Annotated in this window: 114 protein-coding genes and 1 pseudogene (2 of these 115 only partly in view); 55 read left to right on the top strand and 60 right to left on the bottom strand. The window is 66.2% G+C overall.

What is annotated here, in order from left to right; genetic code table 11:
* Both ACOGXD_RS15465 and ACOGXD_RS15460 read left to right on the top strand, forming a co-directional pair.
* Window positions 1–163: the 3' end of a DNA cytosine methyltransferase gene (locus ACOGXD_RS15465; protein WP_419915908.1), read on the top strand. It extends 755 nt beyond the left edge of the window; only the last 163 of its 918 coding nucleotides appear in the window; its start codon lies off the left edge, out of view; the stop codon is at window positions 161–163.
* Window positions 164–257: 94 nt separating this feature from the next.
* Window positions 258–1307 (top strand): hypothetical protein, encoded by a 1050-nt coding sequence (locus ACOGXD_RS15460; RefSeq protein ID WP_419915907.1) that lies wholly within the window; start codon window positions 258–260, stop codon window positions 1305–1307.
* A gap of 107 nt (window positions 1308–1414) precedes the next feature.
* On the opposite strand, the gene ACOGXD_RS15455 is transcribed toward ACOGXD_RS15460, so the two are convergent.
* The 6 genes from ACOGXD_RS15455 to ACOGXD_RS15430 all read right to left on the bottom strand — a co-directional run bounded on the left by ACOGXD_RS15455 (window position 1415) and on the right by ACOGXD_RS15430 (window position 8951).
* A complete protein-coding gene (locus ACOGXD_RS15455) occupies window positions 1415–2944 on the bottom strand; it encodes a DNA methyltransferase (protein ID WP_419915906.1) in 1530 nt (509 codons plus the stop codon).
* Between the two features lie 142 nt (window positions 2945–3086).
* Window positions 3087–5450 carry a xanthine dehydrogenase family protein molybdopterin-binding subunit gene (locus ACOGXD_RS15450; RefSeq protein WP_419915905.1) on the bottom strand — a complete coding sequence of 788 codons (2364 nt, stop codon included), beginning with the start codon at window positions 5448–5450 and terminating at the stop codon, window positions 3087–3089.
* Complete coding sequence (locus tag ACOGXD_RS15445) at window positions 5447–5935, bottom strand: (2Fe-2S)-binding protein (RefSeq protein ID WP_419915904.1); 489 nt, start codon at window positions 5933–5935, stop codon at window positions 5447–5449. The genes ACOGXD_RS15450 and ACOGXD_RS15445 overlap by 4 nt, the downstream gene beginning before the upstream one ends.
* Complete coding sequence (locus ACOGXD_RS15440; RefSeq protein ID WP_419915903.1) at window positions 5932–6789, bottom strand: FAD binding domain-containing protein; 858 nt, start codon at window positions 6787–6789, stop codon at window positions 5932–5934. Before ACOGXD_RS15440 ends, ACOGXD_RS15445 begins: the two co-directional genes overlap by 4 nt.
* 6 nt (window positions 6790–6795) lie before the next feature.
* Window positions 6796–7821, bottom strand: coding sequence for a hypothetical protein (locus ACOGXD_RS15435; protein WP_419915902.1), 1026 nt, complete (start codon window positions 7819–7821; stop codon window positions 6796–6798).
* Window positions 7818–8951, bottom strand: coding sequence for an aromatic ring-hydroxylating oxygenase subunit alpha (locus ACOGXD_RS15430; RefSeq protein WP_419915901.1), 1134 nt, complete (start codon window positions 8949–8951; stop codon window positions 7818–7820). Before ACOGXD_RS15430 ends, ACOGXD_RS15435 begins: the two co-directional genes overlap by 4 nt.
* Window positions 8952–9144: 193 nt before the next feature.
* Between ACOGXD_RS15430 and ACOGXD_RS15425 the strand changes: the two genes are divergently transcribed.
* From ACOGXD_RS15425 to ACOGXD_RS15415, 3 genes are all read left to right on the top strand, one after another.
* A complete protein-coding gene (locus ACOGXD_RS15425; RefSeq protein WP_419915900.1) occupies window positions 9145–9831 on the top strand; it encodes an O-methyltransferase in 687 nt (228 codons plus the stop codon).
* A 94-nt stretch (window positions 9832–9925) separates the two neighbouring features.
* Complete coding sequence (locus tag ACOGXD_RS15420) at window positions 9926–10909, top strand: CobW family GTP-binding protein (protein ID WP_419915899.1); 984 nt, start codon at window positions 9926–9928, stop codon at window positions 10907–10909.
* Window positions 10906–11928, top strand: coding sequence for a WD40 repeat domain-containing protein (locus ACOGXD_RS15415; RefSeq protein WP_419915898.1), 1023 nt, complete (start codon window positions 10906–10908; stop codon window positions 11926–11928). The genes ACOGXD_RS15420 and ACOGXD_RS15415 overlap by 4 nt, the downstream gene beginning before the upstream one ends.
* Window positions 11929–11937: 9 nt before the next feature.
* Here the strand turns inward: ACOGXD_RS15415 and ACOGXD_RS15410 are convergent, their stop codons facing one another.
* The 4 genes from ACOGXD_RS15410 to ribA are packed head-to-tail and all read right to left on the bottom strand — an operon-like array spanning window position 11938 to window position 15688.
* Window positions 11938–12573 (bottom strand): alpha/beta hydrolase, encoded by a 636-nt coding sequence (locus tag ACOGXD_RS15410; protein ID WP_419915897.1) that lies wholly within the window; start codon window positions 12571–12573, stop codon window positions 11938–11940.
* 36 nt (window positions 12574–12609) lie between these two features.
* Entirely contained in the window at window positions 12610–13788 is a 1179-nt protein-coding gene (locus ACOGXD_RS15405; RefSeq protein WP_419915896.1) for a M20 family metallopeptidase, read from the bottom strand.
* 51 nt (window positions 13789–13839) lie between these two features.
* Window positions 13840–15003, bottom strand: coding sequence for an iron-containing alcohol dehydrogenase family protein (locus tag ACOGXD_RS15400; RefSeq protein WP_419915895.1), 1164 nt, complete (start codon window positions 15001–15003; stop codon window positions 13840–13842).
* A 4-nt stretch (window positions 15004–15007) separates the two neighbouring features.
* Window positions 15008–15688 carry a GTP cyclohydrolase II gene (gene ribA / locus ACOGXD_RS15395; RefSeq protein ID WP_419915894.1) on the bottom strand — a complete coding sequence of 227 codons (681 nt, stop codon included), beginning with the start codon at window positions 15686–15688 and terminating at the stop codon, window positions 15008–15010.
* A gap of 113 nt (window positions 15689–15801) precedes the next feature.
* Between ribA and ACOGXD_RS15390 the strand changes: the two genes are divergently transcribed.
* Window positions 15802–16596: an alpha/beta hydrolase gene (locus ACOGXD_RS15390; protein WP_419915893.1), complete on the top strand. Its 795-nt coding sequence runs from the start codon at window positions 15802–15804 to the stop codon at window positions 16594–16596.
* Between the two features lie 52 nt (window positions 16597–16648).
* The gene (locus ACOGXD_RS15385; RefSeq protein WP_419908302.1) at window positions 16649–17092 is read left to right on the top strand and encodes a Fur family transcriptional regulator; all 444 of its coding nucleotides are present in this window, start codon (window positions 16649–16651) and stop codon (window positions 17090–17092) included.
* 346 nt (window positions 17093–17438) lie between these two features.
* On the opposite strand, the gene ACOGXD_RS15380 is transcribed toward ACOGXD_RS15385, so the two are convergent.
* The 3 genes from ACOGXD_RS15380 to ACOGXD_RS15370 all read right to left on the bottom strand — a co-directional run bounded on the left by ACOGXD_RS15380 (window position 17439) and on the right by ACOGXD_RS15370 (window position 20349).
* Window positions 17439–18203, bottom strand: a complete 765-nt coding sequence (locus ACOGXD_RS15380; RefSeq protein WP_419915892.1) for an ABC transporter ATP-binding protein — start codon at window positions 18201–18203, stop codon at window positions 17439–17441.
* Between the two features lie 7 nt (window positions 18204–18210).
* A complete protein-coding gene (locus ACOGXD_RS15375; protein ID WP_419915891.1) occupies window positions 18211–19206 on the bottom strand; it encodes an ABC transporter substrate-binding protein in 996 nt (331 codons plus the stop codon).
* 63 nt (window positions 19207–19269) lie between these two features.
* On the bottom strand, window positions 19270–20349 hold the full coding sequence (locus ACOGXD_RS15370) for a FecCD family ABC transporter permease (RefSeq protein WP_419915890.1): 1080 nt from the start codon (window positions 20347–20349) through the stop codon (window positions 19270–19272).
* Between the two features lie 134 nt (window positions 20350–20483).
* On the opposite strand from ACOGXD_RS15370, the gene mog reads away from it, so the two are divergent.
* The 3 genes from mog (at window position 20484) to ACOGXD_RS15355 (ending at window position 23115) form a co-directional block, all read left to right on the top strand.
* The gene (gene mog / locus ACOGXD_RS15365; RefSeq protein WP_419915889.1) at window positions 20484–21068 is read left to right on the top strand and encodes a molybdopterin adenylyltransferase; all 585 of its coding nucleotides are present in this window, start codon (window positions 20484–20486) and stop codon (window positions 21066–21068) included.
* A 95-nt stretch (window positions 21069–21163) separates the two neighbouring features.
* A complete protein-coding gene (gene udp / locus ACOGXD_RS15360) occupies window positions 21164–21955 on the top strand; it encodes a uridine phosphorylase (protein WP_419915888.1) in 792 nt (263 codons plus the stop codon).
* Complete coding sequence (locus ACOGXD_RS15355; protein ID WP_419915887.1) at window positions 21952–23115, top strand: enolase C-terminal domain-like protein; 1164 nt, start codon at window positions 21952–21954, stop codon at window positions 23113–23115. The genes udp and ACOGXD_RS15355 overlap by 4 nt, the downstream gene beginning before the upstream one ends.
* A gap of 18 nt (window positions 23116–23133) precedes the next feature.
* Here ACOGXD_RS15355 and ACOGXD_RS15350 read toward each other — a convergent pair whose 3' ends face one another.
* The 4 genes from ACOGXD_RS15350 to ACOGXD_RS15335 form a co-directional block, all read right to left on the bottom strand.
* Window positions 23134–23919, bottom strand: a complete 786-nt coding sequence (locus ACOGXD_RS15350; RefSeq protein WP_419915886.1) for a hypothetical protein — start codon at window positions 23917–23919, stop codon at window positions 23134–23136.
* Between the two features lie 18 nt (window positions 23920–23937).
* Window positions 23938–24306: a hypothetical protein gene (locus ACOGXD_RS15345; RefSeq protein ID WP_419915885.1), complete on the bottom strand. Its 369-nt coding sequence runs from the start codon at window positions 24304–24306 to the stop codon at window positions 23938–23940.
* Window positions 24307–24420: 114 nt separating this feature from the next.
* On the bottom strand, window positions 24421–25533 hold the full coding sequence (locus tag ACOGXD_RS15340) for a hypothetical protein (RefSeq protein ID WP_419915884.1): 1113 nt from the start codon (window positions 25531–25533) through the stop codon (window positions 24421–24423).
* A 260-nt stretch (window positions 25534–25793) separates the two neighbouring features.
* Window positions 25794–26666, bottom strand: a complete 873-nt coding sequence (locus ACOGXD_RS15335; RefSeq protein WP_419915883.1) for a DUF3800 domain-containing protein — start codon at window positions 26664–26666, stop codon at window positions 25794–25796.
* Between the two features lie 429 nt (window positions 26667–27095).
* Between ACOGXD_RS15335 and ACOGXD_RS15330 the strand changes: the two genes are divergently transcribed.
* Window positions 27096–27749 carry a hypothetical protein gene (locus ACOGXD_RS15330; RefSeq protein ID WP_419915882.1) on the top strand — a complete coding sequence of 218 codons (654 nt, stop codon included), beginning with the start codon at window positions 27096–27098 and terminating at the stop codon, window positions 27747–27749.
* A 62-nt stretch (window positions 27750–27811) separates the two neighbouring features.
* Here ACOGXD_RS15330 and ACOGXD_RS15325 read toward each other — a convergent pair whose 3' ends face one another.
* The 4 genes from ACOGXD_RS15325 to ACOGXD_RS15310 form a co-directional block, all read right to left on the bottom strand.
* The gene (locus ACOGXD_RS15325) at window positions 27812–28114 is read right to left on the bottom strand and encodes a DUF2442 domain-containing protein (protein ID WP_419915881.1); all 303 of its coding nucleotides are present in this window, start codon (window positions 28112–28114) and stop codon (window positions 27812–27814) included.
* 10 nt (window positions 28115–28124) lie between these two features.
* Window positions 28125–28397, bottom strand: coding sequence for a hypothetical protein (locus ACOGXD_RS15320; protein WP_419915880.1), 273 nt, complete (start codon window positions 28395–28397; stop codon window positions 28125–28127).
* Window positions 28398–29417: 1020 nt separating this feature from the next.
* The gene (locus ACOGXD_RS15315) at window positions 29418–30596 is read right to left on the bottom strand and encodes a hypothetical protein (RefSeq protein ID WP_419915879.1); all 1179 of its coding nucleotides are present in this window, start codon (window positions 30594–30596) and stop codon (window positions 29418–29420) included.
* Complete coding sequence (locus tag ACOGXD_RS15310) at window positions 30587–31432, bottom strand: protein kinase domain-containing protein (protein ID WP_419915878.1); 846 nt, start codon at window positions 31430–31432, stop codon at window positions 30587–30589. The genes ACOGXD_RS15315 and ACOGXD_RS15310 overlap by 10 nt, the downstream gene beginning before the upstream one ends.
* 452 nt (window positions 31433–31884) lie before the next feature.
* Here ACOGXD_RS15310 and ACOGXD_RS15305 point away from each other — a divergent pair, with 452 nt between their 5' ends.
* The 4 genes from ACOGXD_RS15305 to ACOGXD_RS15290 all read left to right on the top strand — a co-directional run bounded on the left by ACOGXD_RS15305 (window position 31885) and on the right by ACOGXD_RS15290 (window position 36351).
* Window positions 31885–34752 carry a class I SAM-dependent DNA methyltransferase gene (locus ACOGXD_RS15305; RefSeq protein WP_419915877.1) on the top strand — a complete coding sequence of 956 codons (2868 nt, stop codon included), beginning with the start codon at window positions 31885–31887 and terminating at the stop codon, window positions 34750–34752.
* Window positions 34753–34937: 185 nt separating this feature from the next.
* Entirely contained in the window at window positions 34938–35624 is a 687-nt protein-coding gene (locus ACOGXD_RS15300) for a TIR domain-containing protein (RefSeq protein WP_419915876.1), read from the top strand.
* The gene (locus ACOGXD_RS15295; protein WP_419915875.1) at window positions 35621–36082 is read left to right on the top strand and encodes a ribonuclease H family protein; all 462 of its coding nucleotides are present in this window, start codon (window positions 35621–35623) and stop codon (window positions 36080–36082) included. Before ACOGXD_RS15300 ends, ACOGXD_RS15295 begins: the two co-directional genes overlap by 4 nt.
* Window positions 36079–36351, top strand: coding sequence for a ribbon-helix-helix protein, CopG family (locus tag ACOGXD_RS15290; protein ID WP_419915874.1), 273 nt, complete (start codon window positions 36079–36081; stop codon window positions 36349–36351). Before ACOGXD_RS15295 ends, ACOGXD_RS15290 begins: the two co-directional genes overlap by 4 nt.
* Window positions 36352–36392: 41 nt before the next feature.
* Here the strand turns inward: ACOGXD_RS15290 and ACOGXD_RS15285 are convergent, their stop codons facing one another.
* Window positions 36393–36545, bottom strand: a complete 153-nt coding sequence (locus tag ACOGXD_RS15285; protein ID WP_419915873.1) for a hypothetical protein — start codon at window positions 36543–36545, stop codon at window positions 36393–36395.
* Between the two features lie 262 nt (window positions 36546–36807).
* Here ACOGXD_RS15285 and ACOGXD_RS15280 point away from each other — a divergent pair, with 262 nt between their 5' ends.
* The gene (locus ACOGXD_RS15280; protein WP_419915872.1) at window positions 36808–37035 is read left to right on the top strand and encodes a hypothetical protein; all 228 of its coding nucleotides are present in this window, start codon (window positions 36808–36810) and stop codon (window positions 37033–37035) included.
* Window positions 37036–37190: 155 nt separating this feature from the next.
* On the opposite strand, the gene ACOGXD_RS15275 is transcribed toward ACOGXD_RS15280, so the two are convergent.
* From ACOGXD_RS15275 to ACOGXD_RS15250, 6 genes are all read right to left on the bottom strand, one after another.
* Entirely contained in the window at window positions 37191–37652 is a 462-nt protein-coding gene (locus tag ACOGXD_RS15275) for a DUF1330 domain-containing protein (protein ID WP_419915871.1), read from the bottom strand.
* Window positions 37653–37731: 79 nt separating this feature from the next.
* Window positions 37732–38394, bottom strand: a complete 663-nt coding sequence (locus tag ACOGXD_RS15270; RefSeq protein WP_419915870.1) for a maleylpyruvate isomerase N-terminal domain-containing protein — start codon at window positions 38392–38394, stop codon at window positions 37732–37734.
* A gap of 102 nt (window positions 38395–38496) precedes the next feature.
* Complete coding sequence (locus tag ACOGXD_RS15265) at window positions 38497–38763, bottom strand: type II toxin-antitoxin system YafQ family toxin (RefSeq protein ID WP_419915869.1); 267 nt, start codon at window positions 38761–38763, stop codon at window positions 38497–38499.
* A gap of 6 nt (window positions 38764–38769) precedes the next feature.
* The gene (locus ACOGXD_RS15260) at window positions 38770–39024 is read right to left on the bottom strand and encodes a type II toxin-antitoxin system RelB/DinJ family antitoxin (RefSeq protein WP_419908318.1); all 255 of its coding nucleotides are present in this window, start codon (window positions 39022–39024) and stop codon (window positions 38770–38772) included.
* Between the two features lie 165 nt (window positions 39025–39189).
* A complete protein-coding gene (locus tag ACOGXD_RS15255; protein ID WP_419915868.1) occupies window positions 39190–40548 on the bottom strand; it encodes an LLM class flavin-dependent oxidoreductase in 1359 nt (452 codons plus the stop codon).
* Window positions 40549–40647: 99 nt separating this feature from the next.
* Window positions 40648–41799, bottom strand: coding sequence for a PucR family transcriptional regulator (locus tag ACOGXD_RS15250; protein ID WP_419915867.1), 1152 nt, complete (start codon window positions 41797–41799; stop codon window positions 40648–40650).
* 90 nt (window positions 41800–41889) lie between these two features.
* Between ACOGXD_RS15250 and ACOGXD_RS15245 the strand changes: the two genes are divergently transcribed.
* Window positions 41890–43077, top strand: coding sequence for an acyl-CoA dehydrogenase family protein (locus ACOGXD_RS15245; RefSeq protein WP_419915866.1), 1188 nt, complete (start codon window positions 41890–41892; stop codon window positions 43075–43077).
* A 108-nt stretch (window positions 43078–43185) separates the two neighbouring features.
* Here the strand turns inward: ACOGXD_RS15245 and ACOGXD_RS15240 are convergent, their stop codons facing one another.
* Window positions 43186–44169, bottom strand: coding sequence for a D-2-hydroxyacid dehydrogenase (locus ACOGXD_RS15240; protein ID WP_419917419.1), 984 nt, complete (start codon window positions 44167–44169; stop codon window positions 43186–43188).
* Window positions 44170–44192: 23 nt separating this feature from the next.
* The gene (locus ACOGXD_RS15235) at window positions 44193–44597 is read right to left on the bottom strand and encodes a DUF1330 domain-containing protein (RefSeq protein ID WP_419915865.1); all 405 of its coding nucleotides are present in this window, start codon (window positions 44595–44597) and stop codon (window positions 44193–44195) included.
* Window positions 44598–44747: 150 nt separating this feature from the next.
* On the opposite strand from ACOGXD_RS15235, the gene ACOGXD_RS15230 reads away from it, so the two are divergent.
* Window positions 44748–45977 carry a DUF3500 domain-containing protein gene (locus ACOGXD_RS15230; protein ID WP_419915864.1) on the top strand — a complete coding sequence of 410 codons (1230 nt, stop codon included), beginning with the start codon at window positions 44748–44750 and terminating at the stop codon, window positions 45975–45977.
* A gap of 17 nt (window positions 45978–45994) precedes the next feature.
* On the opposite strand, the gene ACOGXD_RS15225 is transcribed toward ACOGXD_RS15230, so the two are convergent.
* From ACOGXD_RS15225 to ACOGXD_RS15215, 3 genes are all read right to left on the bottom strand, one after another.
* Window positions 45995–46402: a TIGR03618 family F420-dependent PPOX class oxidoreductase gene (locus ACOGXD_RS15225; RefSeq protein ID WP_419915863.1), complete on the bottom strand. Its 408-nt coding sequence runs from the start codon at window positions 46400–46402 to the stop codon at window positions 45995–45997.
* Between the two features lie 99 nt (window positions 46403–46501).
* Entirely contained in the window at window positions 46502–46918 is a 417-nt protein-coding gene (locus tag ACOGXD_RS15220; RefSeq protein ID WP_419915862.1) for an ester cyclase, read from the bottom strand.
* 124 nt (window positions 46919–47042) lie between these two features.
* A complete protein-coding gene (locus tag ACOGXD_RS15215; protein WP_419915861.1) occupies window positions 47043–48206 on the bottom strand; it encodes an acyl-CoA dehydrogenase family protein in 1164 nt (387 codons plus the stop codon).
* A gap of 236 nt (window positions 48207–48442) precedes the next feature.
* Here ACOGXD_RS15215 and ACOGXD_RS15210 point away from each other — a divergent pair, with 236 nt between their 5' ends.
* On the top strand, window positions 48443–49195 hold the full coding sequence (locus tag ACOGXD_RS15210; RefSeq protein ID WP_419915860.1) for a maleylpyruvate isomerase family mycothiol-dependent enzyme: 753 nt from the start codon (window positions 48443–48445) through the stop codon (window positions 49193–49195).
* Between the two features lie 28 nt (window positions 49196–49223).
* Here the strand turns inward: ACOGXD_RS15210 and cysC are convergent, their stop codons facing one another.
* The 7 genes from cysC to ACOGXD_RS15175 are packed head-to-tail and all read right to left on the bottom strand — an operon-like array spanning window position 49224 to window position 58122.
* On the bottom strand, window positions 49224–49838 hold the full coding sequence (cysC, locus tag ACOGXD_RS15205) for an adenylyl-sulfate kinase (protein ID WP_419915859.1): 615 nt from the start codon (window positions 49836–49838) through the stop codon (window positions 49224–49226).
* Entirely contained in the window at window positions 49835–51778 is a 1944-nt protein-coding gene (gene cysN / locus ACOGXD_RS15200; protein ID WP_419915858.1) for a sulfate adenylyltransferase subunit CysN, read from the bottom strand. Before cysN ends, cysC begins: the two co-directional genes overlap by 4 nt.
* Window positions 51778–52701, bottom strand: coding sequence for a sulfate adenylyltransferase subunit CysD (gene cysD / locus ACOGXD_RS15195; RefSeq protein ID WP_419915857.1), 924 nt, complete (start codon window positions 52699–52701; stop codon window positions 51778–51780). Before cysD ends, cysN begins: the two co-directional genes overlap by 1 nt.
* Window positions 52698–55055, bottom strand: a complete 2358-nt coding sequence (locus tag ACOGXD_RS15190) for an SDR family NAD(P)-dependent oxidoreductase (RefSeq protein ID WP_419915856.1) — start codon at window positions 55053–55055, stop codon at window positions 52698–52700. Before ACOGXD_RS15190 ends, cysD begins: the two co-directional genes overlap by 4 nt.
* Window positions 55056–55076: 21 nt before the next feature.
* Window positions 55077–56273: a DUF1214 domain-containing protein gene (locus ACOGXD_RS15185; RefSeq protein ID WP_419915855.1), complete on the bottom strand. Its 1197-nt coding sequence runs from the start codon at window positions 56271–56273 to the stop codon at window positions 55077–55079.
* A gap of 48 nt (window positions 56274–56321) precedes the next feature.
* Window positions 56322–57059: a sulfotransferase family protein gene (locus ACOGXD_RS15180; protein ID WP_419915854.1), complete on the bottom strand. Its 738-nt coding sequence runs from the start codon at window positions 57057–57059 to the stop codon at window positions 56322–56324.
* Between the two features lie 49 nt (window positions 57060–57108).
* Window positions 57109–58122, bottom strand: a complete 1014-nt coding sequence (locus ACOGXD_RS15175) for a sterol desaturase family protein (protein WP_419915853.1) — start codon at window positions 58120–58122, stop codon at window positions 57109–57111.
* Window positions 58123–58242: 120 nt separating this feature from the next.
* Here ACOGXD_RS15175 and ACOGXD_RS15170 point away from each other — a divergent pair, with 120 nt between their 5' ends.
* The 7 genes from ACOGXD_RS15170 (at window position 58243) to ACOGXD_RS15140 (ending at window position 64339) form a co-directional block, all read left to right on the top strand.
* Window positions 58243–58671, top strand: coding sequence for a cupin domain-containing protein (locus ACOGXD_RS15170; protein ID WP_419915852.1), 429 nt, complete (start codon window positions 58243–58245; stop codon window positions 58669–58671).
* Window positions 58672–58721: 50 nt separating this feature from the next.
* On the top strand, window positions 58722–59111 hold the full coding sequence (locus tag ACOGXD_RS15165; RefSeq protein WP_419915851.1) for a hypothetical protein: 390 nt from the start codon (window positions 58722–58724) through the stop codon (window positions 59109–59111).
* Window positions 59112–59126: 15 nt separating this feature from the next.
* Window positions 59127–60257, top strand: coding sequence for a methyltransferase domain-containing protein (locus tag ACOGXD_RS15160; RefSeq protein ID WP_419915850.1), 1131 nt, complete (start codon window positions 59127–59129; stop codon window positions 60255–60257).
* A gap of 46 nt (window positions 60258–60303) precedes the next feature.
* On the top strand, window positions 60304–60726 hold the full coding sequence (locus tag ACOGXD_RS15155) for a DUF1330 domain-containing protein (protein ID WP_419915849.1): 423 nt from the start codon (window positions 60304–60306) through the stop codon (window positions 60724–60726).
* 101 nt (window positions 60727–60827) lie between these two features.
* On the top strand, window positions 60828–61238 hold the full coding sequence (locus ACOGXD_RS15150; RefSeq protein ID WP_419915848.1) for a heavy metal-responsive transcriptional regulator: 411 nt from the start codon (window positions 60828–60830) through the stop codon (window positions 61236–61238).
* Window positions 61239–61314: 76 nt separating this feature from the next.
* Window positions 61315–63420 (top strand): heavy metal translocating P-type ATPase, encoded by a 2106-nt coding sequence (locus tag ACOGXD_RS15145; protein WP_419917418.1) that lies wholly within the window; start codon window positions 61315–61317, stop codon window positions 63418–63420.
* Window positions 63421–63424: 4 nt separating this feature from the next.
* Window positions 63425–64339 (top strand): oxidoreductase, encoded by a 915-nt coding sequence (locus ACOGXD_RS15140; protein ID WP_419915847.1) that lies wholly within the window; start codon window positions 63425–63427, stop codon window positions 64337–64339.
* A 70-nt stretch (window positions 64340–64409) separates the two neighbouring features.
* Here the strand turns inward: ACOGXD_RS15140 and ACOGXD_RS15135 are convergent, their stop codons facing one another.
* Together ACOGXD_RS15135 and ACOGXD_RS15130 are read right to left on the bottom strand one after the other, a co-directional pair.
* Window positions 64410–65537: an alcohol dehydrogenase catalytic domain-containing protein gene (locus tag ACOGXD_RS15135; protein WP_419915846.1), complete on the bottom strand. Its 1128-nt coding sequence runs from the start codon at window positions 65535–65537 to the stop codon at window positions 64410–64412.
* 84 nt (window positions 65538–65621) lie between these two features.
* On the bottom strand, window positions 65622–66236 hold the full coding sequence (locus ACOGXD_RS15130; RefSeq protein ID WP_419915845.1) for a dimethylsulfonioproprionate lyase family protein: 615 nt from the start codon (window positions 66234–66236) through the stop codon (window positions 65622–65624).
* A 174-nt stretch (window positions 66237–66410) separates the two neighbouring features.
* On the opposite strand from ACOGXD_RS15130, the gene ACOGXD_RS15125 reads away from it, so the two are divergent.
* The 4 genes from ACOGXD_RS15125 to ACOGXD_RS15110 are packed head-to-tail and all read left to right on the top strand — an operon-like array spanning window position 66411 to window position 71054.
* Window positions 66411–66851 carry a Fur family transcriptional regulator gene (locus ACOGXD_RS15125; RefSeq protein ID WP_419915844.1) on the top strand — a complete coding sequence of 147 codons (441 nt, stop codon included), beginning with the start codon at window positions 66411–66413 and terminating at the stop codon, window positions 66849–66851.
* Between the two features lie 51 nt (window positions 66852–66902).
* Complete coding sequence (katG, locus tag ACOGXD_RS15120; protein WP_419915843.1) at window positions 66903–69119, top strand: catalase/peroxidase HPI; 2217 nt, start codon at window positions 66903–66905, stop codon at window positions 69117–69119.
* 48 nt (window positions 69120–69167) lie between these two features.
* On the top strand, window positions 69168–70001 hold the full coding sequence (locus ACOGXD_RS15115) for a phosphate/phosphite/phosphonate ABC transporter substrate-binding protein (protein ID WP_419915842.1): 834 nt from the start codon (window positions 69168–69170) through the stop codon (window positions 69999–70001).
* 27 nt (window positions 70002–70028) lie between these two features.
* Complete coding sequence (locus ACOGXD_RS15110; RefSeq protein WP_419915841.1) at window positions 70029–71054, top strand: LLM class flavin-dependent oxidoreductase; 1026 nt, start codon at window positions 70029–70031, stop codon at window positions 71052–71054.
* Between the two features lie 45 nt (window positions 71055–71099).
* Here the strand turns inward: ACOGXD_RS15110 and ACOGXD_RS15105 are convergent, their stop codons facing one another.
* The 3 genes from ACOGXD_RS15105 to ACOGXD_RS15095 are packed head-to-tail and all read right to left on the bottom strand — an operon-like array spanning window position 71100 to window position 73198.
* Entirely contained in the window at window positions 71100–72020 is a 921-nt protein-coding gene (locus ACOGXD_RS15105) for an aminotransferase class IV (RefSeq protein ID WP_419915840.1), read from the bottom strand.
* Window positions 72017–72901, bottom strand: a complete 885-nt coding sequence (locus tag ACOGXD_RS15100; RefSeq protein WP_419915839.1) for a redoxin domain-containing protein — start codon at window positions 72899–72901, stop codon at window positions 72017–72019. The genes ACOGXD_RS15105 and ACOGXD_RS15100 overlap by 4 nt, the downstream gene beginning before the upstream one ends.
* A 39-nt stretch (window positions 72902–72940) precedes the next feature.
* On the bottom strand, window positions 72941–73198 hold the full coding sequence (locus tag ACOGXD_RS15095) for a hypothetical protein (protein ID WP_419915838.1): 258 nt from the start codon (window positions 73196–73198) through the stop codon (window positions 72941–72943).
* A gap of 156 nt (window positions 73199–73354) precedes the next feature.
* On the opposite strand from ACOGXD_RS15095, the gene ACOGXD_RS15090 reads away from it, so the two are divergent.
* A complete protein-coding gene (locus ACOGXD_RS15090; RefSeq protein ID WP_419915837.1) occupies window positions 73355–75616 on the top strand; it encodes a xanthine dehydrogenase family protein molybdopterin-binding subunit in 2262 nt (753 codons plus the stop codon).
* Window positions 75617–75689: 73 nt separating this feature from the next.
* Here the strand turns inward: ACOGXD_RS15090 and ACOGXD_RS15085 are convergent, their stop codons facing one another.
* From ACOGXD_RS15085 to ACOGXD_RS15075, 3 genes are all read right to left on the bottom strand, one after another.
* Window positions 75690–76907, bottom strand: a complete 1218-nt coding sequence (locus tag ACOGXD_RS15085) for an LLM class flavin-dependent oxidoreductase (RefSeq protein ID WP_419915836.1) — start codon at window positions 76905–76907, stop codon at window positions 75690–75692.
* Between the two features lie 46 nt (window positions 76908–76953).
* Window positions 76954–77697, bottom strand: coding sequence for an SDR family oxidoreductase (locus ACOGXD_RS15080; RefSeq protein ID WP_419915835.1), 744 nt, complete (start codon window positions 77695–77697; stop codon window positions 76954–76956).
* A 205-nt stretch (window positions 77698–77902) separates the two neighbouring features.
* Window positions 77903–79102: a CaiB/BaiF CoA transferase family protein gene (locus tag ACOGXD_RS15075; protein WP_419915834.1), complete on the bottom strand. Its 1200-nt coding sequence runs from the start codon at window positions 79100–79102 to the stop codon at window positions 77903–77905.
* 105 nt (window positions 79103–79207) lie between these two features.
* On the opposite strand from ACOGXD_RS15075, the pseudogene ACOGXD_RS15070 reads away from it, so the two are divergent.
* The 4 genes and pseudogenes from ACOGXD_RS15070 to ACOGXD_RS15055 form a co-directional block, all read left to right on the top strand.
* Window positions 79208–79741: pseudogene (locus tag ACOGXD_RS15070) on the top strand (class II aldolase/adducin family protein); the annotation flags it as partial.
* Window positions 79742–79972: 231 nt separating this feature from the next.
* Window positions 79973–81361, top strand: a complete 1389-nt coding sequence (locus tag ACOGXD_RS15065) for an aromatic ring-hydroxylating oxygenase subunit alpha (RefSeq protein WP_419917417.1) — start codon at window positions 79973–79975, stop codon at window positions 81359–81361.
* Window positions 81358–81888 carry a 3-phenylpropionate/cinnamic acid dioxygenase subunit beta gene (locus tag ACOGXD_RS15060; protein WP_419915833.1) on the top strand — a complete coding sequence of 177 codons (531 nt, stop codon included), beginning with the start codon at window positions 81358–81360 and terminating at the stop codon, window positions 81886–81888. The genes ACOGXD_RS15065 and ACOGXD_RS15060 overlap by 4 nt, the downstream gene beginning before the upstream one ends.
* Window positions 81889–81922: 34 nt before the next feature.
* Window positions 81923–82705 carry an SDR family oxidoreductase gene (locus tag ACOGXD_RS15055; RefSeq protein WP_419915832.1) on the top strand — a complete coding sequence of 261 codons (783 nt, stop codon included), beginning with the start codon at window positions 81923–81925 and terminating at the stop codon, window positions 82703–82705.
* Window positions 82706–82725: 20 nt separating this feature from the next.
* On the opposite strand, the gene ACOGXD_RS15050 is transcribed toward ACOGXD_RS15055, so the two are convergent.
* Complete coding sequence (locus ACOGXD_RS15050; protein WP_419915831.1) at window positions 82726–83964, bottom strand: cytochrome P450; 1239 nt, start codon at window positions 83962–83964, stop codon at window positions 82726–82728.
* Between the two features lie 169 nt (window positions 83965–84133).
* On the opposite strand from ACOGXD_RS15050, the gene ACOGXD_RS15045 reads away from it, so the two are divergent.
* Together ACOGXD_RS15045 and ACOGXD_RS15040 are read left to right on the top strand one after the other, a co-directional pair.
* A complete protein-coding gene (locus tag ACOGXD_RS15045) occupies window positions 84134–84523 on the top strand; it encodes a RidA family protein (protein ID WP_419853694.1) in 390 nt (129 codons plus the stop codon).
* Between the two features lie 77 nt (window positions 84524–84600).
* Window positions 84601–85446, top strand: a complete 846-nt coding sequence (locus ACOGXD_RS15040) for a TauD/TfdA dioxygenase family protein (protein WP_419915830.1) — start codon at window positions 84601–84603, stop codon at window positions 85444–85446.
* Window positions 85447–85456: 10 nt separating this feature from the next.
* On the opposite strand, the gene ACOGXD_RS15035 is transcribed toward ACOGXD_RS15040, so the two are convergent.
* From ACOGXD_RS15035 to ACOGXD_RS15020, 4 genes are all read right to left on the bottom strand, one after another.
* Window positions 85457–86419 (bottom strand): alpha/beta fold hydrolase, encoded by a 963-nt coding sequence (locus ACOGXD_RS15035; protein ID WP_419915829.1) that lies wholly within the window; start codon window positions 86417–86419, stop codon window positions 85457–85459.
* A gap of 61 nt (window positions 86420–86480) precedes the next feature.
* The gene (locus ACOGXD_RS15030; RefSeq protein ID WP_419915828.1) at window positions 86481–87152 is read right to left on the bottom strand and encodes a GNAT family N-acetyltransferase; all 672 of its coding nucleotides are present in this window, start codon (window positions 87150–87152) and stop codon (window positions 86481–86483) included.
* 53 nt (window positions 87153–87205) lie between these two features.
* Entirely contained in the window at window positions 87206–87697 is a 492-nt protein-coding gene (locus ACOGXD_RS15025; protein ID WP_419915827.1) for a RipA family octameric membrane protein, read from the bottom strand.
* Window positions 87694–88080 (bottom strand): TIR domain-containing protein, encoded by a 387-nt coding sequence (locus tag ACOGXD_RS15020; protein ID WP_419915826.1) that lies wholly within the window; start codon window positions 88078–88080, stop codon window positions 87694–87696. Before ACOGXD_RS15020 ends, ACOGXD_RS15025 begins: the two co-directional genes overlap by 4 nt.
* Before the next feature lie 270 nt (window positions 88081–88350).
* Between ACOGXD_RS15020 and ACOGXD_RS15015 the strand changes: the two genes are divergently transcribed.
* The 7 genes from ACOGXD_RS15015 to ACOGXD_RS14985 all read left to right on the top strand — a co-directional run bounded on the left by ACOGXD_RS15015 (window position 88351) and on the right by ACOGXD_RS14985 (window position 94837).
* On the top strand, window positions 88351–89958 hold the full coding sequence (locus ACOGXD_RS15015) for an Eco57I restriction-modification methylase domain-containing protein (protein WP_419915825.1): 1608 nt from the start codon (window positions 88351–88353) through the stop codon (window positions 89956–89958).
* A gap of 39 nt (window positions 89959–89997) precedes the next feature.
* A complete protein-coding gene (locus ACOGXD_RS15010; protein WP_419915824.1) occupies window positions 89998–90900 on the top strand; it encodes a hypothetical protein in 903 nt (300 codons plus the stop codon).
* A 161-nt stretch (window positions 90901–91061) separates the two neighbouring features.
* Window positions 91062–91949 (top strand): phytanoyl-CoA dioxygenase family protein, encoded by an 888-nt coding sequence (locus ACOGXD_RS15005; RefSeq protein ID WP_419915823.1) that lies wholly within the window; start codon window positions 91062–91064, stop codon window positions 91947–91949.
* Window positions 91950–92049: 100 nt separating this feature from the next.
* Complete coding sequence (locus tag ACOGXD_RS15000) at window positions 92050–92469, top strand: nitroreductase family deazaflavin-dependent oxidoreductase (protein WP_419915822.1); 420 nt, start codon at window positions 92050–92052, stop codon at window positions 92467–92469.
* 117 nt (window positions 92470–92586) lie between these two features.
* Window positions 92587–93756, top strand: a complete 1170-nt coding sequence (locus ACOGXD_RS14995; protein ID WP_419915821.1) for an aminomethyltransferase family protein — start codon at window positions 92587–92589, stop codon at window positions 93754–93756.
* 36 nt (window positions 93757–93792) lie between these two features.
* Window positions 93793–94305, top strand: a complete 513-nt coding sequence (locus tag ACOGXD_RS14990) for an adenine phosphoribosyltransferase (RefSeq protein ID WP_419915820.1) — start codon at window positions 93793–93795, stop codon at window positions 94303–94305.
* A 106-nt stretch (window positions 94306–94411) separates the two neighbouring features.
* Window positions 94412–94837: a PPOX class F420-dependent oxidoreductase gene (locus ACOGXD_RS14985; RefSeq protein ID WP_419853686.1), complete on the top strand. Its 426-nt coding sequence runs from the start codon at window positions 94412–94414 to the stop codon at window positions 94835–94837.
* A gap of 77 nt (window positions 94838–94914) precedes the next feature.
* On the opposite strand, the gene ACOGXD_RS14980 is transcribed toward ACOGXD_RS14985, so the two are convergent.
* Window positions 94915–97257: a CotH kinase family protein gene (locus ACOGXD_RS14980; protein ID WP_419915819.1), complete on the bottom strand. Its 2343-nt coding sequence runs from the start codon at window positions 97255–97257 to the stop codon at window positions 94915–94917.
* 161 nt (window positions 97258–97418) lie between these two features.
* Between ACOGXD_RS14980 and ACOGXD_RS14975 the strand changes: the two genes are divergently transcribed.
* The 11 genes from ACOGXD_RS14975 to ACOGXD_RS14925 all read left to right on the top strand — a co-directional run bounded on the left by ACOGXD_RS14975 (window position 97419) and on the right by ACOGXD_RS14925 (window position 109248).
* The gene (locus ACOGXD_RS14975; protein ID WP_419915818.1) at window positions 97419–98240 is read left to right on the top strand and encodes an MBL fold metallo-hydrolase; all 822 of its coding nucleotides are present in this window, start codon (window positions 97419–97421) and stop codon (window positions 98238–98240) included.
* A gap of 49 nt (window positions 98241–98289) precedes the next feature.
* Window positions 98290–100572: an arylsulfatase gene (locus ACOGXD_RS14970; protein WP_419915817.1), complete on the top strand. Its 2283-nt coding sequence runs from the start codon at window positions 98290–98292 to the stop codon at window positions 100570–100572.
* A gap of 10 nt (window positions 100573–100582) precedes the next feature.
* A complete protein-coding gene (locus ACOGXD_RS14965; RefSeq protein ID WP_419915816.1) occupies window positions 100583–101122 on the top strand; it encodes a hypothetical protein in 540 nt (179 codons plus the stop codon).
* A complete protein-coding gene (locus tag ACOGXD_RS14960; RefSeq protein ID WP_419915815.1) occupies window positions 101119–102027 on the top strand; it encodes a haloalkane dehalogenase in 909 nt (302 codons plus the stop codon). The genes ACOGXD_RS14965 and ACOGXD_RS14960 overlap by 4 nt, the downstream gene beginning before the upstream one ends.
* A gap of 50 nt (window positions 102028–102077) precedes the next feature.
* Window positions 102078–103547 (top strand): N,N-dimethylformamidase beta subunit family domain-containing protein, encoded by a 1470-nt coding sequence (locus tag ACOGXD_RS14955; RefSeq protein WP_419915814.1) that lies wholly within the window; start codon window positions 102078–102080, stop codon window positions 103545–103547.
* Window positions 103544–104917 carry a carotenoid oxygenase family protein gene (locus ACOGXD_RS14950; protein ID WP_419915813.1) on the top strand — a complete coding sequence of 458 codons (1374 nt, stop codon included), beginning with the start codon at window positions 103544–103546 and terminating at the stop codon, window positions 104915–104917. Before ACOGXD_RS14955 ends, ACOGXD_RS14950 begins: the two co-directional genes overlap by 4 nt.
* Window positions 104914–106143, top strand: coding sequence for a hypothetical protein (locus tag ACOGXD_RS14945; protein ID WP_419915812.1), 1230 nt, complete (start codon window positions 104914–104916; stop codon window positions 106141–106143). Before ACOGXD_RS14950 ends, ACOGXD_RS14945 begins: the two co-directional genes overlap by 4 nt.
* A 7-nt stretch (window positions 106144–106150) precedes the next feature.
* Entirely contained in the window at window positions 106151–107317 is a 1167-nt protein-coding gene (locus tag ACOGXD_RS14940) for a hypothetical protein (protein WP_419915811.1), read from the top strand.
* Window positions 107318–107348: 31 nt separating this feature from the next.
* Window positions 107349–108503: a redoxin domain-containing protein gene (locus ACOGXD_RS14935; RefSeq protein ID WP_419915810.1), complete on the top strand. Its 1155-nt coding sequence runs from the start codon at window positions 107349–107351 to the stop codon at window positions 108501–108503.
* An 81-nt stretch (window positions 108504–108584) separates the two neighbouring features.
* The gene (locus ACOGXD_RS14930; protein ID WP_419915809.1) at window positions 108585–108884 is read left to right on the top strand and encodes a hypothetical protein; all 300 of its coding nucleotides are present in this window, start codon (window positions 108585–108587) and stop codon (window positions 108882–108884) included.
* Window positions 108868–109248, top strand: a complete 381-nt coding sequence (locus ACOGXD_RS14925) for a twitching motility protein PilT (protein ID WP_419853674.1) — start codon at window positions 108868–108870, stop codon at window positions 109246–109248. The genes ACOGXD_RS14930 and ACOGXD_RS14925 overlap by 17 nt, the downstream gene beginning before the upstream one ends.
* 81 nt (window positions 109249–109329) lie before the next feature.
* Here ACOGXD_RS14925 and ACOGXD_RS14920 read toward each other — a convergent pair whose 3' ends face one another.
* From ACOGXD_RS14920 to ACOGXD_RS14895, 6 genes are all read right to left on the bottom strand, one after another.
* Window positions 109330–109749, bottom strand: a complete 420-nt coding sequence (locus ACOGXD_RS14920) for a DUF5367 family protein (protein ID WP_419915808.1) — start codon at window positions 109747–109749, stop codon at window positions 109330–109332.
* A gap of 26 nt (window positions 109750–109775) precedes the next feature.
* Window positions 109776–110219 (bottom strand): PaaI family thioesterase, encoded by a 444-nt coding sequence (locus ACOGXD_RS14915; protein WP_419915807.1) that lies wholly within the window; start codon window positions 110217–110219, stop codon window positions 109776–109778.
* 60 nt (window positions 110220–110279) lie between these two features.
* The gene (locus tag ACOGXD_RS14910; RefSeq protein WP_419915806.1) at window positions 110280–111371 is read right to left on the bottom strand and encodes a zinc-dependent alcohol dehydrogenase; all 1092 of its coding nucleotides are present in this window, start codon (window positions 111369–111371) and stop codon (window positions 110280–110282) included.
* Window positions 111372–111413: 42 nt separating this feature from the next.
* On the bottom strand, window positions 111414–112226 hold the full coding sequence (locus ACOGXD_RS14905) for an SDR family oxidoreductase (protein ID WP_419915805.1): 813 nt from the start codon (window positions 112224–112226) through the stop codon (window positions 111414–111416).
* A 110-nt stretch (window positions 112227–112336) separates the two neighbouring features.
* Window positions 112337–112786, bottom strand: a complete 450-nt coding sequence (locus ACOGXD_RS14900) for a c-type cytochrome (RefSeq protein ID WP_419915804.1) — start codon at window positions 112784–112786, stop codon at window positions 112337–112339.
* Window positions 112783–112840 carry the end of a copper resistance CopC/CopD family protein gene (locus tag ACOGXD_RS14895; RefSeq protein ID WP_419915803.1) on the bottom strand. Its footprint extends 1523 nt past the window's final position, so only the last 58 of its 1581 coding nucleotides appear in the window; the start codon falls outside the window, past its right edge; the stop codon is at window positions 112783–112785. Before ACOGXD_RS14895 ends, ACOGXD_RS14900 begins: the two co-directional genes overlap by 4 nt.

The raw sequence follows: 112840 nt of genomic DNA, 5'->3' as shown, positions 1-112840 counted from the left end.
TGCACGCATCCAGTCGTTTCCGGATTGGTTTCGTTTCGTAGGCTCCGATCGAAGCCAGCTTGCCCAGATTGGCAATGCGGTGCCCCCTCTTCTCGCTCTCGCGGTCGCCCAGTCGATTCGGGCGTGTGTTGTGGGATCAGAGCTGCAGGCCGTCAGCAGCTGAACAACAGGCCTCTTTCGTTGCTCGATTTGCCGAGTGTCCAGTCATGACAGCAGGGCGTAGCGCCGACCTGTTCAGGGCGGTCGTAGCAGACACTTTGCTGCATCCGTCGTTTCAGAGGTTGGCGGCAAGTCCCGAGTACTCCGGCGCGCGGACCTTGATGCAACGGACCTACGACCAGTGGGCGAGCGCCGATGCTCACTTCGTGCGCGAGCTTCAGACGAAGGGGTTCGATGCCCGAGTCTTTGAGCTCTACCTCGCGGCCGCGCTGCGGAGCATCGGACTCACGATCGGGCGCGAGGGGAACCGCCCGGACTTCCGCTGCAGTGATTCCGGACACGAGTTCTACGTTGAGGCCGCCACGGCCCACTTGCCCGACAATCCTGCCCCGCCCGCCACCGTCGAGGACTACTTCGCGCAGTTCGGGCTGCAAACGGAGAATGAGGACGAGGTCGCGGTCAGATTCGGCTCTGTGCTGCGGAGCAAGGCTGGCAGGCGATATGAGGAGTTGCCCCACGTCGCTGGCAAGCCGATCGTGCTGGCGGTTCAGGCATTCTTCGGGCCCGGTGCGCTGCTCCACAGTGAGCGCCCGCTCCTTCGTTATCTCTACGACTTGGCTCTCACGGAAGTCGACGACGATGGTGTCGTCACGCCGACCCATGCGGCCGTCGGATGCCACGTCGGAGACACCAAGACGATCCCGTCTGGCTGGTTCGACGGCGAAGAATCTTCCTACATCTCTGCGGTGTTGTGGTCCAACACGGGAACGGCGGCCAAATTCAATCGCATGGCCGCCGGTCTCGGCCTCGGCACACCGGGCTGGGAGATCCACCGCTTCGGCGTCGAACTCGATCCTCGTCCCGGAATGACCGAACCTGCGCGATTCGTCGAGAGAGTGGGGCCCGGTCGCCCAGAGCCTTGGGAGGAAGGCCTGGTCCTCATTCACAACCCAAGTGCGAAGTTCCCGCTTCCGGAGTCTGGACTCGCTGGGGTGACCCAGATACGCCGGGTCGGAAGCGATTTGTCGATCAACTCCGTAGGCCGCAGAATCTATAGCCAGATGTCATTCTTCCACCCAGTTTCCGACAGGGCCAAAATGCTCAAGCGGATCCATGACATCCTGAGTTCCGGCCACGTTCCCAGCTGAGCGCTGGAGCTGTGCCCAATGCAAGACCCACGCATGCTTCGGTCCGTCAAGGCTTGACTGCGACCCTCGGAAGCGGGAGAGTCTGTCAGCGTCGCACTAGCCGCTTGTCACGCTTCAACTTGGTCATGGCTTGCACCTAGCTCGCTGTATTCGACCTCGGTTCGGGTGCCTGTTGGCAGTCCCCAAGAGGCACGCAGTTCAGTCATGGTGAGCCGGTTGCCCTTCCTGCCGTTGCACGCGGCGCAGAGCAGTTGCAGGTTCGCGTCGATGTCCGGCCCACCCTTCGACCGTGGTGTGATGTGATCGAGGTGGAAGTCGTCGTAGTACTTCGCTCGGTCGCAGCCCGCACAAGGTCGTCTTTCGCCTTCACCAAGTGCCTGCCACAGCACGTCGCGGATGTTGGGCGACCTACGAGGCGCATCGTCGTCAGTGCGCTTCGGCGGGTTGGCGGGAAGTGTGACGGTCTGAGTTGACAGATCGAGAAACGCCGAGCCGTCAGCGTGTGCCTGCAACCGCTTCAGTGTGATGCCGGTAGCCACCTCGTCGATGTCCGCTCCTGCCCATTGTCTGCCCAGCCGTTCGGCGGCGACCATCGTTGTCGCGCACCCTGCGAACGGGTCGAACACCAGATCGCCCTCATTCGTTGACGCGGCGATGAAGTGCTCGTAGAGGGCGAGCGGTTTCTGTGTTGGCCAATCCGTCTTTTCGTTGCCCGCCACGGGCGGGATATGGGCGATGACGTCGCTTGCAGGGTTGCCGTGCTTGTTCGACAGGAAGCTCTTGTAGTTGGGAACCCTGGTCTTGCTCCAGTAGATCAGGTCGGCGGCATCGAGTGCAGCGCACTTGTCCAGCACTCCGAGAGTCTCGTAGTCGCCGGGCAGCCGCTCGCCTGCCTCGGTGGGGAACCGTTCGCGTCGTGGCGGCGCCCACGCTCGTCCCTTTGACGGCAGCACCCCATTGAACGGCTTGTAGGCGTCCGGCCCGCCTGCTTTGCCGCCGGTCAGAGGTTGCAGCCGGTAGCGGCCCAAGCCGTCGTTGTCGTCGTAGCGGTAGTTCTTGGCGACGTACTCGGGATCGTGGGGCCGGTACTGCTGATTCCACGTCCACTCAGCTGACTTGACGTAGTACAGGATTCGGTCGCTGTCGCGCGCATAGCGGCGCGTGCCGAGCGACTTCGTGCTCGTGCGCTTCCACACGATCTCGTTCATGTATCGAGCACCGAAGATCGCATCAAGCAGCTGCTTGAGGTAATGGCTGGCGTGCGGGTCGCAGTGCAGGTACAGCGCTCCGGTCGGCTTGAGAATGCGGTGAATCTCGATGAGACGCGGCGCCATGAACGACAAGAACGCTTGCATCGAGTCGCCTGCCGTCAACCCAGCGCCGACGATAGTGTGGAACAGGTCTGGGTTGGCAGCCTCCTGCAACTCAGCCCATTCCGCTTTCACGCTGTCCAACGTCCAAGTGTCATCAAACTGCGCTCCCGCTGCGTCCGATCCCAACGGCGCGTTGTAGAGCCGCTTGCTGTTGAACGGTGGATCGGTCGCTATCAGATCGACACATTCGCTGTTGATGCCTCGCAGTACCCGCAGGTTGTCGTCAATCCACAGCGTGCGGTTCGCGAAGTTCGGTTCCCCCATTGGCACACCCTAAACGGCTGAGTTGATCGCCCGACTTCTTCAGCCCCACAGGGGTTGCGTTGCGTCTGACTTTGCGCGGCAGGTCTTGCGCCTTCGGCAGCATCGGTCAGGTTTGACTGTCTCAGATGAGGAGGCTGCGCGGTCAGCCGCCGGCTTCTCGGATGAGGCGTGACAGCAGCGCGGGTCGGAGCGGCTTGGTGTTGACGTTGACGTCGAGGTCGAGCAGGGCGTCGGCGACAGCGTTGACGAGCGCGGGCACGGCGCCGATCAGGCCGCCTTCGCCTACGCCCTTGAATCCGCCGACGGTGTCAATCGACGGCGACTCGATGTGCGCGATCTGGAAGTTGGGAACGTCCACCGAGCTGGGAAGGAGATAGTCGATCAGCGTCGCCGTGCGCACCTGACCGTCCTCGTCGTAGACGAACTCCTCCATGAGCGCCTCGCCGATGCCTTGGGCCACACCGCCCATCACCTGACCGTCGACGATCATCGGATTGATGACGCGACCGCAGTCGTGCACGACGGTGTATCCCTCGATGTCGACGGTGCCGTCTGCCGCATCGACGGCCACTTGCGCGATGTGGGTGGCGTTGGCCATGGTGACCAGGGGCGGGTCGTAGAAGTCGGTCTCCTCGATGCCGAAGCTCTCGCCTTCGGGAAGGTCGCTGGTGTTCATGGCGTACGCCGTCTCGGCGACCTCTTGGAACGAGAGGGCTCGGCTCGGCACGCCGGCGACGTGCATCTGGCCGTCGGACACCACGATGTCTTCTGGCGTCGACTCGAGCATGAACGCGGCGATCCGCGCCAGCTTCAGCCTGGCCTTCTCCGAGGCGCGTATCAGCGCTCCGCCGCCCGTGACTGCGCTGCGGCTGGCGAAGGTGTTCGTGCCGTAGGGCCCGGCGGCGGTGTCACCCTCGACCACCGTCACATCTTCAAGTCGGGCCCCGAGCGCGTCGGCGACAACCTGAGCGAATGTCGTGAAGTGGCCTTGCCCCGAGTGGGCGTGGCTGACGAAGGCCGTCACCTTGCCGGTGGGCTCCACCTTCACCGTGCCGCTGTCGAACCCCGGCAGGCGAGTCAGCCCGCGGGCACGCCAGCCCGGGGCTCCCGTGCCGCTCACCTCGGTGAAGCTGCAGATGCCGATGCCGCGGTACTTGCCGTCGACGAGCCGGCCCTGCGCCTGGCTGGCACGGAACTCGTCGTAGTTCGCCATCTCCATCGCCATCTCGAGCGACTCGACGAAGCTGCCGGTGTCGTAGCGGACGCCGACGATGTTGGTCCACGGCAGCTCTGCTGTAGGCACCATGTTCCGCAGCCGGACCTCGGCTGGGTCGAGCTCGAGCCGGCGGGCAATCCGGTCCATGATGCCCTCGATCGCCATGAAGCAGACCGGTTGGGCCACGCCCCGGTACGCCAGCACCGGCGCGGTGTGGGTAGCGACGGCGGTGGCTGTGTACTCGTATTCGGTGATGCGGTACGGCCCGACGATCATGCGGGCGCCGCCGGTGGTCTCCAGCGTGCAGCCGAACGGCAGCGCTGAGTAGGCGCCGCCATTGGTGCGAATCTCGGCCCTCAGCGCGAGCACGATGCCGTCGTCGTCGATCGCGGCCTCCACCCGGTAGTGGTTGTCGCGGGCATGCACGTCGGTGAGCAGGGCGCCGTACCGGTCCTGGATCCACTTCACGGGCCGGCGCAGATGCAGCGCGAGCGCGGCGCAGACGAACTCTTCGGGGTACAGGGCGGCCTTGATGCCGAAACCGCCGCCGACATCGGGCACCACGACCCGCAGGGTCGACTCTGCAACGTCGAGGAACTCGGCCAGGGCCGTCCGCAGCAGGTGGTGTATTTGGGTGGAGGAGTAGAAGACCAGGTTGTTCGGCTGCTCGGGCACGGCGAGGCACCCGCGGGGCTCGATCGGAACAGCGGTCACGCGGTTCGAGTGGAAGTCCTCTGCGATCACGTGGGCAGCCGCATCGAAGCCGGCGGCCACATTGTCGGTGGCGAACCGGCCCTCGAAATAGACGTTGCCCGGCACGGTCGGGTTGACCTGCGGGGCGGCGGGATCGGTGGCTTCGTGAATGTCGGTGACGGCGGGCAGCGGCTCGTAGTCGACGTCGACCAGCTCCATGCCGTCTTCGGCGAGGTACGGGCTCTCGGCCACCACCACGGCCACCGCCTCGCCGGCAAACCGCACCTCGTCGACTGCGAGCACGTCGCGGGTGTTGAAGCTGTAGCCGGGCAGCTCGATCTGGGCAGCGATCGGCTTCACCATGGCCGCGAGATCCGCTCCGGTGAGCACGTCGACTACGCCGTCGAGCGCCATTGCTTCGCTCGTGTCGATCGAGGTGATCCGAGCGTGGGCGTAGGGGCTGAGCACGAAGGCGAGGTGCAGGGTGTTGAGCGGCGTGGGCAGATCGTCGACGAAGCGGCCCTGGCCTCGCAGGAGGTAGTCGTCTTCCCGGCGCAGGACGCTCTGCCCGACAGCGCCGTTGTGTTCGCTGCTCATGCCCCGTTCCCCCGGCGCAGCTCCACCGCGGCCTCGGCCACCGCATCCACGATGTTGGCGTAGCCGGTGCAGCGGCAGACGTTGTTCATCAGTGCCTCCCGGATGGCGGCTTCGTCGGGGTCGGCGGTGCGCTCTAGCAGCTCGACCGTCGTGAGGAGAAATCCCGGCGTGCAGAAACCGCACTGCAGCGCATGCTTCTGGTGGAACATCTCCTGGATCGGATGGAGCTGATGGAGGTCTGCCAGATCTTCGACGGTGCGGATGTCGGACCCGTCGACCGCCACGGCGAAGTGCAGGCAGCTGCGAGCAGTGCGGCCGTCGAGCAGCACCGTGCACGCGCCGCACACCCCTTGCTCGCAGCCGATGTGGGCGCCCGTCAGGCCGAGATCGTGTCGCAGGAAGTCGATGAGCAGCCTCCGGGGCTCCAGCCGCGCTTCCCGGCGTCGCCCGTTGACGGTGACGGTCACTTGGACTTCATCGCTCATGGTGCCTCGCTTTCCAGCAGGCCGCGTTCGAGCAGCACGCCGACCAGGTGTCGCCGGTAGTCAGCGTCGGCGTGGATGTCGCCGGTCGGGTCGACTGCGTTGCGGGCAGCCTCGACGGCAGCCGCGATTGCCGCTGGACCGAGATCGGAGCCGACCAGCGCATTCTCGGCGTCGACCAAGCGCTGGGCCACCGACCCCACGCCGAACGCCGCGATGCGTGCCATCGTGCAGACGCCGTCCGCGCTGGCCCACCGCAGCGCCACACCGCCCACCGGGAATGCGTGGCCCCCGTTCGAGACCTCGTGCAGAGCGCTTCGCTCACTTGGGTCCTGGCGCCTGAACGCGGCAGCCGAGACGACCTCGCCCGGCTCGATGCAGGTGGTCATCTCGGTGACGAAGAAGTCGTGGGCCGGCACCCGACGTTCGCCGGCGGCACTCGTGAGCACCAGCTCGGCCTCCAACGCAAGCGCAACGGCCGGCAGCTCGGCCAGCGGGTCGCAGTGGGCCAGGCTGCCGCAGACGGTGCCACGGTTGCGCGTGGCGGGCAGCCCGACGTGGGGGAGCGCTGTGGCCAGCAGCGGGCACTCGGCCTGCACCAGCGGGCTGGTCTCGGCATCGATCTGGCGCACGAGCGCACCCACGACGAGGCGATCATCCGCAAGCCGGATGTAGTCGAGCTCGTGACAGCGGTTGATCGACACGAGCACCTCGGGCCGGGCCAGCCGGAGGTTCATGAGCGGAACCAGGCTCTGGCCGCCGGCCAGTACCCGGGCGTCGTCGCCGTGCTCGGCGAGCGCGCTCACCACCTCGTCGAGCGATTCGGGGGCGACAAATGAGAACGGGGCGGGTTTCATGGCGGCTCAGACAACCGGCTGCAGTTCGGCCGCGAGCGCCACCAGCGACTCAGGGCCCACGATGGCGCCGTCTTCGACGACACGTTGGCCGTCGATGTCGATCGTGTGCATGAACAACACAGCGTCAGGGTGGTTCTCACCACCGCCGGGATCCCACCACGGCATGCCCATGCCGATGGCGTTGTTGCCCTGGGTACGGGTGTCCTCGATGAACGAATCGCCGGTGACTCGGGCCGTGGGATGGATGCCGTGGGTGAAGTGGATGACGTATCCGTAGTTGCCGTCGGAGCCCGCTCGCCGCAGCGCCCGGTCGGCGACAGTGTGCTCGTTGCCGCCGCCAGAGATGGCCCGGATGCGGCCGTCGACCTCGAGCGACATGGGTGCAGGCAGCCGGGTGTAGTACTCGTGGAAGATGGCGCCGATCTCGATGCGCCCCTTCACCGATTCGACCTCGGGAAACAGCGTGCATTGCCCGGGCACCAGCACCGTTCCTGGCTTGTCGGCCCGTCTCGGCTTGGAGAACCCACGCGGCCCGAGCGTGAAGCTCACGTCGGTGCCGCCGCTGTCGGTGATGCGCACGGTCTTGCCCTCGGCGTCGTTCACCAGCGCATCGAAGGCATGGTGCACCGCGAAGTAGCGGTCGAGATCGACCCGCCCGAACAGCCTCAGCAGGCCGCCGGCGTTGAGGTCGGCGCCCAGCAGGTAGCGGATGTGCCCACCCTCCATCGCCCGGTCGTGCAGCTCCGAGCCGGCGAGGTAGGGGAAGGTGAGGTCGATCCACACATCGGCGGCCAGCGCTGCAGCCGAGACTGCCGGCGTGAGGTACGGGTCGGCGAGGCGGCCCTGATACGGCAGCGGCGGGATCAGCATCACCGATGAATTGGCGTCGGCGAGCAGCGATGCTCGGTGGATCGCTTGCCACACCTCGGGGTCGCTGTCGGTGTCGGCGGTGATCACGACGGTCTCGCCGGGTTCCAACGCCATGTAGTCGCGCATCAGCACGTCGGCTGCGCCCGCAACCGTCGCGGTCATGGGGTCGCCCCGTCGACAATGCGGTCCAGGTAGCCGTTGAGGTAGTTGTGAATGCCCTTCTCCAGGGTGCTCATGCGCCCGGGCCGGTAGGTGGGCGAGCTCATCGCCTGCTGCATCGACTCGATCATCAGCCGATCCTCTTCGAGCACCAGGATCTGGTAGTCGTGGTAGATCTTCAGCGTCTCGTCGAAGTCGGGCCGGTCGAAGAACTCCTCGGGGAACAGGTGGTAGATGATCACCCGGGTGTGGCCCTCGTCGATCGGCCACGCGATCATCGGGCGGATGCAGTCGATGCGGCCGAAGAACGTCAGGTTGGGCGCCCTGAACGCAGTGCAGGCAAAGCTGTGCGGGCGGTCCTCTAGCCACGGCATCTTGCCCAGCAGCGGCTCGGCCCCGGGGGTGGGTGGGCCGGCGTTGTAGAAGATCGAGAGACCGCCGTCGGGCTTGATGTTGACGTGGTCGGGCTCGAAGCTGAAGTTGGCGCCGAAGCTTCCCGCGTGCAGCACACCGACGTGGTAGAAGTCCATCAGGTTCTCGTGCACGAACTTCCAGTTGCACGCCAGGTCGATGTCGATCTTGTTGCCCAGGCGGCACTTCTCCCACCCGAGGAATGAGAACTCCTCGTCGAGCACGGCCATCGCGTCGGCCAGCGGCCGGGCGTCGGGGTCGAAGTTGATGAACATGTTGCCCCGCCACACATCGAGCCGCAGCGGTGTCAGAGCGCAGTCGGCGACGTCGAAGTCCTTGGAGTCGGCCATGTAGGCAGCTCCCTTCAACTGGCCGTCGAGACCGTAAACCCAGCCGTGGTAGGGGCAGCTGAAGGCCTTGAGATTGCCCGATCCGTAGGCAACCTCGACGCCCCGGTGGACGCACATGTTGTAGTTGGCGTGCAGTTCGCCGTCCCGATCGCGCGACAGCAGCACGGGCTCGCCGACCAGGCGCAGCGCCATGAAGTCGCCCGGATCGGCCAGCTCCTCGACCCGTCCCACATACAGCCACTCGCGCTTGAAGTACTCGTCCACCTCGCGACGGAAGATCTCCGGGCTGGCATAGATCGCACCCGGCGCATGGCTGGCCTCGTCGAGCGCCGCCCTGGTTCCCCGCGGATCCAACTCGGACGAATCCGACATCGCGTCCCCCTTTCCCCCGGTAACGCAGTGCGAGATTCACTCCGCTCTCCGCTATATAAGCAGGGCATGACCTCGACCGCCGACGAGCGAACGACCGAGACCGGATGGATGGCGACTGCGAGGCGAGACGTGTCGGTCAGCTCCGTCGCCACGCGTCCAGCCGAGGACACACGGCGATCGGGAGAGGAACCGCATGACGTCACCGCTGCATGATCCTGTGCTGGAGGGGCTGCTCGACCGGCTGCATGCCCAGAGCGACGAGCAAGTTGCCGAGACGTCGGCGTTCACTGCGGAGCAACGGCGTGTGAGCGGCCAGGACCGGAGCCAGCGTGGCTTCGACGACAACATGCGTCGTTTCTATAGCGACAAGCTCGTCGCGCTCGATCGTGACAAGGCGACGTTCTGCTACCAGGTCGGCCGTGCGCTCGGCGCTCGCCGTGTTGTCGAAGCGGGCACGTCGCACGGCGTGTCCACCCTCTACCTAGCTGCCGCTGTGCGGGACAACGGACATGACGACGGCGTGGTGATCGCCACCGAGTACGAGCCGGCCAAGGCTGCCATTGCCCGGGCCAACTTCGATGAGGCGGGTCTCGCGCCGTGGATCGAGCTTCGCGAGGGCGATCTGCGTGAAACGCTGGTCGACTGCGGGGGACCGGTCGACTTCCTGCTCGTCGACATCTGGCACGTCGCGCTCGACGCGCTGGAGCTGGTCGCCCCAGCCCTGCGTCCCGGCGCCGTCGTCGTCACCGACAACACCATTGCGTCCGCTCAGGGCTACGAGCCCTACTTCGAGTTCCTCAATGACCCCGCCAACAAGCTCCGCACGATGACCTTGCCCTTCACGGGAGGCCTCGAATTCACCATCCGCGTCGGCGACTAGGAGTGACCGCCGAGGCAGCTGGGGAAGCCTCAGTCGACCTCGGGCTTGACTCGTCGCCGTGTACCCGGGAATGGGAATCATTACCATCTACGTCATGGTTGATGATCGAGTTCCTGTGACGGTGCTGACGGGCTTTCTCGGTGCGGGCAAGACAACGCTGTTGAATCACATCCTCACCGAGCAGCACGGCAAGCGGATTGCGGTGATCGAGAACGAGTTCGGCGAGGTGGGCATCGACGATGCCATCGTCCTCGACGCCGAAGAAGAGATCTTCGAGATGAACAACGGCTGCATCTGCTGCACCGTTCGAGGCGATCTGATCCGCATTCTGGGCAACCTGATGAGGCGCAAGGACCGGTTCGACCAGATCCTCATCGAGACGACGGGGCTGGCCGACCCGGCACCGGTGGCTCAGACGTTCTTCGTCGACGACGAGATGTCAGCCCAGTTGCGGCTCGATGCCATCGTCACGGTGGTCGACGCCAAGCACTTGGTTCCGCATCTGGACGAAGAGAAGCCCGACGGGGTCGAGAACGAAGCCGTCGAGCAGCTGGCGTTCGCCGACCGGGTCGTGCTCAACAAGATCGACCTCGCCGACAACAACGAGCTGGACCATGTGGAGACCCGCATCCGACAGATCAACCCGCTGCCGCCGATTATCCGGACCCAGCACGGCAAGGTGGACCTCGATGCCATCCTCGAGGTCGGCGCGTTCTCGCTCGATCGTGTGTTGGCCGATGATCCCGAGTTCCTCGACCCCGATGCCGAGCATCAGCACGACCTCAGCGTGACATCGGTGGGGATCGAAGCCGAAGGCGACCTCGATATCGACCGGCTGAACGAATGGCTGGGCGAACTCTTGCGCACGAAGGGAACCGACATCTTCCGCTCAAAGGGCATCCTGTCGATTGCCGGCTGGGACGAGCGTTACGTGTTCCAGGGCGTCCACATGTTGCTTGACGGCCAACCCCAAGGGACGTGGGGAGACGGCGAGGAACGACGCAACCGTCTCGTGTTCATCGGACGCAACCTCGACCGGGAGTCACTGGAGGCCAGCTTCAGGTCCTGCCTGGTATGACCGACACCGGCACAACACCCATCGCACAATGGCGGGTGGACGTCGACGACTACGTGCAGGTCCTCGAGGTGTGCCGGGACCAAGGCCAGGCGGTGATCGGATCCCTAGGCGGTGACGCTGCCCTCATCGACGTCGACGACGGCTCGGCCACTGCGCTGGAACGGCACGAGATGGGGGTGCTGAGCGCTGCTTGGTCGTCCGATGGCAGCCGCGTGGCAGTCGGGGGCCAGGACGGCTGCGTGCGGATCTACGACCGCACCGGTGCCGCTCAGGGCCTTGTCGACACGTCGGCCTGGGTGACGGCACTGGCCTGGTCACCGAACGCGCCCGTGCTCGCCGTCGGCGCGGGCCGGCACCTGCTCATCACCGACCACGACGGTGCGCTTCTCCATGACTTCGACGACCAGCCTTCGACGGTGACGGCGGTCGCCTGGTCGGCCGACGGCAGCCGTGTCGGTGCAACCGCATACGGCGGCATCGGTTGGCACGATGTCGTGGGGCCACGGACCGGCCGTCGACGTCGCTTCGACTGGAAGGGGTCGCTGCTGTCGCTGGCGATGTCCCCCGACGGAGCATGGGCCTGCGCCGGCGCCCAAGACGCGACCGTGCATCTGTGGCGGCTCTGGAGCGGCAAGGACCTCTCGATGTCCGGCTATCCGTCCAAGATCGAGCGAATCGGGTTCCGCCACGACAGCCGATGGCTCGCGGTTGCGTGCCTCGGCGAGATCACCGTCTGGGATTTCGGCGGCAAGGGCCCCGCCGGTACCGCGCCGGCCGCGGCCTCCGGTCACGACAAGCACATTGAGGACCTCGATTGGGATCCCTCCGGCAAGTCTGTCGCCACGGGAGGAGGAGATGGCCGCACCATTGTGTGGGCGGCCCCGACCCGCGCCGGCCAGGACCTGTCGCCGGTGACCGCACTGGAGTCCGATGCGGCGACCAGTCGACTCCGGTGGGTCAGCGACAACAGCCTCCTGGTCGGTCGGGCCGACGGCGGCCTGGTCAAACTGGCTGTCTAGAAGTACAGCTCAGAGGACCCCGGCGAGCCACTCGCGGGCGTCGATCATCATTTCGATGGTCTGGCTGTGAGCCATGTCATAGGCGTGGTGTCGCAGACTCCACCCGCCATCGTCAAGGGCCGCGATCACCTCTTTGGGCTGCTCTTGGCCGATGAAGATGTCGCGGGTTCCCCACTGGAAGAGCGCCGGTCGACCGTCGCCGTTGGACAGGTCGAGGTTGAGCCCCGGCGCGCTCGGAAGACCGCAGCAGATAGCCCACACGCCGGCGTAGCGGGGTGCACCAGCCCTGCCGGCGAGCGCCAGCGACAGGTAGCCGCCCTGGCTGAACCCGCCCACGATGCATCGTTCGAGCGGCACGCCGGCCTTGCCGGCCTCGTCCGCGATGAACGACTCGAGCATCTCGAGTGAGGGCATGAACTGCGAGATCTTCTGTTCGAACGTCTCGAGGTCGATCGACCACCAACCCGCACCGTCGCCGTCGGGCATGTCGATAGGACCCCGCGGCGCGATCGCGGTGAAGCGCTCGTCTGGGTCGACGAGCGGCACATACGACGCGAGGTGGTGCTGCTCGGCGGTGTAGCCGTGCATGAGGAAGAGCAGACGGTCTGCGCCGTCACGGTCAATCCGGTACTGGGTCAGTGGCATGGAAGGCAACGCTCCTGTGCTGCTCGTTCGATGAAGCTATGCGCTGACCGCAAATGCGGCACGGATCTCTTCGCGAGTGTCCGCGCTGGCGAGGCAGTCGACCATGGTGAGCGCCAGGGTGAGCGCACCGTCGATGACCGCCCGGTCGCCTTCCTCGCGACCCGTGTACACCTCGAATTCCGGTGTGTGAATCGGGGTGCCCTCGGGGGCGACCTTGATCATCGGGTGGATGGACGGGACGGCGTAGCTGACGTTGCCCATGTCGGTCGATCCGACCACCATCGACCCTTCCTCCGAGGGCAACGGATGACGCCCGACGTCCATGGCGTTGCGCACGTACACGTCGAGCAGCGGGTGGTTGTCGATCATGTCGTAGAACGGCGGATCGATCCATTCGGCCTGCATCTCGCACCCAGAGGCATCGGCGCCTCCCTGCAGGCATCGCTGCACCCGCTCCTTGAGCGTTTCGAGGCTCTCCATCTTGTGGCTGCGCACGTACCACTCGGCGGCAGCGCGCGACGGCACGATGTTGGGCTTGTCGCCTGCGTCGGTGAAGATGCCGTGGATCCGCTCGTCGGGTCGGATGTGCTGGCGCAGCGCAGCGACCGCGTTGTAGCCGAGCACGGCTGCATCGAGAGCGTTTCGGCCCCGGTGCGGTGAGGCAGCCGCGTGGGCCGCCTGACCGTCGTAGGTCACGTGCAACTGCTGGATGGCGATCGCGTGAAACGTGCGGAGGTCGCGATCGGCGGGATGCACCATCATCGCCAGATCGACATCGTCGAAGGCGCCGCGGCGGATCATGAATTCCTTGCCGCCGCCGCCCTCTTCGGCGGGCGTCCCGAGAATGGCGACCCGCCCGCCGAGGGCCTCGGCAACCTTCGCCACTGCGATGCCTGCGCCGAGCCCCGCTGAGCCGATGATGTTGTGACCGCACGCATGGCCGATCCCAGGCAGCGCGTCGTACTCGCACAGCACCGCGACCGTGGGTCCGTCGGCAGCGCCGACGCGGGCGTCGAACGCGGTCGGCATGTCGTAGGCGCCCCGCGTCACGTCGATCCCGTTGTCTTCCAACACGCCGGTCAGGGCTTCGTGGGCGTGGTGCTCTTCGAAGTTGAGTTCGGGGTTGGCGTGGATCGAGTGCGAGAGATCCAGCAGCGCTGGCGCCAGGCGGTCGATCTCAGCACGAACGATGTTCTTGGCATCGGCAGCGTCCATGACGGCGAGATTACTGAGGTCCCCAGAAGCAGGACGGTCGTGCTGGCTCACTTACATCGCCTGTTCGTACAGCGCATGGACTTCTTCCCGGCTCGGGTAGCGCGGCGTATTCAGAATGATGAGGTCGCGCAACGCGTCGGTGGTGAGCGCGTCGATGTCCTGCGCCGTGGCGCCGAGGTCGCTGAGGCTGCGGTCGGTCCCGACGGTCGCGGACAGCGTCTCGACTGCCTCGATGGCCGCCAGCGGGTCGCGGGCAACGCCGAGCGCTTGGCCCACGTCGGCGTAGCGGTCGGAGACCGACTCGAGGTTAAAGCGCATGATGTGGGGGAGCATGGTGGCGAGCGTCTGCCCGTGGGCCGCGCCGAAGGTGCCCGAGACGGGATGACCGGTGGCATGGACGAGTCCCAGCAGCGGGCCCGACGAGAACGCACGGCCGGCCAGGTGGGACGCGATCTGCATCGAGGCCCGGGCTTGCACGTCGCTGCCGACGGCGACGGCCTGGGGGAGCCACTGCCCGGCGAGCCGGATGGCCTGCAGCGCGAGGCCGTCGGCGTAGGGGTTCGACGCGGTGGACGTGTAGGCCTCGATGGCGTGCGTCAGCACATCCATGCCGCACACCGCAGTGGCACCCGACGGAAGCCCGACGGTCAGGAGCGGATCCAGCACAACAGCGCGCGGCCGAACGTCGGGGTGGCTGAAGGTCAGTTTGCGATGGTCCTCTGTGCGGGTGATCAGGCCACCGCCGTTGGTCTCCGATGCCGTGCCAGAGGTGGTGGGCACCGCGATCGTGGGCACGCACGGCGCACTGGCCCGAGCCGGCGGCGCCAGGGTGGCGAAGTCGATCCGGTCGGCGTCGTCGAGCTCGGGCGAGAAGGCAAGCGACGAGTCCTCGATGCCTGACGGAGCTGCCATCGCGATGTACTTGCCGCAGTCCATGACCGACCCGCCGCCGACGAGCACGATCACGACGTCTTCGGTGCCGAATCCTCGCAGCGACTCCACCCCAGCGGCCACGTTGGCATCGGTCGGATTGGGGTCGACGTCGTCGAAGACCGTCCACTCGAGGCCATCGGCTGTGAGCGCGTCGATGACCGTGTTGACGATGCCCGCGGCGCGCACGCCCGGGTCGCTCACCACGAAGGCGCGGCTGCCGTTGGCCCGTACGTGCCCGGCGAGATCGGCGACGCTGCCCTCTCCCACGAGGGTGGTCGGCATGGGTTCAAGCGTGTAAGTGCTCATCCGTTGGGAAATCCCCCTGCTGCTGTGACCACGCCGGGTGATGCCCGTTCGTGGCGGGAAGTTGATGGCCCAGTCGGCGGGCCTTGGTCTCGAGGTATCGGTGGTTGTGGAGGTTCGGCACGACCGCGAGCGGCACGCGTTCCACGGCGATCCCGTTCTCGCGGAGGCTCTCTGCCTTCTGGGGGTTGTTCGTGAGCAGCTCGACGTCAGTGATGCCGAGGTCACGAAGGATCCAGGCCGCGGGCGCATAGTCACGCTGATCGGCCTCGAAACCCAGCGTGGTGTTGGCGTCCACGGTGTCGAAGCCGGTGTCCTGGCACTGGTAGGCCCGGATCTTGTTGGCGAGCCCGATCCCGCGGCCCTCCTGGTCGAGATAGAGGATCGCGCCGGCCCCTGCGCCGGTCACGTGTTGGATCGCGAGCTCAAGCTGCTGCCCGCAGTCGCACCGCAACGAGCCGAACACGTCACCGGTGACGCACGAGGAGTGCATACGAACCGGGACTCTGCGACGCGAGTGCGGATCGCCGAAGACGAGTGCCACGTGTTCGCCCGCGCCCTCTCCGGTGTAGGCGAAGATCGTGAACAGGCCGTGCTTCGTGGGGAGTTTGGCCTCGCCCACCCGTTCCAGGGTGTGCGGGGTTTCGTCGGGTGCCGTGCTCATGGGGGTGTGTTTCGACGATGGAAGCCGGACAGGGACTCTAACCAGAATGAGAACGGTTCCTACGAGACTGAGCACGAAGGGCGCCGGTGTGCGGGAGTGCTAGAACCGCGCCCGTGCCGAAGTTCGCTGGGTCAGAGGGGTCGATTCACTACGAGCGATGGGCTCCCGACGGCCCGACCCGCCGCATAGTGGTGGTAGTGCACGGCTACGCCGAGTACGCGGCCCGCTATGACCACCTGGCCGAGCGGCTGATGGCCGACGGCGCAGTGATCTACGGCGAGGATCACATGGGGCACGGTCGCAGCGACGGCGAGCGGGCGCTCATCACCGACTTCGAGCACGTGGTCGACGACCTCCGGACGCTCGTAGATATCGCGCAGGCCGAGCATCCGGAGCTGCCGATGGTGATGATCGGGCACTCGATGGGCGGGCTGCTCGCTTCAAGATTCGCCCAGGAGTACCCCGACGATGTCGCCGGCATCGTCCTGCTTGGCGCAGTAATCGGCGACTGGAACTGGGCCCGGGAGGTTTTGGCGCAGCCAGAGCTGCCTCCCGCCACGACCGACTTCTCGGGCATGTCCCGTGACACGGCCGCTGTCGAGGCCTACGCCACCGATCCGCTCATCTACCGAGGCAAGTACAAGCGGCCCTTGCTCGAAGCCGAGGTCATCGCCCTGGACCGATTCCGGGCCCAAGTCAGCGCCCTCACGATGGCTGTGCTGTTCTGCCACGGCACTGATGATCCCTTCGTCGACTACCGCACCTCGCTCGAGGCGGTGCAGGCGATGCCCAGCAACGACAAGACCATCCGCCTCTACGAGGGCGCCCGCCACGAACTGGTGAATGAAACCAACCGGGATGAGGTGATCGATGAGATTGCCGCATTCGTCGCCCGAGTCACCGCATAGCGGCCGCGCGATGCCTTCAAGCTGGCGTAACCAGCCTCGGTAGAATGTGCTGATGGGCGAGCGACTCGCCGAGACCCACGAACTGGTGTCGGCCCGCCTGAACGAAGCCGGGCAGCTCTACACCAAGGGTAGGCGAGAACTCGTGGAACTCCTGGTTCGCGCCGCTCGACCGGCGACCATCCCCGAGATGCTCGAGCTCCGGCCTCGCCTCACCCAGAGCTCGCTGTACCGCAACATGGCCGATCTCGAAAGCGTGGGCATCGTCCGGCGTGTCGTCGGGATCGATGACCCCACTCGCTACGAGTTCTCCGAGGACATCATCGGCCGCCACCACCACACGATCTGCACCGTGTGCGGCACGGTGGACGACTTCTTCATGCCCGCCGCGGACGAACGCAGCCTCCAGACATCACTCGACCAAGCGCTGGACACCAGCGGGTTCCAGCCGAACACTCACCGGCTCGACGTCTTCGGCATCTGCCCCGACTGCACTTGACGTTCGGATGAAGACCTTCGACTGAAGGACCGGAGGCGGCGGCTGCGCGGCGCCGTCGACAAGCCATTCGCACACCGCATCAGTGAGCGCTGCGTCGTTGATGCCGCCGAGCCACACCGATGTCCCGTCGCCGCGGCGGACGATCACGACATTGGAGTACGCGCACTCGTCCACGCAGTCCACCACGCGAGTTCGAGCGACGGCCGCGATTGCGGCGAGCTGCCCGTCGTGATCGGTCTCGGGGTGCTTTCGCTCGGTTCCGCAACAACAGCCGCGGCAGACCTGGACACGTATGGAGGCGGGGAAAGCCCAGCCGTTCGGCGCGGTGTTCATCGCTCGCTGCCCATCACGGCGAGAGTGGGCCGAACGCGAAGTGGGAGTGGTGCCCGTCGGCGAGTCGTCGCACCTCGATGCCGTAGACGGGTTCGAGCAGCTCGCTTCGCAGCACGTCGTCGGGCCGGCCCTGGTGCACGACCTTGCCGTGGTTGAGCAGGGCGAGATGATCGCAGTAGCGGCTGGCCAGGTTGAGGTCGTGCAGCACGACGATGCTGTCGATCTGGAGGTGCCGGACCAGCGCGAGCACCTCGTGCTGGTAGCGGACGTCGAGATGATTCGTGGGCTCGTCGAGCAGGATGACCGGGCTCTGCTGCGCGATGCAGCGGGCGATCATCACCCGTTGGCGTTCGCCGCCTGACAGGTGGTGGATGCTGCGGTCGGCGAACCCCGACATGTCCACCATCTCCAGCCCGTCGAGTACGGCTTTGCGGTCGTCGTCGGTGAAGCCTTGATGGTCGCCGCGATGCACATGGCGTCCCAGCAGCACGAACTCGCCGACCGTGATGTCGATCCCGTCTGCTGAGGCGTCCTGAGTGACGACGGCGACCGCACGGGCAATCGAGCGCTGCGACATCGAACCGATCGCTGCGTCGTCGATGAGAACGGCGCCTCTGTGCGGGCGGAGCATGCCGTACAGGCAGCGCAGCAGCGATGACTTGCCGCTGCCGTTAGGACCGATGAGGCCGACGACCTGTCCGGGGCGCGTGCTGAGCTGCGCCCCGGACAGGACATCGACGGCGCCGAGCCGCAGTTCGATGCCGGTGGCCTCAATCACGGCTTCGTCATTCGGTGATCTGGTCGCTGAGCTCAGACAGTCCCTTCACCACGAGCGGCGTCGGCGGCTCCGCCCAGTTGAACAGGAGCGGGTACACAGCGCCGTGCTCGACCGCGGTGATGCTGCTGGCACCGGGGAGGTCGGTGACCAGTGCGCTGATCTCGTGGGGGGTGAGGCCGAAGTCGTCGTAGAGCAGCACCAAGATCTCGGGGTTGCGACCGATGACCTCTTCGATCGACACCTCGGGCACCCGCTCGCTGAGCTCGGCGAACACGTTGGTCATGCCGAGGGCCTCCATCAGCGGATGCACCATGCCGAGCGAGGAATAGGCGTAGATGGCGCTGCCGTCGGAGCTGACATACAGCGCAGCAGCGGTCTGGCCCTCGGCAACCGGCGCATCGGCCACGGAGGCCACGGCGGCCTCCAGCGCGTCGGCGCTCGCATTGGCGGTCTCGGAGGTGCCGAAGAGTTCCCCGTAGAAGCGGACCTCGTCCAGAATGCTCTCGAACGACGGCGTCGGCGGGTTGTCACAGAACGGGGGCATCACGTAGAGCTGGATGCCGACGTCGGCGAGCGAGTCGTGGGTGAGGGTGGCGGTGTCGTAACCGATGACCATGTCGGGGTCGAAGTCGATGATGGCCTCCACCGATATCTCGACTCCGCCAGTCGAGGTGTGCTCGGCCAGCAATGCTGGGATGTCGTTGAGCACGGCCAGCTCGTCGGCGGTGTAGTACTCCTCGGGGAAGTCCTCGATGCGGGCGATCACCCGGTCCATGGCGCCGGCGGCGAACAGCAGTGAGGGCGCCGCAGCTTCCATCAGCATCACGCGCTCAGGTGGGGCGTCGAGGGTGAACTCGGTGTCGCAGTTGGTGAAGGTCAGCGGGAAGCCGTCGTCTTGAGCCATTTCGGTGGGGGAGTCGTCGCCCCCTCCACAGGCTGCGGCCGCAAATGCGACCACGAGGAGCAATGCGATCGCTCGACGTTTGAGGGCTGACAGTTTCACGGGGGTCTCCTTGTTCATAGGGGGCTTCCTTTCGTGGAGGGGGGTAAACGAGCGCAAGCGCGCTCAGGAGTTGTGACTGAGCTTTCGGACGAGAGCGACGAGGACGGGGGCTCCGAGCACGCCGGTGACGACACCGATGGGCAGCTCGCGGGGCTGCAATGCCATGCGGGCCGCGACGTCGGCCCAGACCAGCATGAGAGCGCCGAGCGCTGCGGACGCCGGGATCAGATGGCGGTGGATCGGGCCGATGATCCGCCGCGCGATGTGCGGAGCCGCGAGACCCACGAATCCGATGCCGCCCGACAGCGACACGGCGAAGCCGACGCACATCGCGACCACGACCACGAGCTGCAGCCGGGTGCGTCCCGGATCGACGCCGCTCGCCATGGCCGTCTCGTCGCCGAGTGCCAGCAGGTCGAGCCGACGGCGCCACCAGAACACCAGCACCATGCCGCTGCCCATGCCGAGGTAGCCGAGAGGCAGCGTGGACCAGTCGGCGTTTGCGAGCGAGCCGAGCAGCCAGAACATCACCGCCCGGGCACCCTCGGCGCTCTCGGCGAAGAGGATGAGCAGGCTGGTGATGGCACTCAGCAGGTAGCTGACGGCCACGCCGGCCACGAGCATCCGCGAAGGCGTGATGCGACCGGAGGAACGGGCCAGCGCCAAGACGAGCGCCAGGGCGCCGAGGGCGCCGAAGAAGGCCATCAGCGACACCGATTCGCGGCCCAGCCAGGAGCCGACTCCGAACAGGATTGCTGCGGCCGCGCCGGCGGACGCACCCGAGCTCACGCCGAGGATGTACGGCTCGGCCAGCGGGTTGCGGACCAGGGCTTGGAGGGTCACGCCCACGACCCCGAGGGTCGAACCCACGATCGCGCCGAGCAGCACCCGTGGCAGGCGCACTTCCCAGATGATCGCGTCGTCGGTCCGGGCCCAGCTCTCGACATCGAACACGCCGATCACGTGGTGCCCGATGATCTGCACGACCGTCGGAGGTGCCACCCCGATCGGACCGAGCCCGATGGCCACCACCACCGACGCCACAGTGAGCAACCCGAGGCTGATGAGGGTGGGCCGGCGGCTCCACGCCCAACTGGCGGGTGACGCAACCGGAGCACGATCTGTCGCCTCGAGGAGAGACACGGCGGGGGAGCATAACAGGAATAGGAACGATTCCCATTTAGTGCCAGTGTGTGGATTCGTTCTGCTCGACGGCAGCAATGGGGATGGGCGTATGGGAATGGCACCTATTCCCAATCGGGCGGTACGGTTCCGGCGTGAACAGCACCTCCGACGGAACGCAGAACCTCTCGACGCACGCGCTGATCGGCCTCGTGACGGTCTCGGACAGGGCCAGCCGCGGCGACTACGAAGACCGGGGCGGACCGGCGATTCGTGACTATCTCGAGCGCGTGCTGGCCTCGGAGTGGTCTGCGCAGGCTGCGCTCGTTCCCGACGAGCAGGACCAGGTGGCCCAAGCGATCCGCGAGCTGGCCGCAGCAGGGTGCTGTCTCATCCTCACCACTGGCGGCACGGGCCCTGCCCTGCGCGACGTCACCCCCGAGGCCACCGAGGCGGCCTGTTCCAAGATGCTGCACGGCTTCGGCGAGGCGATGCGCACCGCGTCGCTGAAGGCAGTGCCGACTGCGATCCTGTCGCGTCAGACTGCCGGCATCTGCGACGGCGCCCTGGTGATCAACCTGCCGGGTCAGCCCAAGGCAATCGCAGAGTGCCTCGACGCGGTGTTCGCCGCAGTCCCGTACTGCGTCGACCTCATCGGCGGCCCGTACATCTCGACAGTGACCGAACACATAGACGCGTTCCGGCCGGCTTCAGCCATCCGACCAGCCGCAGTGGACTAACGGCAGAAACCGCCGACAGCGAGGCGTCTCGGCAGGGATCGGCTTCCGACACCCCAGCGACGGTGTCGTGCGCGGCTGAGAAATAGGGTCAGGTGATGAGTGACGAGCAGGTGATGCACCTGGGCGTGACCGCCGCCGATCTGGACGGGGCCACGCTGGCGATCGTGCCTGGCGACCCTGCTCGGGTGGCGAGGATCGCCGAGACGATGGACGAGCCGGCGCACCTGGCCTCCGTCCGGGAGTTCACGACCCATCGAGCGTCGATCGACGGCCAGCCGGTGGTGGTCTGCTCGACCGGCGTCGGCGGGCCGTCGACCTCGGTCGCGGTCGAGGAGCTGGCCCAGCTCGGCGTGCGGACGTTCCTGCGGGTCGGCACCACCGGCTCGATCCAGGCCGATCTGCGGATCGGTGACCTAGTCATCACCCAAGCCGCGGTCCGCCTCGACGGGGCGAGCCGGCACTTCGCCCCGCTGGAGTACCCGGCGGCCTCCTCGTTCGAGTGCACCCGGGCTTTGGTCGATGCCGCGGTCGCCCTCGACGCTCCCCATCAGGTGGGGATCACAGCGTCGAGCGACACCTTCTATCCCGGCCAGGAGCGCTACGACACGGTGGCCGGCGATGTCGTCGGGTGGCTGCGGGGCAGCTTGGCCGAGTGGCGCCGGATCGGCGTGCTCAACTACGAGATGGAGTCGGCCACGCTGTTCACGATGTGTGCGGCCAACGGCTGGCGGGCTGGGTGCGTCGCCGGGGTGATCGCCCAGCGCACCGAGTCCGAGGCTGTCGTCGACGAGGCCCGCATCGCCGCCACCGAGGAGCGGGCAGTCGGCGTGGTCGTTGGGGCTGCCCGCCGCCTGCTGCAACAGGAATCTCACCGAGGTGAACCATGAGCAAGATCAGCCGCATCGTCGTTCAGGCCTACACGTACCAGCTCCGCGACGTCGGTCCGACGATCTGGACGTACTCGCCTGGGGCGGAGACGAGCGTTTCGAAGTTTGTGGTGTCGATCGAGTCCGACGACGGTCTCACGGGCGCCTACGCACCCCACTACGGCGCGACCGAGCACGCCATGGCGCAGGTCTGCGATATGGCGCCGCTGCTGATCGGCAGAGACCCATCCCAGCGCGAACGGATCTTCGAACTCCTCAAGATCCAGTTCCGGCACTTCGACAAGGTCGGCATCGCCGCACTCGACACCGCCCTGTGGGACCTCGCGGGCAAGAAGTACGGCGCCTCTATCAGCCAGTTGCTGGGCGGGTACCGCGAACGGCTGCCGACGTATGCGAGCACGACCCCGGGCCAGCAGACGCCCGGCGGCCTCGACAGCATCGAGAAGTACGCAGACTTCGCCGAGGAATGCCAGGAGCGTGGATTGCCGGCGTACAAGATTCACGGCTTCTTCGACGGCAGCGTGAGCAATGAGATCGGCATCATGACAGCCGTTCGCGAACGCGTCGGGTCCTCGATGAAGCTGATGACCGACCCCGCATCGTCCTTGGTGTCGTTCATGGACGCCGTAGAAGTCGGTCGGGCGTGCGATGACTTGGGATTCTTCTGGTACGAAGACCCCTACCGCGATGCCTCTTCGAGCGCCGCTGCACACCAGCGCCTGCGGGAGTTCATCCGCACGCCGATGCTCATCGCCGAGCACATCCGGGGATTCGAGCAGAAGGCCGACTTCGTGCTGGCTCGCGGCACCGACATCATGCACGTCGATCCCGAGTTGGATGGCGGCATCACTGGCACGATGAAGCTGGCCCACTTCTGCGACGCCATCGGCATGGAGGTGCAGCTCCACACGGCCGGCCCGATGCACCGGCACTGCATGTCGGCCATTCCCAACACGATGTTCTACGAGCTCGGCTTGGTCAATCCCGACACGTCGCAGAACTGCCTGCAGCCGCCGATCTACGCCGACGGGTACGGCGATGGCCTCGACGACGTGGGCGCCGACGGATGCGTCGCGGTGCCCACCGGCCCGGGGCTGGGAGTGCAGTACGACTGGGACAAGATCAACGCTTGGGAAACAGCCAGGCGCACCTTCGAGTAACCCGACTCGCCGTTCGTCTCAGCGACTCGGCTGTTGAGGGTGAAGCGTTAGGGGCTCGGTGCCGAGGCTTCGCCCGCCCGGCTCGGGCGCGCGGCCGGCGGGAACGTGCTGGAACTCGCGGTTCACCCTGCGGACAGCCGGTGTGATGGCCACGGCGTAGCCGACCAGAGCGAGCAGGACCCGGCGAGCCGGCAGGAGCACGAAGCAGATGGCCCACGCCGCGGCGAAGCCGATGAGCCGTGGCTTCATCGCGGATATGCGCGCAGATGGCTTGTCGTCGGGTCGGCCGAGCGGGAATCGCTTCGGCTTGACGAACCATCCATGGGCAAACAGCTGAGCCACGAAATACGGCCAGAAGGCCTCTGGGGCGTCGAGCGGGGGATCGGTATCCCATGGGGCGTCGGTGTCGCCGGCTAGCCCGTCTCGGACGCGAGACCACATATGCGACGCGGTGACTCGACCGGAGGCGCCGCCACGGTTCTGGTGAGTCGGGCGACAGTGCCACCGGTACAGCACCCGTCGGTCCTGGGCGAGGGCCAGAATTCCGGCCTGGAAGATGCCGTTCGGGTGCGACGACCAGTGTCGCTCGAGCACGCCGGTGTCGCCGATGTAGAGATCGAACCGGCCATTCTCACGGCAGTCGTCGAGGATCTCGTGGTGCGGGTCGCCGACCGCCTGATATTCCAGTTCCCATGTGTCCTGGGCTTCGCTCGCGAGACTCTGGGGCTCACTGGTGACGGCGAAGATCTCGCCTCCAGCAGCCCGGATCTCCTCGACGACTCCCGATCTTCCAAAGCCGCGCAACTCGCGGCGGCATGGAGGTCACCACAACCCGCGGTAGAACACCAACACGACAAACTTGTGCTTGTCGAGTTGGGCGTTGAGCCACCCGGTGCGTACTCCGATCGGCGGGTCGAGCAGCGGCGGGATCAGCGGATCGTCAACTTCGGCGGCCGACACGCGAAAGCCCTCGGCTGATCGTTCGACCACCACCTGCTCACGGGCACAGACGTCGCCGTCGCACAGCACCAATCCCAGCTCGAAGGACCCTGCTCGCGCTCGTGCCACGGTGTCTTCGGCGTCGATGACTCCGGTGATCTCGTAGTGAGACTCTTGCGTTGCGTTGGTCCACTCGAGAGCGGCCTCCGAAGCAGCCTGAAGCTCAGTGGGGGTTTCTTCGCTCACGTTCATGTGTCGCAGTGCCTCGGATTCCTCGAGTCGACGGCCGATCGTCGACCTTGATCGAAGGGCGGCCGATCACGCCGGTGTGAAGGTACCCGGGACGCTGCGGCCTCGCAGTAACGGCTACCGGTGATTGTCGAGGAAGAGCCGGGCCGCGTCGATGGCGACCTCGGCGGCCAGCGCCATGGCCTGCGGCGTCGTCGCAGCGGCTGCCGTGTCGGCGGTGGTGTGGAACAGCGATGACCCGCCCAGGAACGACAGCACCGATGCGCCGGCCTCGAACCATGTGCCGCCTTCGCCGGGCCACGGATTCGCCTTGCGCAAGCGCCAGTTGGCTGCGAGCACCCGGCGGTCGATCTCGTCGCGAACCTCGCCGCTGGCTGTCGCCAGCACCATCCTCTGATTACCGAGCCCGGCGGGGCCCGTCGAATCGGGCTCGATCGCCCCCACCGATGCGCCAAGGTGGACGACCGGCCAGCCGGCCACATCGCGGCTGGCGAGATAGTGCTTGAGACCGGTGTGATCGATTTCGTGGCCGCTGCACACCGAGAGCGTGACGTGGTGGTCGGCGGCGAGATCGGAAGCCATCGCCAACGCGACCGCGAGACCAGTGCCGCGTTCGCCGGCGGCGGGGGTCCAGCCGGTCAGCGGCGTGGTGATATTGATCGCTGGCGCGTCGGCTGCGCCCAATGTGGCGATGACGTTGGCGCTGCGATCCGCTTCGGCTGTCGCCGCGAAGGTCAGCTCGGCATCGGCGCCTCGGACACGGTCGGCCCAGTTGCCCGGGATGATGACGGCGGGACGCCCCGGAATTGTCGGCATCTGCGGCACCCGGTTGCACTGCACGGGGTGGTCGTCGAGCCCGCCGATGGCCATGACGAGCGCCGCTGCGTCAGGGTCAGCATCGAGGTAGAGGTCGAGCCCGCGCGGGTTGCCGACGATGCCGACATCGACGTCGACAACGGAGAGGTTCGTGGTGCGCCACTCGCCTGCCGCGCAGTAGAAGACGGGCAGCGCAGGTACCACTTGGCCGGCGACCCGCAGCTCGGAGGTGCAGACGAACCGGTCGAACTCAAACCGGTCTTCGTGCACTGAGGCACCAAGACTTCGGAGGACGTCGGTCAGCCAGGCGGTGGTCTGAGTATCGGCCGGGGTCCCGGTGTGGTGATTGCCGAAGCTCGCGTAGGTCTCGACGATCTCGTACAGCTCGTCGGCGCTGAACCTCGCGGTGGTCATCAGGCTCCTTGGTCCGCCAACTGGTTCGCGAGCTCGACCACCGCCGCCTCCATGGGCGGCTGCCTCGGCGGGTCCCACCCCGGCGTCGATTCGTGGACCGTGGTGCCAACCTTCGGTGTGCTCAACCGTGCACCTTCCCCCGCAGACCCGCGCAGACACCAGTGCCCGCTCTCGGAATGACCCTAGGTCAGCAACCCCCGCAACTCAGGAGCGACGTGGTGGGTGATTTGTCGCTACTTCGTGTATCGTCTGTGTCGAGGTCATCGGAGCACGAAGTGCTCGCCAAGATGGTCTGAGCCACGAGAGTGGCTTACGAGAGCCCCCTTCATTGGGGGCTCATCGTGCTTTTGGGGGTAGCCGCGGATGCCAAGCCGCTGTGCGAAGCACGGGAAGCCAACGGCATCGATGCCACCAGGCCAGACGTGACCTGGAGTGTCGACTGTGGGTAGCAGCTTGAGGTAGGCGTGTTTGCGCAGGTATGAGTCTGCCGACCCGATACCACGGTCGTTCAGCACCGCATGGTGCGCTGAGTGGGCGATGAAATCGCTCATCTGTATCAGATGACTCTCGGAGCTGTCATAGCCCATTGGGTCTTCGAGCACACGCCGCGAGTACGGAAGAGATCGGTGCGTGGCCCGGGTCGATCGGGCCAGACTCTCTGCTGTGCCGTCGTACCAGATGATGGCGTGTGAGTCATGGAACTTGCAGAACTCCTCGACAAAGGCGACAAGCCGTGGGTAGAGGCCTCCCGAGCCCTCCGGAACTGGCGCAAACTCAGTCAGGATTCGCAGTTCTGCGATCGACCTGATCGTGCTGAGCGCAGCACGCGTGATCTTGCTTCGATCGCCCGGCTCGAGGCTCGGCAACTGGCCCCGTCCCGCGTTCGAATTGGTGCCAAGGTCCAGCGCATGCAGCTCGGTATCGGCGTGGATGCCAAACTGCCGCGCAACCCAGCTTCGGAACTTCTTCCATGCCTGCAGCGTGTCTGCCCACACCGTTGCCGGGATCGCCAGCGCAGTGAGGAGATCCTGGGATTCATCTCCCGAGTCATCGACGTAGACAAGGTAGGTCGTACCGAGCAAACCGCCCGGCACGGGGTTGTTTGGATTCGTGTCGGGGAATGGTGGGCACACGGGTCACGTCCAGGCAATCGAGGGGGAGGAGTCGGACAGGAAATCACTATGCCACGGAGCGCTTGCGATTGCTACGTTAGTCCATTGTCTAAGCTATACGTTAGCATGAGGTGTCACTATCCCGTCTATAGCACTCACGCGGACTTAGGCTTGAGCGAGGTATAACGGAACGGCCACTACATCACCCCGGCATGAGTCCTGCCCCGGCCAACGCAGGCGACCAAGTACCCAGATGCGATGAACTCAAAGCTCGCTAACCCGGCTACCAGTGCCTATCTCTCGGCACATGATCGGCTACGGCTGGAACTTGCGCAGGAGGCTGGTGCCAGGCTGGCGCAGCGGTTGAGCCGTCGGCACAGGAATCTCCGCGACTGCCCTGTCCGTACTGAGTTCTTGCGTCGCAATAGTGAGCGAGCGTCTGCGCCGCCGATGATGGAAATGCTCGGGTCAGGTGGCGGTCGCGGCGGTGACGTACGCCTCAAGCTGTACCTGTCGCTGTTATGGGCAAGCCCCGGAGGGGAGCACGATACGAAGTTCGTTGCGACCGATTGGGCCCAGTTGCTGGGGCTGCCACAGTTTGCGACGAAGGGCAAGAGGCGTGTGTACGAGGCCTTGAGCTGGCTCGCGGCCCAAGGCTTCATCGAGAAGGAGGAGAGGCCTGGCCTTCCGTCGAGAGTGACGGTCCTGCACGAGTCGGGATCGGGGGAGCGATACAGCAAGCCATCGTCGCAGGCCGCCAAGGGTGGAGAACCGACGTACCGCCGGCTCCAATCAGCATGGTGGACGAAGGCATGGATGGCAGCCACGAGTGGTCGGGCGCTCGCGTTCTGGCTCATCCTGATGGACGAATCGAACAACGACGCCAAGACGGACGCGGTGTGGCTGTCGGAGAGTCAAACCTCAAGCAAGTACGCAGTCAGCCCGTACCTCAGGCAGCGCGCCATGAGGGAGTTGAAGCACTTCGATCTGATCACTACGCGCCGACAGTTCACCCGCGAGGCCTTTGGCGTGACGTCATCGAGGACCAGCATCAGAGTCCACGTCGAGGAGCTAGAGAAGCCGCCGATCGAGCGCCTCGACTGAGGGTCGCGCCGCACAAACTCGTGGTTTGGGGTTCCGGTTCCCGCGCTGCTTCCTTGTCGAGCTCATGGAGCCAACTCGGGCCACGGTTTCGGGTGCAGGTCTTCGAAGGTCTTTCCGGTGAGATCCGTGTACATGGCCGTGGGATCGAGTTCCAGCGCATCGTCCTTGCCCCAAGCGATCGCGCCATGCGGCCTCAGATGTGCACTCTCGAAGAAGGCCGCATCGGACCAGGCAGCGAAGTTCCCTCGAGTTGACCACTGGGCGAGCTCCACGGTGCCGCTCACGCCATCGTCAAACCTGATCCACAGCTTGAACGGCCGCCGTGCCTCAACCTCTAGGGCCTGCGGCAGGCGCGACGTGTCCATGTCGAGAACGCTAGGTGTGTTCGAGGCCGGGATTGATCGCCGCAGGGGTGTACTCGTCGGCGAGCCGGACCACGGTCACACCCTCGATCGACTCGAGTTCGGCGACTGCGGTTAGCACGGCGTCCTGAAGGGTGTCGGCCTCGCGGTCGAAGTCGGCGAACTGGAGGCCGTCCGCTCGGCCGAGCAGCGCGTCATCGCAGCCAGCCTCGAACACGTCATCGGCGAGTTCGCCTGCCTGTAGATCGGGGCCGTCAACGATCAGAGTGAAGGTGTGGGTATTCATAGTCAGGTGTCATTGTCTCGTTCTCGAACGCGATTGCCTCGGTTCGGCGCTCGTCTGATCTGGCGGGCAGGGTTGCCGGGGCTGTGTCATGCGGGTGAGATGGATGCTTGGCAGTCCGATTGGCCGGATTCGCCCGGGAACTAGGAGGAGTACGCGCAGGGATTCGTGCCTTAGCCCCCATCCGACCTAGGTGCGCACAGTCCACTCCCCGGCGCTCAGGCCGCGCCGCGGTGCAACTGGATGCTCCGGCGCCTGCTGCCGTGACCAGTGCTCCCTGGAGACCTGCCGCTACCGCGTATGTCGTGAGCAGCACGCGCGTATCGTCAAGTCGGTGACAGACGCTGCGGTTCCAGACTCGGTCACGATGAGATCAGGGCCATACCGCGTAGGGGTCCCTCTTCATGAAGTACGTCTGACGGACGCCCTCGAGGCGAGCTCTAGGGATCTGTTTCGTCCTGGCGCCGGCCGCAACGCGATCACGGTCGTGGAACCCGACATGCCCGCCGGTCGCCCCGACCTCGTCGTGATCGCAGTCTCCCGACGCACTGTTGAGTTCCGCCACAGCCGAGGCCTGCGACTGTCGACGCACTCTGAGGCGCGCGTGCTTGCGAGGGCCGTCCACTCGGAGGGAACGACTGGCTTGTCCGGAGGTAGCGAAAGGGAGATCCGGCTTCGTCTGCAGATCCGAGGATGGCTCCGACCGAACGGTTCGCCGGCCGTGCCTGTTGAGCGGCGCGTGAGTGATTCGCTAATCGTCGAGGCAAAGGTGTCCAATTGGAGACGGGCCGTGAGCCAGCTCGCACGCATCCGGGATGCCACCCATCGAAGTGCACTGGCCCTTCCTGCGGAGTGTGTGGGGCGCGTAGGGCGCGCGTTCCTGAGGAAGAACCAGCTGGGTTTGGTGGCCGTAGACCGGAGCGGAGGCGTCGCGTGGAGACGCAGTTCCCCTCGGCGTGAAATCTCGTTGGCAGCAGACCTCTGGCTTGTCGAGTTGGCGATTCGCAAGAACGAACGCAGTACCTAGACGAGACCTTCGTGCTCGGCGAAGCTCTTGAGGGCCTGCCGGAGCTGGTTGACACCCGTGTGATAACGGGTGGCGAGAGCGATACCGAGCCTCTCCGTTTCGGTGAGGCCAGCTTGGGCAACTGCCAGGAGCCCGTCGACGCGTTCCACGAGACCTAAGGCGTCCGAGGCGCTTCGTGCAGGGCCCTCGCTACCAAGATCTGCGGCCATTGCTCCGAGTGCTTGAAGGTGTTGGAGTCGCGCCTCACCCACCGGCATTGATTCATCGTTCGACAACCGCGAACGCAGGGCGCGATCTGGAAAAGCTGTCTCACCAACAGATGAGCGCGCGATGGGTCCGCCTTCACCTAGTGCTTCAACCGGAGACAAGAAACCGGGGCTCAGGACGCGAGCCGTGGGAACGCCACCACCGGTCTTTGGGACCCATTTGGCGCTCGTGAAGTTTCGCAGCGAGTAGAACCATCCGCACCCGAAGGCATCGGCACCGGCCGCGAGCGACAAGAGGCCAGCGACGTCGGTGAAGCCCCAAATGACCGTGTATCGATTCAAGACGCCCAGCCGGTACACGATTCGGAGCAGGTTTGTGAGAAGCGCTGCGTCCCAGATCTGCGGATAGGGACGATCCCTGCGCGCTATGACGAGGTAGAAGCCCTCGCAGTCGAGAGTGGTCACCTCGTTGAGCCACTGGGCGATTGGGTTCCAGTCACCAAGCGCCGACTCGTCGACCACGACCGAGACATATGTTGGGGTTCCGGCGAGCCTCATGGTCTCGCGCGCATACTGGAACGTCACCGACGCCCATGTGTCAAGGAATGCCGTTTGCAAGGGCGCAGGGGCAATGACGGCAGTCGTGCCGACTCGATGGTTGAGGTCCAGTATCTGCTCGACATGCGCATGAACGAGTTCCGTACCGGCCGACCAACGAACTCCGGAGAAGTCCAAGGAGTTGACTTCATGGCGGCGTGCGGTGCCATCCGGGATGGTCGATACGTACAGCTGGGGATCCAGTAGCACGGTGGCCCCGAAGCCCCGGGCGTCCGCAGCCGTCACCGCGAGACCGTCGGCAGTCTCGTCGGCAGGACTTAGCACGACGCCAGAGGCGTTGCCCTCCCGCAAGAGCCGCTGGACCTTGTCCCCCTTTCCGTATCCGTGTTGGACATACATCGTCATCGACAACGCTCCAATTCTTCGACCGCCATGGCGATCTTGCGGTATCTCTGATTGGGTTCCGGTAGCAGTAGTCGGGTCAGGAGCTCCTGTAGCGACCGACGGCAACGGCCGCGCAGCTGGTCAGTGTCGAGATTGCCCCTGGACATGCGTTGGTACCAATCCTCGTCGGGGTACCCGAAGGGATGAGTTCCCGTAAGCGCTTCGAACGCAACAACTCCAATCGAAAAGAGATCCGATCGAAAGTCGAGCTCCACTTGGCCCCGCAGCAAGAATTGCTCGGGAGCGGCATACTGCGCCGTCCCGGGCCCCGTAAGTGATTCGGATGTCAGCGGGTCGAGGTCTTGGTGCAGGGCTGAGTCAAGATCAAGCAATACGGGTCGGTTGTCCTCGTCGAAGACGATGTTCGTTGGCTTGATGTCGCGATGCACCAGATCAGCCGCAGATAGTGCGGACACCGCGGCGAGTAGGTCGTGAATCAGATCGACCACGCGATCTTCGGGCCATTCCGGGCTCATACGTGTTCGCAGCGTGTCGTCGCTGTAGCGCTGCTCAAGGAAACTGAGGAACTGCTCCTCGTCGATGACGCGAACCTCGGGGTCTCTCAACACTCGGGCGACGCGGGGTGAATTCACCTTGGCCAATGCGAGAATCTCTCGCTCAGTGCGCTCGGGAATCTGTACTGTCCCATCGGAGTCGTCAACGAGCGCTGCCTTCACCAGCTTGAGAACGACCGGAGTCCCGCCCCATGTCGCGCCGTACGCGACCTTGATCCTGCCTTCACCCAAGGGGTGCCGATCAATTTCAAGCTCAGGAAATGACCCTTGGAGCGCGGCGTGATCCATGTGCGTTCACCCTTCGAGGCCCGGATCACGGTATGTGCTCGTGTCAGTGGACTTGGTGACCCTTTCTGTCCACAACCGATTCAGGGTGGCACCGGTACCGAAGCCGCCAGCTCGGACAAAGGGAATGCTCGTCCCGCGAGGCCCCCGCGCGGTGACGAGACTGGCTCGTCTGTTCGCATGAGGATGTGCGCCACCCGGGGTGCACCAAACGCCAGACCTGGCCGCCGCATAGCGGCCGCCAGCTTCCGAAGCTGTTTCGGAGCTCATCGATGAGCTAGGGACTGTTGGCTATTCGACGCTTCGAGTTGCGCTTCTGTCGCAGCACGACCATCTGAACATTCCCTGGATGTGCCGGATCCGGAGTTGAGGGCTCCCACATCACGTCTTCACCGAAGTCAGGCGATCTCAAGTAGGGCACCGTAATATGCGGACCGGATACTCTGAGCGATCGCGTGACGCCGTACGAGTTCATTAGCAAGTGGCGAGAATCCACGCTGACGGAGCGCTCAGCGTCGCAGCAGCATTTCCTTGATCTCTGCGACTTGCTCGGCGAACCCAAGCCGGCGGAGGTGGACCCGCACGGCGAGTCGTACTGCTTCGAGCGCGGGGCTCGTAAGGACTCGGGCGGCGACGGCTGGGCCGACGTGTGGAAGCGCCACCACTTCGCCTGGGAGTACAAGGGCAAGCGGAAGGACCTTGACGCTGCGTTTGGGCAGCTCCGGCAGTACTCCCTGGCGCTGGAGAACCCGCCTTTGCTGATCGTCTCAGACATGGAGCGGTTCCGCATCCGCACCAATTGGACGAACAGCGTCAGCAAGGTCTACGAGTTCGACCTCGCGGATCTTGCAGACGCCGAGACGCGCGACCTGCTCAAGCGGGCCCTCTCAGACCCTGAGCACCTGCGGCCGGACAACACTCGGCAAGCACTCACCGAGCAGGCGGCGGACTCCTTCTCGACAGTCGCGCAGACGCTTCGGGGACGCGGGCATGACCCGCACGAGGTTGCGCACTTCGTCAACCGGCTCGTGTTTTGCATGTTCGCGGAGGATGTGGGGCTACTGCCCGATCACATGTTCACGCGGTTGCTGAAGCAGGTGCGTCGCACCCCGGCGCAGTTTGCAGAGCTTGCTAGCGATCTGTTCCGGGGGATGGCCACCGGCGGACGGATCGGCTTCGAGTCGGTCGCTTGGTTCAACGGCGGCCTATTCGACGATGATGCGGCGCTGCCGCTGGAGGCATCCGACATCGAGACCGTGCTGGCGGCGTCGAGTCTCGACTGGTCGGAGATCGACCCGTCAATCCTCGGCACGCTGTTCGAGCGTGGGCTCGACCCGGACAAGCGCGCCCAGCTTGGGGCGCACTACACGGACCGCGACAAGATCATGATGATCGTTGAGCCTGTCGTGGTCCGCCCATTGCTTGCGGAATGGGAAGCGGAGAAGGCAGAGATCTCCGAGGTCTTGGAGCGTGCGGAAGCAGCCGAGGCGGCGGCTGTCCGCACCAGGCGGCGAAATGAGGCCACACAGCAATATCGCAACTTCTTGAACCGTTTGAGGGCGTTCACGGTGCTTGATCCTGCGTGTGGCTCGGGCAATTTCTTGTATCTGGCACTGCAGGCGCTCAAGGATCTCGAGCATCGGGTGCAGTTCGAGGCGGAAACGCTCGGTCTGGAGCGCGCCTTCCCGGAGATCGGCCCGGCGAATGTGAAGGGCATCGAGATCAACCCCTACGCCGCGGAGTTGGCGCGCGTGTCGGTGTGGATCGGCGAGATCCAGTGGATGCGGCGCAACGGGTTCGCGGAGTCGCGCGACCCAATCCTGAAGCCGCTTGACACCATTGAGTGCCGCGATGCGATCCTGGCACCGGGCAGCACCGAGCCGGCCTGGCCAGAAGCCGATGTCATCATCGGCAATCCGCCGTTCCTCGGGGGCAAGCTGTTGATCGGCGGCCTAGGTGAGGATTATGTGTCGCAGCTGTTCGCGACCTACGCCGACCGGGTACCAGCGGAGGCGGACCTCGTCTGCTACTGGTTCGAGAAAGCTGGCCAGCAGATCGCGTCTGGCAGGGCGAGCAGGGCCGGGCTTGTTGCAACCAATTCGATTCGAGGCGGCGCGAATCGCAGGGCCTTGGAGGCTGCGACGGAAAATCGGCGGATCTTCGAGGCGTGGAGCGACGAGCCGTGGGTGATCGACGGAGCGGCGGTGCGGGTGTCGCTGGTCTGCTTCGCGCGTGCCGAAGACAAGTTCGTAACCGCGGCGCGCCTCGATGGCGCCACGGTGGATGTGATTTTCACCGACTTGACGGCCCAAAGCGGCGGGATCGGCATCGACCTGACGAAAGCCACCCGTCTCGCCGAGAACGAAGGCGTGGCCTTCATGGGCAACACAAAGGGTGGCGCCTTTGACATCGATGGTGACCAAGCGCGCGAGTGGCTACTACTGCCGGCGAACCCGAACGGCCGGACGAACGCTGACGTTCTCAAGCCATGGGCCAATGGCATGGACGTGACTCGGCGATCGGCAGGCAAGTGGGTCATCGACTTCGGGGTCCAAACAGGCGAGTCCGAAGCGGCCCTGTACCAAGAACCGTTCGAGTGGGTCGCCGAGCATGTTCGCCCCCGCCGCTTGGAGAACCGGCGCGACTCGTACCGCAAGTACTGGTGGCGCCACGCGGAACCACGACCAAGAATGCGGCATGCGCTTGAACGCTTGCATCGCTGCATCGCAACTCCCACTGTCGCCAAGCACCGCCTGTTCGTCTGGCTCGATGCCCGCGTCTGCCCCGATCATCAGCTGATCGTCGTCGCTCGTGACGACGACACGACGTTCGGCGTTCTCCACAGCCGATTCCACGAGATCTGGTCGCTACGTCGCGGCACTTGGCTCGGTAAGGGGAACGACCCGCGTTACACGCCCACATCCATCTTCGCTACGTTCCCATTCCCGTCCGGCCTAGCGCCGAGCGTGCCAGCGGCCGAATACGCGTCCGATCTCCGTGCAGCAGCCATCGCCGAGGAGGCCGCACGTCTCGTGGAACTGCGCGACCGCTGGCTCAACCCACCCGAGTGGGTTGAGTGGATCGATGAGCCGGCGTCCGGCTATCCGAAGCGCCCCGTGCCCCGCGACGAAGAGGCGGCGATGGCACTCAAGGAACGCACGCTGACCAACCTTTACAACACTCGCCCGCAGTGGCTGGCCGACGCACACCACGCCCTCGACGCGGCGGTGGCTGGAGCGTACGGCTGGCCAGCCGACATCGCAGACGATGAGGTTCTCCGTGAGCTGCTGGCGCTCAACGGCGGCGGTCCGACCAATCGGTAGTCGACAATGGACAGATGGGCGTCGAGTGGACTACAGGCATGAGTGCCTGATCGGGACTTCGGCCGGGAGCGATAGCAAACGAACGGCGCACCGTCTCAGCAGGTGAGCCGCCATTGGTCGAGACCATCGGAGACGCAGAGGCACGAGCGGTTGTGCGTACGAGACGCTGAGGTAGCTTCGCCGACGTGACGACAGTCGAGGAAGCCAAGGCCGTATTGGGCGCGCATGGGTGCTCTGTCATCGAAGAGAGTTCATTTGATCACGGCGTTCGACTTCGCTGCGACGGCGGCCAAGTCGTCAGCGTGTACGACACGGGCACGGTTGTTGTGCAAGGGAAGAACATCGAGGGACTCCAAGGAGAGTTCTCATCTACCCCGTCCACTGGTGCTCCCAGGGCTTCGAAGGCGCCTTCATCACCGAAGGACGTGTTTGTTGTGTATGGCCACGACGAAGATGCCAAGAACGAGATCGAGCGCATGCTGCGCCGGTGGAACCTGAACCCGATCATGCTCGACCAGATTCCGGCCGAGGGCCTGACCTTGATCGAGAAACTGGAGAAATACATCCAGGAGACGCAGTTCGCCGTGGTGCTTGCGACTGCCGATGACGTCTACCTCAGCGATCCCGACGACGACACCCAGAAGGAATTTCGTGCCCGTCAAAATGTTGTGCTTGAGCTGGGAATGATGCTGGTACACCTGCGTCGTGAGAATGTGGCGATCTTGCTTGAGGACAAGGTGGGCATGAAGAAGCCTTCCGACATCGACGGTCTCGAGTACCTGCCGTTCAAAGAAGATGTGGTGGAAGTCGGAGTAAGGCTCGCAAAGATGATGGCGAATCGGGGCTACCTCATCGACATAGGCGACCTATGAATCCCGAGGTCACCACAGCGGCAACCGACGGATCTTCGCTAGGCAATCCCGGTCCCGGGGGATGGGCTTGGGTCACCGAGGATGGTCGTGAGGGCTTCGCCGGGGCGCGACGCTCAACGAACAACCGCATGGAGCTGCGGGCCGTGCTTGAGCTGCTCCTCGCAGTCGACACTGGCGGACCGCTGGTCGTGCAAACCGATTCTGCCTATGTCATCGGCGTGTTTACTGAGTGGCTCGCGCGCTGGCGCGCTCGTGGAATGCGAACGGCGTCCAACAAGCCTGTCGAGAACGTCGATCTGATCGAGCTGATTGATCGAGCGCTACAAGGGCGAGATGTCACCTTCGAGAAGGTGCTCGGTCACTCCACTCATGTGCTCAACAACCGAGCTGATGCGCTGGCGCACGGCGCAGCACAACGGGCGAAACAGCGTTTGGCGCGGGAAGTACTCGGTCAGTGACGGCCCACACGACCAATACCGCACGGGTCCTCACCGACGCCGATCTCGATGCCATCGCCGAAGAAGTCGAATCGACCGGCTACGACGTCGAGGCGCTCAAGACTCGTCGGCGTGACCGTCCTTCCATGGGTTCGGGTCCGGCCGAGGTCGTGCCGGTGCGAATCGATCCTGAGCTGAAGGCGGCGGTCGAAGCCCGAGCAGCGGCCGATCACACCACCACCAGCGAGATCATCCGAGCAGCTCTCCGCGAGTTCCTCGACGTCGCCTGACCCCAGCGGGGCTACCGCATTGGGTGGTCATTCAGCCGTCGTTAGAAGACGGGGGTGTTGCTGGAGCGCTTTGCTCGGGTCAGGGCGTAGAGGACGCCCCAGTCGCCGTTGCGGTCGCTGGAAATGTCGATGTGCACCTCGATGATGATGGCAGCGCCCTCCGGGTCCGTAGCCAGTTGGCGGCACTTCGCCACGGTGGCCTCGTGACCGATAGCCGATTCGGTGGCGGAGACATCCTTGATCTGGTCGTGGATGGGGGAGTCGAAGGCGGCGTGGAGGTAGGTGACCGCGGTGAGCAGGTCGTCGTCGGGGCGCCGGGCTTACGCCCGGGTGTGCGGTGGCGGGCCGCGTGGCCCGGTATGGGGCGCACAACTTGCAGGCGTTCATTTGTGCAGGTCACAGGCTTGTGGCGTGTCGTAGCTGCGTGGGTAGTCGAAGCGTCGCGAAACTCGTGTCGTGAGCCTCTACGAATCCGTCGAGCAGCGTGGTCAGCAAACAGCGAGTCTGGCTGGCCCTCGGCGCCGCAACCGAAGAGTCCTCTCCACGCAACACATGGTCATAGCGGACACTGATGCTCAAGAGATGGAGGACGAGATTCGTCGTCACGAGCAGCAAGGCACGGACCTGCCCACGGTTCCGCGAAGCGACCTGGAAGCCTGCTTTCCAGACAAGCTTGCCGACTAGCCGTAGCGGATGGTTGGGAGCGGCTTCCTGAATCCCTTGAGCACCTTCGGCGCTTGGGCAATCGTCAACCCGAGTTGGTGAGACGCTGCGCCTGGAACGCTGTGGATCGAGTGACGCGCTCGGCCAGGGTTGGTCGCCCGTGGGACCGCTGAGGGCTACAGCGTGGCTTTGAGTTCGTCGAGGCTTGAGTATTCGGTCAGGTTGTCGGATTCCCGAGCCTGTCGCAGGGCTTCGATGGTTTCGGCGGCGACGAATGGAACGCCGGCAAGGTGCAGCATGTGGTGCTTGGCTAGGCCTGCACGACGGTGCCGGGAAGTTGATTGGAACCCGGGGTCTGCGAGCATCGCCAAGAATGCGGAGCGTGTCGGGAAGTACATCACGGCGGCGATGTCGAAGTCGAGTTCGTCGGGGCCCATCATCACCTGATCGACGGTGGTGCTGAACACAACCCTGCCGCCGAGGTCTTCCAGCTTCCTTCCAGCCTCGGCCAGATAGCGGCCGAGGGCCTCTTCGCCGCTGACTTCAGCGAGTGGCGTGCCGAATTCTGGATCCCCCTGCTGATACTGCGCTCCCTCGTTGAGCTTGAAGAGATTCAGCGCCGCGAGGGGCGCGTCCATGGGCAGAGATTGCAGTCGTGCCAACTGCGCCTCGGTTGGTGCGTCGCTCGTGGACATGAGTGTTCCCTTCGGTTGGCAACTAGAAGACGGGGAAGACGGTTCCCGTGGAACGCTCTGCTCGGGTCAGGGCGTAGAGGACGCCCCAGTCGCCGTTGCGATCCCGGGCGATGTTGATGCAGATGTCGATGATGATCGCTGCGCCCTCTGGGTCGGTGGCTGGGCGAGGCTGGCCGATGCTGACGGCAAGGTCGTCGAGATGGAGGAGCACTTCGATCAGCCTGGTGCGGCAGAAGTCGTCGAGCGTGAGCAGTCGGCCTCCCAGCGCGGCGACGAGACGGTCGGCGGGTTCCTCGGCCAGCCGTGTTTCGAGGTCGGTGGCCAGTTGGCGGCATTTGGCCACGGTGGCTTCGTGACCGATGGCCGACTCGGTGGCGGAGACGTCCTTGATCTGGTCGTGAATTGGAGAGTCGACCGCGGCGTGAAAGTAGGTGACCGCCGTGAGCAAGTCGCCGTCGGGGCGCCGGTCGGGCGGGGTGCGGTCGAGGTAGGCGATGGTGGCGCCGGCGGCGCGTACGAGGTGGGCCGAGAGTGCCCCGACCGTCATGCCTTCAAGAGCCGAAGGCTGGTCCCATCGCTCGGCTGCGGCAGGGGTGGCGATGAGCTCGGCCGCTTGAGTGCCGGCTTCGACCACGAGGGCCCGGACGCGGGCCGAGTCGTTCGACGGGTCGGTGGCAGGGGTCATGGGCTGATCTCGCTTCGTGTCGTGATCGGTCCGCTGGACTCGGTGACTCCACGGCAATTGGATAGGCGAAAGTAGTCGGACTGGGCCGTTGTAGTCCTGTGACTAGCCGAAGAGATCGCTGTGGGTGCCGGTTCGGACAAGCACCAGAGCGTCCTCTTGGCGATCCCAGATCAGCAGCCAGTCAGGCTCGATGTGGCATTCCCAGGAGTTCGACCACTGTCCCGATAGGCGATGTGGCCGGTGCCGGGAGTGCAGTTCGCCGTCTGCCAGGAGTACCTCGAGAACGGCCCAGAGCTTGTCGAGATCCTTGCCGCGCCGCTTGGCGCGCTTGAGGTCTTTCTCAAAGCGACTTGTGGTCCGCAGGATCACTGCGGGCTACAGCGTGGCTTTGAGTTCGTCGAGACTTGAGTATTCGGTCAGTTCGTCGGGTTCCCGGGCCTGGCGCAGCGCTTCGACCGTCTCGGCGTTTGGGATGCTGACTTCGAACGGGACGCCTTGCCGGAGCACTACCTGCCTATAGAACAGCGTGATCGCCTCAGTGGCCGACAATCCGAGTTCGCGAAGGACGCGCTCGGCTTGCATCTTCAGATCCGGTTCAACGCGAGCACGGATCGTCTCGGTCTTGGCCATGGTGCGATCTCCTGCGCCGTGTCCCGATTGTACCCCAGATGGGGAACATTGTTGTTCGGGACGCCGGTTCGGGATCAGTATGTCGCAGGGTGTGATGAGGTCAGGAGCCGTTTTCCGTGAGGACGGGGTCACCAATCGGAACCTGGGGCGGTGCCCATAGTCGCGTCAGCGGGGGTGGGGGTAGGTGGGGTGCAGGTGACGTTGGCCGGGGCCGAAAAAGTTCTCGCGGAAGGTGGTGCCTTCGTAGCTGGTGCGGAACCGGCCTCGTCGTTGGAGCTCGGGCACGAGATAGTCGACGATCTGGGAGAAACCCCAGGGGACGGGTGCCGTTGTCACGTTGAACCCGTCGACTCCGGTGGTTTCGATGAACGCCTCCAGCTGATCGGCGACAGTGGTGGGCGAACCCACGAATCCCAACCCGCCGGCGGTGTCTGACAGCCGCCGGGCGACATCACCGACGGTCCAGACCTTGTCGGGATCCTCCAGCTTCCAGCGCTCGACCTGGGTGCGGATTGCGTTCGCCTCGATGTCGTCGATCGGCGTGTCGGGTGGGTGCCCGCCGAGGTCGATGCCCGTCCAGCCGCAGTACAGAGCCAGGTAGCCGTCGACCGAGAACAGCCGTGACCACTCGTCGCGCATGGCCCGGGCCTCTGCGTCGGTCTCGGCAACCACCACCCGTGCCACCTGCAGGGCGCGGATGTGCTCAGGGTCACGACCGGCCGCCGCGGCTTGCTCGCGCAGCGACGCCACGACGGCGGCGCCCTTGTCGTTGCCCGGCACCGACATGAACACGACCTCGCCGGTGTTGGCTGCGAACTCGACGCCGCGTGCCGAGTTCCCCGCCTGGTACAGCACCGGCGTGCGCTGAGGCGAAGGCTCGACCATGTGCGGGCCTTCCACCGTGAACCACTCGCCGGCGTGGTCGATCTCGTGCACCTTGGCCGGGTCGGTGAATGTGTCGGCCTCGACATCGCGAACGATCGCCCCCTCGTCCCAGCTCTGCTCCCACAGCTTCAAGCAGACATCCACGTACTCGTCGGCCCGGTCATACCGGGTGTCGTGGGCGAGGATCTGGCCGAGCCCTTGACGTTCGGCGTCGGACAGGTACGAGGTCACGATGTTCCAGCCGACACGGCCGCCGGTGAGGTGGTCGAGCGTCGAGAACAGCCGGGCCGTGTGGTACGGCGCGTGGTGGCTCGTTGAGAAGGTCACGGCGAAGCCAAGGTGCTCGGTGCATGCCGCCAGCGCCGGGATCAGCAGCGTGGGGTCGATGCCGGGAATCTGGACCGCTCCGCGCAACGCAGCCTCGCGACTCGCCCCGTACACGTCGTAGGTGCCCAGCACGTCGGCGAAGAAGATCCCGTCGAAGCAGCCCCGCTCCAGGGTGCGCACGAGGTCCTGCCACCAGCTCAGCGTCCGGTACCCCCACGACGTCTCGTCGGCAGGGTGCTTCCACATCCCCTTGATCTGATGATTCGGCGACGCCTGGATGAATGCGCTCAGATGCATAGCGCCACGCTCCATCGGCCGAGGTGATCCCATGCCGGGCGTTCTTGGCGCCGCTGGGTTGTCAGCAAGTTGCACCTCATGCGGACATTAACTAGCTGCTCACGGCGGCGTTGCTCATTGCGTCTCACCGTTGAGGCCTGTAGCGCCGCTGACTGCGATATGGGATGCGAGGTAGAGGTCGAGACGGTGGTCCGGGCTGTCGATGGCCGAGCCGACACGCTCGCGTATCTGGTTCATGCGGTAGTTGACGGTGTTGGGGTGGATGCCGAGGGCGTGGGCGGTGGCCTGCGGCCGGCCATGGTGGCAGAGCCATGCGTAGAGCGTTTCGACGAGTTGGGGGTTGTCCTCGATCGGTTGCAGGAGACGGTGGCTGAATGCCTCCGCAGCTGCGACGTCGGCGAACGCGACGAGATCCAGTTCGCAGTTCGTGCTGTCGATGAATTCTGGCCGACTTCTGCCGCTGGCCAGGGCGATTGCGCGACGTGCAAGGCGGGCGGAATAGGCGGAATTGCCGATAGGCGTTGGCGGCCCGAGGGCCGCGACAGCGTCGTCGGCAGAGCTATGGCGGATGGTCGTGGCGTGAGCGGCGGGAATGAGCGCAACGAGTTCGTCATCGAGGTCGGCGGCGATGCTGCCTGAGGGGAGGCGCCGACGGTAGTGGTCGCGTCCGGGTCCGCGGGCGACGAGTACCCGGATGCGGGGCGCGGGCCGCCAATTCGCGGCTTGAGCCGCCGCTAGAAGCGCGTCGCCGGTCGGAGCAGTGTCGGCCAGGACGGTTCGCAGGAGGTGATGCCGGCGGGCTTCGAGTTGGCTGGAGCGAGCAGCGGTCTCGTCGTTGTAGCCCTCGCTGAACTCGATGGAGATTTGGTCTGACCACTCAACGACAATTTCGTTTGTCTCATGGCAGGCGTCCACTGAGATGCCGAATTCGGCGGCCCGATCATTGACGAACCGGATAATCGTCCGCGATGCGACCCACGGTGCTCGCAGGATCTGCCCGAGCGGCCGTCCGTAACGCCGTTCCATCCGGCCGAGTTCGACGTGTTCGCTCCAGTCCATCGGCTCGACGACGATTCCGTGCCGGGCGTCGATCGCGTGAATCATCCCGGTGAGACTGAGTCGCAACGCCGCTTGGCGCTGCCGCCGCAGCGGGTGCTTGGCATTCTCGATTCCGTCGTTGAACCCAGGGATGGCCTGGGCGATCTCGGTGACCAGCAGTGCAAGGAGCTCGTCGTAGTCATGGCGAAGCAGGTCTGCACCGTTCATCGCAGAATTGTACTGAGAACACAAATGGGTGTCTGATAATCGGGCGAAGATCCCAAGATCTTCGATCAGTCCATCCATATGTTGGTGCGCGTGACACGAATACACCCGCAAACAGAGCCCGATTCACCGACGGCTGCAGCCGAATCGATCGCCCAGCTGCTTCGCACCCACGCCCCGGAGTCCGAACGGCTCCGCCACGTCGCACCAGAGTCCGTCCGAGCGATGGCGAATGCCGGCTTGTTTCGTCTGCTCACCCCCGCCGTCCACGGCGGTGCCGAGGCCGGTCTCGGCGCCCAGATCGCCAGCCTCTTCGTCGTTGGCGCCGCCGATCCGTCTGCTGGCTGGGTCCAGATGGTGTCCAATGCCCATGCATGGATGGTTGGCAGCTTTCCTGTGCAGTGTCAGGCCGAGGTGTTCGCTGAAGGGCCCGACATCCGGGTCCCCGGAACGCTCGCGGCGCAGGGCAGGGCCACGCGCGTCGACGGCGGCTGGCGCCTCGACGGTCGGTGGCAGTTCGCCTCTGGAGTCGACCACGGCGACTGGCTGCTGATCGGAGCCGTCGCCGACGTGCTTGCCGAGAGCCCGACGCGGGCCCTGCACGTCATGGTTCCCAAGTCAGAGGTCGATGTCGACGACACCTGGTTCACCCTCGGCCTTCGAGGCACCGGTTCAAAGGACATCGTCGCTGACGACGTATTCGTCCCCGACCACCGATCCATCGCTACCAAGATGCTCTTCGACGGACACAGCCCCCACGGCGAGGGCGGTGCCACGTTCGCCAACCGTCTCCCGGTGCTGGTATGTCTCTCCGTGCAGCTCGCGGCGGCTGTGGTCGGGATCGGTCGCGGTGCCCTCGACCTGCACATCGAGCGAACCGCCGCTCGTCGCGAGGTGTACACCAAGTCGTCCAAGGCCGAAGACCCCGGCGCCCAGATGCGCGTTGCCGAATCGGTCACCGAGCTCGACCTGGCCCGTGCATTGATCGAGCAGGCCGCCGACCGCTGTGACGAGGTCGCCCGCACGGGCGAACGCCTCGAGCTGGACGACAGAGCCGAACTGAAATGGCACGCGGCCTACGCCGTCGAGCTGACTCGTCGATCCGTCGACCGAGTCTTCGCAGCCGCGGGTGCCCACGGGATCTACGACGACAGCCTGCTCCAGGCTCGCTACCGCGACGTCAACACCGCCAGTCACCATGCCATCGTCGACTTCGACGGCAACGCGCGGCTCTACGGCCGCATTCGGCTGGGTCTCGACCCCGGAACTCCCCTCGTGTGATCCCAGCGGCCGTTCAGGTCGTTGCCGCGCCGCTTGACGCGCTTGAGATCTTTCTCGAAGCGATTCGTGGTCCGCAGGATCACTGCGGGCTACAACAGCGGGGCGAGGTCAAAAGCCCAGCACCTTGTCGGCGACGACGTAGCGGAGCGGTTCGCCGGCGAGCAGGCGGCGGCAGTTCTCGGCGATGAGCTCGAAACGGCGCTGCTCGATGTCAGGGCCGACCATCGCCACGTGCGGCGTGATGAGCACGTTGGGCAGCGCCCAGACGCGGTGCTCGGGCGGCAGCGGTTCCTGGTCGAACACGTCGAGACCGGCGCCGGCGAGCTCGCCGGCTTCCAGTGCATCGACGAGATCGTCGAGCACGACGGTCTGGCCGCGGCCGATGTTGATGAATACCGCCGTGGGCTTCATCAGCTCGAAATGGCGCCGCCCCAGCATCCGTTCGGACTCGGGAGTGTGGGGAACGGTCATGACGACTGCGTCGGACAGCGGGAGCTGAGCCTCGAGTTCTTCGGCTCTGAATACGGCGTCGATGGCCCCGCCCGAGGTGGTCTCGGGGCGGGCGTCGACCGCGACAACCCTCGGTCCCCACGGCTGCAGGTAGCGGGCTGCCTGGTGGGCGACGCCGCCTGCGCCGATGAACAGCACCGTCGAGTCCGCGAGGTGCAGTACCGGGGCGACCCCGCCGCGGTACTTCCGAACGCGCTGTTGGTGCGCGTAGTGAGGCAGTCCGCGGGCGAACGCAAGCAGGAACGCCATCACGTGCGTGGCGATGTGGTCGTTGTACACGCCGCGCATGTTGGTGACCACGACGGGATGGGCGGCGAGTTCGGGGGTGAAGTAGCCGAGCGGCGGGTTGGCCATCGGAGCCTGCAGCCAGCGCAGCCGCGGCGCATGCCAACCCTGCGGCAGCACGCCGTATGCGGCGTCGGCATCGCCAAGCTGGTCGAGCACGTCCTCGTCGGTCACGGCGATCACGACGTCGAGATCATCGTGCCCCGAACGAAGCGCGGCCGCCCACCCCTCGAGCACATCCACGCTCGGCACTGCCGGCGCCCCAGGCGGGGCCATCAACACGAACTTGGCGGTCATGCTCACGTCAGCTCGTGCACTCGCTAGGTAGCCGCGACGGCCGGGCGTGTGGTCAGCAGGTCTTGGCAGAGCAGTCCGGCTGCGCGGTGGCGGTGCATCTCGGCGTAGTCGGCATGGTTCAGGGTCGCGATGAACGCAGCCCGGTTGGGGAAGTGCATGATCAGCACGGCGTCCCAGTCGCCCTGGCCGATGAAATAGCGCTCGGCGTGGCCGTAGAGCAGGCAGCTCCCGCCGACCTCGGCAGCGGCGGCCCGGAAGGCATCGACGTAACGCTGGTAGGCGGCGACGCCGGACTCGTCGTTTGCGTGCTCGGGCTCATCTGGCCCGTAGGCGGCCTTGACCCGGAACTTCAGCAGGTTGACCTGCGCGATGGGCCCATCGTGGGGGTCATCGCGGAAGGCGCGGAACTGGTCGGCGGTCGGCTGCATTGCAGGCATGGCACCTCGCTGTCGGTTCGGGGCTGTCGCACGGATCGTGCGAAGCGAGCCCCCTCAGTGAAGCGCACGACGCTCGCCGCCGCTGACCGATGCGAGTGCGGTTGAACGCACCGGCGTGATGCTCCTGAAAGGATGGCGTCCATGAGCCACTGGACCGAGTTCGGGGTGCGTCACATGCCCCCGATGAGTGCACGCACGCGCGTCACCGACATCGCTCCGCCGCTCGTGCCCTTCGTCGATGAGCGCATCGCGCACGGCCACGAGCCGTTCACGGGCGTGACCGTCGACGGTGCGGTCCGCCAAGGCCTGTTCGGTCTCGCGCCGACCGGCGTGTCGACAGCGCCGCTCGTCGAGGCTGCCCAGGCATTCCTCGGCGCCTTGACGAGCGAGCAGCGCCAGCGCGCCCACCAACCGCTCGACAGCGACAACTGGCGCACCTGGATCAACGTGCACATGAACTTCTTCCGGCACGGGGTGATGCTCGAAGAGCTCGACACAGCGGGTCGCCGCCTCGGCCTCGACCTGCTGCGGGGGACCCTGTCGGCCCGGGGCTACGGCCAGGCGCGCGACATCATGCGGCTGAACGAGCTGATCGCCGAGATCTCCGGCAGCCCCGACGAGTACGGCGAATGGCCGTACTTCGTGACCGTCTTTGGCGAGCCCGGTCCCGATGAGCCCTGGGGCTGGCAACTCGATGGCCATCACCTGGTGGTCAACTGCGCCGTCGTGGGCGACCAGCTGGTCATGACGCCCACGTTCATGGGGGCCGAGCCCTGCCATGTTCACGACGGCCCCTATGCCGGCACCCAGGTCTTCACCGCCGAGGAACGATCGGGGCTCGACTTGATCCGCTCGCTCGACGCCGAACAGCAGGGCCGCGCCATCCTCCGGCCATCAATCCACCCCGACGATCTGCCACCTGAGCTCCAGCACCCCTTCGACGGCCGCATGCAGGGCGGCGCCTTCCTCGACAACGCCGTCGTTCCCAACGAGGGTGTCGTGGCCACCGACCTGTCCGACGCCCAGCGGCGCATCCTGCTCAATCTCATGGCGACCTACGTCGGATGGACCCGCGACGGCCACGCACAGATCAGGATGGACGAGGTCGCTCACCACCTCGACGAGACATGGTTCTCATGGATGGGATCGACCGGCGACGACGGGCCCTTCTACTACCGGGTGCAGAATCCGGTGGTGCTCATCGAATTCGACCACCATCCAGGCGTGGTGTTCGACAACCTGGTGCCTTCACGCAACCACGTCCACACGCTGGTCCGCACGCCCAACGGCGGCGACTACGGGGCCGACCTGCTGCGCCAGCACCATGACCGCTACGACCACTCCCACGGCGACCACCGCCACCGCCACTGAGCCTCAGCCGGCGGGGGCTATTCGTGGAAGATGGCGCTTGTCGGGGTGATGCGGATGACGGTGCGCTGCTGCTCGTTGAGCATCGGCACGATGGCTGAGGGATCGGGCCGTTCCTTGCCCATGAGCCGGGCGAAGACGTCGGCGGTGAGCTCGGCGCGCAGCGGATCCTCCGAGATGGTCTCGGCCGTGCCGTAGACCACCAGGTGGACTCGACCGTCCGGAACGCACAGGCTCACCGACGGCTGGCGCACGGCGTTGTGCCACTTGGCCGTAAAGCTCTTGGCCGAGATCACGATGCGGCCGTCGTCGTCCACGACGTAGCCGATCATCGATTGCTGCGGCGAGCCGTCGCTGCGGCCGGTGGCCAAGATGGCCCAGACGTGCTCCGCAAGGAAGCCACTCTGCTGTTCATCAAGCACGGCCATGTCTCGACGCTCCTGTTCATTCCTCGCCCGCGACGATCTGCCGAGCTGAATCGTCCGGTCGAGCGGCGGCTCAGTTGGTTGCTGGCCGACCGGCTGCAGTCAGGCCCAGCCGAGCTGCTGCAGCGCGACGCCGGAGTGCCAGATCTTGGTCATGTGGGAGATCTTGTCGCCCTCGAACCGCATGTCATACACGTAGTCCGAGCTGACCGACTTGCCGGTCGGCGGCACCGGCCCGCCCTCTCCGGTGTGGGTGCCGTTGAACACGGCGTAGGCCAGGACGCTGCCGCGTTCGCTGTCGATGGCCCACGACTTCAGGTCGTAGGTGGCGTCGGGCAGGATCATCAAGGTGCCCTTCATCCACTCGGCGTACGAGCGGAGGTCGGTGAGGTCGCCGATGGCCTCTGACTGCGCTGAGAACGTTGCGTCGTCGGCGCAGTACTGGGCGCAGCCGTCCCAGCCTTGGCCGGTCTCGCAGGCGTCGAAGAACGCTGCGGCTACGTCGTTGATGTTCGACATGGAATGACCCCCTCGGTCGCTCGTACTCCCGTCGGCGCAAGCCTGACAGACCTCGCGGGGCATGTCCATGTGCGACCGGACGGTCGGCGGTGGCGCTAGTTGGCGCAGACAGCCGGCGGGTATCTCACACCATGAATCTGCTGGTGGGCTGGCCGAGCAAGAGGCGTCCGTAGTCGGCGTAGCGGACCTCGCGGTCGAAGATGAGGTGGTTGGAACCGGTCGTGATGTCGCGCAGCGCCCGCTGAATGGGGTTGTCCAGCCGGCTGCCGCCGGCGCCGGTGACCGAGCAGATGTCCCTCACGGCATCGCGGCACATGTACACGGCGTGGGTCAGGCGCGACAGCCAGATGCTGCGGGTCTCGAAGGATGCGCTGTTGCGCTGGGCCATCACATCGGCGAGCACGTCGCGGAACATGAGCTCGGCTGCGTCGATCGACAGCGCGGCCCGTGCGGCGATCGCCGGCTTGCCCTGGTCGCGTTCGGGGCCGCCGATCCCGGGGTGGTTCGCTGCGATCTTGGCCTTGGTCTGGGAGCGGTATTCCTCCAGCGCCATCTGGGCCGCGCCGAGCATGGGCAGCCCCGCGGCGAAGCCGAGCACGGGAATGAGCGGCGTGCGGTACAGCTCTCCTGAGTGAACCCGGGTTGATTCGCCGGCTGCGTTCATCAGCCCGACCATCGAGACGACCCGATCGGCGGGCACGAAAACGTCGTCGACGCGGATATCCCACGAACCGGTGCCGCACAGGCCCATCACGTACCAGGTGTCGACGGGCTCGACGTCCTCGGGCGGCAACGCGAAGAAGTTCGGCAGCACCCGCCCGTCGCCCTCGTCGATCATCGCGCCGACCAGCACCCAATCGGCATGGACGATGCCGGTGCCCCATTGCCACTGACCGTCGAGCCGGTAGCCGCCCTCGGTGGGGGTCGCCCTGCCGCCGCCTGCGTTCAGCGTGGCAGGGGCCAGGATGAACTGGCGCTCGGCGAACACCTCCTTCTGGAAGCTCTCCGGATAGCCGCACATCCAGAAGTTGTGCTCGATGTAGAACGAGATCAGCCAGCCCATCGAGGCATCGGCGCGAGACAGCGTCAGTGTCACTTCGAAATAGGTGTCGAGGTCGGCTTCGTGTCCGCCGTAAGCCTTGGGAACCATCAGTGCGAAGAGCCCGCTGTCTCGGACAGCGTCGATCACCCGGTCGAGCGGGCGTCGGGCCAACTCGGCCTCGCGGGCTGTCTCGCGCAGCAGCGGAGCGAGCTCGTTCGCAGCATCGATCAGCGCCGCAGAACTCATCGGGGAGTTGGTCATGTCGCGCCCCAGCGGTTCGTCTCAACCCTGCGATATCGACCGGAGCACTTCTTGACCGCTCGCCCGGTCGACGCCGGTCACCGTAGCCGGATGCGATTGCGAAATCGCCGTGGTGTGACCGTCGGACCACTTCGTCTTCGCCCGCAGGCCTGACAGACTGCGTCGGGCATATCCGCGCCGTGCCGACGGCGAGGAACGGGTGCGAACGTTGGGATTGGACGATGCTTGATCATGCGGAACGGGTCGCGGCGGCGCGGTCCGCCATCGACTACATCTGCGGCCGCAGCGATGAAGAGCAGGCAGCGCCAGTTCCGAACTGCCCGGGCTGGACGGTGTACAACGCGGCGTCGCACATCGGCCGTGTCGGGATCGCGTGGGAAGAGATGATTACCTCGACGCCCGACGACCCTGAGTCCCGGGCACGGGGTTACGAGCGCGCCGGTCGCAAGCCGGCCGGAACCTCTACGGCAGGACTCGCAGCTTGGGCCCACTCAGCCATCGATCAACTCACCGACGACCTCGACCGGCGCTGCTACTTCTCGATGACCGGAGGCGAAGGCAATCCGCGGCTGTGGGCCTGGCATGCTGCCTCCGAGCTCGGCATGCACCGCCTCGACGTCGAGGCGGCACTGGGCCACGAGCATTCCATGACGCCGTCGCACGCGCTCGACGCCGCCGACTACACCTGCCAGTTCTTCCTGCAGGCGATGCGCCGCGTCCTCGAACGAGATCCCGGCGGGCTCACCGCTCGGCTCATCGACGCTGGTGTCGAGGTCGGCAGCGTGTCCATCGAGCCCCTGCCCGAGTCCGAATCGCCCGCATCAGCCGTGGTCGAAGGCCCGCCGATCCAAGTGCTGCTCGCACTGTGGGGCCGCCCCTACGCCAGTGTCGAGGTAACCGAAGGCGACCCCGACGTCTGGCAGCAGTGGCGGACCCTGCCCACCGAAGCCTTCCAGTTCGGCACCTGGGACTAACCCAGCCCGCGAGCTCCGAACGGACAACTCAATCCGAGGACAGGGAGAGGGTGGCGAGGAGTTGGGCGAGGCAGTCTTCTAGGGGTTGGGTGGTGTCGATGGTGATCTCGGGTGCGGGCGGCGGTTCGTAGGGGGCGGAGATGCCGCTGAAGTCGGGGATCTCGCCGGCGCGGGCCTTGACGTAGAGGCCTTTGGGGTCGCGGGCCTCGCAGAGTTCGAGCGGGGTGTCGACGAACACCTCGATGAAGGCGCCCTCGGGATGGATGGCCCGTACCTGGTCACGGTCGGCGACGTAGGGCGAGATGAAGGCTGTGAGCACGACGACGCCGGCGTCTTGGAACAGGCGGCACACCTCGCCGATGCGGCGGATGTTCTCGGCGCGGTCTTCGGGCGAGAAGCCGAGGTCACGGTTGAGGCCGAAGCGGACGTTGTCGCCGTCGAGCACGTAGGCGGCGATACCGCGTTCGAGCAACGCAGCTTCGAGAGCGAACGCAAGGGTGGATTTGCCGCTGCCAGACAGCCCGGTAAACCACACCGTCACCGCACGGTTGCCGAAGTGTGCCTCGCGGTCGGCGCCGCTGACGTGCCCTTCGGCGCGCACGATGTTGCGCGAGACCGGTTCGCTCCCGGCGCCGGCACTCATGGCGTGTTCTGCCCTCGCAGAAAACCGCGCTCGGTCAGCATGCGCACGATGGCGTCGATGCACTCATCGACGTCCTGACTCGAGGTGTCGACGCGCAGATCGGCATCGGTCGGCCGGTCGAAGTCGGCGGAGACGCCGGGGAAGCGGGGGATCTCGCCCCTGTCGGCCATCGCGTAGAGGCCGTGAGGGTCACGCTCGCGGCACACCTCGATTGGCGTGTCCACGAAGACCTCCACATAGCGATCCGCTCCCACCAGGTCACGGGCACGCTGCCGCACGTCACGGTCGGGGGCCACCATTGCGGCGATCGCGATCAGGCCCTGGCCGTTCACGAGTCGTGCCACCTCCGACACCCGTCGCAGGTTCTCCGAGCGTTCCTGGGTGCTGAAGCCCAGATCACGAGAGATGCCCATGCGAACGTTCTCGCCGTCGAGTCGGATCGACACCTTGCCCCGATCGAACAGCTCCCGTTCGAGGGCCGTGGCGAGCGTGGACTTGCCGGCCGCCGTGAGCCCCGTCAGCAGGATGGTGCACGGCTGCTGGCCGAAGCGGATCGCCCGCTCCGCATCGCTGATCTCCGAGCGCTGGCGAACCAGTGCCGCATCGGGCGTGCGGTCCCACGCAGACGCCGCGCCCATGATCATTCCTGCGGCCACTGTGGCGTTCGTGAGCCGGTCGACGAGCACGAACGAGCCGGTCGCCCGGTTGGCGCTGTAGGGGTCGAAGGCGAGCTCCCGGTCTGAGGTGATGACGCAGTGCCCGATGTCATTGAGCCCAAGGCCCGGGGCCTGCTCGTGTGCGCCGGTATTGATGTCGATCCGGTGCCGGACGTTGCGGATGGTGCAGTTGGAGACCGTGTTGGCCGTCTGCAGCAGGTAGGAGCTGCCGGACTCGGCGCCGGCCTCAGACATCCACACCACCATGGCGTCGAGGTCGTGTGCCCGCTGGGGTTCACTTCCCGGAGTCACCAGCAGATCGCCTCGGCTGACATCGATGTCGTCAACGATTGTCACCGTGACCGCCCGTCCCGGCCCGGCCACATCAAGGTCGCCATCGAATGTCGCAATCCGTTCCACCGTCGAGCCGAGCCCCGAAGGCAGCGCCACCACCTCGTCACCGGGCCGGAGCACGCCCGAAGCTACGGTCCCGGCGTACCCGCGGAAGTCGGCATCGGGGCGGGAGACCAGCTGCACCGGCATGCGGAAATGCTCCAGCTCGACGCTGGCATCGATGTCCACCGTCTCAAGATGCTCCAGCAGCGGCGGACCGTCGAACCAGCCCAGATTGCCGCTGGCGTCGACGACGTTGTCGCCCAAGAGCGCGGACATCGGCAGGAAGTACGGCTCGCCGAAGCCGAGTGCTTTGGCGAACGAGCGGTAGTCCTCGCAGATCTCGGTGAACCGATCGTGCGACCAGCCGATGAGATCCATCTTGTTGACCGCCACGACGACCTGACGGATGCCCAGCAGGCTGGCGATGTGGCTGTGGCGCTTGGTCTGGGGCAGCACGCCGTGGCGGGCGTCGATGAGGATGACCGCCAGATCGCAGGTCGAGGCACCAGTCGCCATGTTGCGGGTGTACTGGGGGTGCCCCGGGGTGTCGGCGATGATGAATGTGCGGCGGGCCGTGGAGAAGTAGCGATAGGCCACGTCGATGGTGATGCCCTGCTCGCGTTCGGCGCGCAGGCCGTCCATGAGCAGCGCCAGGTCGACGTGGTCGCCTGCCGAGCCGTGGGCGGCCGAATCGGCTTCGAGGCTGGCGAGCACGTCCTCGTAGATCAGCCGCGAGTCATGCAGCAGCCGCCCGATCAGCGTCGACTTGCCGTCGTCGACGCTGCCGCACGTCAGCAGGCGCAGCAGGTCCTTTTGCCGGTGCGAGGCCAGGTATGCCTCGACGCCCGACCCGTCGAGGTTGTCAGTGCCGGGCAGCTCAGAGGCCATCAGAAGTACCCCTCGCGCTTCTTCTGCTCCATGGAGCCCGACTGGTCGAAGTCGATGACGCGGCCTTCCCGCTCGGAGCGGGTGGCCACCAGCATCTCGCCGATGATCTCCGGAAGCGTGGTGGCCGAGGACTCGATGGCACCAGACAGCGGGTAGCAGCCCAGCGTGCGGAACCGCACCAGCCGCTGCTCAGCCACCTCGCCCTCGTCGAACACGAACCGGTCGTCGTCCACCATGATCAGCACGCCGTCGCGTTCCACCACCGGTCGTTCGGCCGCAAAGTACAGCGGCACGATCGGGATCTGCTCGACGTGGATGTACTGCCACACGTCGAGCTCGGTCCAGTTGCTCATCGGGAACACCCGGATCGACTCGCCCTGGTTGACCCGGCCGTTGTAGAGATTCCACAGCTCGGGCCGCTGATTCTTGGGATCCCAGCGGTGATGGGCATCGCGGAAGCTGAACACCCGCTCCTTGGCCCGTGACTTCTCCTCGTCGCGCCGGGCACCGCCGAATGCCGCATCGAACCGGCCGGCGTCGAGCGCTTGGCGCAGCGCCTGGGTCTTCATGATGTCGGTGTAGTTCTTCGACCCGTGATCGAACGGGTTGATGCCCTGCGCGACCCCCTCAGCGTTGGTGTGCACGATCAGCTCGAAGCCGATCTCGTCGGCCATGCGCTGGCGGAACGAGATCATCTCGCGGAACTTCCACGTCGTGTCTACGTGCAGCAGCGGGAACGGGATCTTGCCGGGATAGAACGCCTTGCGGGCCAGGTGCAGCAGCACCGAGGAGTCCTTGCCGATCGAGTACAGCATGACCGGCCGCTCGCACTGGGCGACCACCTCGCGCATGATGCCGATCGCCTCGGCTTCGAGCTGCTGCAGGTGGGTCAGCCGCAGCTCGGCGGGCAGCGTCGCGCTCATTGCGAACCTCTCGATTGCTCCACCATGGCCTGGCTGGCTTCCCACAGCTTGGCCCCGTTCGCGGTGTCCGCGGCGCTCTCGGACACCTGCTTGCGGTGCATCAGGTGCAGGTAGAGCCCGGTTGAGCTGCCGGCCTCGGGCGCGCAGCACAGCCAGACGATGGGCTCGACGGCGTCATCTGGCGACCGGAAGAACAGCCGAAGCAGCGGGTCGACGACCGATCGGAGCGGCGCAGGCGCGCCGCGGGTGATGTTGGTGGCGACGCCTCCTGGGCACAGCGCATGCACTGCCACCTCGCCTTCATGGTGCTCGGGATCGCCAACGCCATCGCCGCCTTCGCCGGGGCGATTCAGTCGGCGCGACAACTCCGTGGCGTAGGTGCACAGCGCGAGCTTGCTCAAGCCGTAGTGCCGCATGCTGTCCTTCATGCCGTAGGGGGCGAACTCGCCGAGCCGATCGAAATCGATGGCCGCACTGGATCGGTGAGCTTCCGAAGAGACGAACACGATCCGTGGCGGGTCACCGCCCGGAATTGCCGGAACGACGACGCCATCGGACAGCCAGCGGTCGATCATCACCCGGTTTGCCAGGAAATGGACTGCGAACATCTCGTCATAGCCCTGCGCAGAGCGCCTTGCTGCCGGCGTCATCAGGCCGGCATTCATTAGCGCGATGTCGATGCGGACCCCACGATCACGCAGCTCATCGCAGCAACGGTGCACCGACCGGAGATCGGCAAGATCAACGTCGATCAGCTCCACCGACACCGAACCGGACTCGCGCTTGATCTCCTCGACGACGCCGTCGTGGCCGGGGCGGCAAGCCAGGATCATGCGGCCGCCACGCCGTGCGAGCTCGATGGCGGCTGACCTGCCGAGCCCGCTGTTGGCGCCGGTCACCAGGCAGGTCTCGCCGTCAATCCTCACGTCGTCGGGGACCGGTTCGATGTCGGGCGCTGCCGGATTGCGAAGGTCGCGGACAGCTGTGGCCAAGGCACCGACGAAGCCGCGGTCGCCGATCCCGCGTTCCGGCTGTCCCTCGGCTGCAGGCTCCTCGCCCTCCGCCGACGGTGAGGGCGGGGCATAGACGCTCGCCGACTGGTGCCGGTCGTCTTCGAACGGGATCGCGTATGCCTCGCGGTACGCAGCGAACGTCTCGTCGATGCCTTGTTCGGTCAGCCCGAAGTCTTCGAGCCGGTAGTCGTGGGTGCCGAACCGGTTCTGCCGATTCGCTGCCATGAACTGCTCGGCATCGCGCTCGGCCACCGAGTCGAATCCGACACCGGCCGCCTCGCAGATCCGTCGAACTTCGTTGATCGGGTCGGCGATCAGGTCGTAGTACGACACGTCGACGAACTGGCGGGCCGGTGACCCGGCGCGAACCTGCATGGCCCGCTGCACCATCCGCTGCGTCTTGCGGCACCAGTGCCGGCCGATCTCCGCAGCATTGACCGAATCGCTGAAGATGCCGTGGCCGTGGGCGACCATGCTGCAAAACGAGGCCAACGTGACACGGGGGTCGCGGTGGGCCTGGACCACCGTGGCGCTCCCGAACACCGTGCAGAACGCGTCGAGGTGCTCCAGGTGGTGGGGAGTCTTGAGCACCCAGGCACCGGTGGGCCGCTGCCACGCAAGCACCTGCAGCACCCGGCGGAAGAACTCGTAGTTCTGGGTGTGGTCCTGACATTCCAGCCAGCGGGAATAGCCCGGCACCGTCATGGTGGCCTCGGCTGTCTGGCTCATGAAGTTCAGGTCGAGCAGCAGGACGTCCTCTTCGGCTTGGTCGTGCCCCACCGGGTGGATCGCCTGGAAATCGGGCGCCAGATACGAGACGGTTCGCTGGGCGAGCATCGCACGCCACCTGCGGGACCGCTCGGAGCGTTCTGCGGTCTCGCCCGTCGCCACCGGAACGAGGGCTTCGGCGCCGGTGATGCCCCGGATCTGCGGGTGCGAGCACAGCAGCCGCTGCAACAGGGTGGTGCCGGTGCGCTGCAGTCCGGTGATCAGAATGATCGTGCCCAGATCGATGTTCTCGATCTCGGGGTGCCGCGTCACCAAATCCTGAATCCGCAAGCGCTGCACCAGGGCATCGGTGAGCCGTGATTTCTGGATCAGGCGGCCGGCCGCACTCAGGCGGGCTTCGGTGTTGATCGAGGTGACCAACACCTCGAGCGCTTCGGCGTGACCGTCGTCGCCGAAGTCGCTGAGACGGGTCTTGCGCCGTGCAGCGTCACGCAGCGCCTCGGCGTCCAGCCGGTCCGACCGCCCGACGTATGCGCCAGCCCTGCCGAGCCGGTTGAGGAGCCTGACCGGGGCCGGGCGGAAGGGATGCGCGTAGTCGGTGGAGGTCACCACGCCCCCAATATGCGGAAGAAATCAGTCACCCGGCTGGCCTCGCAAGCTTGCGTGCTTGACCACCCGGCAGTTCGGCTGGGGATGCTCGGCGGCTCGAACCCAGCGGAAGCACATCGTTCCCGACGTGTGGCCTGCAGTGTCGATCCAGTTCGGCAGGCCGGGATCGTCGTGGGCCACCACGATGCGTACCGAGCCGTCGGCTTCGTAGATGGCCAGGTGGTTGTTGGTGTGGATGGTGAAGTGCCGGTAGTCGAGCGATTCCATCCAGTAGTTGTTGAGCTGGAAGTTCCAGAGTTCGCACTCCGGCGGCATGGCTTCGATCACCAGTGCTTCGTCGGGCTCGAGCGCCCAGTGGCTGTGGTAGTACGCGATGTTGGGGTCGCCGCCGGCTGCGAGCGACACGTCGGGGTCGAAGCGGGGCAGTTCGTTGGTGTGCTTCTGGAAGTCGCGCGCCCACTTCGCAAACAGCAACGGCGCCCCCATCACCAGCGAGCCGGCATTGCGGAGCCCGTGATCCAGAGATGCCGCCGTCACGTATGAAGGACGGGCCTCGCTGGGGGCGCAGTTGATGCGCTCGATGGTGAGCTCGGCAGGAGTCTCCGCGTTCCGGTCGCCGAAGGTCTGGCGCACGACCAGAGCGCCGGTCTCGGGTGTCATCGGCAGCCAATTGGTGTCATGCGGGGTGCTGCTGAGGATCAATTCGAAGCACCCGTCGGCATCCATCTCGATGTCGTCGGACTCGATGTAGCCGGTCGGCGGCAGGCCGCCGCCCTGGCCATAGTGCCCCGCTTGGGTTCCGAAGCTCAGGTAGGCGATGTCGTTGCGGCGGCCTGAGATCTTGTAGTCGTACGACCCGTCCAGCACGGCCGTCAGGTAGAAGTTGTCGGGGTTGTCCGCGCCCATCTTGGTGGTCTCGCCGACCACGCGGTGCAGTGCCGGCGCCTTGGGATCGGCGTGCTCGACGAATGCCATCAGCCCCGCTCGGGCGATGCGGCTCAGGTACCGGTAGCCCTCGGCCTGGTTGAACGCATCCCGCGGCGTGCCGGGGAAATGCAGCGCAGCTCCCGCTGCCTTGAGCGAATCGCAGAATTCGTCCCAGGACTGTCCGGTGGTGATCCGTTGCTCGGCCACGTCGTCGGGTGACGTGCCCCGGAGCTTCCACACCCACCCGGAGATGCCCCGAATCGCAGCCAGCAGACCGATGACGAACCTTCGCATGGCGTACATCTACTGACTAGGACGGCTCGGAAGCAACGGGCGCTGTTGCTACGGCGCGGGCCGGAGCCGGTGGGCGGCCATGGCGTGGTACAGCGGCAGGCCGCGCTCGTACATCTCCGCCAGGCGTGGCGAGTCGTCCAGCGGCGGGTACTCGGTACGCGGCGTCGTGATGCCGGAGCTGTGCCGCAGGTTGTCATGCCACGGTCCCGTGCCCTCGCCGTACCAGCTCACCTCTGAGCGTTCGCCTGGTTCCCACGACAGCGCCTCGGGGATGAACTCGATGCCGACCGCTGCGCAATAGTCCCGGGTGGTGCCCTGGGGATCGCCGGTCAGGTCGGCGGCGTCAATGACTGGCGGGGGAACGCCGTCGCGCTCAGCGATCCGGCAGAACAGGCGGTGAAGCGACTCGAACCCGACCTCGTCCCACGTGCAGTCGGGCCAGTGATGGGCAAGACCCTGCACGACCCGCTTCGGGTCGCGGATGAGAAACGTGTGGGTCATGGCGGCGAGCTTGCGGTCGTCGAGGTCGTGCTCGACGGAGTAGGCGAAGTCCTTCACGAAGACGTTCTGCGACTGCGAGAGTTCCGAGAGGCGGTTCCAGAGCGCTGCATAGGTGTGGCCAGGGCGCGCCTCGACGTGGGCGTCGCGCTGCGACCGGCGGTCCTCGCCGTAGTAGTAGAGCTCGTTCCACGGCTCGTGGAAGCACTCGAAATCGCCCCGCTGGCGCATCATCCACTCGAAGGCCGTGGAGACCGAACGAGGCGTGGCCCACAGTGTCAGGAACATCGAGCCACCTCCCCGTCCAGCTTGCACGAACCTGATCGGGCCTGCGAGTTCAGCGGGCCTTGGTCCGCTTGCGGGAGCGGTGAGACAGCGCTGTAGCGCCCTCTGGCGTTCCGTCGTGGAACGCACCGATCAGCTCGTCCAGCGGCGACTCGTAACCCCCGTAGTTGCATTCGATGAACCGGTGATGGATCTGGTGGTGGAAATCGCCCAGCTCGAACCGCGCTTGGCGACGGGTCCGCGGCCCCAGCAGCAGTGCGTCGTAACCGGTGTGCGACAGAGGTGCCCCGAGGCCGTGGTGCATCATCATGAAACACAGGTGCAGCGGGTGCGACGGCACCAGGAGCAGCAGCCCCACGTCGGAGAAGAGCACGAGGTGCTCGACGGGGTGCATCGAGAGCCCAGACCACGGGCCGACATTGGTGTTGCGGTGGTGCCACGAGTGGATGTGACGGTAAGCCGGGCCGGTGTGCAGCAGCCGGTGGTGGGCTGAGAAATACAGGATCGACCACCACGGGATGACCACTAGGAACAGCACGAACCAGACAGGGTTGCTCTCGAAGGTGATCAGGCGTGCGTGCCCATTGGCGTACGCCCACAGCAGCAACGACTCGAATGCGGTCCAGATCAGCACAGCCGGCACGAGCGTGAGGAAGACGTTCTCCCTCACCTGATTGCCGAACAGGAACACCCGCTTGTTGCGTCCGAACGGGCGGGAGTCGTAGCGCAGGCCGTCGCCCTGACGACGCACGACGTAGAACCAGACGTGCAGTCCGCCGGCGACGAGTGTCACCAGGATCAGGTTGCGAAGCCAGATTCCGAAGATCCAGCCGAATTCGAGGCTCTCCGTGCGTTCGAGCGACGGCATGAACCACGCCCAGACGGCGAACGCCACTGCGAGCATGAAGAAGCGGGACCGCAGCGGCAGCCATGTGCGCCCGAGGTGTTTCGCAATGGCGCCCGGTCGGGGAGGCCAGTGCAGGAATGGTGCCGTGCGCAGCGGCAGCTCCGGCGCGAAGTTCCACATCGCGCGGCCGCCGTCAGGCGACGATGACGTCAAGGGCATCGCATCACCCCCGAGCAACCCCACGCTGCTGCCGTCAGGCCTGTCAGCCTGCTACCTACACCAGTGTATGTTCGGAAATGAGGTCGCCGACCGCCATTTCACGGCCCAAAACGGGGCAGCATGAGCGAACCGCAGTTCAACGAGCACGGGGCCGAGGTCACGGGCTGGCGCATCTTCCGCTGGGACGAACTCCAGACGACGCGCTGGGATGCCGATCGGGTTGAGGCGCAGATCCTGACCGGCGAACACATGCATCTGATCCGGGCGGTGTACGAGCCGGGTGCGACCTATGAGATGCACAGCCATCCCCACGAGCAGTTCAGCCTGCTGCTGTCGGGCCGCATGCTCCTGACGGTGGGAGAGGAGACCCGTGAGATCGGGCCGGGCGACGGCTGGTACGCGCCGGGCGGCGTGCCTCACGGCGGCGAGGTGCTCGGCGACGAACCGGCCGTGTTCATTGACGTCTACTCGCCGGCGACCACCTGGATCCTCGACGTGTTCGCCCAAGGCAGGCGTGTCGACGGGGACCAGGCACCGCCTGCTGGGTAGCTCAGCGGCTCACCGACCACCAGTGAGCGAAAGTCTGAGAAGCTAGGGGGATGGGCGAGCAGACGGCGCCGCAAGCCCAGCCGGTTGAGGGGCGCAGCTTTCCGACCACGGCGCGCGGCGCGAGGCCGACGTTCTTCGATGACGATGGTGCGACTGATGCGGTCTTGGCGATCGTGACGGCGCTCGCGGCCGAGGTGTGGGCGTTGCGTGAGCGGCAGACCACGCTCGAGGCGGTGCTTGCCGAGGCCGGCATCGATGCTGCCGCAGCGATCGAGGCGTACCGGCCTGACGGCGACGAGACCGCAGCCCGTGCTGCCGAGGCGGCGGCCTTCGCCGGTCGCGTCTATCGCGTATTCGAGGAAATGCGCGAAGAGGCGCTGGCCGGCGACACACAGGGCCGGTATCTCCAGATTGTCGATCGCGCATTCGCAGAGCTCTAGATGGGGGACAGCCAGATGAGCCAGCAAACACACCCGCTCCTGCCCACCGAGACGCACGACGAGAGCGCCCGGGAGGGCTTCGTGCAGGCGCTCAAGTCACATATCGCGACCCGGGTCAGCCCCGGTGTGCGTGAGATCTACGATCGCCGGGTCCGCCAGCAATGGGTCGACGAGCACGGCGACGAGCCGGCGGACCGACATGAAGTCCGCGAAGCACTGAGCTCTGACACCTACTACCGGCTGTGGAGCTCGGTGCGCCGATCCAGCCAGCACCTGCTGTGGAGTTCGGTCGGCGATGCCATTGCACGCCAGGCCGGCGAGCTCGCACAACGCGCCCGATCGGCCGATGCGGGGCTCGGTTCGTTGCGCCTCGACCCCGATCTGGAGATCCCCTGGTACAACGCCGAGGTCGACATTCACGCCATGCCGGGCGGCTACCGGGGCGAGTACATGGACGACGACGTGTCGGTCGGTGCGCTGTTCGACCGCGGCGTCTACGTGTACGCGATGGGCCAGATGGGCGCACTCAACGACGACTACGGGCAGTCCGTCTGCCAGAACTTCCTGGCGGTCTCCCATCCCGAGTTCTCACCGCGACGGATCCTCGACATGGGCTGCACTTCAGGCAATTCCACGCTGCCCTACGTCGATGCGTTCCCCGAAGCTGAGGTCCATGCCATCGATCTGGGCGCACCGGTGCTGCGGTACGCCCATGCGCGCGCCTCCTCGCTCGGGCGGGCAGTGCACTTCTCCCAGCAGAACGCCGAGTGCACCGACTTCCCCGACGGGCACTTCGACTTGATCGTCTCGCACATAGTGATCCACGAGATGTCGCCTGCGGCGCTGCGCCGGATGTTCACTGAGTGCCGCCGCCTGCTGGCCCCGGGCGGGCTCATGGTGCACGCCGACTTCGCCGGCTATGCCGGCGTCGACCCGGTCACCCAGGCGATGATCGACTGGGACACCTACTACAACCACGAGCCCTTCTGGGGCCCGATGCGCGACATGGATCTGGTGGCCGAGTCAGTCAGTGCTGGCTTCGACGACGGTGCGGTGGAGATCACGTCGGTACCGACGGGCCGGATGCTGCAGACAGGCAAGCAGCAGAAGACCGGCCAGCTCACCCTGCTCGTCGGCCAAGCCTGACGTAGTTGACTGATGGGGCCGTTGCCCACGACAGGAGCGTGACCCGATGGAGGTCGTCAACGAAGTGATGCCCACGAACCCCGAGCGCATCGACGAGATGATGCAGCCCGGGCCTGACGGGCCGATCTACATGGTCAACCTGCTGAAGTTCAAGGACAAGGCCGAGTATGAGGACGGCCGCGAGACCGAACTGACCGGCTTCGAGGCGTACCAGCTGTACGGCCGGGCAGTGTCGAGGATCATCCGCGACTACGGCGGCGAGATCCAGTTTGCAGCGAACGTGACGTTCCTGTCGCTCGGCCAAGTCGAGGAATTGTGGGACGAGATCGCCATCGCCAAGTACCCGAACCGGGGAGCGCTGCTGGCGATGTCGTCGTCACCGGAATGGCGCGAGGCAGCGGTGCATCGCACGGCCGGGCTGGCTGGCCAGTTGAACATCGAGACAGTCGCCCAGTTCGTCCGCGAGTGAGCCCGGGAGGGCTTGGCCGCACAGGTTCTTGCTGGCCGGTCCCTCGTGGGATTCCTTCCGGCTGGAAGGTTGAGCATGGGAGGTCGGGTACCGTCCTACTCATGAGGATCGGCGAGCTAGGCGATCGCTGCGGGGTGAGCACGAAGACGATTCGGTATTACGAGTCGATCGGATTGCTCGACGAACCCGACCGGACGGCGAGTGGGTACCGCGAGTACGCAGGCGACGCCGTCCAGCGGCTGCGGTTCATTCGCGATGCGCAGGCGACGGGACTGACGCTGGCGGAGATCTCCTCGGTGCTTGAACTCAAGAGCGTCGGCGAGCGGTCGTGCGCACACACCACGGCACTCATCGAAGCGCATGTCGACGCTATTGACGTTCAGATCGCCCAGCTCCGCTCGGCCCGCGACGAGCTGGCCGCACTGCTGAAGCGGGCGCAGGGCCTCGATCCGGCGTCATGCACTGATCCCAACCGCTGCCAAGTGATCAACGGAGCCCGCAAATCCACTTGACCTTCCAGTTGGATGGAATGTTTAGAGTGGCCATGTGACCGCAGCAACCGCTCGATCCGACTTGGCCATCGACGGGATGACGTGTGCTGCGTGCGCGAACCGGATCCAGCACCGGCTCGACGAGCTGGACGCCGTGGCGGCGGCGCAGGTGAACTTCGCCACCGGGCGGGCTTCGATCACCCACGACGGGTCGCTCGACGAAGCCTTCGTCGCGGCGGAGATCGCAGCGCTGGGCTACGCGGTCATCGAAGAAGGCGAGAGCGAGGCGGCCGAGCGGCGCCGCCAGACCGACCTGCTGGGCCGGCTGGTCACCGGCGCCGTGCTGACGGTGCCGTCGGTGCTGATCTCGATGATCCCGGCGTTGCAGTTCGGCGGCTGGGAATGGCTGGTCGCTGTGCTGGCGGCCGCGGTGATTGTGGGAGCGGGCTGGCCTTTCCATCGAGCCGCAGCGGTCAACCTGCGACACGGCGCCACCACCATGGACACGCTCGTGTCGATGGGGTCGATTGCGGCGCTGGCGTGGTCGCTGACGGTGTCGATCACCGGCATCGGCGACGGCCACGTGTACTTCGAGACCGGCGCCGTGATCGTCACGCTGATCCTGCTGGGCAAGTGGCTGGAGCTGCGGGCCAAGCGCCGCTCGGGCGACGCCATCCGGGCGCTGGCAGATCTGGGCGTGCGGACCGCCCGCCTGGTGGACGGGCGTGAGATCGCGATCGCCGATCTGGCGGTCGGCATGCGGTTCGTGGTCCGGCCGGGGGAGCGCATCGCCACCGACGGCGTGATCACCGACGGACGCTCGGCAGTCGATGCGTCGATGGTGACCGGCGAGCCGGTGCCGGTGGAGGTCGGGCCCGGCGACGAGGTGATCGGCGCCACGATCAACGCCAACGGAGCGCTCGTCGTCGAAGCGGCCAAGGTGGGTGCAGACACGGCGCTGGCGCAGATCATCCGCTTGGTTGACGAAGCCCAAGGCAGCCGGGCAGAGGTGCAGCGGCTCGCCGACCGGGTGTCGGCGGTGTTCGTGCCCATTGCCATCGTCATCGGGATCCTCACGCTGGCGGCGTGGTTGCTGCTGGGCAACGAGGCCAGCGCTGCATTCAGCGCCGCGGTGGCAGTGCTGATCATCGCCTGCCCGTGCGCCCTCGGGCTGGCGACGCCGCTCGGGATCATGGTGGGGACCGGCCGGGGCGCCCAGCTCGGCGTGATCATCAAGGGGGGCGAGGTTCTCGAGGACACTCGCTCAGTGGACGTGGTGCTGGTGGACAAGACCGGCACGATCACCGAGGGTGCCATGACGCTCGCCGGTGTCCAGTCGGGACAACTTCTGGCTGCCGAACGCGACGAGGTCCACCGGCTTGCGGCATCGGCCGAGGCCTTGTCGTCGCATCCGATCGCTGCAGCCATCGCGGGCTCGGTCGACGAGCTGGCCGAGGTGGACGGGTTCGAGACTGCGCCGGGCTCGGGCGTGACCGCAACGGTCGACGGGGTCGAGATCCGGGTGGGTCGGCGCAGCCTCTTCGACGCTGTGCCGGCCGACGTGGCGACGCTGGCTGCCGACGCTGAGGCCACCGGAGCCACGGCTGTGCTCGCTGGCCGCAACGGCACCGCGGAGATCGTGCTGGTGGTTGCCGATCGCATCAAGCCGACCTCGGCGGAGGCCATAGCGGCGCTTCGAGACCAGGGTCTGGCGGTGACGCTGCTCACCGGCGACAACGAGCGCACTGCACGAACCGTCGCCGCCGAGGCCGGCATCGATTCAGTGATCGCCGAGGTCTATCCCGACGACAAGGCCGCCGTCGTGCAGCGGCTTCAGGCCGCCGGCAAGCGAGTGGCGATGGTGGGGGACGGCATCAACGATGCCCCGGCGCTGGCCCAGGCGGATCTGGGCATTGCCGTCGGCACCGGTACCGATGTGGCCATCGAGGCGTCCGACCTCACCGTCGTGAGCGGCGATCTGCGGGCCGTTGCCGATGCCATCGCTCTGTCACGCCGCACCCTGTCGACGATCAAGGGAAACCTGTTCTGGGCCTTCGCCTACAACGCCGCCGCGATCCCGCTAGCGGCATTCGGCATCCTGAACCCCATGATTGCTGCCGGTGCGATGGGCGTGTCATCGCTGTTCGTCGTGACGAACAGCCTCCGTCTGCGACGCTTCACAGGCAGCCGCCAGACTGTCTGACTGAGTGACCGGCGACACGTGGACAGCTGAGGACATTCCCGATCAGTCGGGCCGGGTCGCGGTAGTGACCGGGGCCAACTCGGGGAACGGCTTCGAGACGGCGCGGGCGCTTGCCGGCCGCGGTGCGCTGGTGGTGCTGGCGGTCCGCGACCTCGTCAAGGGCGCCGCAGCGGCCGACGCCATACGCGCCGAATATCCCGGCGCCGAACTGGCGTTGCAAGAAGCGGACCTGGCGTCGCTCGATTCGGTGCGGGAGGCGGCTGCGGCCATCGCCGATCGGTTCGAACGCATCGATCTGCTCGTCAACAACGCCGGCGTCTTTCACACACCCCGGCGGCAAACCTCCGACGGGTTCGAGATCCGCTTCGGCACCAACCACCTTGGACACTTTGCGTGGACGGGCCTGCTGCTGGATCGTCTACTGCCCGTCGCCGGCTCTCGGGTCGTCACGGTGAGCAGCAACGCTCACCGGTACCGCGCCCGGATCGACTTCGAACGCTTTGGGGTGGCCCAAGGTCGCAGCCAGTCGGCCGCCTACGGTCGTTCAAAGCTGGCGAACCTGCTGTTCACTCACGAACTGCAGCGCCGGTTGGCGGCAGCCGGGGCGGAGACCATCGCATTGGCGGCCCATCCTGGATGGGCCGAAACGGAGATCCTGCGTCACTTCCCGTTCATCGGGCTAATGCGGCCGCTGATCCGTCCGCTGCAGCACCGTGCGGCCGCAGGGGCCTTGGCCACGCTGCGGGCCGCGACCGACCCTGCCGCTGTGGGCGGCGAGTTCTACGGGCCTGACGGTCTGTGGGAGATGCGAGGCCATCCGGTGCTGGTGGGATCCAGCGACCGCTCACGCGATCCAGGGCTGCAGCGGCAGACGTGGGAGGCGTCAGAAGAGGTCACCGGGATCAGCTTCGAGGTGTGACCCGCTGCGTTCTATGCGGGTGATCGCACCAATGCGAAGCCTTCGTCGAGCCAGCCGATAGCTCCGCCGATCAGTCGAAGGCGATGACGGTTCGGCCTTCGCTGCCGCTGAGCATTGCGTCGATGGCGTGCTGCACGTCGTCGATGCGGTAGCGCCCTGAAATCAGGCGATCGACGGGAAGCCGGCCTTCGAGGTAGGCGTCGCACAGATCGTCAATGGAGCGCCCGGCGTCGGTTTCGGCGTAGTAGCTGCCCCTGACGGTCTTGCTCTGGCGGGACAGCTCCGCGGCGTTGAACGGTGTCATCTCGTCGTTGCCCGGTATCCCCACGAGGACGAGCGCGCCGCCCGGCCGCACGCCACGGATCCACTCCTGCTGGAGCCGGGAATTGCCGATGGCCTCGAACACGACATCCGCGCCACGGCCGCCCGTCAACTCGAGCACCCGGTCGATGGAATGGCCGATGGCGTCCCCGTCAGCCCCTTCGTTCGCCTCGACGAAGTCCGTGGCACCGAGCGAGGCCGCCAAGTCGCGTTTGGTGGCTTCCCGATCTACGGCGATGATCCGTTCGGCTCCTGCCAGCGCCGCGCCCATGATCACGCTGAGCCCCACACCGCCTGCGCCCACGACTGCCACACGGTCTCCCGGCGCGACGTTGCCCCGGTACCGAGCGGCCCCGACGCCGGTCGCGACCGCGCAGCCGATGAGCGCGGCAACCTCGAATGGCACGTCGTCGTGAAGCGGCACACAGCACTCTTGGGCAACGACCATGTACTCGGCCCATGTCGAGACACCCGAGTAGTGGCGGATCATCTCGCCGTTGCGTGACAGCCGGCTGCTGCCATCCATCATGAAGCCCGGCCAGAGGCTGCCGACGACCTCACGGCAGAGATGCTCCTGGCCACGGCTGCAGTAGAAGCACGCCTTGCAGCTCGGCAGCCAGTTGAGCGCAACACGATCGCCGGAGCGCACCCTCTCGACGCCGGATCCGACCGCCGCCACTTCGCCTGCGCCCTCGTGCCCGAGGACGCACGGCAGGTCCGCGCTGTGGCGGCCGGTGATGACGTGCTGATCGCTATGGCATACGCCGGAGGCCCGCATCCGGACCAATACCTCACCTTCCCGCGGCTCAGCCAGATCCAACGTGTCGACCCGCACCGGCCCGCCGACGGCGTCCAGCACCACCGCCCTGATCTTCATGCCCCTCCAGCTTGCCGGAGCCGTCCCTGCCCGAATGACCGGCCGACACGTCGGGGCGCCGGACGCCGACACGTACGCGAGCCGTCAGCAGGCGCCCTCGACGAGTGCAGCGTCGGCCACGACCTCGCCAGTCCAGCAGTAGAGCAGCACCGTCGGAGTCGCGCCGAAGTCCTGCTGGTGCGGCTGCCACGGTGCGTGATGCACGGCGTCGCCGGGCTGCGCGGTTCGAGGCACGCCGTCGCCGCTGGTGAACGTCGGCTCGCCGGCCAGCACGTGGTACAGCTCCTCGGCCTCATGGTGGTGGCTGGGGTAGTGCAGGTTCGGTCCCCAGACGCCGATGCCGACCCTCACCGAACGGTGCTCCACGATTGACGTCGGGCCGATGAGCTGCACGTAGCCGTAGTTGTCGTGGAACTCCTGGCTCAGCACGCCCCGATAGCCGGCGGTCTGGATCCACGGCAACGCTGGAGCGAGAGCGAGGAACTCCTCGAGCACGGCATCAACGGCGCCGTCGCCGCAGAGCTGGACGGCGTCAAGGTGCCGCAGCACGGGCAAGTGGCGAGCTTCGACCAAGGCCGGACTGCGGGCCTCGTCGAGCGCATCGAGCACCCTGGCAACCATCGGGTACTCGGGGACAACCGCACGGCTGCGGTGAAACTCACCGATCCGCCGCAGCAGCTCATCAATGACACCCGCCACATCGCAATTGTCCCAGCCGCAGCCAGTCATCAGTGCACATACGGCTTCGCCGGTTCCGCCTTCCGTTGACTGGGCGGCGCCGGTCAGCGAACCCAAGACGCGCTCGCTGGCGGCTGGACGACTTTTGTTCCGTGCTGGTTTTGGACTTAGTCCAGAATCTGATATAGTCGACACATGTCTCAGGACACCGTGCAGATGCTGCGGGACCGTGGGATCCAGGTGACCGCTCAGCGGTTGGCGGTGCTCAATGCCGTGTCTGCTCGACCTCATGCTGCTGCTGACGATCTGGTCGACGATGTGCGTGCCAGTATCGGGTCAGTATCCAGACAGGCAGTATTCGACGCATTGGCCATGTTGACCGAAGAGGGTCTGATCCGGCGCATCCAGCCGGCACGGTCGGCGGCCCGATACGAGGACCGGGTCGACGACAACCATCATCACCTGGTGTGCCGGGCCTGCGGCCGGATGGTCGACGTGGACTGTGCCGTGGGGTACCGGCCGTGCCTGGAGGCCGCCGAAGACCACGGCTTCACAATCGACGAGGCCGAGGTCATCTATTGGGGCATCTGCCCGGTATGCCAAGCAGTGCCCGCCCTCGCCGAGAGTTCACCATGACGACGGCACTTTTGATCCACCGAACCATTCCACATTCCGCAAGGAGCAGAAATGACTGACACCAGCACCACCGACGCAGCGACACCCGCCGCGGGCAGATGCCCAGTGCTGCACGACCAGGCAAACATGGGCTCACTCGCCAACCAGCAGTGGTGGCCCGAGCAGCTGAACCTGCGACCCTTGGGCAAGAACTCACCGCTGATCGACCCCACCGACGAGCAGTACGACTACGCCGCCGAGTTCGAGAGCCTCGACCTCGCCGCCGTCAAGGCCGACCTCGCCGAGGTCATGACTAACTCGCAGGACTGGTGGCCGGCCGACTTCGGCCACTACGGGCCGCTCATCATCCGCATGGCATGGCACAGCGCCGGCACCTACCGCATCCACGACGGCCGGGGAGGCGGCGGCTCGGGCACGCACCGCTTCGCACCGCTCAACAGCTGGCCCGACAACGCCAACCTCGACAAGGCCCGCCGGCTGCTGTGGCCGGTCAAGCAGAAGTACGGGCGCAAGATTTCCTGGGCCGACCTGATGATCCTGGCTGGCAACGTGGCGCTGGAGTCGATGGGCTTCGAGACCTTCGGCTTCGGCGGTGGCCGCGAGGACGTGTGGGAGCCCGAGGAGGACATCTACTGGGGTCCCGAGAACGTGTGGCTCGACGACGAGCGCTACAGCGGCGACCGGGATCTGGCGAACCCGCTCGGCGCCGTGCAGATGGGCCTCATCTACGTGAATCCCGAGGGGCCGAACGGCACGCCCGATCCGCTGGCCGCTGCCCGGGACATCCGCGAGACGTTCGCCCGCATGGCCATGAACGACGAGGAAACCGTTGCGCTCATCGCCGGCGGCCATACGTTCGGCAAGACCCACGGCGCCGCCGACGGCGACGCTCATGTCGGTCCGGAGCCCGAAGGCGCTGCCTTGGAGGAGCAGGGCCTGGGCTGGACGAGCACGTTTGGCAGCGGCAAGGCGGGCGATGCGATCACCAGCGGCCTCGAAGGCATCTGGACGCCCACACCGGTGACGTGGGACAACTCGTTCTTCGAGGTCCTGTTCGGTTACGAGTGGGAGCTGTCCCAGAGCCCCGCCGGCGCTCACCAGTGGGTGCCGACCGATCCCGCTGCGGCCGGCACCGTGCCGGACGCGCACGATCCGTCGAAGCGCCACGCGCCGGTCATGCTCACCACCGACCTGTCGCTGCGGATGGACCCGATCTACGAGCCGATCTCGCGGCGGTTCCTCGAGAATCCCGACGAGTTCGCGGACGCATTCGCCCGGGCGTGGTTCAAGCTGACCCACCGCGACATGGGACCGGTATCGCGCTACCTCGGTCCGGAAGTTCCCGACGAGCAGCTCATCTGGCAGGACCCGGTTCCCGCTGTGGATCACGATCTGATCGACGACGCCGACATCGCAGCGCTTAAGACTGCGATTCTCGAGTCGGGCCTGTCGGTGTCGGAGCTGGTGAAGGCGGCGTGGGCCTCGGCGTCGACGTTCCGCGACAGCGACCTGCGCGGCGGCGCCAACGGCGCACGCGTCCGGCTTGCTCCGCAGAACGGCTGGGAAGCCAACGATCCGGCCGAGCTGGCGGCGGTGCTCACAGCGCTCGAAGGCGTCCAGGCAGCGTTCAACGACACCCAGAGCGACGGCAAGCGAGTGTCGATGGCCGACCTGATCGTCCTCTGCGGTTGCGCCGGGGTCGAGCAGGCCGCCCGCACCGCTGGCCACGACGTTGTGGTTCCGTTCTCGCCGGGGCGCACCGATGCCTCGGCCGACCAGACCGACGCCGAGTCGTTCGCCGTGCTGGAGCCCTCCGCTGACGGGTTCCGCAACTACTGGCGGGCCGACGACAAGCGCCGCCCCGAAGTGATGCTGGTGGACCGGTCGAGCCTGCTGTCGCTGACGGCACCGGAGATGACGGTGCTGGTCGGCGGCCTGCGAGTGCTCGGTGCAAACACCGGCGGCTCGTCGCTGGGCGTGCTCACCGACCGTGCCGGAGCGCTGACCAACGATTTCTTCGCGAACCTGCTGGACATGGCTACCGAGTGGCAGGTGTCTGACACCGAGCACACCTATGAAGGCCGTGACCGTGCCTCCGGCGATCTCAAGTGGACTGCCAGCGCGGTCGACCTCGTGTTCGGCTCCAACTCGCAGCTGCGGGCGATCGCCGAGGTGTACGGCTGCGACGACGCGGAGGCCAAGTTCGTGGCCGACTTCGTGGCCGCATGGGCGAAGGTCATGGACCTCGACCGGTTCGATCTGAGCTGAGCCACGCCGCCGGGCGCGGCACTACGTTGGGCGGCGGGGGATGATCCCATGACCGAACGCCCGCGACCGCTCATGATCGGTGCCACGGCGGCCGATCCGAAGCGAGCCGTCTTCATCTGGAACGCCATCCGCAAGTACTTCAACGAGGCCGGTCTCGAAACGGAGTACGCGCTGTATTCCACCTACGACGCGCTGTGCGGTGCGGTGCTCGACGGCCACGTCGACATCGCGTGGAACGCTCCGATGGCCCACGCCCAGCTGCTGCTGCAGGCCCCGGGAACCTGCCGGACTTTGGCGATGCGAGACACCGACGAGGACGTCCACTCGCTGATCGTCGCTAGGCCGGATGCCGCCATCGCCGATCTCGACGACTTGCGTGGGCGGCGCCTGGCATTGGGTGTGGACATTTCCAGCGAGCTGTATCTGTTACCGACGGCCCAGCTCGCCGAGGACGGCTTCGACATCCGGTCCGATTGCGAACTTGTCGAGCTTGACCCCACCGAGTACTCCAACCTGCAGATGTGGGTGGACGACCGGACGATCTTCGGGGCCGTCATGGACGGCCGAGCCGACGCAGGGGTGATCTTCGAGCCATGGCTCGGATATCTGCTGCGCCGCCACGAGCTGGCCCCCGACGACATCGTCGAGGTGTGGCGCACCCGCCCGTACTGCCATTGCGCCTTCACGTCCGGTCCTGGCCTGAGCGACGAGACCAGCGAACGGTTCACCGAGCTGCTCGTGGCAATGGACCCCGACGACCCTGACATCGCCGAGATGATGCGCATGGAGCACCTCACCAAATGGGTGCGTGCCGCCGACGACGGTTGGACCGACCTCATGACTGCCGTCGAGCAAGCCGATCTCGTCGGCAAGATCTTCTAGATCTCCCCAAAAGGAAAGGCATCTGACATGTCGAAACCCGCGCTCGGACTGCTGCTTGGCTTTGAGGACACGATGGCCGACTTTGTGGAGCTGGCCCGTGAGGGCGAGGCCGCGGGGATGGACTCGATGTACACCGTGGAGGCGGGGCGCAGCGCGTTCGTCTCGGCTGCTGCGGTGATCGCGGCGACCGAGCGGGTCACCGTCGGCACGTACATCGCCAATGCCTATGCGCGGGAACCGTGGCTCACGGCGATCGCCGCCCGAGACCTCGATGAGATGAGCGGTGGACGCTTCACGCTCGGGCTGGGCACTGGCAACCGCCACTTCAACGAGTGGTACATGGGCGTGGACGACTTCCGGCCGCTGGGCAAGCTGCGCGACTACCTCGAGATCGTGCGCAGCGCAGTGGCGGGCCGTGCGGGGGAACCGGTGCGCTACGAGGGCGAGCACCACCGGATCCGCTGGCGGGCGAGCTGGGAGCCGACGCGGCCGTCGATTCCGGTGTACCTGTCGGCATCGGGACCCAAGATGGTGCGGCTCGCGGGCGAGGTGGCCGACGGGGTTGGCGTGGGCGTGATGTCGTCGGTCGAGTTCATGCGCGACATCGTCCGGCCCGCGGCGCAGCAGGCTGCCGGCGAGGCAGGCCGAGACCCCGACGGCGTCGGATTCCTGATGGGGTCGTTCCTGAGCGTCAACGACGACGAAGAGCTGGCTCGCAATGCGGCCAAAGCAACTATCTGTGGGCTGTTCCACCCTGTACCGCACCCGTACTACGACTCGCAGCTGCGGCAGCTCGGCTACGCCGAATTTGCCGACGCCGCAACCCGGCTGATGCCCGAAGGCCAGATGCGCGAGGCAATCGGCCTGGTGCCCGACGAGGTCGTCGACACCATGACCATCACCGGGACGCCCGCCCAGTGCGCCAGCCGCATCGCCGACTACAGCGGTCTGACCGCTGAGATCATCCTGTTCCGGGTGCCTCAGCGCACCGACCGGCCAGGGCTCGCCGGCTACGAGTCGCTATTCGAGGTGGTCTCGCTCGCCAGCGCCTGACATAGCCATCGCCAGCTCTCGTCGACCTTCGGCGGCACTGGCGAGTCAGTAGGCGACCGGCGTTGTCCAGCGCGGATCGTCGTGGGCGTCCCAGTAGGACTGCCGAAGCTGCATCGTGATCGGGCCGGGGGTGCCGTCGCCGAGCGGCTGACCGTCGATCGACGTGACCGGCATGACCCCGCCCGCCGTGCTGGTCATGAACGCCTCGTCGGCCTGGCCGACATCGGCGACCGGTAGCGGGGCCACATGGGCAGTTAGTCCCTGCTCTGCGGCCAAATCGAGGACGGTCCGGCGGGTGATGCCCTCCAGCACACCGGCATCGGGCGTGCGGAGTTCGCCATCGACCACAAGGAAGATGTTGAACCCGGGTCCCTCGGTGAGGTTCCCGTCGAGGTCGGGCAGCGCCACCGTGCTGCCGCCACGCTCGCGAGCTTCGAAGGCGCCACGTGTCAGGTCGCCCCAGTGGAAGTTCTTGACCGTCGGATCGACTGAGGCTTCGGGAATGCGCACAGTGTCCCGGGCGATGATCAGGTGCGACCCGGCCTCCTGCTTGTCGGGTTCGACGATCCAGATGTAGGGAATGGCGTAGGCGTAGAACTGGTTCTGGAAGGTCCACGGGTCGCGGGCGCCCCGGCCCGGCCGGCCCCTCGTCGCGATCATCTCGACGTACGACTCGCGCAACCCCGACCGCCGGACGCATTCGTGCAGGATCTCTGAGATCCCGGCACGGTCGAGGCCGAGGTTCATGTGGAGGTGCTTCATGCTCCGCTCGAACCGGTCGAGGTGCGCATCGAGACGGAAGAACTTCCCGTCCCACACGGCAACCACGTCGTAGGTGACATCTGATCGGCTGAAGCCAGCATCGAGCAGTGAGATCTTGGCTTCGCCGACCGGCACGTACTCACCCTGCACCCAGGCGCAACCCCGGCTGTAGGGGCTGCTGTCGGCGGCGGCGGGTTCGGTCACTGGTCTTCGTCCCTGGACTCGGTACCGGCACGGCGGTCGATCAGACGTTGGAAGTGCTGCGCGCCGTTCATTGCCGGCACCCGGCCGACGCCCGGGCCCATGTCGCCGAGCACCGGGAAGCCGGCCTCAACCCGGAAGCTGAATGGCATCGACTCGGGAAGGAAGCACTCGACGTCGTCGCAGGCCTGCCAGCGGACCTGACCGCTGATGGTGACGAAGCGTCCGTCGTCGTCCTTCTGCATGTTGCGTGCGTTCTGTGCAACAGGCAGCCGCAGGACGACATCGCCCTCGTACACGGCAAGCGTGTCGCCCGAACCGGACAGCGTGAGCGATCCGGTCGGCGGCGTCACTGGCTCATAGGACAGGATCCCGTCGTTGTCGTCGAGCTCGATTGCTGCGGCCACCAAGCCGTCGGGCACTGGCTCGCTGTACAGATGCTGACCCTCGGGGACCCGGAACGTGGCGACGATCTGGCGGGTGACACCCATCGGCAGCCGATCGCCGTCGATCTGCACGTCTACGGAGACCCGGTCGGCCGGTTCGCCGCCTCCGGGAGCAGATGCCTCGAACTCCTGGTCCAGCGCGGCTGCGAGCAGCTGCTCAGGACCGGAACGAATTGCGAAGTTGTGCTCGAAGAACTTCGCCACGATGGTGCCGTCCGCGTCGATCACGTACGACCCGGGGAAGGGCAGGCCGTACCACGGGTGGTCATCAGGCGGGATCAGCGTGTTGAGGATCCCGAACGACGTGATCACCTCGCTGTCGGGGTCCGACAGCAGCGTGAACGTGGTGTCGTGGGCCGCCGCGTAGTCAGCCAGCGCATCGGGTTCGTCATAGCTCAGCGCATACAGCCGGACGCCCGCTGCCCGGTAGTCATCCATGCCTCGTTCCAGCTCGACCAGCTGGGTGCGGCACGGCGGTCACCACACAGCCGAGCGGTAGAAAACCACCACGGCAGGCTGCCCTGCCCGGTCGGCGTGCACATCGACCAAGCGGCCGGCCTGGTCAGTCGCCACGATGTCCGGCAAGCGGGACCCCACCTCGGGGCCGGTCGGGAAATCGCCTAGCGGGATCCGTCGGCTCCCGTTGCCGGGCGGCTCTGGCATGTTGAAGCCTTCGGCATCCTCGAAGTACGGCCCGTTGGAGGGGCCGCCCCTGGTGTCGAGTTCGATCTCCATCGCTCGCTCCGATCGTCTTGCGGGAAGTGCTGATCTGCGGCGCCGATCATTGCATGCCGATCCTCGGCGTTCCCGATTCGGGTGGCCCGCCCCGATCGCGGCGGTTGCCGCAAGAGGCTGAGCCGATAGGCGAGGCCGGGGAGCTACGTTGCGGCGGTGGTCGACACACCATTCGAGGGACGGCGGGAAGACGAGCCGCTGCTGCGAGGACAGAGTACGTTCATCGACGGGTTGGACGTTCCCGAGCTCGCGGGTGCAGCGCAGGCCGTGTTCGTGCGGTCGGCTGAAGCCCATGCACGTCTCGCCTCGGTAGATGTGACCGACGCCCGACAGGCCGATGGCGTGATCGCCGTGTATCTCGGGCCGGAGGTGGACGGCTGGCCGTTCCCGCCGCGGTTGCCGTCGATGAACCGAGACCTGTGGCGACCGCTCATGGCCTACGACACGGTCCGATTCGTCGGTGAGCCCATCGCCATGGTGATCGCCGAGACCCGTGCAGCGGCAACCGACGCCGCCGAACTCGTCATCGTCGACTACGAGCCGCTGCCCCCGGTTGTGGACCTCGACGCCAGCCTCGCCGGTGAGACCCTGCTGCACGAGCATGCCGGGACGAACGTCGCCCTGGCCTGGGAGCTCGATCCCGTCCCTGATGAGGTGTGGGATGGCTGCGACGTGAGGATCGAATTCGATCTGGTTCATCCACGGCTCGGTCCGCATCCCATCGAGCCACTGGCTGGCGCTTCGGCCTGGGGTCCTGACGGGCGCTGCACGGCGTGGGTGTGCTCGCAGCGGCCTGCCGGCGCCAAGCACGTCATCGAGACGCTGCTGGGCCTCGAACCGGGCACGGTGCGAGCCATCTCGCCCGATGTCGGCGGTGGCTTCGGCGCCAAAGGCGGTTGGGGCTGCTACCCCGAGGATGTCGCTGTGGCGTGGGCGGCCCGCGAGCTGGGCCGACCGATCCGCTGGGCGCAGACCCGCTCAGAGGCCTCCCTTGCGATGGGCCACGGGCGGGCGTCGCGCCATCGCATCCGCATCGGCGGCGACCGCGACGGCACCATCGTGGCTTACGCGGTCGATGCCCTCCAAGACAGCGGGGCCTACCCGGCAATGGGCACCAACGTCACCAACAACCTCCGCAACAGCGGCACCGGCGTCTACGACATTGCGCACGCCACGTTGCGCGGTACCTCGGTGGTTACCAGCACCACGCCGACCGTGGCGTTCCGGGGCGCCGGCCGGCCCGAGGCGGCGTGCTCCATCGAGCGGGCGGTCGATCGGTTTGCCGCAGCAATCGGCCGTGACCCGCTCGAGGTGCGCCTTGCCAATCTTGTGCCAGCCGACAGGTTCCCGTACCGCACTGCCGTGGGTGCCACCTACGACAGCGGCAACTATCCCGAAGCCCTGGCCAAAGCGGCGGAGCTGGCCGACTACGAGGGCTTGCGGGCCGAACAGGCCGCCCGCCGCGCAAGCGGGCACGACGACACCGTGCTCGGTATTGGCGTGAGCTGTACTACCGAGATCACTGGCGGCGGCGAAGGCGAGCGGGCGACAGCACTGCTGCTCGACGACGGCACCGTCGACGTCGTCGTGGGCACGTCGCCCCACGGGCAAGGGCACGAGACCACCTTCGCACCGCTCGTAGCCGCGCAGCTCGGCCTCGACGTCGACCAGATCGTCATTTCCCACGACGACTCCGATCGCTCGCCCATCGGCGGGGGGACCATCGGGTCCCGCTCAGCACAGCTCGGTGGCTCAGCCGCCCACGGAGCCGCCATCGACCTGGTGGCAGCGGCCCGTGAGCGCGCAGCCGAGCTGCTCGAAGCCGATCCCGACGATGTCGTGCTGGATACCGACCGCGGGTTGTTCCACGTGGTGGGCACCCCGGCCCGCTCGCTCGGCTGGGCCGACCTGGCCGGTCACGGCGAGCTCAGCGTCGACCACCACTTCCGGCCCGAAGGCGGCGCCGGCTCGTTCTCATTCGGTGCGTGCGTAGCCGCCGTGGAAGTCGACACTGCTACCGGCGAAGTGCAGGTGCGGCGCTTGCTGAGCGTCGACGACGCCGGCGTGATCCTGCAACCGGAGCTGGCTCACGGTCAGGTACACGGCGGCTTGGCGCTGGCAGTCGGTGCCGCGCTCTACGAGGAGATGCACTACGACGACGATGGGATTCCCATGACGGTCGGGCTTGCCGACTACGCCCTGCCGTCCGCCGCGGAGCTGCCGTACTTCGAGACCCACGACACGGTGACGCCCTCGCCGCTCAATCCGCTGGGCGTCAAGGGCCTCGGCGAGTCCGGGACGGTGGTGGCAACCCCGGCCATCCACAGTGCAGTGCTCGATGCGCTGGCGCCGTTCGGCGTCGAGCACCTGGATCTGCCGCTGACTCCCGAGAAGATCTGGCGCGCTCTGCGGACCTAGCGGTCATCAGGATCGCCAGCAGCTCCCGAGCCTCCTCGAATTCTCAGTTGGCGATGCCGTCCGCGCCTGGCAGTCAGTCGGCTTCGGCTGCGGCGCCGACGTTCGGCGTGAAACCTGACTTGGGCGTCCCCACACCCTTCAGCGCCTCGGCGGCCCGCTCGTTCTCGAAGATCTTCGCCAGGATCGCCTTGCCGGCCCGATCGAAGTACTCCCGGTTCTCCATCACGAACTCGTTGGACTCCTGCATCGAAGCGAGCTGTCCGTTGACCGCGGGCATGACGTGGCGCGTCACCAGATCCCAGCTGCGGAACATGGCCTCGGGCTCGGCCCAGTCGTTGACGAAGCCCATCATCACGCCGAACCCGCCCGTGATCTCCTGCATCCGCAGAATGTTCTCGATGAGGTCGTCGGGGGTGCCGATGACGCCCGCGGCGGAGTCGGGGTCGGCGTAGAAGTCGATGGCCTCCGCCGTCGAGGCCAGCGGCTCCAGCCCCGGCCGCTGGAGCGTCGCGACGTTGTAGTCGTTGTGCCAGCGCAGCAGCCCGTGCTCGACATCACGGCGCGCCTGATCGCGGGTGAGCGCCACGTGAAAGTTGAACATCACCCGCCAGTCGGCGCGATCCACGACACGGTCATGCTTGGCGGCAGCTTCCTCGGCGAAGCTCCACTGCAGCGGCAGCGATGCCAGGCCTTCGGTGGACATGGAGCCGATCGACAGCACGCCCATGCCGTGCTTGCCGGCGAGCGTCATGCCCGACGGGCTGATCATCGACGCCGTCACCATCGGGATCTTGTGCTGATAGGGCGGAATCTGCAGCTTCGCGTCGTACAGCGAGAACCAGTCGCACTCGTAGGTGAAGCGCTCGCCGCCCGCCAGCAGGCGCTGGATGACCGGGATGGCCTCGTCCTGGCGGTCACGCAACAACATCGGGTCGATGCCCAAGGTGTGGGCGTCCGACGGCAGCGCACCGGGCCCGGTGCCGAGGATCGCCCGCCCGAAGCTCATCTGGTCGAGCTGCACGATGCGCTGAGCGACCATGAACGGATGGTGGTAGGGGATCGAGGTCACCCCGGTGCCCAGCTTGATGCGGCCGGTGCGTACCGCCGCAGCAGCCAGGAACATCTCGGGCGAGCCGATCGTCTCCCATCCGGTCGAGTGATGCTCACCGCACCAGAACTCGTCGTACCCAAGCCGGTCGAGGTGGGTGACCAGGTCGAGATCCCGCTGCAACTGCAGCGCCGGACTCTCCCCAGGCAGATGATGCGGTGCCAGAAACGCTGCGAACTTCACCGCGGGGACCCTACCCAGCACGCTGCGCCGAATGGGCTGTCCGGTGCTAGCTGATGCTGCGGCCGCCGTCGACGTCGAGGCAGACGCCGGTGAGGAAGCCGGCCTCGTCGGAGGCCAGGTACATCACGGCGTTGGCGACATCGACGGGATCCGACATCCGGCCCATGGGGATGCCCTCGACGACGCCTGCTCTCATTTCGTCGGTCATCGTGTCCAAGCCGGTCGCTCGCTCGAAGAAGCGGGTCTCCGAGGCCACGGGCGCGACGCAGTTGATGCGGATGTCGGGCGCGAACTCCTCGGCCAGACCCCGTGTCAGCATGATCGTGGCCGCCTTCGAGGTGTTGTACGGCGTCAGGCCCGGGCGGGGCCGCTTGCCGCCGATCGAGGCCGTGCTCACGATCGAGCTGCCTGGGGGCATGTACGGCGTGAAGTGCTTGGCGGCGAAGTAGACGCTGCGGGTGTTGACCGCCCACATGAGGTCGAACTCTTCGGTCGGGATGTCCGATGTGGAGCCCATCCGGTGGGCGAACCCGGCATTGGCGGCGACGATGTCGATGCCGCCCCACGTGTCCACCATGAGCTGCGCGAGCTCGGCGTGAGGCGCTTCCTCGGTCACGTCGAGGCGGAACGATTCGGCGCCCTCGAGGCCCTTGGCCACCGTGGCGGCACCCTCGGCGTCGATGTCGGTGACCATCACCCGCGCACCGCGCTCGGCGAATCCCTCGCTGATCGCCCGACCGAAGCCCGAAGCCCCGCCGGTCACGATCACCCGCTTGCCGTCAAACCGCATCGTCGCCCCCTCGCTGTCGTGCGATTCCCGCCCGACCCCTGGGCGGATGCTAGGTCGGGCGCCTGCATCGGGCTGTTACGCTGAGATTCAGAGGCCAGCCACCCCGGAGTTGGCAGAGCAACCCACTTGGGTAGCAACCGGGGGGCTGGCCCTTTCGCGACCGTAGTCATGTTCCGCTGCGCACTAGCCTGAATTTCGATGTATTTCAAGGCGTTGTCAGCACGCCGTCGCTGATGAGGCCGTCGATGGCCGCGGCGTCGTAGCCGATCTCGCTCAGTACCTGCCGGCCGTGCTCGCCGATCTTCGGGGCGGCTCGCCGGACGCTGGGCGGTGTCTCGGAGAACTGCTCGGGTGGTGGGATGACCCGGTACGGGCCCGCAACCGGATGCTCGTCGATTGGGAGTTGCGACACGAGTTCGTCGAGCGTCGCCGCCTCGGTTGCGGGGATGCCGTTTTCTTCGCACAGCTCCAGCCACTCGGCCGTCGTGCGCTGGCCCAGCACTGACGCGACGTCGCGGTACAGGCTGTCGCTGTGGGTGACGCGCTCGATGGGCGTCGCGAAGCGTTCATCGGCGGCGAGATCGTGCCGCCCCCCGGCCTCGAACAGCGCGACGTAGTGCTCCTGGTCGTAGGGGAGGATGTTGATCCACCCATCCGCGGTCCGTTGGGGCTTGCGCTCGGGCGTGAGGATGCGGGCATACCCGGCGCTCGCCACAGGCGGCTCGGAGATGGCCCCCGCGCCGTGCTCGGCGAGCACGAAAGCGCGCATCACATCGATCATCGGGATCTCGATGCACTGGCCCCGGCCGGTCTGTGCCCGGTGGTACAGCGCCGCGGTCACCGAGTTGGCGATCGTCAGCCCGCAGAACTTGTCGGCGACGAGGCTGGGCAGCAGCATCGGCTCGGCGCCCATGCGGCGGAACAGGTCGCCGATGCCGCTGGCGGACTGGATGATGTCGTCGTATGCGGGCGCATCAGCCTGCTCGCTGGCAGACGGGTAGCCGTGTGCCCGGCAGAACACGATGTCGGGGCGAACTTCCTGCACGGCCTCGTAGTGCAACCTGAGGCGGCGCAGCGGGCCTGGGCGGAGATTCGTGATCATCACGTCGCACGTGGCGACGATGTCGAGAAACGCCTGGCGACCGCGTTCGTGCTTGAGATCCAGGGAAATGCTGCGCTTGTTGCGCAGCAGGTTGAGCGAGACGCCCGAGAACCCGTCCACCGGGCCTGAGCCCATGCTCCGATTCCGGTCGCCAGCGGCCGATTCGACCAAGATGACGTCAGCGCCGAAGTCGCCGAGCGTCCGTGTCGCCGCAGGTCCCATGAGCACCGACGACAGGTCCAGCACCCGGACGCCCGCCAGCGGCCCCGCCGCTCCGTCGCCTTCGTTCTCGCCTGTGCTCATCTCACCCCATTACGTCGCGAAACCGGAGTGCAGGACTATCAGATGTTCTTGCTGTCCGTACGGGTCGGAGCCTTGTGGGTGGTTCCTAGGCAATAGCTTCGGCGTATGGGCGATGGCCTGGATGGGCTGCGACGCGAGATTGCAGTTGGGTGCCGGGTGATGGCGCATCGCGGGCTGGTCGAGAACATCCTGGGGCACATCAGCGTGCGGATCGGCGGGGGCCGGGCGTTGGTGCGATGCCGCGGCCCGCACGAGGCTGGGCTGCGGTTCACGACGCCTGACGATGTGCGCGAGGTCGACTTGGCCTCCGGCGAGATCACCGACGATCCGGCCGGGGACTACGCCGTGCCGGGCGAATTGCCGATCCACACCTCGGTGCTCGCGGCCCGGCCCGATGTGACCTGCGTGGTCCACGCGCACCCGCCCGACGTCGTGGTGGCCAGCCTCGCCGGCATCGAGCTCGAGCCGATCTTCGGTGCCTACGACATCCCAGCCGCTCGCCTTGCCGCCGCAGGCATACCCGTCCACCCCCGTTCGGTCCTCATTCGAAACGACGTGCTTGCCGCCGAGATGGTGGCCTCGCTGGGCGATGCCCCAGCGCTCGTGCTGCGCGGCCACGGCGTCGTGACCGCCGGCGAGGACGTGGCTGATGCCGTGCTGCGGTCGCTGCAGCTCGACACGCTGGCGCGCCTCCACCTGCGGGTGCGCGCCGCGGGAGCGACCCCCGAAGCCATTCCCGACGCCGACCTGGAGGAGTTGCCGGACCTCGGCAGCGCCTTCAACCGTGAGACCCTGTGGGGGCACCATGTGGCTGCACTCGAGCACGACGGGCATGGGCTGAACTGGCTCACAGGCAGGGGAGGAGACGACATGGCACCGGCCGAGCCCAACGGCATCGCCGACATCACCGGCGCCGTGCGTCAAGGCCTCATCCCTGCCTTTCTGTACAACGACGCCGAGGTGCATGAGCTGGAGCGCACCCGTCTGTTCGGCAGGTCGTGGAACTTCCTGGCCCACGAGTCGGAGATCGCGCAGCCCAACGACTACGTCGTGCGCAACATCGGCGACGACTCGTTCCTGGTGACCCGCGACAGCGACGGCCAGATCCACGTGATGTTCAACATGTGCGTCCACCGGGGCATGCAGGTGTGCCGCGCCGAGCGCGGCAGCGCCCGCACGTTCCGCTGCCCGTACCACGCCTGGACCTACAAGAACGACGGCCAGCTCGCCGGGTTGCCCTTCCATGCAGATGCCTACGGCGGCGAAGCCGGATTCATCAAGGAAGGCCAGGCACTGCTGCGGGCGCCCTCGGTCGCGATCCGCAACGGCATGATCTTCGCCAGCCTCGACCCCGACGCTCCCGACTTCGAGACCTGGCTGGGCGACTACGCGTTCTATCTCGACTTCTACACCGGCCAGAGCGAGGCCGGCATGGAGTTCCGCGGGCCGCAGCGTTGGCGTGTCGAGGCCAACTGGAAGATCGGCGCCGAGAACTTCATGGGCGACAGCTACCACACGCCCCACACCCACGCGAGCGTCGTGGACATCGAGCTGTTCGGCGAGCCGAAGCCCTACAAGCGCAAGGAAGGCGTGCTGTGGCACGCCGGTCCCGGCGGCGGCACCACCTACAAGCTGCCGCCCGGCAGCGACTTCGGGTCGGGACTGGCCTACGTCGGCTATCCCGACGAGATGATCGACCGGATGGCCGCCACGCTGAGCCCCGCGCAGCGAGCGCTCGTCGACGAGCCGGGCTTCATGCCGTCTGCCTCGACGCTGTTCCCCAACCTGAGCTTCGTGCACAACTGGCCCCAGACCGACGCCGAGGGGCGGATCACGCCGTTCATCTCCGTGCGGCTGTGGCAGCCCGTGGGACCGGGGGAGACCGAGGTGTATTCGTGGTTCTGCGTGGCGGCCGACGCGCCTGACGACTACAAGGCAGCGTCGTACAAGGCGTACCTGATGTGCTTCGGCTCATCAGGCATGTTCGAACAGGACGACGTCGAGAACTGGGTGTCGATCACGACAATGGCACGCGGCTCCATGGCGCGGAACCTGCTGCTCAACAACCGCATGGGCCTGACGCTCGACGGCGAACCGATCGTCGACCAGTTCGAGGGCTTCGGCGGCCCGGGCACGGCGTACCAGGGCTTCGGCGAGCACAACCAGCGCCACTGGTTCTCGATGTGGGCCGACTTGGTGTCCCGGCCAGCGCCCGCCCGCGAACCCATGGCCTTCGGCATGGGGGAGCAGCCGGCGTGAGTTCCGGGCAGTCTCAGGCACCGCTTCCCTACACCGACGAGCGGCACCAGATAGCCGCACAGTTCCTGACCGAAGAGGCACACCTGCTCGACACGTCCGACTTCGAGGCATGGCTGGGGCTGATGGACCCTCGGATCCGCTACCGCATGCCGGTGCGAGTCACCGCTGTCAAGGCTGCCGACGAGGTCGACGTGCAGACCATGCATCACTTCGACGAGGACTGGTACTCGCTGCAGAAGCGCGTGCAGCGTTTCCAGACCGACTACGCGTGGACCGAGGACCCCCAGAGCCGCATTCGCCACCATGTCTCCAACGTGCGGACCTTCGAGGGTGCCGGCGACGAGCTGATCGTGGAGTCGGCGGTGATGCTGTACCGCTCACGCGGCGACCGCACCGCCCCGAGCCTGCTGTCGGCGGGGCGGACCGACGTGCTGATCCCGACGGAGGATGGCCTGCGCCTGCGGCAACGCGACATCGAGATCGATGAGTCGGTCCTGCGCACCCAGAACCTGGCGATCTTCCTGTGAAGCAGCCGTGTGACGTCTCCGAGAAGGACCCGCGATGAGCAGGCTGGCAGGCAACCGGGCGCTCATCATCGGGGCCGGTTCGGGCATCGGCCGAGGAGTACACGATGCCTTCCTGGCCGAGGGTGCCAGTGTCGGCTCGCTCGAGATCGATCCGCACAAGTGCGAGTCGCTGGCCGCGGCATCGGCCGGACCGGTGATCCGCGGCGATGCCACCAGCGCAGACGACAACGACATCGCCGTCGCCGCGATGGTGGACGCATTCGGGGGCATCGACACGCTGGTGAGCTGCGTCGGGCTGTTCGACTTCTACCTCGGGCTCGGCGAGCTGCCCCGAGATGCGCTCGACGACGCCTTCGCCGAGATCATGAACGTCAACGTGCGCTCCATGCTGCTGGCCGTCCGCGCCGCAATCGAGCCCCTGCGGACCCACCGGGGGTCGGTCATCCTGACCGGCTCCACCAGCAGCTTCATGCCGGGCCGCGGCGGGGTCCTCTACGTGGCCAGCAAGTTCGCGGTGCGGGGCTGCGTGGAGTCGCTGGCCCGCGAGCTGGCGCCCGAGATCCGGGTCAACGGCGTCGCCCCGGGCGGCACCCACGGCACCGACCTGCGCGGCCTGCGCTCACTCGGCCTGCACGACCGATCCTTGGGTCAGGAGCCCGACCGGGTCGAGTCCATCCGTCGGCGGAGCCCGCTGAGTGTAGCTCTCGGCCCCGCAGACCACGCCGAGAGCTACGTGTTCCTGGCCTCGGAAGCCTCACGGGGCATGACCGGCCGCTTCATCCACAGCGACGGAGGCGCCAATCTCCCCGAACTCTGAGAACGGCCTGGTTGATCGTTTCAGCCGGCGGATGGAAAGCGGACCGGCAGGCAGCGAGGGCCGCGGACTTGTCCCCCTGCCCAAGTGACGGCGTCGGGGTCACTCACTTCGAAGTCCGGGATGCGCTCGAACCAGGTGCGCAGTGCAATGTCCATCTCAAGCCTGGCTAGGTTCGAGCCGGCGCAGCGGTGAATACCCGCACCGAACGCGATGTGCCGGTTGTGAGGCCGGTCCAGGATGACCTCATCGGGTCGCTCGAACACTTCCGGGTCGCGGTTGGCTGCGGGGAAGTTCATCAGCACTTTGCTTCCCTGCGGAATCGTGACCCCGCCATAGGACACGTCCTGGGCTGCCCGGCGACCCATCGTCACCGGCGAGTAGAAGCGCAGCAGCTCCTCGATGGCTGTCGGCCACAGCTCGGGCTCGGCCACCATCCGCTCGCGGTCGGCAGCGTGGGTGCCGAAATGCCACAGAGCCGAGCCGATCGAGCTCCACGTGGTGTCGATGCCTGCGATGAGCTGCAGGTTGAGCATGCCCACCACCCTCATGGGATCGACCGGCTCACCGTTGTCGCCGGTACCGGCCAGCAGCGCCGAGACGAAGCCGTCATCGGGGTTGGCCAGCTTGTCCTCCACGACTTCCTGGAAGTAATCGCGGATCACTCTGCGGTACTTGAGGCGGAGTTGTACGTCTGCCAGACCCAGTTCCAAGATGCACTGCACCCAGTAGGTGAAATCGTCCACTCGGCTCTCGTCGACGTCCATCAGGTGCGCAATGACCCGGGGCGGGATCTGCTGGGCGTACTGCCCGGCGGCGTCGGCGGTGCCTGCGTCGATGAAGTCGTCGATGAGGCGGTTCGCGAGGTCGAGCGTGTACTGGCGGTGAGCCTGCACGGCCTTCTGCGTGAAGTGCGGTAGCAGCAGGCGTCGGGTCCAGCCGTGGACGGGCGGGTCTTCAGAGATGGGGGCGGCGTTGGCGCCGTACCTCTCGAACACCGGGTCCAGCATCAATTCTTCGATGATCTCCGGAGGGGGTGTGGTCACCAGCGGGTCCGCGCTGGACAACTCGGGCACCATCTTGGCGAGCGCCTGCACGTCCTGGTAGCGGGTCGGCAGGAACGAGCCGCCCCAGCGCTCCGTGTGTGCGACCGGGCAGCGTTCCCGCAGCTCGTCCCACACGGGCGCCGGGTCGCGTACGTATCCGGAGTCGAAGATGTCGTAGTCGGTGCCCCAGTCGTCGACGGGTGCCGTGTCGGTCATCGATGGTTTCCTCGGGTCGTGACCGGCCGGTCGAACGGGCCGATCAGGTGGCAGCCAGCCGGAGCGCGGCGAGCGGGCTGATGGGCTCAGCGTAGGACCTGCGTTGATGCTTCAAGCGCTCCGTTGCCGTCTCGCTGCTGGCACTTGGACTCAGGGTTAGTCTCCGTCCATGGCAGGCAAGGTCATTCGTTCAGAAGCGCTCATCGAGGCGCATCCAGTCCCCGAGCTGATCCGTTCCGGGGCGTTCGCGCCGGCGGTGAGGGCTGGTCCGTCGGTTTATGTCTCGGGCTGCATCGCCAACGATCTCACCAAGGACATGGGCGGTCAGACCGAGGAGATCTTCGAATACATCCAGCTCGCGCTCGCCGAAGAGGGCTTCGAGATGTCCGATGTCGTCAAGCTGCAGGCGTTCATCACCGATGTTGACCAGTACGGCTCCTACAGCGCCGCCCGCAAGAAGTACTTCCCGGGTGAACCGCCGGCGAGCACGACAGTCATCGCCGGCATCATCATCCCGGGGGCGCTCATCGAGATCGAGGCTGTCGCCTACAAGGAGTAGCGGCCGCCGATTGTGGTTAGCTGAACCATCAGGAGCGGCTGCGCCGTGCGCTGTGTGCGCCGCTGGGAGGACATGACGTGCGTGTCGATGCGGTGAAACCGGGGGACTACAACCGCATCCGGGTGGAGCCGCTCACGGGTTCGATCGGTGCGGAGATCGCCAACGTCGACCTCCGAGAGCTCGACGACGAGCTCATTGCAGAATTGCAGGAGGCCTGGCTGGCTCACAAGGTGCTGTTCTTCCGGGACCAGCAGTTGACCCAGGCCCAGCATGTGGCCTACGGGCGGGCGCTCGGCGAGCTGGAAATCCACCCGTTCGCGCCGCACGTCGAGGGGCACCCGGAGATCTTGGTGCTCGAGTCCACAGCCGAGAGCTTCTATGCCGCCGAAACCTGGCACTCCGATGTGACGTTTCGCGAGTGCCCGCCGCTCGGCTCCGTTTTGCTGGGCCGCATCGTGCCGCCGTATGGCGGAGACACCTGCTTCGCGAACATGGAGCTGGCCTACGAGCGCCTTCCCGACGATCTCAGGGAACAGATCGACGGCAGCTTTGCGATCCACTCCTACGTCAAGGCATTCGGCCGCGGCATGAGCGACAGCAAGCGGGCTGAGGCCGCGGAACGATTCCCGGATCAGAAGCACCCTGTCGTGCGAACGCACCCGGTCACCGGACGCAGGAGCCTGTACATCAACCGAATCTTCACGCTCACGATCGACGGAATGACGCCCGATGAGAGCCGCTCGCTGCGCCAGCGCCTCTACGACGAGGCTGCGACACCTGAATACCAATGCCGGTTCCGGTGGCGGCCCGGCTCGATCGCGCAATGGGACAACCGGTGCACCCAGCACTACGCCGTGCCCGACCACGGCGGCATGCACCGGCGCATGGAGCGGGTGACGCTCATCGGCGATCGCCCGGTCTGATCGGCGCTGCTTAACTCTTGGCGCGTCGCAGGATGTGCTCGACGATCTCGGGGCCGTGGGTGAACTGCAGGAAGTGACCGGCGTCTGCCAGCACGTCGATCGGCGCATTCATCTGGCCGGCCCAGGTGCGGCCCCAATTCTCGTCGAAGCCCTCGTCTTGGGCGCCCCAGATGAAGTGGGCGGCCTTGTCCCAGCCCAGTAGCACCCGGTAATGCAGGTCCTGCCCGGCACCGTTGCCGCTGTCGTAGTTCCCGACGGGGATGGAGAGCGGGAACCACCGGGCGCCGTTGAAGCCCTCTTCGGGCAGGCCCCGGAACGGCGCCGAGAACCCCGCGTACCGCAGGGCCGCGTCGCCCTCGAGCTCGGGTTCGACTCTCGCTTTGATCGCGGGCACCACATCGCGTGATCGCACCATGCGTCCCGCCAGCAGCGGCACGAGCCCGATGCTCGGCTGCGGGTGGGCATACCGGCCGCCCGGCTTCCAGGCGTCGATCCAGTGCAGGAAGCTCTCGTCGTAGTCGAACTCCGGGTGGTGGAGCCACGTGTTCATGATGATGAGGCGGCTGAAGCGATCGGGCATCATCGCTGCTTGGGCGAGGCCGATCGGGCCGCCCCAGTCCTGGCAGACCACCGAGATGTCTGTCAGATCCAGGCCGCTGACGAGCGAGCTCAGCACCTCGGTGTGGCGGGCGATCGAGTACCAGTTCGGATCGGTGGGCTTGTCGCTGCGGCCGAATCCGAGATGGTCGGGGGCGATGCATCGGTAGCCGGCGTCGACGAGTCCGGGGATCATCGTGCGGTACAGGTATGCCCATGTCGGCATGCCGTGCAGCAGCAGCATGACCGGCCCGTCGGCGGGCCCTTCGTCGACGTAGTGGATGCGCAGGTCTTTCCACTGGTGGTAGCGGGGCTCGTAGTCCCAGTCAGTCAGTGCGTCGAAGTGCGCGTCGTCGGTGCGAACGAAGTCGGTCACGTGTGGTCTCCGGGTATGTCGGGGCCAGTGCCGGGCACCGGTGTCGGGTTCGGCGCTTAGTTCAGCGCAGATCGAGCGACATGCGCTGTTCCATCGGCACGCCGTGACTGTGGGGAATGGGCGCGACGGTTTGGGCCAGCACCTCGAAGCCGAAGGCTTCATAGAACTTGACGGCGGGATTATCCGACAGCACGTCGAGGTGGACAACCCGGTACCCCTCGTCGGCGGCCCGATCGATGGCGTCCTTCATGAGCGCTGCGCCGATGCCCTGGCCGTGCAGTTCGGGCCGCACCGAGAGCGCGTGGACGTAGTAGGCGCTTGCGGGTATGACCACGTTGAGATAACCGGCGAGGTAGGTGCGCCGTCCCAGCTCGGCAAGCTCGTCATGGGTGACGACGCCGTCCTCGATGATTGGCGACCACAGCGGGCGCAGTGTCTTCTTGCGGTGCTCGAATTCCGGGCCTGCGAAGCCGATCTCGATGCCCAGCAGGTCGTCGCCGTCGAGAGCGACGGTGGTCTCGTCGTAGCCAAAGAGGGTGCCTTCAGCGAGCCATGAGTCGCCGACCAGGCGGTTGAAGACGGCCCGCGAGCCGAATTGGTAGTCGTAGGTCGAGGGACCGGTCGCGTGAGCCAGCTCAACAACTTCGGCGGTGAACTGTGCCGCCCGCTCGCCGTCGACGGTCACGATCTCCATCTGTGCTCCCAACGTCGGGCGTCGCCGCCACTTCGTCAACAGTGGACGCTAGCTCTGCTGTAGAGCCCGGCCCGAGGGAGCGCCGCGGTTCATCAGTTGAGAATGACGTACACCACGAGGGTTGCATAGAGCGCCAAGAAGGCCAGTGGCACGGCACGTTCGATTCGGCCTTGCTCCGAGTAGCCAAGCTTCCATCGCTCAGGCCTTAGGCCCTTGAGGTGGTCCCACTCGTCATTGAACGTCTGGATCGGGAGATGTTGGCTCTCAATACGTCCGATCACCTCGAACTTGGCGGCATTGAGATCACGATACGAACGGAGTAACAGCCACCACGCTCCGGCGATCACAACTCCCGCGAGGGCAGCGAGAGCCAGGACGAATCGGTCAGGATCGGCATCCTCGCCTTCCGGTGGGCGAACTGCGAATGCACCCAGTGCGATCGCGAGTCCGGCCTGCACAGTGAAGAAGTAGCTGTTGGCCGACGCCCGGCGCGCCGAGACACGATCAGCCATCTCTACCGACAGCCGGTAGAGCTCCAGTACTTGTTCTCCGTCATGTCCGTTCCGAGCAGCGGTCTCACTCACCGTCCACCGCCGACCAAGATCTTGAGATTCTCCCAAGACCACGAGTAGATCTGGTCTTGGGTCGTTGCGTTCGCCGGCTTTCGGCAGATTGCGTGAGGTCGCCCCCAGAGCAGGAAGTAGGGGGCACGCTCGTCTTGTGCAATCGATAGCTCAGTCGCAACTCCGGAGGCGGTGTGCGTGTGTTCTCCGCAGATCACTGCAACGACGTTCGACGACCGGATCCGTCGTCGCGCATCTTGTCGCCAGCTTGGGGAAGCAGACTTGATTGACCAATCGGCGATCTCGAAAGGCGAATCGGAGTTCCTCGCTTGTCCGACGAGGAGGTTCTTCAGGTCCACGTCGTGGTCGTAGTCAAAGCTGACGAATAGCCGGGTCCTGGTCATCGTGCACCAATCACTCGACGCGCATGGCGAGAGTAGGGAGGGGGAGCAACAGTCATGTTCTTGAGGCCGTTGGTTCGTAATTGGGCTGGACCTCGCCAAATGACGAGTACGTCACACGGGGTGCGTAGCGTGCCCATGCATGAAGCTACACACTTGTAGTTTGATTGAGGAAGCGGACGGTCGGCGATGAAGGGTGCGCAGTTGGCCTTGACGAGCGTGGTGCCTCCGCCCAGTGTGAAGGCCCCTGACCCCGGAAGCGAGCATGGAGAGGTGTTCACTCGCCGATGGGTCGTCGAGCTCATCCTGGACTTGGTCGGGTACAGGCCCGAGGAAGACCTCACCGCCTCCAAGATCATCGAGCCGTCCTGCGGCTGCGGCGCGTTCATCATCCCAGTAGTCGAGCGACTGTGGCAGTCCTGCGCTCTGCACAGTCGCGATCTCGCTGGCTGCGATCAGGCGATTCGGGGATTCGACGTGCTGCCGCATAACGCTGAGCACACGCGGAAGGCCGTAGCGGCGAAGCTGCTGGAACTCGGTGAGTCCCTTTCTGTTGCTGAACACCTGGCCCAGTGCTGGGTCACGACGGGCGACTTCCTGCTCACCGATCATGGGCACCTCGCCGCCGACTTCGTGGTCGGCAATCCGCCGTACGTACGGCTGGAGCACATTCCCGACGAAGTCAGCGCCGCGTACCGATCCGAGTGCGCGACGATGCGAGGCCGAGCGGATCTCTTCGTCGGCTTCTTCGAGAAAGGCCTGGAGCTACTGCGACCCGGTGGCCGTCTCGGCTTCATATGCGCTGACCGGTGGATGCGCAACCAATACGGTTCCCGACTGCGGCGGTTGGTGGGTGACCGGTACGCCGTGGAGACCCTGATCGAGATGCATGACGCAGATGCATTCGAGGCGTCGGTGTCCGCCTACCCGGCTATCACCGTGCTCCGCAATGCGCCACAGGGTCCCGTCAAACTCGTGGAGGCTGGTTCGTTGTTCGACGAGCCAGCGAGCCGTCGTTTGGCGCCGTGGCTTCGCTCTGATGGCGATGTGGAGCCGATCGACCCAGCCTTCGAGGCCGCAGAGGTGGAGGCGTGGCCCCAAGACGGCGATCACTGGCCGAGCGGGTCACCGCACATCCTCGAAGTCTTGACCGACCTTGAAACTCGATTTCGTCCGCTCGAAGATCCGTTGACCGGGACACGAGTCGGCATTGGCGTGGCGACCGGGTGCGACGAGGTCTACATCTCCGATGCTCAACCAAGCATCGAGAATGATCGGCTGTTGCCGCTTCTGACGGCGAGCGACATCGCGAGCGGGGAGACTGACTGGTCGGGGCGTTACCTCATCAACCCGTGGGAAGACGGTCGCTTGGTCGACCTCGCCCGGTATCCGGGTCTTGCCGCCCACTATCGAGCTCACGAGCCGCGCCTTCGTCGTCGACATGTTGCTCGGCGACGGCCTAGCAACTGGTACCGGACGATCGACCGCGTGACGCCCGGGCTACGCGAGCGGGCCAAGCTGCTGCTACCCGACATCAAGGCGACTGCGCATCCGGTGCTCGACAAGGGGCACTACTACCCGCACCACAACCTCTACTACGTCGTCTCCGACACTTGGGACCTCGAGGTCTTGGGGGGACTCTTGCTCTCCGATGTCGCGAACCTGTTCGTGGGGGCCTACTGCGTCAAGATGCGCGGCGGCACCTATCGGTTTCAGGCGCAGTACCTGCGCAAGATTCGAGTGCCACCTCAGTCGTCGATCAGCAGGAGCGACCAAGACCAGTTGCGCCGAGCCTTCCGGTTGCGAGATCGTGCCGCCGCGACCGCTGTCGCCGAGCGCATCTACGGCGTGACGCTGCCCGTGCTAGCGAAGGCCGCTTAGTCTCGCACGAAGCACATCGGTGGGTCGACAGGGGTCGCCATGTCACAGCCGCAGAAGCTCGACCGCTTCGATGCACTTGTCCCGCGAGAGCCGTTCGTCAATCCATGGCAGCCCGACGGCACCTACGTTCCAGACTTCAAACTGCTGGAACTCTTGCTGGGAGCGGCGATCGGCACAGAGCAGAGTTCGGGCATCGTGGCAGGAGCCACCGATGTCTGGGCCGCTGAAGAGCTTCGGAGGGCTGGCTTCGAAGCCGATGATGTTTGGCCTCGGCGAGAGAGCCCGCGTGTCCTTCCGCGCGATGTACGAGAGTTCGTCGAGAGGGGTCTCACGCGCAAACTGCGTGCCGAGATTGAAGGTCGGTACAACATGCCAGGCGCACGGCGCGCCCTGCCGGCTGAGGCGCGCGTCATGGGCAGCGCCTATCTCAAGCAAGGGGACGTCGTCATCGCGTCGTGGGCAACCGGAGTCGAGGTCCTGATCTCAACGAAGACGATGTTGTCGAGCTACGCGAAGAACTTGCGGAATCGGTTCGAAGAAGGTTACGGAGATGCCAAGAATCTTCGAGGCCGTCATCCGTTGTCTGCGCTCGGCTTTCTCTTCGTGGTTGGCGCCGACATAAGCCATGACGAGCTCGGCTTCGCCGTTGACATGCTTCGAAAGCTCAGATCAGAGCCTGATGTCTACGACTGTTCCTGCCTGCTGATACTTGACGAGGAGCAAATGACTGATATCAAGGACCGGGATCTCAGTGGCGCCACGTTCGCGCAGGAAGGGACACTGCGGCCACCGGGCGCGGTAGTCAAACTAGATCTCGACAGAGCGCCTGAGGACCTGTCGGCGGGTGTCTTCTTCCGGCGCCTCGTCGAGAAAGCCCTCAGCCACATGCCGGTCGATGTGTACGAGCAGGTGCGGCAACGCCAAGCACACGCACGGTCTTGATGTGTCGGGTGAATGCGTTGCCCGTGGCCAAGCGAAACAGCGCTAGCCCTGCTGTAGAGCCCGGGCCGAGGGAGCGCCGCAGTCTCGCTGAATTGCGGGTCGGGAGGTAGTTTCTGGGCAGACGGCCCGACGGGCGGGCCCGGATGTCGAGACGTATCGCCATGAGCAAGACCGCTGTTCGTTCGTTGCAGAGGACTCCGGCCTCAGCGGGGCTGGAGCCGATTCTTGAGGCGATGCGGGAGGACGGCGGGGTCATCGTCGAGGGGATGTTCGGCGCCGACACCATCGCCCAGATGCGTGCCGCCGCGGACGAATTCGCCCAGGGCATCCAGCCGGGCGGCGCTACTCAGGGCCTCGGCGATGACGGGAAGCGCTTCGTTGGCGCTAACACGATCCGCTTCTCGAGCCTGGCCCGGCTGACTCCGGCATTCTTCGACGTCCTCGACAACGAGCTGTACGCGCAGATCGCCGATGCCGTGCTGCTGCCGATCTGCGGTTCGTACTGGCTGAACACGGCGCAGGTGATGTACATCGGTCCGGGCGAAACGGCGCAGATGCTGCACCGCGACGCAAACAACTGGTGGGCATTTGTCAAGGCCACCTGGCCCGATTCGCCCGAGGTGACCGTCAGTGCCATGATCGGCTTGGAAGAGGTCACCGAGGAGTTGGGTGCGACCCGGGTCGTGCCGGGCAGCCACCGCCAGAGTGAGCTGGCTCGCTACGAAGAGCGTGAATCGGTGCCGGCAGAGCTGGGGCCTGGCGATGCGCTGGTCTACTCGGGCTACGTGCTGCACGGGGGTGGCGCCAACCAGACAACCGACCAGTGGCGCCGGGCCTTCCACGTCAGCTTCGTCGCCGGCTGGTTGACGCCCGAAGAGGCAAGCCCGATGGATTTCAGCCTGGGAGAGCTCGCTGGCCAGAGCGAGCGAGTACAACGTCTGCTCGGCCACAGTTCCTACGACCCCCGCCCGTATAACGGAGGCGGGCTGTGGCTGCGCCATGCCCGCGAGATGCAGGACGTGATCGCCTCGAACGGCGACGCCGGCTGAGACCGCTTCACTCGACACAACCCGGATTGATCGGCAGTCGCGGCGGTAGCGTTCGCGCCCGGCGCTGCGGCGCAGCTCACCCGACAGGCAGGAGCCTTTGATGGACTTTCTGAAGATGAACGAACCCGTGATCAAGGAGTTCCGCGAGAACGAGGGCAATTGCAGCGGCTGGCTCAAGGGTGCGCCGAAGATCCTCGTGACCATGACGGGGGCCAAGACCGGCCGCGAGCTGTGCTCGCCGCTTGTGTACTCGACCGACGGCGACGACATCGTGATCATCGCTTCCAAGGGCGGCGCCCCGACGAACCCGAACTGGTACTACAACTTGGTCGCGAACCCAACCGTCACCGTCGAGGTGGGCACCGACACCTGGGAGGCCACGGCACACCTCACCGAGGGCGACGAGCGCAAGCGGCTGTTCGACGCGCAAGCAGCGCTGATGCCGCAATTCGCTGACTACGAGAAGAGCGCCACCGAGCACGGCCGCGAGATCCCGGTCTTCCGCCTCGTCCGCAACTGATTCGTAGTTGCGGACGAGCTTTCGGCTCCGACGTCTCGGGCCGGTGCAGCGCGTTCTGTTGCCCGACTGCGCGTCATCCCGCATGCTGTGTCGGTGACGAGGCCGCCGTTGAGGTACGTGGCGAAGGCACTGTCGACCGAGGGCGTACCCCCGAGCGAGCTCGGCATGTCCATGGCGCCGCACCCGCTGATGTACCAGGAATTGGCGCACGATCCCGAATACCAGATCTACAACGGTCGCCTGACACCGGTGCGCTTCGCCGACGTGTCAGCAACCGAGATGTACTGGAAGGTGCGCCGGGAAGTGATCTTGCGGCACACCGGCGAGTTGCCCATCGAGCTGTTCGGGCCCGATGCCGAGCGGCTGGCGAATCGGGTCTTCCCGAGGGATATATCGAAGGTGCGCGCCCGACGCTGCAGTTACCAGTTCGCCTGTTACCACGACGGCGGGATGATCAACGACGGGGTGATGCTGCGACTGGCCCCCGACCGGTTCTGGATGGCCCAAGCCAACGGCGACCTATACAGCTGGTATCGGGCCCACGCTGCTGACCTCGATGTGGAGGTGCGTGACCCTGACGTGTGGGTCAGCCAGGTGCAGGGGCCTCGCTCGCTGGATGTGCTCTCCGCGGTCGTGGACGGCGACCCGCCCGAGCCATTCCGCTACTTCGACATCGCCGAGGTCTCGATTGCCGGCCAGCCGCTGGTGATCACCCGCTCGGGATTCACCAATGAACTCGGATGGGAGTTCTACCTCGGCCCCGAGATCGACCGCGAGGCCGTAGGGGACCGCATTCTCGCGGTGGGCCAGCGGTTCGGCATGATCATCACCTCGGCCCAGGTGTTCCGAGCCCGCCGGATCGAAGCCGGACTGCCCAACGCCGGTGCTGATTTCGACCAGACGGTGACACCGTTCGAAGCGGGCCTTGGCCGATTCGTCGATCTCGACAAGCCTGACTTCATCGGCAAGGAGGCGCTGGAGCGAGCCGATCGGCGCTGCCGCACATGGGGGCTGCGCACCGAAGGTGGCATCGCCCAGCTCGGCCGCACCCTGAGCAGCGATGGCGTCGCCATCGGCCAAGTGACCTCCACCGCATGGTCGCCCTACCAGCAGTGCGGTGTAGCCATCGCCCGCATGGACGACCCCTCCAACGGACCAGGCACCCTGCTCGACGTTGAGTCTTTCGAGGGCCAGAGGCTGCGCGGCGAACTCTGCACGCTCCCGATGTACGACCCCGACCGCCTCATCCCCAGAGGCCACCTAGTCGACATCCCCGACCGGCGCTGACGGCGAATCACCGGACACCCTGAGGAGCAGACAGCTATGTGGCGGTCGTTGATTCGGGATGTGCCGGACTTTCCGCGGGTGGGGGTTGTCTTCAAGGACATCACGCCTTTGCTGGGGGATCCGGCAGGGCTCAGCGCGTGCGTGGCTGAGCTGGTGGGGCCGTTTGAGGATCAGGGTGTTGAGCTAGTGGCTGCGCCGGAGGCCCGGGGCTTCGTTATTGGCGGGATGGCGGCAGATCGGCTGGGTGCCGGGTTTGTGCCGTTGCGCAAGCCGGGGAAGCTGCCACGGCCGACGCTGGGTGCCGACCACGAGCTGGAGTACGGCGTAGAGCGCCTGGAAATGCACGCCGATGCCATTGCGGCTGGGGCACGCGTGCTGATCGTGGACGACGTGCTGGCCACCGGCGGGACTGCCGCAGCGTCGGCTCGGCTCGTCATGCACGGCGGGGGTGAGCTTGTCGGTTTCTCGTTCATCGTCGAGCTCGCTTTCCTCGACGGCCGTCGCCAGCTGGGCGATGCACGCATTGAGTCAGCGCTCGTCGTCGAGTAGTTGAAGGGATCACCCAGAGATTCCTTTGCGAGCAGGCGCGGGGTAATCGCTCACGCGCTTACGGTGAGCGTCGGCACGATGGCCAGATCACGAAGCGAGGGATTCCATGACTACGCCGACTCCGAAGGTCATGAGCGCTGAAGCCCAGAACCTCGTACGCAGGCCGAACTTCGCACATCTTGCAACCATCCGGGCCAATGGCTCGCCCAAGCTCGATCCGGTCTGGATCGAGCTCGTCGACCCTTCCACGGTGATCATCGCCACGGGCGGGGACTCGCTCAAGACGCAGAACGTGTTGCGTGATCCCCGGGTTGCCATCTCCATCGTCGACATCGACAACCCCTATGAGGAGCTGCAGATGCGTGGCACCTGCGTGGTGGAGCCTGATGCCGACATGGCCGCTCTGGACGCGCTGAGCCACAAGTACACGGGCAAACCGTTCCCGGAACGTGGCGATTCCGGCGTCGTGCTGCGCATCACCGTCACCCAGTACCTGTACCAAGATCTGCCGTTTGAGCACACACCGGCGTAGATGGTTTCAGCCCCGGACCCGGCACGAAGCTCTTCCTGCCGCTGTCATGGGCACCGGTGTCGCGGGGTGCTGGCGCATCACGGCTGGTTGGCGGCCCCTGGAGTGGGGGTGTCGACCGTCTCGAATCGGCCGGTGACGTCAGGCACGCGGGCGTAGCTCTGGTCTTCGCCCGCCTGGCCATCTTCCCAGTCGACGCTGGCAACGAGCGTGCCGTCCAGCAGCCAGATGCCCAGTTCCTCGTCGCTCCCGAGCGCGAAGCCGGGCCAACCGTCCTTGTCGAGGCTGAACTGCATGTATGCGCCCGGCTGAATGACGGTGCCGGCCGGGAGGGGCACTCGCTTGCCGACATCGGTGAGATCGTCAGCCATCTCGAAGCCATCGAGCGCTATCGGCACTCGCGACGCGTTGTGCAGCTCGAACCAGTCGAGCGGGTCGCCCTTGGCGGCCACCTCATTGATGACCAGTCCGACATCAAGCGGGGTCTCCGAGCTGTCGGCGCCCTGTGCACTTGGGTCGGCGTCGCCGGATGTCGGTGGGGACCATCCGTAGGCCCCCGAGAAGGCGCCGGCGATCACCGCGCCGGCAGTCGTCCCGCCGCTTGACAGTTCCAGCGCACCCTCGGTGAAGGGCGAGAAGCTCTCCGGCGACGACGCTCCCGGCGGGATCGACCAGATTCCTCCGGCGATCGCGTCCACGCCGATGACCAGCGTTCTGCCCGCCGCGATTTCGCGGGGGTCGACGACCAGCGACATTCCGTTGACCGAGCCGTCGGGACCAAGCCCAGCGACGATGATGGAAGCGGGCACGTCGACGCTCGGAAGCAGGACACGCTCCTCGGGATTGGCGTGACCGGCAAAGACCCCGGTGCGTTCGATCGCTTCGGGGGCGCCGTTGAGCAGCAGGCTGTGGACCGTTCCCTGCCCGAGCGGGTTGGGACTCGAGCTGCTTCCCCAGGTCGTCTCGAAGATGATTTCGAGGGTTCCTGAACCCGCAGCGGATGGCGCGGAAACCTCGGGCTGGGGCCATTCGGGTGGCTCTGGCGAGAGGTCCGCCAGGATCTCGTCTCTGCGCTTGCCGATGAACGTCCGCACCCGCTCGGTGTCGGCTTCGGCCGCCCTGGCCTCGGCGGGAAGGGCATGTTGCTGCACGATGGCAGCCATCGCATCGACCGCAGACAGCAGATCCGTCTCGTCCCAGGCGTCGTCCAGGATCTGCTTCAGCCGGGCAACGTATTTCGCCCGCCAGTCAGGGTGGTTGTAGAGGCGGTTGGGGATCGCAGTGAGCGCCAGCACCGACGGCGGCGGATCGGAGATGTTGTCGAAGGGATTGGGGTCGTCGGAGAGGTGGAACGTGCCGTCGGTGCCCCACGGCAGGAACACGAACCGGCCGCCGGGTACCCGGTAGAACCAGTAGTTGTTCCGGTCGCCGGCGTAGCCGTCCCAGTGACCCACCAGCACTTCCGTCGCCCAGAACGAGAGGAACCGGTCGAGGTCCACGATCGACTCCAGCGCCGTCAATCCGGCATCGGATGGGTCGCTCAAGGCGGCGACCACGGCGTCGACGTCGGACCAGTCGTCGGGATCCTCGTTGGTCTTCTTCTCGAAGGTGCCGCGGAACTCCAGCGTGAAGTCGCTGACGGTGCCTTCGTACAGGTTGCCCTCCGCATTCCCGAAATGGTGCGACAGGAAAGGAGCCTTGAACTCCTCCACGTGCACATACAGCCCCAGATCGGTGCCGTTCACCGACACGGTGGCGAAGTTGCAGCGCGGTGCGGGATTGCCGGCCGCAGCGAACACCCGGTACGACAGGCAGGTGTTGACCATCGAGGGGTCCTGGACGCTGTTGTTCAGCGTCATCCGGTTCATGCCCCCCGGAAGGGACTGGCCGTCGACGTACTTGTCGAAGCGGAGCTTCAGGGACGGCTTGGTGGAGCTCTGCGAGCCGACGAAGCCCTTCTTGCGCACTCCCACGTCGGCGTGCGTCTGACCGTCGACGGTCACCGTGGCGCTGAACCACGTGTAGATGTTGGCGAAGGGCCGCGAGAGGCCGTATTCCTCGATCTCAGCGAATACGTCCGCGAGAGTGCGCGTCTGATGGCGCAACGTGTTCCAGTCCTCGACATCGATCTCGATGCTGATGTCGAGCACGCGGTCGAGGGCGAAATAGGCGTCGCGCGGATCGGTCTCGACGTGGTCTTGGGGCGCTGAGCCGGGATCCGTGGCAACGGGGGTTGCGTCGGCAGCGAGAGTCGTGGCCGCGGTCGTCGTGGTTGCCGCTGTTGTGGCGGATGGGGCCGTGTCGGACGTGGGCGTTGCGGCCGGGAGAGCGCCGTCGTCGGTCGCATCTGTGCAGCCGGCTGCGACGAGTGCCAAGGCGACCAGTGCGACGGCGAAGCGACGCTGGCGGCGAGGTTGTCGCATGCGGCCTGCCTTCACGTGCAGGTAGGACGTGAGCGGACCATACAGCTAGGCCCCGTCCGCAACGCCTCAGAGATATTGTCAGAAATACTGGCAAAAGAATGCTAGGGTCCCGCCGATTCACCGAGGCTTGCCTGGATATACAGGGCCGTCAGGGGAGTGTCATGGACATCGTGCTGACCGGGACCGGTTCACCGCTGCCCGACGCCAACCGGGCCGGGCCGTCCACGCTCGTCAAAGCCGGCGACACGCACATCCTCGTCGATGCCGGCCGCGGCGTCGTCATGCGCATGGCCGGCGGCGGCTCGCTGCCGGTCTTCCTGAGCGCCGTGCTGATCACCCACCTGCACAGCGACCACGTGTGCGCGCTGAACGACGTGATCACGACGCACTGGGTCCTGGGTCAGGGCAACGCCACGCTGCAGGTCTACGGACCGCCCGGCACAGCGCAGTTCGTCGAACGGCAGCTCGGCGCACTGGAAGCCGACATCGGCTACCGCATCGCCCACCACGACGTGCTCGTCAACGAGCCGCAGGTCGACGTGATCGAACTCGAAGCGGGCGAGACATTCGACGTCAACGATGTGAGCGTCAGCACAGCGGCAACTGAGCATGCGCCCGTGCGGCCCACGCTCGGCTACCGCCTCTCCCACGACGGCGCGGTCGCCGCGATCGTCGGAGACACCATCCCCTGCGACGGCGTCGACCAACTCGCCGCCGGCGCCGATGCCTACGTGCAGACCGTCATCCGCAAGGACCTCATCGGGCTGAGCCCCAACCCGATGGCGCAGGACATCCTCGACTACCACTCCGATGTCGTCGAAGCGGCACAGACCGCGGCCAGGGTCGGCGTGAAGCGGCTGGTGCTGACGCACATGGTTCCCGCGCCCACCCCCGAGCAGTACCCCGAGTGGGTCGATCTGGCAGCGGCACACTTCGACGGCGAGGTCGTCATCGGCGACGACCTCACCAATGTCACGCTGTGAGGCAGCGCAGTCGCGCCAACTGGTTTCCGGCATCGTCCCAGGAGCTTCGATGACACATCCGATACTGCCGACGCCGTTCGAAGGCCGCATCGGCCGCACGCTCGCCGAATCCGAACCGCACTTCACCTCCCGGCCGCACCCCGGGCCCGATGCGCCCAACGTCGTCGTCGTGCTGCTCGACGACACGGGATTCGCCCAATTCGGCTGCTTCGGCTCCGACATCGACACCCCCCATGTCGACGCGCTCGCAGCCGCCGGGCTGCAGTTCACCAACTTCCATGTCACCCCGCTGTGCTCGCCGACGCGGGCGTCGCTGCTGACCGGCCGGTCCCAGCACGCCGTGGGCATGCGCTCGGTGTCGAACCACCGCACCGGCTTCCCGCACCAGCTCGGCCACATCACCAACCACGCCGCGACCGTGGCCGAGGTGCTCGGCGCACAGGGATACGCCACGTTCTGCTGCGGCAAGTGGCATCTGGCGCCGACCGAGGACATCTCGGCCGCCGGGCCGTTCGACCAGTGGCCGCTGGCACGAGGGTTCGACCGCTTCTACGGCTTCCTCGAAGGCGAGACAGACCAGTTCCACCCTGAGCTGGTGGTGGACAATCACCACGTCGACCCGCCTGCGGGGCCCGACGACGGCTACCACCTCAGCGAGGACCTCGTGGATCAGCTCCTGCGCATGATCAACGACAGCAACGGCGTGCGACCGGACCGGCCGTTCTTCGCCTACCTGCCCTTCGGGGCAACCCACGCGCCGCATCAGGCACCGCAGGCCTACCTCGACAAGTACCGGGGACGGTTCGACGACGGCTGGGATGCGGTTCGCCAGCGCTGGTACGAGCGACAGCTCGCGCTGGGGATCATCCCCGAAGGCACCCAGCTGGCGCCCCGCAATCCCGGAGTGAAACCCTGGGACGAACTGCCAGACAGCCATCGCCGCTTCGCCTGCCGCCTGCAGGAAGCCTTCGCCGCCTTCCTCGACCACACCGACGAGCAGATCGGCCGCCTTGTCGACGGGCTGCGCCAGATGGGCCAGTTCGACAACACGATCCTGATGGTGCTGGCCGACAACGGCGCCTCCCAGGAGGGCGGGCCGTTCGGCGTCATGCACGAGATGAAGTACTTCAACGGCATTCTCGACGACCCCGACGACGTGATGGAAAGGCTCGACGACATCGGCGGGCCCAACTCGCACACCAACTACCCGTGGGGATGGGCCCAGTGCGGCAACAGTCCCTTCAAGTGGTACAAGCAGAACACCCACGAAGGAGGGGTGCATGTGCCGCTGGTGGTGCATTGGCCGGACGGCCTCGCCGCTGACCAGCAGGGCACCCGTCGGGATCAGTTCGTGAACGTGTCTGATGTCGTTCCCACGATCTACGAGCTCCTGGGCATCACGCCACCCGAGGTCTTCGGTGGTTACGCACAGCTTCCGGTGACCGGCAGCTCGTTCGCCTCGGTGCTCGCCGATACGGACGCACCGGCCACCAACACGCTCCAGTACTTCGAGCAATCCGGATCCCGAGCGCTCGTGGCCGAGCAGGACGGTGTCACCTGGAAGGCGGTGGCGCGCCACATCAGGGGCGATTCCTTCGACGACGACCGCTGGGAGCTGTACGAACTGTCATCGGACCGTTCCGAGTGCAACGACCTCGCCGAAACCGAACCCGGCAAGCTGGAGGAACTGATCGGCCTGTGGTGGGCCGAGGCCGAGCGCAACGGCGTCCTGCCGCTCGACGAACGGATGATCGAACTCTTCGTCGCCCGCCTCGATGATCACTCGCCGCACCCGACGAGTCGGCGCTACCGCTACCGCCCGCCGTTGTCGCCGATCCCCTCGGCAGCTTCAGCGTCACCGTCAGGTCGATCGTGGGAACTCACCGCGCACGTGAGCCGCGCCGCCGACGATGCGGGCGTGCTGTGGGCGACGGGCAACGCCAACTCGGGCATGTCGGTGTTCGTGCAGAGCGGCCGTCTCGTCGTGGACTACAACTCGTTCGGCGAGCACACCGTCGTCGAGTCCGCCATCGAGGTGCCCGACGGCGATTGCGTCTTGACGGCACGGCTCCGCCGCACGAGCCGCACCGAGGGCGTCATCGAACTGGCGATCGACGGCGAGCCCTGCGGGAGCGCGGAGCTTCCCTACATGATGCGCATCATCTCCTCGATCGGCTCCAGTGTCGGTTTCGACCACGGGCAATCCGTATCGCCGCGCTACGAGGCCCCATTCGCTTTCAGCGGGGCCCTGCACGCCGTCGAGATCGACCGGAGCGGTGCGTCTCAGGCCGATGCCGAGACGGCCGCACGTACCGAGATGGCCCGCCAATAGGGGAACGCCGATGACCCTCACCGCCGATTCGATCCCTGTTGCGTACACGCCGGCAGGCGGCTGGACGCAGTGGCCGCCGCCGGTGTTGGCCGGCTGCACGCAGCCGCTCTGCGACGGCGCGCCCGACATGCGGGGCTTCTGGCAAACCGTGGGGGTGTATGTGGACGGCACTGCGCAGCCCGGCCATCCTGCCATCGGACATGTGCAGCGCATCGAGCAGGCCGCCGACCGGGTGGTGGTGACCGGTGCGGGCATCATCCACGACATGCGCTGCGACGGGACGCTGGAGAACGGCGTGCACGATGTCGCGGAGTTCGACAAGTCGACCGAGATCCACGTCGTCGCCAGCTTCGAGGACGGTGTGCACGTGCTGCGCCCGCACGGTCTCGATGTGGGCACCGGCCCGATCGAGGTTCGCCGCTGGCGCGACGGCCAGCACCTGATGTGGGACTACATCGGCTTCACGGCCCGCCTGCGCCAGCTCGCATCGCCCGACGCCGACCCAGAACTCGTCTTGGCCCAAATCGAAACACAGGAGCAAACACCATGAAGACCCTTCGCACGCCCGACGAGCGCTTTGCCGATCTGGACGGGTACGACTTCGAGCCGCACTACGTCGAGATTCCCGACGGAGAGGGCGGCTCGCTGCGAGTCCACTACCTCGACGAGGGACCGCCCGACGCCGACCCGGTGCTGCTGCTGCACGGCGAGCCATCGTGGGCCTACCTGTACCGCCACATGATCCGGCCCATCGCCGATGCCGGGCGCCGGGTGATCGTGCCCGACCAGGTCGGCTTCGGGCGCAGCGACAAGCCCGCCGAGCAGTCCGACTACAGCTACGCCCGCCACGTTGCGTGGATGTCGAGCCTCGTGTTCGACGTGCTTGACCTGAGCGGCATCACCTTCTTCGGCCAGGACTGGGGCGGCCTGATCGGCCTGCGGCTCGTGACCGCGCAGCCCGACCGATTTGCTCGGGTAGCCGTCGCCAACACCGGTCTGCCTACCGGGGATCGTTCGCCCAGCGACGCCTTCATGAACTGGCAGACGTTCGCTCGGGAGTCGCCGGTCTTCCCGATCGGCGACATCGTGAACGGCGGCAGCCTCACCGAGTTCGCTCCCGAGGTGATCGCTGCGTACGACGCGCCCTTCCCCGACGATTCCTACAAGGCAGGAGCCCGCGCATGGCCGTCGCACGTCTGCACGTCGCCCGACGATCCTGAGGCGCAGCCGAACCGCGAAGCCTGGGGGGTGCTGCAGCAGTTCGACAAGCCGTTCCTGTGCTGCTTCAGCGACCAGGACCCGGTGACTGCCGGGGCAGATAAGCCATTCCGCAAGCTCGTGCCCGGCGCGCAAGGTCAAGCGCACGTGACCATCGAGGGCGCTGCGCACTTCCTGCAGGAAGACAAGGGTCGCGAGCTGGCCCAGGTATTGATCGACTTCATCGACGCCAACTGAGCGCAGGCACACCTGCGCCACCACGGCAACGGGCCAACTACGGTCGCCAGATGATCGCGGGTTACTGCTGGCCGCACAGCGGCGTGGCGGGGGACACCATCGACCTGATGATCAGCGGCGATGGTGGATCCTGCCGCGTCGAGGTGCTGCGGATAGGCGCCGCCGAACAGCTTGTCGAGACCCGGGACCTGGCGGTCAGCGAGCAGTCGGTGCCCGACGACTGCGCCACCGAGGGCTGCGGCTGGACCCCCTCGCTCTCGCTCCGCATCGACCCGGCGTGGCAGCCCGGTTTCTATCTCGTGCGCCTGCACGGCACCGACGGCGAGGTGGCCGAGGCGTTCTTCGTCGTGCGGGCCGCCGAGCCGGGCGAGACGCTGCTGGTGCTGTCCACCTCGACGTGGGCTGCCTACAACGACTGGGGCGGGCCCAGCTTTTACACCGGCGGGCACGAGTCGTCGCAGCACCGGCCGCTGCCACGGGGATTTCTGGACAAGCCCGATCCGCATCGCTATCGGGTCGCCCGGTTCGGGCAGCTGCCACGGCCCGAAGTCGACGAGTACTTCGACAAGTACTCCTACTGGTCGGCCGCTGCCGGGTGGGCGAACTGGGAACGGCTCTTCGTGAGCTGGGCCGAGCGCAACGGCGTCGCGCTCGACTACGCGACCAGTCTCGACCTGCACTCCCGCCCCGGTCTGCTCGACGGGCGGCGGCTGTACATCAGCGTCGGCCACGACGAGTACTGGTCGGCCGAGATGCGCGATCACGTCGAGGGCTGGGTGGACAGCGGCGGCGCGGCTGCGTTCTTCTCGGGCAACACGTCGTTCTGGCAGGTGCGATTCGGCGGCGACGACCGGGTGATTGGCTACAAGCTCGACTTCGACCTCGACCCGGTGATGGGCACCGATGAGCAGCACACCGTGTCCACCATGTGGAGCGACCCGCTCACGAGACGACCGGAGAACGAGATGACCGGCGTCTCGTTCACGCGGGGCGGCTACGCCCACTGCCGCCGCGCCCCGAAGGGATCCGGCGGGTACACGGTCTGGAGGCCGGGTCACTGGGCGTTCGACGGCTTGCGGCTGATCGCGGGCGACGTGGTCGGCGGCGAGCCGGTCGTGGTGGGCTACGAGTGCGACGGCTGCGAGCTCGAGCTGGTGGACGGACTGCCGATCGCCAAGCCCACCGGCGGCACGCCGCCCAACTTCGAGGTGCTCGGCACGGCGCCTGCCCACCTGTGGGAGACCGCGGAAGCGCCGCCCGGAATGCCCGACAGCTACATCGGCGAGCTCAACTGGGTGACCGAGCGTCTCGGCGGCGGCGACACGCCCGAGAACCGGGAGCGCTTCGCACACGGCGCGGCCGTGATGGGCTGGTTCGAGCGGGGTCTCGGCGAGGTGTTCACTACAGGTTGCACCGATTGGGCCTACGGCCTTGAGCACGACGACGTGGCCACCGTGACCCGCAACGTGATAGGCCGCCACATAGACCTCGCCGCCCGCCAATCTGGGAGCCCGCAATGACCGACACCGCCGAAGCTCGGCCTCAGAACACCTACAGCGAGGGCAACTTCGCTCCAGTGTCCGAAGAGGTCACCGCGTTCGACCTAGAAGTGATCGGTGAGATTCCCGCGTCGCTGGAAGGCCGATACCTGCGCAACGGGCCGAACCCGATCGCGCCCACCGATCCGGCGACGAGCCACTGGTTCGTCGGCACCGGCATGGTGCACGGCGTGCGGCTGCGCGACGGCCGCGCCGAGTGGTATCGCAACCGCTGGGTGCGCGGCCAGGACGTGGTGGAGGCGTTGGGCGAACCCGCGGTGCCGGGGCCTGTCGGCACGCTCGACTTCTCTGCGAATACGAGTGTCTGGGGCTTCGCCGGCACGACGTGGGCGCTGGTCGAAGCGGGCGTGGTGCCGGTGGAGATGGGCTACGAGCTCGAGACGGTGTGTCGCAACGACTTCTCCGGGACGCTGAAGACCGGTTTCACAGCGCATCCGAAGCTGGATCCCCGCAGTGGCGAGCTGCACGCCGTCTGCTATGCGTGGCAGGACCTGTTCGATCACGTCGAGTACGTCGTGGTGGGCGCCGACGGTCGGGTGCGCAAGACGGTCGATGTGCCGCTGCCGGGCATGCCGATGATCCACGACATGTCGCTCACCGAGAACTACGCCGTCATCTACGACCTGCCCGTCACGCTCGACCTGGAACTCGCGCTCAGCGGCAAAGCGTCGTTCCCGTTCCGGTGGGACCCTGACTACGGCGCCCGGGTCGGCCTGCTGCCCCGCGATGGCACCGCCGAGGAGATCATCTGGTGCGACGTCGGGCTCTGCTACGTCTTCCACCCGCTGAATGCCTACGAGGACAGCGACGGGCGGGTGGTGATCGACCTGTGCCGCTACGACAAGATGTTCGACCGCGACAAGCTGGGCCCGGCCGGAGATTCCCGGCCCACGCTCGATCGCTGGACCGTCGACCCGGTGAGTCGCAGGGTCAGCGAGGAACGCGTCGACGACCGGTTCCACGAGTTTCCCCAGGTCCGCGCCGACCGGACCGCACGCAAGCATCGGTTCGGATACACCGTCGGAGTCGGCGACGGCCTCATCCCGGGGGCCAACTACAAGTTCGACTACGACAGCGGCACGGCCGAGTACCACGACCACGGCCCCGGCCGGGGCAGCGCCGAGGCTGTGTTCGTCCCTGATCCCGAGGGCAGCGCCGAGGACGACGGCTGGCTGATGTCCTACGTCTACGACGAGATGACCGACGCCAGCGAGCTGGTCATTCTTGATGCCCGCGACCTCGGCCGCCCTCCAGTGGCCCGGGTGCCGCTGCCGCAACGCGTGCCGTACGGATTCCACGGCAACTGGGTGCCGGATACGGAGGCGACATGACCGACACAGCGATCATGCCTGAGACTGCGACGCCGATCGTGAAGGCCGTCGACATCGCCTACATCCGTTTTTCGGCGCCCGATCTGGACGCCATGGAGAGGTTCGTGAACGACTTCGGTCTCGTTGTCGTGCACCGAGACGACGAGGTGCTGATCTCCCGGGGCCTCGAGCCGATGCCGTTTCTCCATGTGGTGCATCGCGGACCCGCGAAGTTCATGGGCTGGGCGTTCGAAGTGGAATCTGAAGGCGACTTGGATGCACTGGCCGACGCTGTTCCCGGCTGCTCGCCGGTGCACGACATCGGCGGCGTCGAAGGCGAGCTCGGCGGCGGCAAGCGCGTCCACTTCGTCGAGCCGATCACCGGATTCGTGCTCGAAGCCGTGCACGGCCAGCAAGCCGAGCCGCTTGCACCCCGCCGCGATCGCATCACCTACAACCACGCTGGCGTCGACGACCGAGTAGGCGTCGAGCAGGATGTCAGCGGCAATCGCTACCCGATCAAAAAGGACCCCGGTCCGCCCGAGGTGTATCGGCTCGGTCACGTGGTGGCGGCCGTGCCGCCAGGAGCGCACCAGGCCTTCATGCGGTTCCTCGAAAACACCTTCGGCATGCTCGTCAGCGATGCAGCCCGGATGATCATCCCGCCGGGGGCCGAAGAGCACTTCCCGCCGCCGCTCGTGGAGCTCATCAAGTCGACGGGCTCCGATGTGATGTTCCAGTTCATGCGGATGGACCGGGGCGCGGCTGAAACCGACCACCACAGCATGCTGGTGCTGCCGCTCATGGACGGAACCCCCGAGGCGCAGTTCAGCCACGCAGCGTTCGAGGTGTTCAGCATGGACGACGTCTTCCGGGGTCATATGCACTTCCGGGAGCGGGCGGCGGAGGGCGCGCCGTATGCGCTGGCGTGGGGCGTCGGACGTCACGTCTACGGCTCGCAGATCTACGACTACTGGCATGATCCCTACGGCCACGTTCACGAGCACATGTGCGACGGCGACCGGGTGGATGCCAGCTATGGGCCGAACACGATCGACATGACCGATCCGGGGCAGCTCGGCGACAACGGCGGAAACCAATGGGGTCCGACCGTGGAGGAATCCGGGGTTCACAATCTCAATGGCCCCCAGTGCGACCCGAGGTTCGCGGACCGGCCTGACGAGATCCGAGCGTCGTTGCTGTCGCGGGACCTCAGCGAGCTCCAGCACGTCGTGGACGCGATCTGAGCGGGCAGTGAGCGCCCACGAGAACGAGTTTCCGAGGGACCGGGAAGCCAACCGGGCCCACCTGCTGGCGGCGGTCGATTCGGCCGCCGATGCGCTGACGGCCGGTCGGGACGAGTCCGAGAAGTTGCGACGACTGTCGCCGACCTCGGTGGAGGCGCTGCGATCTTCGGGACTGTTCAAGATGAAGTCGCCGCACGAGGTGGGCGGTGCCGAAGCGCATCCGGTCACCCAGATGGACGTGATCGAGGCCGTGACGATGATCGACCCAGCGGCCGCGTGGTGCATGTTCATCACCTCAGCCGTGACCGGCGGCGTGTTCGCAAGCCTCTCCGACGACTCAGTTGACGAAGTGCTCGCGGACGGCTTCCCGTTCATGGCCGGCTCGCTGCGAGCCGGCGGCCAAGCACGGCGCGTCGACGGCGGCTACCGGGTGTCGGGCCGTTGGGCTTGGGGCAGCGGCGTCGAGCACTCCGACTGGGTGGCGGTGCCGGTCTTTTCGGATGGACCGCCAGTGATCAGGGCGCTTGTGCCCACCAATGAAGTCATCCTGCACGACAACTGGGACACGCTCGGCATGCGAGGCACCGGCAGCTGCGACTACGAGCTCGACGATGTCTTCGTGCCCGATCGATTTGCCATCGATGCACTCGGCGGTGGGCCGCCACGGGGTGGCGCGCTCATGCGGCTCGGGCTGCCCGCCTACGTCGTGAACGAGCACGGCAGTTTCGCGTACGCACTCGGACGCCTGGCGCTGCAGACGATGACCGAGACGGCCATCGAGAAGAAGCGGGGCTACCTCGGCGGTGTCAGCCTCGCCGACAGGCAGGTATTCCAGCGAACTATCGGACAGGGCACCATCCGCATGAACGCGTGCGCGCTGGCAATGGCCGAATCGCTCGAGCGCATGTTCGACTCGGCAGCTGCGGGCCCGCCCGATCCAGCGCTGGTCACCGAGGCGCAGGCAGCGGCCGTCTGGTGCACCGACGAGGCAGTCGATCTGGTGAGCGAGCTGTTCCGCTTCACCGGCGGGAGCGCGGTGATTGACGGCAACGAGATGCAGCGCATCCTGCGCGACATCTACACCGTGCAGTCGCACCTGATGGTGTCGGCTGTCACGTACGAGCAGTACGGTCAGATAGTGCTCGGTACGACCGAAGGCGGAGCGCTTCCCTGAGTCTTGGAGCCCGACCTCTCGCGGTGCAAACGTGATCATTCTCGCCAACGACCAGACGACAGAAGTCGCACAGCGCACGGATGCGCCGAGCGGGCTCTGGGTGCGGCTCGACGAGCTGCAGAAGGCCACGGGCTGGCAGCTGAAACCCGAAGGGGCGTGCCTTGGCGAGTTCTGCGTGCCGCTGCCGGAGGCCAAGCGGGAAGCGTGGATCGCGGACGCCGACGACTGGGTGTGGCTCCACTACTCGGCCTTCGCCGACATGATCGGCCAGAGGTACGTGCGCGACGGCGACGTGTGGAGCGTGGGGTCGGTGCCCGAGGTTCGCCGTGTCGGGCTGGAGTCTGGCGTCGCGCCCGATTTCGAGATGGTCGAGCGCAACGGGAACGTCCTGCGGCTCTCCGACCTGCGAGGCCGCAAGGTGGTGCTGTTCACCTGGTCGTCCTGGTGAGGCTGCCGCGTCAGCCTGCCCGTGTGGCAGGAGCTGTACGAATCGATCGGCCCGGACCGGGTCGAGCTGATCAGCGTGGCGCAGGACTCGGGCGGCGAGGATGCCGTGGCCAAGTGGTTCGACCGCGCCTCGCCCACGTACCGCTGCATCGTCGATCCCACCCATCAAATCAGCTCGCTGTTCGGCTGGGTGAATGTGCCCTCAGCGGCGTGGATTGACGAGGAAGGTCGCATCGTTCGCAGCAACGAGGGCGTGTACCCAGCGGAGACGACCATCAAGTTCGGCCTTGGCAAGGTTCGGCTGGGTGACAACGCGTTCGCGCGGGCGACCCGTGACTGGATCGAACGGGGAGCCGACAGCGAGCACATCTGGTCGAGCGTCGACCTCGCCTCCCGGCTCAAGCCCATCGACGACGACGCGCTGCTGGCGGAAGCAACCTTCAAGCTGGCGCTCTACTTCGAGGCCGCTGACGACAGCGAGCGGGCGCTGAAGCACTTCGCCGCGGCACAGGAGCTGGCGCCCGACAACTGGAACTACCACCGGCAGGGATGGACTCACAAGGGGACCGTCTACGCCTACCTGCAGGTGCTGAAGCGGACGAACAATCTCCGCAAGAACACCGACAAGAGCTACTACGACCCGATGGGGCTGCCCGGAGAGGACTATCGCCGCTTCACCGAGCCCGAGTGGTTCTGGACGCCGGCCGTCCGCCGCGTCAAGAGCCTGCTCAGCCGCTGACTGCCACTCCCGGCTCTGCCGCTGTCGGATCGCCGTTGCCTGCGGTGGTTCTCTGCGGCGCAGTCGCAATACGATAAAGGTATGACGAAGCGTCGGATTACCTTGACGATCGATGCAGATCTCCTTGATGAAGCCCGTGCTGCGGTGAGCGACGGCGACGTCTCGTCAGTGAGCGCCTGGGTAAATCAGGCGATGGCCGACAAGAGCGAGAACAGACGCCGCCTCAAAGCACTCGGCGAGGCAATTGCGGATTACGAAGCAGAGTTCGGCAAGATCACCGACGAAGAGCTGGAAGAGCGTCGCCGGCTTGATCGCGAAGAAGCAAGCCAGTTCCGCAAGGAATGGCAGCGACAGAGGGCCGAGCGTGAGCTTGGTGCTTGATGCTGGGGCGCTCATCGCCTTGGAACGCGATGCGTCGGCGCTCTGGGAGCGCATGGAGGAAGCCCACCGGGTCGGCTACCCGCCTTTGACTCACGGTGGCGTTGTGGCGCAGGTATGGCGTGGTGGCTCAGGTCGTCAGTTCCGGCTAGCGAGAGCCTTGTTCGGCACCATCGTCGTACCTCTCGATGAGAGCCTCGGACGCCGTGCCGGTGTCTTGCAAGCGCGGGCCGGCAGGTTTGACGCCATCGATGCGGCTCTCGTCGCGATGTGCAGCAGCGGCGACCAGATTGTGACCTCGGACCCTCACGACATCGCGGCGCTTGCCGACGCGGCACGACTCGACGTCGACATCCTGCTGGCGTGACAGTTGTGGCCAGAGCGAGCCTGCTGGTGCCATTGGCTCGGTTGCTCGGAGCGCTGTGCCGTCGCACGCCCGGGCGGCAAGCTAGGACTTATCGGCGGTGGGCTTGGTGATGAGCATGGCCAGCAGCAAGCCGATGCCGGCGGCGCCGAGAATGAGCGCCGAGTAGGCGGTGTCGTCGTGGATGCCTTGGTCGAACCAGTCGTTGTAGTAGGTGGTGGTCAACGCATCGAGGCACATCGCCGGCGCGAACAGGGCGATTGCGGCTGAGCTGCGCCATTGCCGGGGTGTTTGCAGCAGCCGGAAGCACACGAACATGGTGATGACCGTCACGATGGTGCCGACGATCAGCCAGACCCACCACACGGTGCGGGACACCGATGGTTCGTAGTTGTCGGTGAAGATCAGCAGGAACAGCCCCAGGAACACGGCCCAGCCGACGACAGCGATCACCATCATCAGGACCATGTGCTGGATGTATGAGAGTCGGCTCTGTTCAGGCATTGAGGGCAGTCCTTCGGTGTGCGGCCTCAGCCGCTGCTCTTGGGGGCGACGATGGTGGTGGTGCCCTGGGCGACGGCAACCATGCGTCCTTCGTTCTCGATTTCGACACGCAGGACGGCCAGCCGCTTGCTCATGGAGATGATCTCCGCGGTGGCGACACAGGTGCCCCCGGTGACGGGTGCCAGCAGATTGATCTTGAACTCGGTGGTGGCTGCCCAGTAGCCGGGCGGCATGACGGGGTACATGACCACACCCAGCACGTGGTCGCACATAGCCGAGAGGCAGCCGCCGTGCATGGTGCCCATCATGGTGACCAGCTCGTCGGTGACCGGCATCTCGCACACCAGGCGGCCGGCCTCGAACTCGGTTGCCCTTATGCCCAGGTAGCCGTCGATGCCGCTGCGCGACACCCGGCCGATCACCTTGTCGGCCCATTCCTGGTTGAAGGTTTCGAACGTCGGGCGGCTCATGCAAGGACTCCTAGCGCTCGGCTGGACTTGGTGCGAACACCCCGTGCTGTGTTTGATGGTTCATGGCGCGAAGACGCCATGAACTGGCGGACTGCCGGGGCGTTCGCCGGCGAGCGTCTGGATGAGGGGCTCGAGGTCGTCGAAACCCGCTACCTGGCGCGGCAAGTCCGCGAACGGGTAGCGGCCCGACACCAGCAGGTCGAGCGCCTTGCGGTAGGCGGTGACATCGACGCCCAGCGCTCCGAAGATTCGCAGCTCCTTGTAGACGATGTGGTCGGGGTCGAAGCCTGGCGTTTCGGGTGTGCCACGGGTGCCCGCAAGCACGATCGTGCCACCGGGCCGAGCGAGCTGGACCGCTTGTGCGAGAGCGGCGGGTGCCTTGGCCGTGACATCGATGACGACGTCGGCCTTGGCGCCGGCGGCGTCACGCAGCGCCCGGTTGGGGTCGGTTTCGGCGACGTCTACGGCCAAGTCGGCGCCGAATGCCGGGGCCAGCGCGAGACGCTCGGCGTCACGTTCGCCCAAGCCGGTCACCATCACGAAGCCGGCGCCTGCTTCCTTCGCTGCTGCTGCCGAGCACAGACCGCGCACGCCAGGGCCCAAGATGGCCACCACATCGCCGGGCTGGGTGTCGGGGATCTCCACCGCCCAGCGGATCCCGGCGCCCAGCGGGTTGAACAGCGTGGCGGTGACCGGGTCCAGCTCCTCGGGTACCGCCATCAGCATCGAGTCGGGCCGGAGATAGAGGTGCGAGGCGTACCCGCCGCCGAGACCCGGCGGCGTATCGGCGTCGGTGAAGCCGACCATCGTGGCCAGCCCGTTGCGTTCGCACCGCCGGTAGAGCCCCAATCGGCACTGCTCGCAGTCCCGGCACGACAGGAACACTTCGACCGCCACCCGCTGCCCAGCGTTCACGCCCCACCGCTCTGCGGCTGCGTCGCCCAGCTCCTCCACCACGCCGATCACCTCGTGCCCGGGGATGAACGCATGCCGGTTGGTGATGTGCCCGGTGTACTGCTCGTGATCTGTGCCGCACAGCCCGCACGCCTCGATCCGCAACAGCCCGTCGTCCGCTCCGACCTCCGGCAGCTCGAAGCTGCGCTGCTCGAACGAGCGCGGTTCGGTGAGCACGAGTCCGGTTGCGGAGGTCATGTGCGTTGCTCCGTCACGAGTCCAGATACAGCATCGCAGGGCTCACGAACTGCGCGAACGTGACGCTGGCGAGTCCTTGGGATTGGCCCATCCCACCGTCATGCCGGCCGAGAGGCCGCCGTCCACTGGCAGGTCCACCGCATTGACCCAGCCCGAGTCTCCGACCAGCAGCCAGGTCACCACCTCGGCCTGGTCCTCAGGGGTGGCGACCCTGCCCACCTGTTCGTTCAGCCACGCCATCTGCTCGACTCCCGCGTCCTGTTCGAAGTACGGGAACAGGGGAGTGTCCACCGGACCGGGGCTGACCGAGTTGACCCGGATGCCTCGGTCGATCACCTGGCCCGCCAGATGCTTGGTGTACGACACCACCCATTCCTTCGACAGCGTGTAGGCAGCGGGTCCTCCCCGCTCATAGGACTGCGCGACCTCGATGCCTGCAGCGAAGTCCTCGGCTGCATCGAGCTCGGCGATGCGATCGCGGTGCCGATCCCACACCATCCCGGCAAGCGATGCGATGTTCACGATCGACGCTCCATCGTTGATCTTGCCTGCAGCCAGCAGCGTCTCGGTGATGTGCCGCAGCCCGTATACATTCACTCGCAGCACCAGCTCGGCGCCCATGCTTCCCGCCACGCCGGCGATGTTGCCCAAACCGTCGAACGTGCCGTCAAGACCGGCTACCACGCTCTCGATCGAAGCCGGGTCCGACAGGTCGCAGTGATGGTGTTCAGCAGCGCCGTCAGGAGCGTCCTTGATGTCGAGGTTCACGACCTCGTGACCGGCAGCGACGAGACGCTGCAGGGTTGCATTCCCGATTCCCGTCGAGGCTCCGGTGAGCAGGATCCGCTTGGACATGTTGTTGTCTCCGTTCGTTGTCGCACGTGCGAGCACTCGGCTCGGCCGAGTGGCGTGAGATTAGGCCCACGAAGCCTGTCGAGTCCCGGCCCCGCAGCAGTGATGTCGGCTCATTGTTCGAAGCCGAGGCGCTCCTGCTCGGCGCGGATGAAGCTGATCACCTTCTCGATCTCAAGATCGGTGATGCCCTCCACGGGTGGCATGTCGCCGAACCACCAGTGGTGTTCCCGAGTGCCGTCACGGATGGCCACGCGATATGCGAAGTCGCCGTGATGGTTGGGCTCGTAGATGATCGAGAGCTGAGAGGGACCCTTGTCGGTGCCGCGCAGGTCTGCACCGTGGCATTCAGCGCAGTACTGCTGGTACACCGCAGCGCCGTCGGGAACAACCAGAGCAGCAGCAGTCGTCGGAGGCGCAGGTGCGTCCGACGTGACCGTGGGTGCCGGTTCGGCGGGCGATGCGTCGCCCGCATCGTCGGCATCGGCAGCGCACGCAAGGGCGATCGCGCACACGGCCACCATGGTTGCTGCCCATGGGAGCGCGGTTCTGAAACGGGTCACAGGGCGGACGCTCCGACCAGGAACGCGGTGACGACGCCAGCCGCCACCAGGACG

The sequence above is a fragment of the Candidatus Poriferisodalis sp. genome (genome assembly GCF_965204125.1).
GTDB lineage: Bacteria > Actinomycetota > Acidimicrobiia > Acidimicrobiales > Poriferisodalaceae > Poriferisodalis.
Note: the sequence above shows the minus strand (reverse complement) of the source record. Positions and strands in the feature narration are given on the sequence as shown.

Coding starts and splice junctions, on each gene's coding strand:
- ACOGXD_RS15455 (WP_419915906.1), bottom strand. CDS start 2,944: ATGGGGGAACCGAACTTCGCGAACCGCACGCTGTGGATTGACGACAAC.
- ACOGXD_RS15450 (WP_419915905.1), bottom strand. CDS start 5,450: ATGAGCAGCGAACACAACGGCGCTGTCGGGCAGAGCGTCCTGCGCCGG.
- ACOGXD_RS15445 (WP_419915904.1), bottom strand. CDS start 5,935: ATGAGCGATGAAGTCCAAGTGACCGTCACCGTCAACGGGCGACGCCGG.
- ACOGXD_RS15440 (WP_419915903.1), bottom strand. CDS start 6,789: ATGAAACCCGCCCCGTTCTCATTTGTCGCCCCCGAATCGCTCGACGAG.
- ACOGXD_RS15435 (WP_419915902.1), bottom strand. CDS start 7,821: ATGACCGCGACGGTTGCGGGCGCAGCCGACGTGCTGATGCGCGACTAC.
- ACOGXD_RS15430 (WP_419915901.1), bottom strand. CDS start 8,951: ATGTCGGATTCGTCCGAGTTGGATCCGCGGGGAACCAGGGCGGCGCTC.
- ACOGXD_RS15425 (WP_419915900.1), top strand. CDS start 9,145: ATGACGTCACCGCTGCATGATCCTGTGCTGGAGGGGCTGCTCGACCGG.
- ACOGXD_RS15420 (WP_419915899.1), top strand. CDS start 9,926: ATGGTTGATGATCGAGTTCCTGTGACGGTGCTGACGGGCTTTCTCGGT.
- ACOGXD_RS15415 (WP_419915898.1), top strand. CDS start 10,906: ATGACCGACACCGGCACAACACCCATCGCACAATGGCGGGTGGACGTC.
- ACOGXD_RS15410 (WP_419915897.1), bottom strand. CDS start 12,573: ATGCCACTGACCCAGTACCGGATTGACCGTGACGGCGCAGACCGTCTG.
- ACOGXD_RS15405 (WP_419915896.1), bottom strand. CDS start 13,788: ATGGACGCTGCCGATGCCAAGAACATCGTTCGTGCTGAGATCGACCGC.
- ACOGXD_RS15400 (WP_419915895.1), bottom strand. CDS start 15,003: ATGCCGACCACCCTCGTGGGAGAGGGCAGCGTCGCCGATCTCGCCGGG.
- ribA (WP_419915894.1), bottom strand. CDS start 15,688: ATGAGCACGGCACCCGACGAAACCCCGCACACCCTGGAACGGGTGGGC.
- ACOGXD_RS15385 (WP_419908302.1), top strand. CDS start 16,649: ATGGGCGAGCGACTCGCCGAGACCCACGAACTGGTGTCGGCCCGCCTG.
- udp (WP_419915888.1), top strand. CDS start 21,164: ATGAGTGACGAGCAGGTGATGCACCTGGGCGTGACCGCCGCCGATCTG.
- ACOGXD_RS15355 (WP_419915887.1), top strand. CDS start 21,952: ATGAGCAAGATCAGCCGCATCGTCGTTCAGGCCTACACGTACCAGCTC.
- ACOGXD_RS15345 (WP_419915885.1), bottom strand. CDS start 24,306: ATGAACGTGAGCGAAGAAACCCCCACTGAGCTTCAGGCTGCTTCGGAG.
- ACOGXD_RS15340 (WP_419915884.1), bottom strand. CDS start 25,533: ATGACCACCGCGAGGTTCAGCGCCGACGAGCTGTACGAGATCGTCGAG.
- ACOGXD_RS15330 (WP_419915882.1), top strand. CDS start 27,096: ATGATGGAAATGCTCGGGTCAGGTGGCGGTCGCGGCGGTGACGTACGC.
- ACOGXD_RS15325 (WP_419915881.1), bottom strand. CDS start 28,114: ATGGACACGTCGCGCCTGCCGCAGGCCCTAGAGGTTGAGGCACGGCGG.
- ACOGXD_RS15320 (WP_419915880.1), bottom strand. CDS start 28,397: ATGAATACCCACACCTTCACTCTGATCGTTGACGGCCCCGATCTACAG.
- ACOGXD_RS15310 (WP_419915878.1), bottom strand. CDS start 31,432: ATGGATCACGCCGCGCTCCAAGGGTCATTTCCTGAGCTTGAAATTGAT.
- ACOGXD_RS15295 (WP_419915875.1), top strand. CDS start 35,621: ATGAATCCCGAGGTCACCACAGCGGCAACCGACGGATCTTCGCTAGGC.
- ACOGXD_RS15275 (WP_419915871.1), bottom strand. CDS start 37,652: ATGGACGCGCCCCTCGCGGCGCTGAATCTCTTCAAGCTCAACGAGGGA.
- ACOGXD_RS15270 (WP_419915870.1), bottom strand. CDS start 38,394: ATGACCCCTGCCACCGACCCGTCGAACGACTCGGCCCGCGTCCGGGCC.
- ACOGXD_RS15260 (WP_419908318.1), bottom strand. CDS start 39,024: ATGGCCAAGACCGAGACGATCCGTGCTCGCGTTGAACCGGATCTGAAG.
- ACOGXD_RS15255 (WP_419915868.1), bottom strand. CDS start 40,548: ATGGAGCGTGGCGCTATGCATCTGAGCGCATTCATCCAGGCGTCGCCG.
- ACOGXD_RS15250 (WP_419915867.1), bottom strand. CDS start 41,799: ATGAACGGTGCAGACCTGCTTCGCCATGACTACGACGAGCTCCTTGCA.
- ACOGXD_RS15240 (WP_419917419.1), bottom strand. CDS start 44,169: ATGACCGCCAAGTTCGTGTTGATGGCCCCGCCTGGGGCGCCGGCAGTG.
- ACOGXD_RS15235 (WP_419915865.1), bottom strand. CDS start 44,597: ATGCAGCCGACCGCCGACCAGTTCCGCGCCTTCCGCGATGACCCCCAC.
- ACOGXD_RS15230 (WP_419915864.1), top strand. CDS start 44,748: ATGAGCCACTGGACCGAGTTCGGGGTGCGTCACATGCCCCCGATGAGT.
- ACOGXD_RS15225 (WP_419915863.1), bottom strand. CDS start 46,402: ATGGCCGTGCTTGATGAACAGCAGAGTGGCTTCCTTGCGGAGCACGTC.
- ACOGXD_RS15220 (WP_419915862.1), bottom strand. CDS start 46,918: ATGTCGAACATCAACGACGTAGCCGCAGCGTTCTTCGACGCCTGCGAG.
- ACOGXD_RS15215 (WP_419915861.1), bottom strand. CDS start 48,206: ATGAGTTCTGCGGCGCTGATCGATGCTGCGAACGAGCTCGCTCCGCTG.
- ACOGXD_RS15210 (WP_419915860.1), top strand. CDS start 48,443: ATGCTTGATCATGCGGAACGGGTCGCGGCGGCGCGGTCCGCCATCGAC.
- cysC (WP_419915859.1), bottom strand. CDS start 49,838: ATGAGTGCCGGCGCCGGGAGCGAACCGGTCTCGCGCAACATCGTGCGC.
- cysN (WP_419915858.1), bottom strand. CDS start 51,778: ATGGCCTCTGAGCTGCCCGGCACTGACAACCTCGACGGGTCGGGCGTC.
- cysD (WP_419915857.1), bottom strand. CDS start 52,701: ATGAGCGCGACGCTGCCCGCCGAGCTGCGGCTGACCCACCTGCAGCAG.
- ACOGXD_RS15185 (WP_419915855.1), bottom strand. CDS start 56,273: ATGCGAAGGTTCGTCATCGGTCTGCTGGCTGCGATTCGGGGCATCTCC.
- ACOGXD_RS15180 (WP_419915854.1), bottom strand. CDS start 57,059: ATGTTCCTGACACTGTGGGCCACGCCTCGTTCGGTCTCCACGGCCTTC.
- ACOGXD_RS15175 (WP_419915853.1), bottom strand. CDS start 58,122: ATGCCCTTGACGTCATCGTCGCCTGACGGCGGCCGCGCGATGTGGAAC.
- ACOGXD_RS15170 (WP_419915852.1), top strand. CDS start 58,243: ATGAGCGAACCGCAGTTCAACGAGCACGGGGCCGAGGTCACGGGCTGG.
- ACOGXD_RS15165 (WP_419915851.1), top strand. CDS start 58,722: ATGGGCGAGCAGACGGCGCCGCAAGCCCAGCCGGTTGAGGGGCGCAGC.
- ACOGXD_RS15160 (WP_419915850.1), top strand. CDS start 59,127: ATGAGCCAGCAAACACACCCGCTCCTGCCCACCGAGACGCACGACGAG.
- ACOGXD_RS15155 (WP_419915849.1), top strand. CDS start 60,304: ATGGAGGTCGTCAACGAAGTGATGCCCACGAACCCCGAGCGCATCGAC.
- ACOGXD_RS15150 (WP_419915848.1), top strand. CDS start 60,828: ATGAGGATCGGCGAGCTAGGCGATCGCTGCGGGGTGAGCACGAAGACG.
- ACOGXD_RS15145 (WP_419917418.1), top strand. CDS start 61,315: ATGACGTGTGCTGCGTGCGCGAACCGGATCCAGCACCGGCTCGACGAG.
- ACOGXD_RS15135 (WP_419915846.1), bottom strand. CDS start 65,537: ATGAAGATCAGGGCGGTGGTGCTGGACGCCGTCGGCGGGCCGGTGCGG.
- ACOGXD_RS15125 (WP_419915844.1), top strand. CDS start 66,411: ATGTCTCAGGACACCGTGCAGATGCTGCGGGACCGTGGGATCCAGGTG.
- katG (WP_419915843.1), top strand. CDS start 66,903: ATGACTGACACCAGCACCACCGACGCAGCGACACCCGCCGCGGGCAGA.
- ACOGXD_RS15115 (WP_419915842.1), top strand. CDS start 69,168: ATGACCGAACGCCCGCGACCGCTCATGATCGGTGCCACGGCGGCCGAT.
- ACOGXD_RS15110 (WP_419915841.1), top strand. CDS start 70,029: ATGTCGAAACCCGCGCTCGGACTGCTGCTTGGCTTTGAGGACACGATG.
- ACOGXD_RS15100 (WP_419915839.1), bottom strand. CDS start 72,901: ATGGATGACTACCGGGCAGCGGGCGTCCGGCTGTATGCGCTGAGCTAT.
- ACOGXD_RS15095 (WP_419915838.1), bottom strand. CDS start 73,198: ATGGAGATCGAACTCGACACCAGGGGCGGCCCCTCCAACGGGCCGTAC.
- ACOGXD_RS15080 (WP_419915835.1), bottom strand. CDS start 77,697: ATGCGGTTTGACGGCAAGCGGGTGATCGTGACCGGCGGGGCTTCGGGC.
- ACOGXD_RS15075 (WP_419915834.1), bottom strand. CDS start 79,102: ATGAGCACAGGCGAGAACGAAGGCGACGGAGCGGCGGGGCCGCTGGCG.
- ACOGXD_RS15065 (WP_419917417.1), top strand. CDS start 79,973: ATGGCACCGGCCGAGCCCAACGGCATCGCCGACATCACCGGCGCCGTG.
- ACOGXD_RS15055 (WP_419915832.1), top strand. CDS start 81,923: ATGAGCAGGCTGGCAGGCAACCGGGCGCTCATCATCGGGGCCGGTTCG.
- ACOGXD_RS15050 (WP_419915831.1), bottom strand. CDS start 83,964: ATGACCGACACGGCACCCGTCGACGACTGGGGCACCGACTACGACATC.
- ACOGXD_RS15045 (WP_419853694.1), top strand. CDS start 84,134: ATGGCAGGCAAGGTCATTCGTTCAGAAGCGCTCATCGAGGCGCATCCA.
- ACOGXD_RS15020 (WP_419915826.1), bottom strand. CDS start 88,080: ATGACCAGGACCCGGCTATTCGTCAGCTTTGACTACGACCACGACGTG.
- ACOGXD_RS15010 (WP_419915824.1), top strand. CDS start 89,998: ATGTCACAGCCGCAGAAGCTCGACCGCTTCGATGCACTTGTCCCGCGA.
- ACOGXD_RS15005 (WP_419915823.1), top strand. CDS start 91,062: ATGAGCAAGACCGCTGTTCGTTCGTTGCAGAGGACTCCGGCCTCAGCG.
- ACOGXD_RS15000 (WP_419915822.1), top strand. CDS start 92,050: ATGGACTTTCTGAAGATGAACGAACCCGTGATCAAGGAGTTCCGCGAG.
- ACOGXD_RS14990 (WP_419915820.1), top strand. CDS start 93,793: ATGTGGCGGTCGTTGATTCGGGATGTGCCGGACTTTCCGCGGGTGGGG.
- ACOGXD_RS14985 (WP_419853686.1), top strand. CDS start 94,412: ATGACTACGCCGACTCCGAAGGTCATGAGCGCTGAAGCCCAGAACCTC.
- ACOGXD_RS14980 (WP_419915819.1), bottom strand. CDS start 97,257: ATGCGACAACCTCGCCGCCAGCGTCGCTTCGCCGTCGCACTGGTCGCC.
- ACOGXD_RS14975 (WP_419915818.1), top strand. CDS start 97,419: ATGGACATCGTGCTGACCGGGACCGGTTCACCGCTGCCCGACGCCAAC.
- ACOGXD_RS14970 (WP_419915817.1), top strand. CDS start 98,290: ATGACACATCCGATACTGCCGACGCCGTTCGAAGGCCGCATCGGCCGC.
- ACOGXD_RS14965 (WP_419915816.1), top strand. CDS start 100,583: ATGACCCTCACCGCCGATTCGATCCCTGTTGCGTACACGCCGGCAGGC.
- ACOGXD_RS14960 (WP_419915815.1), top strand. CDS start 101,119: ATGAAGACCCTTCGCACGCCCGACGAGCGCTTTGCCGATCTGGACGGG.
- ACOGXD_RS14955 (WP_419915814.1), top strand. CDS start 102,078: ATGATCGCGGGTTACTGCTGGCCGCACAGCGGCGTGGCGGGGGACACC.
- ACOGXD_RS14950 (WP_419915813.1), top strand. CDS start 103,544: ATGACCGACACCGCCGAAGCTCGGCCTCAGAACACCTACAGCGAGGGC.
- ACOGXD_RS14945 (WP_419915812.1), top strand. CDS start 104,914: ATGACCGACACAGCGATCATGCCTGAGACTGCGACGCCGATCGTGAAG.
- ACOGXD_RS14930 (WP_419915809.1), top strand. CDS start 108,585: ATGACGAAGCGTCGGATTACCTTGACGATCGATGCAGATCTCCTTGAT.
- ACOGXD_RS14920 (WP_419915808.1), bottom strand. CDS start 109,749: ATGCCTGAACAGAGCCGACTCTCATACATCCAGCACATGGTCCTGATG.
- ACOGXD_RS14915 (WP_419915807.1), bottom strand. CDS start 110,219: ATGAGCCGCCCGACGTTCGAAACCTTCAACCAGGAATGGGCCGACAAG.
- ACOGXD_RS14910 (WP_419915806.1), bottom strand. CDS start 111,371: ATGACCTCCGCAACCGGACTCGTGCTCACCGAACCGCGCTCGTTCGAG.
- ACOGXD_RS14905 (WP_419915805.1), bottom strand. CDS start 112,226: ATGTCCAAGCGGATCCTGCTCACCGGAGCCTCGACGGGAATCGGGAAT.